The sequence below is a fragment of the Pricia mediterranea genome, from assembly GCF_032248455.1.
GTDB lineage: Bacteria > Bacteroidota > Bacteroidia > Flavobacteriales > Flavobacteriaceae > Pricia > Pricia mediterranea.
This window is the reverse complement of the sequence record NZ_JAVTTP010000002.1, coordinates 173,015-288,357: the sequence shown is the minus strand read 5'-3', so window position 1 is coordinate 288,357 and position 115,343 is coordinate 173,015. Positions and strand designations below refer to the sequence as shown.

Annotated in this window: 102 protein-coding genes and 1 other RNA gene (2 of these 103 running past the window's edge); 43 read left to right on the top strand and 60 right to left on the bottom strand. The window is 46.8% G+C overall.

All coding sequences use genetic code 11. The features are described 5' to 3' along the window. Window positions 1-2,047 carry the 3' portion of a M1 family metallopeptidase gene (locus tag RQM65_RS18810; protein ID WP_314017244.1) on the top strand. It extends 197 nt beyond the left edge of the window, so 2,047 of the gene's 2,244 nt are visible here — the last part of the coding sequence; its start codon lies off the left edge, out of view; it ends in the stop codon at window positions 2,045-2,047. A 266-nt stretch (window positions 2,048-2,313) separates the two neighbouring features. Further along, window positions 2,314-3,225, top strand: coding sequence for a patatin-like phospholipase family protein (locus RQM65_RS18805; RefSeq protein WP_314017242.1), 912 nt, complete (start codon window positions 2,314-2,316; stop codon window positions 3,223-3,225). A gap of 94 nt (window positions 3,226-3,319) precedes the next feature. Here the strand turns inward: RQM65_RS18805 and RQM65_RS18800 are convergent, their stop codons facing one another. The 9 genes from RQM65_RS18800 to RQM65_RS18760 all read right to left on the bottom strand — a co-directional run bounded on the left by RQM65_RS18800 (window position 3,320) and on the right by RQM65_RS18760 (window position 11,871). Next, complete coding sequence (locus RQM65_RS18800) at window positions 3,320-3,838, bottom strand: DUF7935 family protein (protein WP_314017241.1); 519 nt, start codon at window positions 3,836-3,838, stop codon at window positions 3,320-3,322. A gap of 74 nt (window positions 3,839-3,912) precedes the next feature. Beyond that, window positions 3,913-4,686: an OmpA family protein gene (locus RQM65_RS18795; RefSeq protein WP_314017239.1), complete on the bottom strand. Its 774-nt coding sequence runs from the start codon at window positions 4,684-4,686 to the stop codon at window positions 3,913-3,915. A gap of 180 nt (window positions 4,687-4,866) precedes the next feature. Beyond that, entirely contained in the window at window positions 4,867-6,591 is a 1,725-nt protein-coding gene (locus RQM65_RS18790) for a phytoene desaturase family protein (protein ID WP_314017238.1), read from the bottom strand. A 20-nt stretch (window positions 6,592-6,611) separates the two neighbouring features. After that, on the bottom strand, window positions 6,612-7,301 hold the full coding sequence (locus tag RQM65_RS18785; protein ID WP_314017237.1) for an SGNH/GDSL hydrolase family protein: 690 nt from the start codon (window positions 7,299-7,301) through the stop codon (window positions 6,612-6,614). A 182-nt stretch (window positions 7,302-7,483) separates the two neighbouring features. Beyond that, on the bottom strand, window positions 7,484-7,945 hold the full coding sequence (locus RQM65_RS18780; RefSeq protein WP_314017235.1) for a hypothetical protein: 462 nt from the start codon (window positions 7,943-7,945) through the stop codon (window positions 7,484-7,486). 90 nt (window positions 7,946-8,035) lie between these two features. Then, the gene (locus tag RQM65_RS18775; RefSeq protein ID WP_314017234.1) at window positions 8,036-9,571 is read right to left on the bottom strand and encodes a S10 family peptidase; all 1,536 of its coding nucleotides are present in this window, start codon (window positions 9,569-9,571) and stop codon (window positions 8,036-8,038) included. A 185-nt stretch (window positions 9,572-9,756) separates the two neighbouring features. Then, window positions 9,757-10,521 carry a TIGR02757 family protein gene (locus RQM65_RS18770; protein ID WP_314017233.1) on the bottom strand — a complete coding sequence of 255 codons (765 nt, stop codon included), beginning with the start codon at window positions 10,519-10,521 and terminating at the stop codon, window positions 9,757-9,759. Then, the gene (locus RQM65_RS18765) at window positions 10,518-11,066 is read right to left on the bottom strand and encodes a CPBP family intramembrane glutamic endopeptidase (RefSeq protein WP_314017231.1); all 549 of its coding nucleotides are present in this window, start codon (window positions 11,064-11,066) and stop codon (window positions 10,518-10,520) included. Before RQM65_RS18765 ends, RQM65_RS18770 begins: the two co-directional genes overlap by 4 nt. A 127-nt stretch (window positions 11,067-11,193) precedes the next feature. After that, window positions 11,194-11,871 (bottom strand): ABC transporter ATP-binding protein, encoded by a 678-nt coding sequence (locus RQM65_RS18760; protein WP_314017257.1) that lies wholly within the window; start codon window positions 11,869-11,871, stop codon window positions 11,194-11,196. A 386-nt stretch (window positions 11,872-12,257) separates the two neighbouring features. Between RQM65_RS18760 and folE the strand changes: the two genes are divergently transcribed. The 6 genes from folE to RQM65_RS18730 all read left to right on the top strand — a co-directional run bounded on the left by folE (window position 12,258) and on the right by RQM65_RS18730 (window position 17,403). Continuing rightward, window positions 12,258-12,857 (top strand): GTP cyclohydrolase I FolE, encoded by a 600-nt coding sequence (gene folE, locus RQM65_RS18755; RefSeq protein ID WP_314017229.1) that lies wholly within the window; start codon window positions 12,258-12,260, stop codon window positions 12,855-12,857. Between the two features lie 224 nt (window positions 12,858-13,081). Beyond that, a complete protein-coding gene (locus RQM65_RS18750) occupies window positions 13,082-13,381 on the top strand; it encodes a hypothetical protein (protein ID WP_314017227.1) in 300 nt (99 codons plus the stop codon). A 456-nt stretch (window positions 13,382-13,837) separates the two neighbouring features. Then, window positions 13,838-14,617 (top strand): ferritin-like domain-containing protein, encoded by a 780-nt coding sequence (locus tag RQM65_RS18745; RefSeq protein WP_314017225.1) that lies wholly within the window; start codon window positions 13,838-13,840, stop codon window positions 14,615-14,617. Between the two features lie 50 nt (window positions 14,618-14,667). Beyond that, window positions 14,668-15,495 (top strand): ferritin-like domain-containing protein, encoded by an 828-nt coding sequence (locus tag RQM65_RS18740; protein WP_314017224.1) that lies wholly within the window; start codon window positions 14,668-14,670, stop codon window positions 15,493-15,495. Window positions 15,496-15,681: 186 nt separating this feature from the next. Continuing rightward, window positions 15,682-16,902 carry a sulfite oxidase gene (locus RQM65_RS18735; RefSeq protein ID WP_314017223.1) on the top strand — a complete coding sequence of 407 codons (1,221 nt, stop codon included), beginning with the start codon at window positions 15,682-15,684 and terminating at the stop codon, window positions 16,900-16,902. Beyond that, window positions 16,903-17,403 (top strand): monoheme cytochrome C, encoded by a 501-nt coding sequence (locus tag RQM65_RS18730; RefSeq protein ID WP_314017221.1) that lies wholly within the window; start codon window positions 16,903-16,905, stop codon window positions 17,401-17,403. It abuts the gene before it with no gap. A gap of 185 nt (window positions 17,404-17,588) precedes the next feature. Here the strand turns inward: RQM65_RS18730 and RQM65_RS18725 are convergent, their stop codons facing one another. The 3 genes from RQM65_RS18725 to RQM65_RS18715 all read right to left on the bottom strand — a co-directional run bounded on the left by RQM65_RS18725 (window position 17,589) and on the right by RQM65_RS18715 (window position 21,334). Then, window positions 17,589-19,805 carry a TonB-dependent receptor gene (locus RQM65_RS18725; protein WP_314017220.1) on the bottom strand — a complete coding sequence of 739 codons (2,217 nt, stop codon included), beginning with the start codon at window positions 19,803-19,805 and terminating at the stop codon, window positions 17,589-17,591. A gap of 473 nt (window positions 19,806-20,278) precedes the next feature. Beyond that, complete coding sequence (locus tag RQM65_RS18720; protein WP_314017218.1) at window positions 20,279-20,584, bottom strand: DUF6787 family protein; 306 nt, start codon at window positions 20,582-20,584, stop codon at window positions 20,279-20,281. Between the two features lie 231 nt (window positions 20,585-20,815). Further along, window positions 20,816-21,334: a hypothetical protein gene (locus RQM65_RS18715; RefSeq protein ID WP_314017217.1), complete on the bottom strand. Its 519-nt coding sequence runs from the start codon at window positions 21,332-21,334 to the stop codon at window positions 20,816-20,818. 99 nt (window positions 21,335-21,433) lie between these two features. On the opposite strand from RQM65_RS18715, the gene RQM65_RS18710 reads away from it, so the two are divergent. Then, window positions 21,434-24,343 carry an FAD-binding and (Fe-S)-binding domain-containing protein gene (locus RQM65_RS18710; RefSeq protein WP_314017215.1) on the top strand — a complete coding sequence of 970 codons (2,910 nt, stop codon included), beginning with the start codon at window positions 21,434-21,436 and terminating at the stop codon, window positions 24,341-24,343. A gap of 219 nt (window positions 24,344-24,562) precedes the next feature. Next, a complete protein-coding gene (locus tag RQM65_RS18705; RefSeq protein WP_314017214.1) occupies window positions 24,563-25,810 on the top strand; it encodes a glycosyltransferase in 1,248 nt (415 codons plus the stop codon). A gap of 69 nt (window positions 25,811-25,879) precedes the next feature. On the opposite strand, the gene RQM65_RS18700 is transcribed toward RQM65_RS18705, so the two are convergent. Then, a complete protein-coding gene (locus tag RQM65_RS18700; protein ID WP_314017212.1) occupies window positions 25,880-27,001 on the bottom strand; it encodes a DUF2914 domain-containing protein in 1,122 nt (373 codons plus the stop codon). A gap of 368 nt (window positions 27,002-27,369) precedes the next feature. Here RQM65_RS18700 and RQM65_RS18695 point away from each other — a divergent pair, with 368 nt between their 5' ends. Next, the gene (locus tag RQM65_RS18695; RefSeq protein WP_314017211.1) at window positions 27,370-28,212 is read left to right on the top strand and encodes a 1,4-dihydroxy-2-naphthoyl-CoA synthase; all 843 of its coding nucleotides are present in this window, start codon (window positions 27,370-27,372) and stop codon (window positions 28,210-28,212) included. Between the two features lie 269 nt (window positions 28,213-28,481). Here the strand turns inward: RQM65_RS18695 and RQM65_RS18690 are convergent, their stop codons facing one another. After that, window positions 28,482-29,825 (bottom strand): serine hydrolase domain-containing protein, encoded by a 1,344-nt coding sequence (locus tag RQM65_RS18690; protein WP_314017210.1) that lies wholly within the window; start codon window positions 29,823-29,825, stop codon window positions 28,482-28,484. A gap of 140 nt (window positions 29,826-29,965) precedes the next feature. Here RQM65_RS18690 and RQM65_RS18685 point away from each other — a divergent pair, with 140 nt between their 5' ends. From RQM65_RS18685 to RQM65_RS18620, 14 genes are all read left to right on the top strand, one after another. Next, window positions 29,966-30,379 (top strand): 3D domain-containing protein, encoded by a 414-nt coding sequence (locus RQM65_RS18685; RefSeq protein ID WP_314017209.1) that lies wholly within the window; start codon window positions 29,966-29,968, stop codon window positions 30,377-30,379. Between the two features lie 2 nt (window positions 30,380-30,381). Beyond that, window positions 30,382-31,035 (top strand): peptidoglycan recognition protein family protein, encoded by a 654-nt coding sequence (locus RQM65_RS18680; RefSeq protein WP_314017207.1) that lies wholly within the window; start codon window positions 30,382-30,384, stop codon window positions 31,033-31,035. 29 nt (window positions 31,036-31,064) lie between these two features. After that, window positions 31,065-32,528: a M14 family metallopeptidase gene (locus tag RQM65_RS18675; protein WP_314017206.1), complete on the top strand. Its 1,464-nt coding sequence runs from the start codon at window positions 31,065-31,067 to the stop codon at window positions 32,526-32,528. Window positions 32,529-32,900: 372 nt separating this feature from the next. Then, window positions 32,901-33,737: an outer membrane protein assembly factor BamD gene (locus RQM65_RS18670; RefSeq protein ID WP_314017205.1), complete on the top strand. Its 837-nt coding sequence runs from the start codon at window positions 32,901-32,903 to the stop codon at window positions 33,735-33,737. A gap of 13 nt (window positions 33,738-33,750) precedes the next feature. Beyond that, window positions 33,751-34,083 (top strand): DNA-directed RNA polymerase subunit omega, encoded by a 333-nt coding sequence (locus tag RQM65_RS18665; RefSeq protein ID WP_314017204.1) that lies wholly within the window; start codon window positions 33,751-33,753, stop codon window positions 34,081-34,083. Window positions 34,084-34,170: 87 nt separating this feature from the next. Beyond that, window positions 34,171-35,376: a bifunctional phosphopantothenoylcysteine decarboxylase/phosphopantothenate--cysteine ligase CoaBC gene (coaBC, locus tag RQM65_RS18660; protein ID WP_314017202.1), complete on the top strand. Its 1,206-nt coding sequence runs from the start codon at window positions 34,171-34,173 to the stop codon at window positions 35,374-35,376. Beyond that, a complete protein-coding gene (gene porD, locus RQM65_RS18655; protein WP_314017200.1) occupies window positions 35,369-36,256 on the top strand; it encodes a type IX secretion system protein PorD in 888 nt (295 codons plus the stop codon). Before coaBC ends, porD begins: the two co-directional genes overlap by 8 nt. A 145-nt stretch (window positions 36,257-36,401) precedes the next feature. Continuing rightward, window positions 36,402-38,057, top strand: a complete 1,656-nt coding sequence (gene recN / locus RQM65_RS18650; RefSeq protein ID WP_314017198.1) for a DNA repair protein RecN — start codon at window positions 36,402-36,404, stop codon at window positions 38,055-38,057. Window positions 38,058-38,096: 39 nt separating this feature from the next. Beyond that, window positions 38,097-38,909, top strand: coding sequence for an enoyl-ACP reductase FabI (locus tag RQM65_RS18645; protein WP_314017196.1), 813 nt, complete (start codon window positions 38,097-38,099; stop codon window positions 38,907-38,909). A 7-nt stretch (window positions 38,910-38,916) separates the two neighbouring features. Next, complete coding sequence (locus RQM65_RS18640) at window positions 38,917-40,110, top strand: glycosyltransferase family 2 protein (RefSeq protein WP_314017194.1); 1,194 nt, start codon at window positions 38,917-38,919, stop codon at window positions 40,108-40,110. 23 nt (window positions 40,111-40,133) lie between these two features. Beyond that, window positions 40,134-41,090, top strand: coding sequence for a CdaR family protein (locus tag RQM65_RS18635; protein ID WP_314017193.1), 957 nt, complete (start codon window positions 40,134-40,136; stop codon window positions 41,088-41,090). Continuing rightward, entirely contained in the window at window positions 41,087-41,674 is a 588-nt protein-coding gene (gene coaE / locus RQM65_RS18630) for a dephospho-CoA kinase (RefSeq protein WP_314017192.1), read from the top strand. Before RQM65_RS18635 ends, coaE begins: the two co-directional genes overlap by 4 nt. 247 nt (window positions 41,675-41,921) lie before the next feature. Beyond that, the gene (locus RQM65_RS18625; protein WP_314017191.1) at window positions 41,922-43,502 is read left to right on the top strand and encodes a sensor histidine kinase; all 1,581 of its coding nucleotides are present in this window, start codon (window positions 41,922-41,924) and stop codon (window positions 43,500-43,502) included. A 29-nt stretch (window positions 43,503-43,531) separates the two neighbouring features. Continuing rightward, window positions 43,532-44,245: a response regulator transcription factor gene (locus RQM65_RS18620; RefSeq protein WP_314017189.1), complete on the top strand. Its 714-nt coding sequence runs from the start codon at window positions 43,532-43,534 to the stop codon at window positions 44,243-44,245. 316 nt (window positions 44,246-44,561) lie between these two features. On the opposite strand, the gene RQM65_RS18615 is transcribed toward RQM65_RS18620, so the two are convergent. The 7 genes from RQM65_RS18615 to RQM65_RS18585 form a co-directional block, all read right to left on the bottom strand. Continuing rightward, window positions 44,562-45,056 carry a gluconokinase gene (locus tag RQM65_RS18615; RefSeq protein WP_314017188.1) on the bottom strand — a complete coding sequence of 165 codons (495 nt, stop codon included), beginning with the start codon at window positions 45,054-45,056 and terminating at the stop codon, window positions 44,562-44,564. Then, window positions 45,053-45,955 carry a tRNA (adenosine(37)-N6)-dimethylallyltransferase MiaA gene (miaA, locus tag RQM65_RS18610; protein WP_314017186.1) on the bottom strand — a complete coding sequence of 301 codons (903 nt, stop codon included), beginning with the start codon at window positions 45,953-45,955 and terminating at the stop codon, window positions 45,053-45,055. The genes RQM65_RS18615 and miaA overlap by 4 nt, the downstream gene beginning before the upstream one ends. Beyond that, window positions 45,955-46,803, bottom strand: a complete 849-nt coding sequence (locus RQM65_RS18605; RefSeq protein ID WP_314017184.1) for an ion transporter — start codon at window positions 46,801-46,803, stop codon at window positions 45,955-45,957. The genes miaA and RQM65_RS18605 overlap by 1 nt, the downstream gene beginning before the upstream one ends. A gap of 3 nt (window positions 46,804-46,806) precedes the next feature. Next, window positions 46,807-48,174 carry an exonuclease domain-containing protein gene (locus RQM65_RS18600; protein WP_314017183.1) on the bottom strand — a complete coding sequence of 456 codons (1,368 nt, stop codon included), beginning with the start codon at window positions 48,172-48,174 and terminating at the stop codon, window positions 46,807-46,809. Window positions 48,175-48,182: 8 nt separating this feature from the next. After that, window positions 48,183-48,836: a YggS family pyridoxal phosphate-dependent enzyme gene (locus RQM65_RS18595; RefSeq protein WP_314017182.1), complete on the bottom strand. Its 654-nt coding sequence runs from the start codon at window positions 48,834-48,836 to the stop codon at window positions 48,183-48,185. 20 nt (window positions 48,837-48,856) lie between these two features. Further along, window positions 48,857-49,747, bottom strand: a complete 891-nt coding sequence (locus tag RQM65_RS18590) for a 3-hydroxyacyl-CoA dehydrogenase family protein (protein WP_314017180.1) — start codon at window positions 49,745-49,747, stop codon at window positions 48,857-48,859. A 70-nt stretch (window positions 49,748-49,817) separates the two neighbouring features. Continuing rightward, a complete protein-coding gene (locus RQM65_RS18585; RefSeq protein ID WP_314017178.1) occupies window positions 49,818-50,783 on the bottom strand; it encodes a Gfo/Idh/MocA family protein in 966 nt (321 codons plus the stop codon). Window positions 50,784-51,187: 404 nt separating this feature from the next. Here RQM65_RS18585 and RQM65_RS18580 point away from each other — a divergent pair, with 404 nt between their 5' ends. Then, window positions 51,188-51,829 carry a protein-L-isoaspartate(D-aspartate) O-methyltransferase gene (locus RQM65_RS18580; protein WP_314017176.1) on the top strand — a complete coding sequence of 214 codons (642 nt, stop codon included), beginning with the start codon at window positions 51,188-51,190 and terminating at the stop codon, window positions 51,827-51,829. Here RQM65_RS18580 and smpB read toward each other — a convergent pair. The 3 genes from smpB to RQM65_RS18565 all read right to left on the bottom strand — a co-directional run bounded on the left by smpB (window position 51,826) and on the right by RQM65_RS18565 (window position 53,477). Beyond that, window positions 51,826-52,290 (bottom strand): SsrA-binding protein SmpB, encoded by a 465-nt coding sequence (smpB, locus tag RQM65_RS18575; RefSeq protein WP_314017174.1) that lies wholly within the window; start codon window positions 52,288-52,290, stop codon window positions 51,826-51,828. The two genes, RQM65_RS18580 and smpB, sit on opposite strands and share 4 nt — an antisense overlap. A gap of 85 nt (window positions 52,291-52,375) precedes the next feature. Then, a complete protein-coding gene (locus RQM65_RS18570; RefSeq protein ID WP_314017172.1) occupies window positions 52,376-52,837 on the bottom strand; it encodes an SRPBCC family protein in 462 nt (153 codons plus the stop codon). An 88-nt stretch (window positions 52,838-52,925) separates the two neighbouring features. Continuing rightward, window positions 52,926-53,477 (bottom strand): SixA phosphatase family protein, encoded by a 552-nt coding sequence (locus RQM65_RS18565; RefSeq protein WP_314017170.1) that lies wholly within the window; start codon window positions 53,475-53,477, stop codon window positions 52,926-52,928. A 101-nt stretch (window positions 53,478-53,578) separates the two neighbouring features. On the opposite strand from RQM65_RS18565, the gene RQM65_RS18560 reads away from it, so the two are divergent. Beyond that, window positions 53,579-55,054, top strand: a complete 1,476-nt coding sequence (locus tag RQM65_RS18560) for a PorP/SprF family type IX secretion system membrane protein (RefSeq protein ID WP_314017169.1) — start codon at window positions 53,579-53,581, stop codon at window positions 55,052-55,054. Between the two features lie 21 nt (window positions 55,055-55,075). Here RQM65_RS18560 and RQM65_RS18555 read toward each other — a convergent pair whose 3' ends face one another. Together RQM65_RS18555 and clpB are read right to left on the bottom strand one after the other, a co-directional pair. Further along, on the bottom strand, window positions 55,076-55,672 hold the full coding sequence (locus RQM65_RS18555) for a TetR/AcrR family transcriptional regulator (protein WP_314017167.1): 597 nt from the start codon (window positions 55,670-55,672) through the stop codon (window positions 55,076-55,078). A gap of 367 nt (window positions 55,673-56,039) precedes the next feature. Next, on the bottom strand, window positions 56,040-58,640 hold the full coding sequence (gene clpB, locus RQM65_RS18550; protein ID WP_314017166.1) for an ATP-dependent chaperone ClpB: 2,601 nt from the start codon (window positions 58,638-58,640) through the stop codon (window positions 56,040-56,042). 292 nt (window positions 58,641-58,932) lie between these two features. On the opposite strand from clpB, the gene ytxJ reads away from it, so the two are divergent. Together ytxJ and glyA are read left to right on the top strand one after the other, a co-directional pair. Then, complete coding sequence (gene ytxJ, locus RQM65_RS18545; protein WP_314017165.1) at window positions 58,933-59,328, top strand: bacillithiol system redox-active protein YtxJ; 396 nt, start codon at window positions 58,933-58,935, stop codon at window positions 59,326-59,328. 219 nt (window positions 59,329-59,547) lie between these two features. Next, complete coding sequence (glyA, locus tag RQM65_RS18540; protein ID WP_314017163.1) at window positions 59,548-60,822, top strand: serine hydroxymethyltransferase; 1,275 nt, start codon at window positions 59,548-59,550, stop codon at window positions 60,820-60,822. 108 nt (window positions 60,823-60,930) lie between these two features. Here glyA and RQM65_RS18535 read toward each other — a convergent pair whose 3' ends face one another. The 7 genes from RQM65_RS18535 to RQM65_RS18505 all read right to left on the bottom strand — a co-directional run bounded on the left by RQM65_RS18535 (window position 60,931) and on the right by RQM65_RS18505 (window position 67,803). Continuing rightward, window positions 60,931-61,584 (bottom strand): hypothetical protein, encoded by a 654-nt coding sequence (locus RQM65_RS18535; RefSeq protein WP_314017162.1) that lies wholly within the window; start codon window positions 61,582-61,584, stop codon window positions 60,931-60,933. Window positions 61,585-62,086: 502 nt separating this feature from the next. Next, the gene (locus tag RQM65_RS18530; protein ID WP_314017161.1) at window positions 62,087-62,758 is read right to left on the bottom strand and encodes a response regulator; all 672 of its coding nucleotides are present in this window, start codon (window positions 62,756-62,758) and stop codon (window positions 62,087-62,089) included. Between the two features lie 18 nt (window positions 62,759-62,776). Next, window positions 62,777-64,873, bottom strand: coding sequence for a tetratricopeptide repeat-containing sensor histidine kinase (locus tag RQM65_RS18525; RefSeq protein WP_314017160.1), 2,097 nt, complete (start codon window positions 64,871-64,873; stop codon window positions 62,777-62,779). A gap of 76 nt (window positions 64,874-64,949) precedes the next feature. Then, window positions 64,950-65,108 carry a hypothetical protein gene (locus tag RQM65_RS18520; RefSeq protein ID WP_314017158.1) on the bottom strand — a complete coding sequence of 53 codons (159 nt, stop codon included), beginning with the start codon at window positions 65,106-65,108 and terminating at the stop codon, window positions 64,950-64,952. A gap of 141 nt (window positions 65,109-65,249) precedes the next feature. Next, on the bottom strand, window positions 65,250-66,044 hold the full coding sequence (locus tag RQM65_RS18515) for a LytR/AlgR family response regulator transcription factor (protein ID WP_314017156.1): 795 nt from the start codon (window positions 66,042-66,044) through the stop codon (window positions 65,250-65,252). Window positions 66,045-66,358: 314 nt separating this feature from the next. Then, window positions 66,359-66,751: an acyl-CoA thioesterase gene (locus RQM65_RS18510; RefSeq protein ID WP_314017155.1), complete on the bottom strand. Its 393-nt coding sequence runs from the start codon at window positions 66,749-66,751 to the stop codon at window positions 66,359-66,361. After that, window positions 66,748-67,803 carry a glutaminyl-peptide cyclotransferase gene (locus RQM65_RS18505; RefSeq protein ID WP_314017154.1) on the bottom strand — a complete coding sequence of 352 codons (1,056 nt, stop codon included), beginning with the start codon at window positions 67,801-67,803 and terminating at the stop codon, window positions 66,748-66,750. The genes RQM65_RS18510 and RQM65_RS18505 overlap by 4 nt, the downstream gene beginning before the upstream one ends. 278 nt (window positions 67,804-68,081) lie before the next feature. On the opposite strand from RQM65_RS18505, the gene ffs reads away from it, so the two are divergent. The 3 genes from ffs to fsa all read left to right on the top strand — a co-directional run bounded on the left by ffs (window position 68,082) and on the right by fsa (window position 69,704). Further along, window positions 68,082-68,180: signal recognition particle sRNA small type (gene ffs, locus RQM65_RS18500), an RNA gene on the top strand. Window positions 68,181-68,204: 24 nt separating this feature from the next. Continuing rightward, window positions 68,205-69,014, top strand: coding sequence for an SDR family oxidoreductase (locus RQM65_RS18495; RefSeq protein WP_314017152.1), 810 nt, complete (start codon window positions 68,205-68,207; stop codon window positions 69,012-69,014). Window positions 69,015-69,050: 36 nt separating this feature from the next. Next, window positions 69,051-69,704, top strand: coding sequence for a fructose-6-phosphate aldolase (fsa, locus tag RQM65_RS18490; RefSeq protein ID WP_314017150.1), 654 nt, complete (start codon window positions 69,051-69,053; stop codon window positions 69,702-69,704). 45 nt (window positions 69,705-69,749) lie between these two features. Here the strand turns inward: fsa and RQM65_RS18485 are convergent, their stop codons facing one another. The 7 genes from RQM65_RS18485 to RQM65_RS18455 form a co-directional block, all read right to left on the bottom strand. Further along, the gene (locus RQM65_RS18485; RefSeq protein ID WP_314017149.1) at window positions 69,750-70,619 is read right to left on the bottom strand and encodes a DUF4249 family protein; all 870 of its coding nucleotides are present in this window, start codon (window positions 70,617-70,619) and stop codon (window positions 69,750-69,752) included. Window positions 70,620-70,623: 4 nt separating this feature from the next. Beyond that, window positions 70,624-73,023, bottom strand: coding sequence for a TonB-dependent receptor (locus tag RQM65_RS18480; RefSeq protein WP_314017147.1), 2,400 nt, complete (start codon window positions 73,021-73,023; stop codon window positions 70,624-70,626). A gap of 181 nt (window positions 73,024-73,204) precedes the next feature. After that, window positions 73,205-75,424: an NADP-dependent isocitrate dehydrogenase gene (locus RQM65_RS18475; RefSeq protein WP_314017145.1), complete on the bottom strand. Its 2,220-nt coding sequence runs from the start codon at window positions 75,422-75,424 to the stop codon at window positions 73,205-73,207. 854 nt (window positions 75,425-76,278) lie between these two features. Beyond that, window positions 76,279-76,629 carry a 50S ribosomal protein L19 gene (rplS, locus tag RQM65_RS18470; RefSeq protein WP_314017143.1) on the bottom strand — a complete coding sequence of 117 codons (351 nt, stop codon included), beginning with the start codon at window positions 76,627-76,629 and terminating at the stop codon, window positions 76,279-76,281. 119 nt (window positions 76,630-76,748) lie between these two features. After that, entirely contained in the window at window positions 76,749-77,423 is a 675-nt protein-coding gene (gene trmD / locus RQM65_RS18465) for a tRNA (guanosine(37)-N1)-methyltransferase TrmD (RefSeq protein WP_314017255.1), read from the bottom strand. 108 nt (window positions 77,424-77,531) lie between these two features. After that, window positions 77,532-78,155, bottom strand: coding sequence for a tRNA (guanine-N1)-methyltransferase (locus tag RQM65_RS18460; protein WP_314017141.1), 624 nt, complete (start codon window positions 78,153-78,155; stop codon window positions 77,532-77,534). 172 nt (window positions 78,156-78,327) lie between these two features. Continuing rightward, window positions 78,328-79,731 carry a trypsin-like peptidase domain-containing protein gene (locus RQM65_RS18455; RefSeq protein WP_314017139.1) on the bottom strand — a complete coding sequence of 468 codons (1,404 nt, stop codon included), beginning with the start codon at window positions 79,729-79,731 and terminating at the stop codon, window positions 78,328-78,330. Between the two features lie 322 nt (window positions 79,732-80,053). Between RQM65_RS18455 and dapF the strand changes: the two genes are divergently transcribed. The 6 genes from dapF (at window position 80,054) to RQM65_RS18425 (ending at window position 88,099) form a co-directional block, all read left to right on the top strand. After that, the gene (dapF, locus tag RQM65_RS18450) at window positions 80,054-80,830 is read left to right on the top strand and encodes a diaminopimelate epimerase (RefSeq protein WP_314017254.1); all 777 of its coding nucleotides are present in this window, start codon (window positions 80,054-80,056) and stop codon (window positions 80,828-80,830) included. Further along, window positions 80,824-81,348: a GNAT family N-acetyltransferase gene (locus RQM65_RS18445; protein WP_314017137.1), complete on the top strand. Its 525-nt coding sequence runs from the start codon at window positions 80,824-80,826 to the stop codon at window positions 81,346-81,348. Before dapF ends, RQM65_RS18445 begins: the two co-directional genes overlap by 7 nt. A gap of 59 nt (window positions 81,349-81,407) precedes the next feature. Beyond that, a complete protein-coding gene (gene mltG / locus RQM65_RS18440) occupies window positions 81,408-82,451 on the top strand; it encodes an endolytic transglycosylase MltG (RefSeq protein ID WP_314017136.1) in 1,044 nt (347 codons plus the stop codon). 147 nt (window positions 82,452-82,598) lie between these two features. Further along, entirely contained in the window at window positions 82,599-83,237 is a 639-nt protein-coding gene (locus RQM65_RS18435) for a lysozyme family protein (protein ID WP_314017134.1), read from the top strand. A 281-nt stretch (window positions 83,238-83,518) separates the two neighbouring features. Then, a complete protein-coding gene (locus tag RQM65_RS18430) occupies window positions 83,519-84,853 on the top strand; it encodes a phenylacetate--CoA ligase family protein (RefSeq protein WP_314017133.1) in 1,335 nt (444 codons plus the stop codon). A 192-nt stretch (window positions 84,854-85,045) separates the two neighbouring features. Further along, complete coding sequence (locus tag RQM65_RS18425; protein ID WP_314017132.1) at window positions 85,046-88,099, top strand: tyrosinase family protein; 3,054 nt, start codon at window positions 85,046-85,048, stop codon at window positions 88,097-88,099. 143 nt (window positions 88,100-88,242) lie between these two features. Here the strand turns inward: RQM65_RS18425 and RQM65_RS18420 are convergent, their stop codons facing one another. From RQM65_RS18420 to dnaA, 6 genes are all read right to left on the bottom strand, one after another. Then, window positions 88,243-89,604, bottom strand: a complete 1,362-nt coding sequence (locus tag RQM65_RS18420; protein WP_314017131.1) for a tyrosinase family protein — start codon at window positions 89,602-89,604, stop codon at window positions 88,243-88,245. 50 nt (window positions 89,605-89,654) lie between these two features. After that, window positions 89,655-91,448 (bottom strand): fibronectin type III domain-containing protein, encoded by a 1,794-nt coding sequence (locus RQM65_RS18415; RefSeq protein WP_314017130.1) that lies wholly within the window; start codon window positions 91,446-91,448, stop codon window positions 89,655-89,657. Window positions 91,449-91,562: 114 nt separating this feature from the next. Further along, on the bottom strand, window positions 91,563-92,273 hold the full coding sequence (locus RQM65_RS18410) for an acetyltransferase (RefSeq protein ID WP_314017129.1): 711 nt from the start codon (window positions 92,271-92,273) through the stop codon (window positions 91,563-91,565). Between the two features lie 307 nt (window positions 92,274-92,580). Continuing rightward, window positions 92,581-93,306 carry an SAM-dependent methyltransferase gene (locus RQM65_RS18405; protein WP_314017128.1) on the bottom strand — a complete coding sequence of 242 codons (726 nt, stop codon included), beginning with the start codon at window positions 93,304-93,306 and terminating at the stop codon, window positions 92,581-92,583. A gap of 15 nt (window positions 93,307-93,321) precedes the next feature. Further along, the gene (locus RQM65_RS18400; protein WP_314017126.1) at window positions 93,322-93,771 is read right to left on the bottom strand and encodes a low molecular weight protein-tyrosine-phosphatase; all 450 of its coding nucleotides are present in this window, start codon (window positions 93,769-93,771) and stop codon (window positions 93,322-93,324) included. Window positions 93,772-94,029: 258 nt separating this feature from the next. Next, window positions 94,030-95,454, bottom strand: coding sequence for a chromosomal replication initiator protein DnaA (gene dnaA, locus RQM65_RS18395; RefSeq protein WP_314017124.1), 1,425 nt, complete (start codon window positions 95,452-95,454; stop codon window positions 94,030-94,032). A gap of 203 nt (window positions 95,455-95,657) precedes the next feature. Between dnaA and RQM65_RS18390 the strand changes: the two genes are divergently transcribed. Further along, entirely contained in the window at window positions 95,658-96,056 is a 399-nt protein-coding gene (locus RQM65_RS18390; RefSeq protein ID WP_314017122.1) for an acyl-CoA thioesterase, read from the top strand. Here the strand turns inward: RQM65_RS18390 and RQM65_RS18385 are convergent. The 4 genes from RQM65_RS18385 to ribD form a co-directional block, all read right to left on the bottom strand. Then, complete coding sequence (locus RQM65_RS18385) at window positions 96,053-96,667, bottom strand: IMPACT family protein (protein WP_314017120.1); 615 nt, start codon at window positions 96,665-96,667, stop codon at window positions 96,053-96,055. The genes RQM65_RS18390 and RQM65_RS18385 overlap by 4 nt on opposite strands. Continuing rightward, entirely contained in the window at window positions 96,667-97,530 is an 864-nt protein-coding gene (locus tag RQM65_RS18380) for an EamA family transporter (protein ID WP_314017119.1), read from the bottom strand. The genes RQM65_RS18385 and RQM65_RS18380 overlap by 1 nt, the downstream gene beginning before the upstream one ends. 1 nt (window position 97,531) lies before the next feature. Continuing rightward, the gene (locus RQM65_RS18375; RefSeq protein ID WP_314017118.1) at window positions 97,532-98,137 is read right to left on the bottom strand and encodes an HAD family hydrolase; all 606 of its coding nucleotides are present in this window, start codon (window positions 98,135-98,137) and stop codon (window positions 97,532-97,534) included. 146 nt (window positions 98,138-98,283) lie between these two features. Further along, window positions 98,284-99,351, bottom strand: coding sequence for a bifunctional diaminohydroxyphosphoribosylaminopyrimidine deaminase/5-amino-6-(5-phosphoribosylamino)uracil reductase RibD (gene ribD, locus RQM65_RS18370; RefSeq protein WP_314017116.1), 1,068 nt, complete (start codon window positions 99,349-99,351; stop codon window positions 98,284-98,286). 30 nt (window positions 99,352-99,381) lie between these two features. On the opposite strand from ribD, the gene prmC reads away from it, so the two are divergent. Both prmC and ligA read left to right on the top strand, forming a co-directional pair. Continuing rightward, on the top strand, window positions 99,382-100,254 hold the full coding sequence (gene prmC / locus RQM65_RS18365) for a peptide chain release factor N(5)-glutamine methyltransferase (RefSeq protein ID WP_314017114.1): 873 nt from the start codon (window positions 99,382-99,384) through the stop codon (window positions 100,252-100,254). Between the two features lie 129 nt (window positions 100,255-100,383). After that, on the top strand, window positions 100,384-102,393 hold the full coding sequence (gene ligA / locus RQM65_RS18360) for an NAD-dependent DNA ligase LigA (protein ID WP_314017112.1): 2,010 nt from the start codon (window positions 100,384-100,386) through the stop codon (window positions 102,391-102,393). A 234-nt stretch (window positions 102,394-102,627) separates the two neighbouring features. Here ligA and RQM65_RS18355 read toward each other — a convergent pair whose 3' ends face one another. The 9 genes from RQM65_RS18355 to RQM65_RS18315 form a co-directional block, all read right to left on the bottom strand. Next, a complete protein-coding gene (locus RQM65_RS18355) occupies window positions 102,628-102,795 on the bottom strand; it encodes a lmo0937 family membrane protein (RefSeq protein ID WP_314017110.1) in 168 nt (55 codons plus the stop codon). Window positions 102,796-102,916: 121 nt separating this feature from the next. Beyond that, entirely contained in the window at window positions 102,917-104,782 is a 1,866-nt protein-coding gene (locus RQM65_RS18350; protein WP_314017109.1) for a hypothetical protein, read from the bottom strand. Between the two features lie 195 nt (window positions 104,783-104,977). Continuing rightward, window positions 104,978-105,409, bottom strand: coding sequence for a GPW/gp25 family protein (locus tag RQM65_RS18345; RefSeq protein WP_314017108.1), 432 nt, complete (start codon window positions 105,407-105,409; stop codon window positions 104,978-104,980). Between the two features lie 152 nt (window positions 105,410-105,561). Further along, window positions 105,562-108,162 carry an ATP-dependent Clp protease ATP-binding subunit gene (locus RQM65_RS18340; protein WP_314017106.1) on the bottom strand — a complete coding sequence of 867 codons (2,601 nt, stop codon included), beginning with the start codon at window positions 108,160-108,162 and terminating at the stop codon, window positions 105,562-105,564. 217 nt (window positions 108,163-108,379) lie between these two features. Beyond that, window positions 108,380-108,886 carry a type VI secretion system TssO gene (tssO, locus tag RQM65_RS18335; RefSeq protein ID WP_314017104.1) on the bottom strand — a complete coding sequence of 169 codons (507 nt, stop codon included), beginning with the start codon at window positions 108,884-108,886 and terminating at the stop codon, window positions 108,380-108,382. Window positions 108,887-108,915: 29 nt separating this feature from the next. Beyond that, window positions 108,916-110,070 (bottom strand): hypothetical protein, encoded by a 1,155-nt coding sequence (locus tag RQM65_RS18330; RefSeq protein WP_314017102.1) that lies wholly within the window; start codon window positions 110,068-110,070, stop codon window positions 108,916-108,918. 369 nt (window positions 110,071-110,439) lie between these two features. Beyond that, window positions 110,440-111,303, bottom strand: coding sequence for a TssN family type VI secretion system protein (locus RQM65_RS18325; RefSeq protein ID WP_314017101.1), 864 nt, complete (start codon window positions 111,301-111,303; stop codon window positions 110,440-110,442). A gap of 6 nt (window positions 111,304-111,309) precedes the next feature. Then, window positions 111,310-112,218, bottom strand: coding sequence for a hypothetical protein (locus tag RQM65_RS18320; protein ID WP_314017099.1), 909 nt, complete (start codon window positions 112,216-112,218; stop codon window positions 111,310-111,312). A gap of 107 nt (window positions 112,219-112,325) precedes the next feature. Next, the gene (locus RQM65_RS18315; RefSeq protein ID WP_314017098.1) at window positions 112,326-112,964 is read right to left on the bottom strand and encodes a C40 family peptidase; all 639 of its coding nucleotides are present in this window, start codon (window positions 112,962-112,964) and stop codon (window positions 112,326-112,328) included. Between RQM65_RS18315 and RQM65_RS18310 the strand changes: the two genes are divergently transcribed. Together RQM65_RS18310 and tssD are read left to right on the top strand one after the other, a co-directional pair. After that, on the top strand, window positions 112,963-114,003 hold the full coding sequence (locus tag RQM65_RS18310; RefSeq protein WP_314017096.1) for a PKD domain-containing protein: 1,041 nt from the start codon (window positions 112,963-112,965) through the stop codon (window positions 114,001-114,003). The two genes, RQM65_RS18315 and RQM65_RS18310, sit on opposite strands and share 2 nt — an antisense overlap. Window positions 114,004-114,288: 285 nt before the next feature. Then, a complete protein-coding gene (gene tssD, locus RQM65_RS18305) occupies window positions 114,289-114,678 on the top strand; it encodes a type VI secretion system tube protein TssD (RefSeq protein WP_314017095.1) in 390 nt (129 codons plus the stop codon). Between the two features lie 55 nt (window positions 114,679-114,733). Here tssD and RQM65_RS18300 read toward each other — a convergent pair whose 3' ends face one another. Beyond that, window positions 114,734-115,343, bottom strand: partial view of an alanine dehydrogenase gene (locus RQM65_RS18300; protein ID WP_314017094.1) — the 3' portion only. Its footprint extends 590 nt past the window's final position; the window shows 610 of its 1,200 coding nt (coding positions 591-1,200); the start codon falls outside the window, past its right edge — the gene reads right to left on this strand; it ends in the stop codon at window positions 114,734-114,736.

Here is a 115,343-nt window from a genome sequence, read left to right as displayed (position 1 = left end):
GGATTTCTCCGCTGTGCTTTTGGATGGAAAAAAGATGGCATACTCCAACTCCGGCTCCAAGATTACCATTTCCAAAAGACTTGAAAAAGGCGAGAAACATCAGCTCCATCTTAAATATTCTTGCATCCCAAAGCAGACGGTCTATTTCTTCGGATGGGACGATGATGTTGTGGACAATGAGCAGATCTGGACCCAAGGCCAGGGCAAATACACCAGCCATTGGCTGCCCAGCTTCGATGCCATGGAAGAGAAGGTGGAGTTCGACCTTCGTATCCGCTTTGATGCCGCGTACGAGGTTATTGCCAGCGGGACGCCGACAGTTGACAATGACACTATTGGAAGCGGGATGCCGAACCCGGTCAGCAGGATGCTAAATGCCGTCAATGAAGTGACTGACCGAAGAATGCCGACTGCCGAAAATGCCGTTGGGGCTGACAGCTCTCAAACGGCAGCCAGTGAAGTGATTGTCAACAGGATGCCAGTAGATACGAAACCCGATTTCACAAAAATAAAGACCTGGCGGTTCGATATGCAACATCCCATGAGCAGCTATCTGTTGGCATTTGCCATCGGAAACTACGACAAACAGCAGCTGCATTCGGACAGCGGAGTTCCCTTGACGAACTATTTTTATCCGAAGGACAGCCTACGGGTCGAGCCTACCTATCGCTACAGCAAAGTGATTTTCGATTTTTTGGAGGACGAGATCGGGGTGTCTTACCCGTGGGGGAACTATAAACAGGTTCCCGTCCACGATTTTCTCTATGCCGGGATGGAGAATACGGGCACTACGATTTTTTCGGATGGCTATGTCATCGACTCCATTGCCTTCGTCGATAAAAACTATGTGAACGTCAACGCCCACGAATTGGCCCACCAATGGTTTGGGAACCTGGTTACTGAAAAGAGCGCCCGCCATCATTGGTTGCACGAAGGGATCGCCACTTATTACGCCTACCTGTCGGAAAAGAAGGTTTTCGGGGACGATCATTTCCATTGGAAACTGTATGCCTCATTGACGCAGCTCCAGGAACAGTTCGACAAGGATAAGGGGGAAAGCCTACTCAACCCGAAAGCCAGTAGCCTGACCTTCTACGAAAAAGGGGCCTGGGCCGTTTATATGCTTAGGGAGCAGTTGGGGGACAAGGCCTTCCGCAAAGGCATCCAAACCTATCTGAAAAAGTACCGTTTTAGAAATGCCAGGGTCTCCGAGTTTTTGAAAACCATGGAAAGCGTATCCGGCAGGGACCTGTCCGATTTTAAGATGGAATGGCTCGATAGCCGATCCATCCCCTTTGAAAAGGCAAAACAAAGCCTGGCCCGGCATTCTGCATCCTTACGGCTACTTTTTAAAATGGAGCAGGAGCTTGAGAAAGAACCGGATGACGCTATCGACTACGCCGAATACTGGAACGCCGGCCCATCCATCCATCTTAAAAAATACATCCTTGAAAAGCATGGATCTGCCCTTCCCGACAAGATGATAGAAGCCGCTTTTGCCTCCGATTCGGTCCCCCTAAGGCAAGCCTTGTCCACCGTCCCCGATATCAAAGTGTATCCGAAAGCCGCTTTTGAGTCCCTCTTGAACGACCGTAGCTACGTGACCCAAGAAAACGCTTTGATCAAACTGTGGCAGACCTATCCACAGGACAAAAAGAACTATTTGGATAAGACCAAGGGTTTAACGGGACTCCCCAACAAAAATCTGCGCCTTTTATGGCTGACCTTGGCCATACTGACAGAAGACTACCAGGGGAGCGAAACTAAGGCCTATTTCGATGAATTGAGCGGGTACACCGCGCCGCAATATTCCTTTGAGGTCCGACAGGGCGCCTTTTTTTACCTGAAGGAAGTTTTCGGGTTTACCGATCAAAACCTAAAGGACTTGCTTCAGGCGACAGACCATCACGCTTGGCAGTTCAGGAATTTTGCACGCAGGCTGTTGGATGAACTGATACAAGATCCGGAATATAAAAAACGGGTGGAAATTTTATCGATGGAACTAAAGGAGGAAGATTTACGTTATTTGGATAGTACTGAGTACTGAGTACTTCGTATTGAGTACTTCGTATTGAGTAGTGCGGACTTGGCACGGAGAAAAGGAAACGGTAAGTGCGGGTTTTGAATTGTGGACGCCGGACTGTCAGTGACGAACTGCGACCGGTGAGCTATGTTTTGAGAACGGTTCTATCGAAATAAGAAATGAACGGCCAATCGAGCACCGAACACTGTTCATTGGTCACTAGCTAACGGCACATACAAATCAAACCGACAACCGACAACCAACAAATAACAACTAACAACCATAATACTATGAGAGCATTGGTCATTTCGGGCGGGGGCAGCAAAGGGGCTTTTGCGGGCGGGGTTGCCCAATACTTGATGCAAGAGCTGCATCATACCTACGATCTGTTCTTGGGCACTTCGACCGGCAGCCTGTTGATCTCGCATCTGGCCCTGCAAAAAATCGATAAGATCAAAAAGGCTTATACCTCGGTGGATCAAGATAGTATTTTCAGCAATTGCCCCTTTACCGTCCAAAAGAAACACGGGGTGAACACCATCGGTATCAACCATTGGAACGTGCTGAAGAATTTCTATAACGGAAGTAAGACATTCGGGGAAAGCCACAACCTTCACAAACTAATCAAGGAAACGCTGACCCAGGAGGAGTTCGATACCCTGAAAAAGGGTCCAAAAGAAATTGTTGTAACGGTCTCCAACCTCTCGTTGAACCAAGTGGAGTATAAGAGTATCGACGATTACGATTACGAGGAGTTCTGTGAATGGATCTGGATTTCCTGCAACTATACCCCGTTCATGACCCTCGTCCGTAAAAACGGTTGCGAATATGCCGATGGCGGCTTGGGAAATATGGTGCCTATCGAAGAGGCCATTAAACGTGGGGCGACGGAAGTGGACGTTATTATCCTACAAACGGAGGTAAGCCATTTGAATCGGCTTCCCTCAAAAAATCCCTTTTCACTGATGACCTCTATTTTTGAGTTTATGCTTGACCGTATCGAAAATCAGAATATCAGGATTGGGAAGTATGTGGCCAACCACAACGACGCCATCATCAATTTTTACTACACTCCGACGGTACTCACTACGAATTCCCTGATTTTCGATAAAGCCAAGATGACCGCGTGGTGGGAGAGTGGGCGCAATTTCGCCAAGCACAAAAATACCGAACTGAACCAGATCGAACCGGAAGTCAAATAGTTGGCAGGGGCAGTTACAATCGGCAGTTGCCGTTCGGTAGACAACCGGTAGCTGTGTTTATACACTAATCAACGTATACACTCCTAAACTTCCTTTACCACAAATCCGCAATCTCTTTTTTGACAAAGGCCAATGCCGTGGCGGAGGGCGATTCCTTGTCCATCGTCTGGGTCAGGATGTCCTCGCGAAGCTTGTCCGCCGAATCCGTTTCACTCATGGCGGCCTTTCGGATCATCTGCACGGTGGCATTTTTGGCAGCCTTGATAATATTCCAACACGCGTCGGTCATATATATCTGCTGCGATAGGTTGTGGTCGAACTCGTTTTCGATACTTTTTATCAGCAGGGACTCATAGGCATTTTTATCCGTAGATTTGGGCGCGACCCGTACCACGAGACTGGCAATGGAAATCCGTTCCAAAAATAACGCCATCCGCTCGTAGGCCTGGAGCCGGATAGGGAGGGTGTTCTTCTGGGTATCTTTATGCAGCAGAAAGCGACGGCGACCGTCCTCGTTCTTGGTGTGCAGCTTAAAAAAGTAAAAGGCGACTACCCCGGTAACTACTGCGGGGAGCAAAAAACCGAACATTTGCAAAATTCCTTCTCCGGACATATAGTGTATTATTGATTACCGTGAACTCAAGTCGAGCTCTGGATGTAAAACGAAGGAATTTTATAAAAATTATGTCAGTTTTTCATTTCTTCCCGCACCATCAGATAGAAATCGTCGAATTTAGGATGTATTTTCACCTGTATCCCTTCCTTCAGGTTTCCGTCCTTGCCCACGGTCGTGATTCGCTCGGGGTCGATGGCGAATTTATTCTGTAGTACGGTGGAGATTTTCAGGGCCTGTAGGGCGGGTACATTGAGATTCCCGGTCATGCTTAGTCCCTCGATATCCACAGCAGTGGTGGGATTGGCCTTCAGCACGTCGGCTATTTTTTCCGTCCAAATTTCCGCTTCGGGGGTCAGGGTAGTGTCCGTATCGTTTCCAAAAAGACTTTCCAGATCGGAGGAGACAACGACGGTGCCGTTCGTTACGGCAATCCTTGCATTCTCTCCCAAGGTCTGTTTTACGTTGGTCAACACTACGATGATGGTGGAGTCGTTACTGGAGATAGCCGATTTGATCGATCCCAGTTTGGCCTCGGTCGCCCGAAGACTTCTGATGGCACTGTTCGCGATATCCGAATTTTTTGTGGAGACTGTCGTAAAGTCGGTGAGGTTGGCCATCAGACTGTTGTTGGTCTCTTGCAGTTCTGTCACCTGGGCTTCGAAGGATGCGGCCCGGGTCTGGGCTACCCTTTCGTCTTTGCGGGCGTTCAGCAGTTCTGAGTTCAGGGAATCCAATTGCGCTCTCAGGTTATCGATTCGGTCGAACAGCTCACTTTTTCTTTGGGCATGCAGGCTAACGGACGCACAGAGAATAAAAAGTAGGGGGAGTACGTATTTTTTCATCATGGTAATATCGATTTTAGGGGATATTTTAAACAGGTATTCGTTTGGATGATAGTTTTAATTGGACGTAAAAGTATGGCATTCTTTTTTCATAGGGAAATAAGTCCTGCTGGGGTAGGGACACTCCTACACTCGATTGGAACGTACAAACCCTCGCAGTATTGTACATAAACGATGCCATTTTCACTGTTTTTTTACTTTGGATGTCCCCCGAGCGCGTTTGACCTTTATCTTTTTGACCATCCAATCCGGATACTCGGATGCATCTTCGGCCTCATAGATCCTTAGATGCTGATTTTCCGGCGGGGCTTTCAGTTCATCGGGATGGCATCCTAAAATCTGGGCGGCGGTGGCTACTCCCGAATGTGAGGCCCCGGCAACCCCATGTGACAGAATGCTGGACCCGCAGAGGTGCAGGTTCTCGATTTCGCTTTTGGCCTTGAAGGCAAAGGGACCGATATGTTGGAGGCTTTTTTCGGTGCCGTACACGTTGCCGTCGGTGGTATTGATATAGTATTCGTTGGTAATAGGCGTGCCCAAGTCTTGGTGTACAATATGTTCACTGATGCCGGGGATGGCCTTTTCAAGCCCTTTGATCATTTTTTGAGTGAGCCGTTCCTTAAAATCCAAATACGCTTGGGAGCGCTCTGCATCCTCGTTTTTGTATTTTTCGAAAGCTTGGTAATCGATAAAGGTTATGGCTTCGATGCTATGGTGCCTTCCGTCGAAACTCGTGGGATCTTTGAGGGTGGTACAGCTGATGAAAAGAGCCTCAAAGGCATCGCCCTGATCGATGTCGGCATTTAGAATTTGCTCGAAGGGGTCTCCGCCGTCTTTAGTTTCCGGCATCATCCAAATGTTTCCGGAATCCATCCCGGCCTTTCGCAGGTCCATGTCCACGGTTAAAAAAAGCATCAGCGAGGTACAGGAATACTTCGTCTTTGCAAGTTTTTTCTGCAATTTGGAACTTAAATTTTCCCGACCTATCAGTGTGTTATAGGTGATACCGACATCGGCGTTCGATACGATACGGTCGGCGAAAAGTTGCTGGCCGTTGTCCAGCGTCACCCCGACCGCTTTTTTCTGTCGATCGCCCTCTAAGAGAATATCGCGTACCCCGGTACTGGTGCGAATTTCCCCGGCATGGCGCTTAAGCGCATTGGTCATGGCCTTTATCAAGGCTCCGCCCCCGCCCATGGGGTAGTAACCCCCTTGGTAATAGTGGTACATCAACGCGCTGTGCAGCACGAAGGGTACCTTGGATGGCGATACGCCGTGGTCGCCGCACTGCACGTTGAGAATGTTTTTTAGCAGGGGATTTTTGATATGCCAGCCGATAACCCGTTTTAGGCTGAAGAGCCCGTATCTTACTAAATGCCGGGTGCGGTAGGGGAGGGTCAATTTCTGCCTAAATCCCTTAAGATAGGGCATCGCATAGAGTTGTCGGCTGACCTTTCGGGTCAACTCCAGATACTTGCGGACGTTCTTCCGCTCCTTGGGGAACCGGTGGGAGAGGCGGTCGATCAAGGCATCGAAATTAGCGGGATAATCAAAACGTGCAGCACCGATATGCACGTGCTCGTAGGCATCGGGATTCATCCGGAAAAAGACCAGGTCATTGGCTATTCCCAATCCGCGATATAGGTTGCTGGTGGCTTCGCCTTCTCCCAAAAGTCCCACGTAATGAACGCCCGGGGTAAACCGATGTCCGTCCAGGTAAAAGCTATGGCACCAGCCTCCGGGAACATCGTGTTGCTCCAGCACCAGCACTTTTTGACCCGCACGCGCCAAGCAGATGGCCGCCGCCAGTCCCCCTGCACCGGAGCCGATGACGATGGTATCCCATTTCCCCTCAGTAGGTGCCAACGGGACGTCGTTATTTTTCGTGTCGGTGTTTCGGGAACTCACTCTTCTGTGTTTCGGTCTTTCTATTTCGACAAAGCCTCGGAAATCGCTTCCTCTACTAGGGGCTCCATGACTTTATAGCCTTCGACGGTCGGATGCACTTCATCGTGGGCATATTTTTTGGGAAGTCCGTTGCGGTCGTCCGCCATGGCGGAAAAATAGTCCAAATAAACATGTCCGTTTTCCTCGGCGTAGGACCTGATCATTTTGTTGAGCTCGATGATCTTGGGTGCGGGTCCAAGTCCGGGTTTCCACGGATAGTCGAAGGCCGGTAAGGTAGAGGAAAGCACTACCTTGATGTCGTTGGCCGTGGCGATCTCGGCCATGGATTTGATATTATCGGCGATCATCTTAAGGGTCGAGGGCCCCGTATTGCCGGCAATATCATTGGTGCCTGCCAGAATAACGACAACTTTGGGCTTGAGGTCCACGACATCCTGTCGAAAACGGACCAGCATCTGTGGCGTGGTTTGGCCGCTGATGCCTCGATTGATATAGGGTTTCGCCTTAAAAAATTCCGGTCTTTTGTTCAGCCATCCTATGGTAATGGAGTTTCCCATAAAAACCACACGATTCTCATCTGTGGTAGGAGCGTCCAGTTTCTGGTTGGCTTCCCGGAACTGCTCTAAATTGGCCCAATCTTGTCCATATAGACCTTCTACAAGGCCGATGCCAATTAAAAAAGCGAGTAAAAAAGATCTAAGGTTTTTCATACTGTTGTGGTTGTGGTGTTAATTTCCATGACCTGAATTTCCCGGTGCTAGTGTCATATTCATTTCCTTTTGGGAATTTGGGAATTGGTTTTGTGAATTTGATGCCTCGTACGCATGGATCGAAGTTGTTCGTTCAGTGCGCCTTGACCGATCTTGACCTGGGGGTTTCGCATCAAAATGGTTTATATGAGTTCATCGAATTGCTTTTGTTCTTCTAAATTGAGCGGCAACTCCCGCTTTATTTTTTCAGCGTTCGGCCGTTGCACGAACAAATAAACGATCAAGGCCAAGGCGATGACCAAATGTAGCGCATTTCCCGTCCACAAATACGCCAATAAGGCTAAAAGTCCCGGTCCCTCTAGAACCGCATATTTGAGTATGGACGCCGTCTGGTATTTTCCCAGTTTCAAGGAAAGCTGCTCTTGCTCTGTTATCGCTTCCAATTGTTTTTTGAAAATCCATTGGCTTAAAAAATACCCGGCCGCCGCCACTATCGGTACGATATAGGTGAAAAGGGACTGCCGGTCCATCCGCGCAATAAAATCCTGGTTTTGGTAATAGGCAAAAATGGCAAAGATCAGCAAGCCCGCCGTAAGTGTCGTGTGGATTATGGTCAGGATTTTCAGGAAAATCTTCGGCTGCATGAGGTTGCTTATAGCTATTCTCGCTTAAACGGTTTTTCTGGTAAGATCGACTACGGTTGAGTTTTATTAAATTTGATCGCCTGCGTCGGATTAATATTTAGCACTTTCTCCGTTCGCGATGGTACGTTCGATAAACTTGCGTATGTCGTTGTTGGCCGTTTCAAGATCATCGCGCCGCAGGTACATCATGTGGCCGCTGCGATACCCCTTGAATTCGAAGCGATCTTTCATCCGCCCGCTGGGATCGACCTGCCACATGGTGTACTTGGCATTGAAATAAGTGGTGGCACCGTCGTAGTACCCACTTTGGATCAGTACGTTGAGATAGGGATTCTGGGCCATGGCCTGGCGCAGATCGTCACGGGTATTGTCGTTCTCATTGTTCCACGGATGTACCGGTCCGAACATATTGTACTTGATGTCCGTCTTGAAATTGAGCTTTTCCTGTAAGTAATAGTTGATGGCCGGGGTGAAGGAATGGAGCCACGAGGTCAGCTCGGGATTGTAGTCCGTTTTCATCCCTGCTACCTGCCTGTCAAAACCTAAATATCGGCTATCGAGCCTTCCCAAGGTATAGGCGCCCTTGTCCCTCAAAAGATTTTTCCAAAAATAGGAAGTGGAGACGACCAGATTTTGATCGAGGATTTCCTTTTTGGCCAACCCGGTATATTGGGCCATTTTTTCGGCCACGGCATTTTTTTCGCTCTCCCCGATACTCCAACCTTTGGCCAAAGCGGGTATCAAGGTGTTCAAGGTATATTCTTCGGATTCCGGAAGGATATCGAGCAAGTCTTTGTTCTGAAGTTCAGGGGGAAGAACCTTGTGATGCCATGCTGCCGCGGTAAAATAGGGTAGGTTCATGGCGTCGGCAACCGGGCCCCCGACCCGTATGACCTTATAGTCTGCGGGAGAGACCATGATAACGCCGTTCAGGTACATCCACTGCTGGTTTTGCAGGGCGAGGGAGAGCCCCATGACCCGGGTACCGCCATAACTCTCGCCTACAATGTATTTGGGAGATCGCCAGCGGTTGTGGCGAGTAACAAAAGTGTTCAGCCATTCCGCCAGATATTCGATATCGGCATTGATACCGAAGAATTTCTCGCGGCCTTTTTCGTCCAATTCTTCAGGAATCGTCCTGGAATATCCTGTATTGGCCGGATTCACATAAACGATATCGGTCACGTCCAGCACCGAAAAGGGATTGTCCTTGATCCCATAAGGTTGCACGGGATATCCCTCATCGTCGATTTTAAGGATGCGCGGCCCGGTATAGGCCAAATGCATCCAGACCGAGGCCGAACCCGGTCCCCCGTTAAAGGAGATCAACAAAGGTCTAGCCGCCCTGTCCTTGACATTGTTTCTAGTATAATAGGTGTACTGCAGGGCCGCAATCGGCTCTCCTTTTTCGTCCCATGCGGGCTGCATGCCCGCCGTAGCGGTATAGTCGATGGCGGTTCCGTTGATGGTCACACTGTGCTGGGTGGTAATGGCCGTATCGATGGGAATTTTCCGTTGATAGGCGGAATACGAGGGGGAATCGGTTTTTTGGGCTTCTTTTTGTTGCGCATTGAGCGCAAAATTAAAGCAGAATAGCAACAGGACACTGGCGAAAAGCTTGTTCATCAAATTGGTTTTTATGGATACGCCCTAAAATTAGGAAAAAGTTTAGGAGTGTACGGGTTTACGGATGGGAAAATAAACTACGGGGCTACGCCCTGCCCAAAAGTATAGTTCAGTCCTTCTTCCTTTCGTCATTCCTTCCTTATTCCTTGCGTCATTCCTTCCTTATTCCTTGCGTCATTCCTACTTCAGAACTTTTCAAAAACGCCCAACCCGAATAATGCAAAATCGTATTTTACGGGGTCGATGGGGTCGAGTTTGCGCAGATTTTTATCAAGTTCGGCCACGGCTTTGGCGTCGTTCTGCTTGCGTAGGAGCAGTTTAAGTTTTCGCGCCACGTTGCCGGAATGTACATCCAGGGGACAGGATAAACGGTCGGTGCCGATTTGTTTCCAAAGTCCGAAATCCACCCCTGTATCATCGGGTCGCACCATCCATCTTAAAAACATGTTGATACGCTTCGCAGCGGAACCTCTCATCGGGTCGCTCACGTGTTTTTGGGTACGGGCAGGATGGGGAAGCTCGAAGAATTTTTTTTTAAAGGAGGATATGGAGGATTGCTGGAAACCCTTTGGGGCCTCCATGGCGAAGACCGTTTCGAGTCCCCCGTGAAGTCCGTATATGTTCTTTAAGCTGGTTATAAAGTAGGATGCATCCCGCCCATTAAAGGTACGGTGCACAAAATCCGTCAACCGTTCCAGGTCGTGCGCCTCGTGGTTCGTTACAAAATCATGGGGAGCGTTGTCCATCAAGTTCATTAGCCGGGTGGCGTTGTTGATAATGCTTTTGCGGTTGCCCCAGGCAATGGTGGCGGTCAGAAAGGCGCTGATCTCGATATCCTCTTTTAAGGAGAAGCGATGGGGAATCTGTATCGGATCGCTTTCCAGAAACTTGGGATGTTCGTATTGCAGGACCTTGGCATCCAAAAAATCCTTAAGTTCTGTTTTGGTCATTCCAAAGGTATGTTTAGAATTTTCATTAGTAGTATCGGGCCCGCTAAGACAAGGTTATAACATGCGTGCAGTGCCACGGCCCACATCAGATCGAACCTGACACGCAAAAATGCAAAAATTAGGCCCACGCAGGTCTGGGGCAAGATTAAGAGCAGGTTGAACCAGGTAAAGGATTCGAAATTGCCGAGATGTACGATGCCGAAGCTCAAGGATAACAAATAGAACACGTATTTGAAAGCTCCGCTGTTTTTAAACCAAATCAACGGTCCCCTGAAAATCAATTCTTCAAGCGGAGGCGCTACGACGACCAAAAAAAGAAAGAAGTAGAATGAGCCGTGTTCATCGAGCATTTCGCTCAAAGCATGTTCGCCCGGCTTTATTTGGAAGGTCGCTTCGAGCATTGCGATCAGCACGCTAAGAACGAGACTTATGGCGACGGAATAGCCCAACAGTCGGAGAAAAATTGAAATTCGATACTTAAAACCAAATGTGTCATCCTCTTTATAAATCGGATTTTTTACAAAATCCCAAATTTCCGTTAGCATGGTTTCCCCTTCGAATTAAATAGCGTTTAAAAAATTCTAAATCGTGATTTTTTCACGGAATTCTGACCTCCAATTGTGTTGGGCTTCTATTTTTAAGGCAACTTGAGGCGGTTTTTTGAGTTTGGCATTAGGCCACCACTTCCTTGTTCACGATGACCCCATCGACCATGGTTAGTTTGCGGTCTGCCATATCGGCCAGTTGCTCATTATGGGTAACGATGACGAAAGTCTGTCCGAATTGGTCGCGTAGGTCAAAAAAAAGCCGGTGCAGGTTGTCGGCACTTTCGGAGTCCAGATTACCGCTCGGTTCATCGGCGAAGATGATTGCGGGGTCGTTGACCAAGGCACGCGCCACGGCTACCCGCTGTTGCTCCCCTCCGGAGAGTTCGTTCGGCTTATGGTCGTAGCGCTCCGCAAGTCCCAAAAAATCGAGCAGTTCCTTGGCCTTGGCCTCCGCTTTAGCTTTGGAGACGTTCTTTATAAAGGCCGGGATACAGACATTCTCCAGGGCTGTAAATTCCGGCAGCAGCTGATGGAACTGAAAGATAAAGCCGATATTTGCGTTTCGGAACCGGGCCAGTTCTCTGTCGGATAAGGTATTTACGGCCACCCCGTCGATCAGCAGTTCGCTCTGGTCGGGGTTCGAAGGCCCGTCTAGCGTACCCAAAATCTGCAGCAAAGTAGTCTTGCCGGCCCCGGAGGTTCCGACGACCGATACAATTTCCTTTTTTTCGATGTGGAGGTCGACACCTTTTAGCACTTGCAGCTCCCCATAAAATTTTTGGATGTTTTTGGCCTTGATCATGCGCGTGGTTTTTTCTTTATCGGACAAAGGACTAAAAAATTTTGAAGACGCGGCCCATCCTCGGGAAAAATCGACAGTCTTACCTCTTGTTTACTCGATAATCGAGATTTCAATGCTCCGAGGCTTACCTCGAAACCCTAATGTTTTTTCCTTACAAATGCTTCGAGGGCTTGCCCCGAGGTAGTTGATCTAGCGTCTATGTTCTTATCTGACGATTAGGTAATGAAGCGGACAACCATCTTCTTTAAAAATCAAAAATACTAAAACCGATCATTGAAAATCAGGATACATCCGCTAGTTTTACTAGAAAATAGTATCATTGCCCTCGGATAGATCCCTATTTTTGTTTAACATTGTACCCAAATAAATAAACAACATACAATCTTATGTCCCCTTACCAAAATCTTGAGGAATACAATATCGAAATCGCCAACGACGTAAAGTCCAGCTACACCAAAATTATCGGTGAGCTTGGCGAGGACGTCAATCGAGAGGGACTCGTAAAGACTCCCGAGCGGGCCGCAAAGGCCATGATGTTTTTGACGCAGGGCTACAAACAGGATGCGGTGGAAATTCTTAACAGCGCCATGTTCGCCGAAAGTTATGACGATATGGTCATTATTAAAAATATCGAACTGTATTCCCTTTGCGAGCACCATATGTTGCCGTTTTTCGGGAAGGCGCACGTAGCCTATATTCCCGATGGACATATTGTGGGATTGAGCAAGATACCCCGGGTGGTCGATGTTTTTGCGCGCAGATTACAGGTGCAGGAACGCTTGACCCACGACATTCTAGAATGCATTAATAACACTCTAAAGCCCAAAGGCGTTGCCGTGGTCATCGAGGCAGCCCACATGTGTATGATGATGCGGGGCGTGCAAAAGCAAAATTCGGTCACTACCACTTCGGGATTCCGGGGCCAGTTCGAGAAAATCGAGACCCGTAACGAGTTCTTGAAACTGATCAGTTCAGAACTTTCTTGAGAATAGAGAATAGAGAATAGAGAATGGAAGACCGATGTTCCACGGGAGACGGGTGACCGAAGACACGAGCCTCTAGGTACTTGCCTGCCCCTTAGTTCTTGCCTCTGCATAAATTCCCTGCCAACCGCCACTGCGACTGCGAACTGCCACAGCCAACTACGAACTGCCACTCGAATTTTTGGCACTTTTATTGCTCTACCACACCCGAACACGTAACTATTTATATGGATAACGCAACCGACAACAAATACAAAAAATTGTTATTAGGTATCGTTTTCGATGGCATCGGAATGCTTTCCTTTGCCATTCCTTTTATTGGGGAATTTTCCGATATCGTTTGGGCTCCGATTGCCGGATGGCTGATGACGCGCTTGTACAAGGGCAAAATTGGCCAAACTGCCGGAATTCTTGCTTTTATTGAAGAAATCGTTCCCGGACTCGATATTATCCCCTCTTTTACCCTGATGTGGCTTTATACCTACGTATATAAGCGGACCCCGAGTAAAAATACCGTGGAGGTATAGGTCCTCCTGATGCATCGCCCAAAGCCTGGCAATTCTCCTCCCATTTGTGCCAGCCTCCGTCAGCATAGGGGCGTTGAACCCGTGCTTGCCGGCTTCCATTTCCTAAGAGCAAAACGGTGAAGGAACTTCCCCACGGACTTCGTTGATCTGATGCCTGTTCTTGCAGGATTCAAGTTTTTGCTGGAAGCCATTCCCCGGATGACAGCATTCCGTTCCCCCAGCAATCCCTGAACACCACGGTAACCTCACCTTGCATTTTTAGCAATAAAACACCTTTAAGAGTTTATTAAAGACAACTCACAAGCTTCATTTTTGATGAAAAACTACTAAAATTTAGTTAAAATCAAGTGAGGTATGTTAAATCTCGACAAATTTCCAAACCCTCGCCTATCCCATCCCGTTAGTATTACCAAAGCAGAACGAAAAGTCTGCCTTATTAACTAAAGCACAATCATTATGAAAAAACAGAAGATCAAGGTTATCAGCCCGAAAGGAAATTCCGGCAATCCGCGCAGACAGTTTATCAAGTTAGGGGGGCTCGCAGTAGCGGGGGCCGGACTTATGGTGGCCTGTAGCAAGGAAGAGATGGCCATGCAGCCGACAACTCCTCCAAATCCGGATGCCGGAGGTGACGGTGACGAGACACCGGACGAAGGAAATGGAATTTTCGATTTGGGCGAAGGGGACTTGGGCGTTTTAAACTATGCCTATGCACTGGAGCAGCTCGAGGCTGATTTCTATACCAAGGTCGTCAACGGATTCTATAAAAACTGTTCGCAGGAAGAGAAAACGGTGCTGACCGATCTCTATTACCACGAGGTAAACCACAGAGAATTCTTCAGGGCGGCAATAGGTGCTGCGGTCGGAGATAAGACGGAGTTGATGTTGCCGGACCTGGAATTCGATTATGGTGATTTCGACTTCGGAAACCGAGATCAGGTATTGAATACAGCGAAGGTTCTTGAAGATACGGGGGTATCGGCGTATAACGGAGCCGGTAAATTACTGGAAAATCCCACCTATTTGGTTTTGGCAGGTAAAATCGTATCCGTAGAGGCGCGACATGCCTCGGCCATCCGAACCTTGGTTAACCCGGGGTCCGCGGATTTTGCAGGTGATGATGTGGTCACTGTAGACAACGGACTCGATCTTTCCAAAGATCCTTCCGAAGTGCTTGCCGCGGTCGCCGGTTTGGGCTGGCTGCAAACGGAATTCACCGCTAGATTCTTGCCTTAATCGACTGCGGACAAAAATAGTATTTCAAATCCCTTTAAAAACAACACATTATGAATATTATAAAATTTTTAGATGAATTTACCACCGACAACTTGGTGAATAAGAAGTCCTCCCGACGTGACATGTTCAGCACTTTTGGCTCCTTGGGAAAAAAGGCGGCCATGGCTGCAGTACCCTTCGGCCTGGCTTCCATGCCCTCAAAAGTGTTCGCTCAGGATTCTGGCAACGCAGCCGTCGATGCCCTACAATTGGCATTGACCCTGGAATATCTGGAGGATGAATTTTACCAACTAGCCTTGGATTGTACCTCGCTTCCGGACGGAAGACCACGAGTAATCTATGAGCAAATCGCCAAACACGAGGCGGCCCACGTCGATTTCTTGATGGCCGGGCTGGAAGGTGCGGGGGTGGAGCCCGTAGCAAAACCGGAATTCGACTTTACCGCCGGAGGAATGTTCGATCCCTTTAGGCAAAATGGGGCCGACAAAGAAACTGCCTACGCCCAGCTATTGGCTTTGGCACAAGCCTTCGAAGATACAGGAGTGCGTGCCTACAAAGGACAGGCCACCAATCTTCAGGGAACCCCGTTTTTGACGGCCGCCCTACAGATTCACTCGGTCGAGGCGCGTCATGCTTCCGAAATCCGAAGGTTAAGAGGATTAAAAGGATGGATTACCGGCAACGAAAGAGGGGCCGGAATGCCCGAAGCGACCCAAGCCGTTTACAACGGAGAGGAAAACGTAACCCAAGGGGGCGTCGATGTAACGACCCTCGGCGATGAGGGTCCGTTTACCTTCGAATCATCCACCGAGGCCTACGATGAGCCGATTACCGGTGATACCGCCGTGGCCATTGCCAGTCTCTTTATAAAATCATAATCGATTCATGCTTCAGGTTTTTTGGTAAGGACCGCTGATCAATTCAGCGGTCCTTTTTATTGTGTTTCTTCCGATAAGCATCCATAATTTTTTCTTATCCGGTAATGTTTGTGAAATATCAGTGTGTATCCTTACCTTTATTATGAATTTCAAGAAGAAGTCCAGTTCATGCCAACCCTATATTCGATGCAAAGAAGAAAATTTGTCCAAAAAGCTACCTTGGCCTCCATGACCGCTGTATTGGGAACCGAAATCGTCTTTGGCGGTATGATGCCGAAAGATTATGTGCCATTGGGACTTCAAGACCCCGATCCGTTTAAAATGTTCGATAAGGACAAGGATATGATCGTATTGAACGACAAGCCATGGAATATGGAGGCGGTGGCCCATCAGTTGGATGATAAGGTGACCCCCAACAAGTACATATTTGTACGGAATAATGGTCTGATACCGGAGGAGGTCGACCCGGCCACGTGGACGCTGACCATCGATGGGGAATCGGTCGAACAGAAAAAAACCTATTCCCTGGAAGAATTGAAGTCCAAATTCGAACATCATACCTACCAGCTGGTGCTCGAATGTGGCGGTAACGGTCGTAAGGAATTCGACCCCCCGACCAAGGGAAACCAATGGGGAGTGGGAGCGGTCTTCTGTGCGGAGTGGACGGGGGTCCGGTTGCGCGATGTACTCGATGATGTCGGGGTAAAAAACAATGCCGTCTATATCGGGTACCACTCGGCCGATGACCACTTAAGTCGGAATCCTGAAAAAGAGCCTATTTCACGTGGGGCCCCGATGGCCAAGGCCCGGCAAGACGAGACGCTGCTGGCCTTTAAAATGAACGGTGCCGATATCCCTTTGGTGCACGGGCACCCCTTGAGGTTGGTCGCAGGAGGGTGGCCGGCCTCCGTTTCGGGCAAGTGGGTAGAGCGGATCAGTGTCCGCGACCAGGTACACGACGGCCCCAAGATGATGGGAACCTCTTATCGCGTCCCCTGTAATCCCGTGGCGCCGGGTGAAGAAGTGGCCGATGAAAATATGTGCATCATCGAATCGATGCCTGTAAAGTCGTTGATTACCTACCCTAAAACCGGGGCGATGATTTCCAAAGGGGAAAAGTTGGGCATCAGGGGACACGCATGGGCCGGGGAGCTCGAGGTCGATAAAGTGGAGTACTCCATTGATTTCGGAGCCACTTGGAACAAGTGCAATCTGGAAAGACCTGCCAACAGATTGGCCTGGCAGCATTTTTCCGCACAGGTCGATTTTCCCAAGAAGGGCTATTATGAAGTATGGTCGAAGGCTACCGATGCCCAGGGAACATCCCAGCCCATGTTGATTCCCGGATGGAATCCAAAGGGATACTTGAACAACGCTTGCCAACGAATCGCCGTAAAAGTTACCTAGATGGAAAATAATCAAGATAAAAACAGGGAAAACCTTAGGATGGTCCGTAGGCTTGTGGTAGTCATCGGATCGGCCTTTGCCCTCATTGCACTGGTGGGCATCTATCTGATGGCGGACCCCGAACTCTCCCTGTTTAACAGTTATGATTCCGAATTGACCGATGTTCCCCAAGATTCCGAAGCGCCAGAAAATGCCGAGGAAGATGATTGGGACAAAATAGAGAACGGCGTCCATGTACGGACAGGATTCGTCGATGCTCCGGGCATGATGGAAACCTTACAAAACTGTACCAACTGCCATTCCGCTAAATTGGTGATCGCAAACCGGATGAACGAGGAACGTTGGATCGAAACCATCCGCTGGATGCAGGAAACCCAGAACTTGTGGGACCTCGGCAAGAACGAGGAAATCATCGTCGATTATCTGGTTACCAACTATCCCCCAATAGATAAAGGCCGAAGGGAAAATTTGGCCGACATCCAATGGTACGAGTTAAAGTAAAACAATATTTGCCCTGATAAGAGCATGGGCCTTTGGAGACGTACGAAAAGTCAGTCCAAGACCTACAAAATATTGTTGCCCCTTATTTTCCTTCTTCCTTTTTCTTTTAGGCCTTTATTCAAAATAAACATCCATATGGCTTCAGAACAATCAAAGTAGAACCGAGGTATCGTGTCATGAGGCTGTTAAAGCGGTATGCTAACTCCCAAATGGATATTTCGACCGATATTCGAAATACCATCCGTTTTTAGTCGAGATAGGTGGGAGAAGTAGTCCTTGTCCAGAATATTATTTCCGCTGATCCGCACCTTCATCTCTTGATCAAGAACCGAGACCGTTCCGCCGACGCCTAGGCTCAGCAATGAATATCCGTCCGTTACGGTCTCAAATCCGCTGACCTTGTCCTGTTTAAAGACAGATTTCAAGGTAACGAAGGCATAGCTCGAGGAAAGCCACGAACCGCTTCCCGAAAACTCCGTCCTAAGGGTGTTGCTAAAGGTGTTGGCGGGAATCAGCGGTAGATGCCCATCGTCGGCCAATTTCCCGGTTACGGACTCAAAACTGCTTTCCACATGCAACCAATCCAACGGATGCGGGTGGATGTGCAGTCCGATTTCGCCCCCGTAAAGGTCGGCGTCCTGCTGTCGATAGCTAAAAACTGCATTTCCACCGATCGTTGAGCCATCGGGCTCGATAAAGATGTAATTGTTAACAGCATTGTAAAATCCGTTGATATACACTTCGATGTGCTCGTTCCCGTATTCCAGGGAAAGGTCGGTCTGAAGGTTCTGCTCGTTCGTGAGCGCGCTGTTACCTCTTTCATACCGATTGGTACCTTCATGTACACCGTTGGAGGTGAGTTCCGCCAGGTTCGGGGCGCGAAACCCCGAGGCGAGGTTGATACGCCCGGTAAAATTCTCCAAAAAATCCTTTTTATAGCCTACTGCCGCATTAAAGCTGTTAAAATCTCGATTTAAGGCCTCAATTGCACCTTCCTCGCCCAGAGGGCCGCTGGCCTTTCCGTCGATGCTACGGTAATCGTAACGGAGTCCCAATTGCAGGTCGCTATCGTTCTTAAAGTGGATGTGGGAGGTGCCCATGATGCCGATATCATTGGTGTTTGCATCGGGAATCAATAGCTCTTCCCCAAAGTTGCTGTTCGTCTGGTGCATGCCCTGCACTCCGAAAATGGTTTCGAGATTGCCCCATTTGGGGAGATGGTACTGTAGGTTGTAATTGAAGGTGACCAGGTCCATATCCAGGGCAGCTCCGTCTTCTCCCTCCTCGAATTCTTTTCGGGTGTTGAAGGTATAGCCAAAAGTGGCCTCCAAACTAGATTTATCGAAGAAGACACTGGTTTTGGAGCTTAGGATGTGATTGTCAATTTGCTGATAGGGCGATTCAGGGGTACGCGCGCTGGTCCGTTTGCCGAGTTCTTCAGGAATGCCCAATTTCAGGTTGTTATAGTTGTACCGAAGCTCGGTTTTTAGAGTCGTGGTCTGATAGCCCAGGCCCGTTTTCAGGTCGTATTCCCGAAATCTGGAATTGGTGACGCTTTCTCCCCCGGTTTCGTAATCGGTATGGCTCGCGGCACTTCCGCGTACCAGAAATTTAAATTTCTCTGAGGAAGAAGCTATTCCCACATCGCCGTCGAACCCCCGAGTATTTGAAAAATAGCTGAGGTTGACGTCGGCGTCCGTTTCCCCCGCGTTGGCAAATCTTTCAGGATTCAGATAGAGCACCCCGCCCATGGCATCCGAACCGTAGAGCAGGGAGGCAGGACCCTTAATGACCTCTATACTCTCGATGCCGGCATCGCTGATACCCAACCCATGCTCGTCGCCGAATTGCTGATTCTCTAGCCGAACGCCCTGGGTATAAACAAGCACCCGATTGGAGCTCAGACCGCGGATTACCGGTTTGCCAATGCCCAGGCCCGTCGATACGCTTTCCACCCCCGGCACGTCGGTAATACCGTCGGATAGCGTCACGGCACCCCTAGTCTTCAGTTCGGCCACGTTGGCGCGTTCGACCTTCATCACATTCTCCCGTTGCAGTTTATGAAAAGGCGTCGAGACAATGACTTCTTCCATTTCAATAGCACTAGGGGAGAGAGCGACGTTCAGGCTGTTGCTACCTTTTGCGAGCGTTACAGTTTCTGAATAGGTCTGGAAACCTATGGACGATACGACCAGTTTATAATTTCCGATAGGCAGTCCGACGATTTTAAAGGTGCCATCCTCATCGCTGACGCTTCCTTTTTCCAATTTGGGAAAATAGACCTGAATACCTAAAAGGGGTTGGCTTGTTTCGGCATCAGTGACGATGCCTTCCAATGAATTCTGTGATTGCCCGTAGGTTACAGCTAGGGCAAAAAAAAGGATAATATAAATACGTTGCATACTCGTAATGATTTAAAGTGAAAACTTTATTTAATAGAATTCAAATTCGATATATTATGCAACATAGGGCGGACCCCTTAATACAAAGTGATGTTTTTGGAATTTACTTAGGAAGGAATAAGAGGGATAGTTGTTTTTTGGATAAAACAAGGATAGATGTACCGCATCCGTATGAAAAGAAGGATAAAACTGAGGAGAAAGGTTAAATTTCTGGAAATCGCAATCTACTTCCGCTTCGTGAAAATGAAGGGAATTGGCATCGGAGCATTCTAGATGATGGTGCTCAAAAAGCGCATGGGAGAGTTTTGTTACTGACGGTGCCAAAATGCAAGCGACCAAGAGCAGGCACGTTCCGGAAACAAAGAAAGGAATTATCCGTCGCATACGGCAAATCTAAACAATCCGAAACAAACCCTAAGGACAGTATATATAAAATCTGAAAAGTGGACTGTTCAAAGCACTTCCTTACGGTCTTATCCTTTGAAAAGGAAACCCAGCCCCAATCGGTCAAGCATTTTCTTTTCGAAACTCCAAAAGAACGCGAATTGGCCGAACAACCATCCGAAGGCGACCAAAAGTACCTGATACACGGGGAAAATCAAGAGAATTCGGGCGGACCAATAGAGCCAAGCGCTGGTAGTTTCAGTGTTCAGACCCAAAAATTCTGTCAGCGGCCCCGCTAATTTGGCAGAGGTAGAACCCGTTATGGCAAAAACGATTATAATTACGGCAATCTGAAAGTTGGAATCGATGCCCCAGCGTTTTTTTAGCTTTTCCATATCAAAGTGTAGCCTTGTTCAGTTCAAACTTCGGTTACCGCAAATATACAGGTTTGCACTAGAAAAAAGAAAACGCTTTTGTTCCCAGATCAGAAAAGCCGACTTAAAGCATTCTGCCTTTAATCCGTTATTCGTAACCCGACCCCCATCAACTTTCTTCCGTCACCCGTCTTTCGTCACCGCTATAATTAATCTGGTCTCTCATCTATTGTCGCTTATCTCATGTCTCAATCAGAACTGATAGCGGATTCCCAGGGCAATATCAAAGTTAAAGCGACTGTCGAAATTTCCGAAATTGATCAGTCCGAGTTCGGGACGGATATCCAAGGAGACCAGCACAGGGACGTCAAAATTGTACTCGACACCGACATCCCCCGCGAACAAGCCGAAGAACCCTCCATCGACATCCTCGAAGAAGTTCGGATTGTTCGGACTGGGCACGGGTTCAAAAGAGGCACTGCCAACTCCTGCGCCGACGCCGTAAAACCAATTGAAGCCAAGGTCGATTTCGTGTACCCACTGGTAGAGGGCGGTAAGCTTGACGGCATCGTGCTCCCGACTGTCCCTATACCCAAAATCGATTTCGGCCCGGGTGTACCGCCCCAAAAGACGTTGATACGAAATCTCGGCGCCAAAGCCGTCGCTGTCCCCCAACCGGAGTCCGATGGCGTTGTCCGCGATTTCCTGGGCTTGAAGTGCGGTGAACGAGCTGAGTCCCGCGAAAAGGACCATCATTATTTTTTTCAACATTCTATGCGTTTTGAATGTAACTGCTTTTGGCTATTATTGAAAGGAATTATTCCCCTTTCAAGCATAAAAACTTAATTTAGCGTTCAAAATTGCTTTCCATTGGATAAAAATCTACTTCTTGAGCTCCAAGCCTCGTTGCGGGGCCAACTGATAGCCGACAACCTGACCAAAACACTATACGCTACCGATGCCTCGGTGTACCGGAAAATTCCGCTTGCCGTCGCCTTTCCCCAAAATTGCGAAGATATAAAGAAACTGGTGGGTTTTGCCGGAAAGCATCAGATCGGACTGATACCGAGAACGGCGGGAACCTCCTTGGCAGGCCAGTGTGTAGGGGAGGGCATCGTAGTGGATGTATCCAAACATTTCACAAAAATCATGCATCTCGACGAAAAGAAGAAACAGGTGACGGTGCAGCCCGGGGTCATCCGTGACGAGCTGAACCGTTATCTGGAGGCATTCGGCCTCTTTTTCGGGCCCAATACCTCCACCTCGAACCGCTGTATGATCGGCGGGATGGTCGGCAATAATTCCTCGGGCACGACCTCGATCCAGTATGGGGTGACGCGGGACAAGGTAATCTCTCTTAAAACGATACTTTCCGATGGCAGCGAAGTGGAATTCGAGAGCCTATCCGAAGCCGATTTTGAGAAGAAGCGGACATCCGATTCACTTGAAGCATCTATTTATAGGAATCTATATACTGAATTATATAATAAGGAGATACAAAAAGAAATATTATCGGAATTTCCAAAGCCTGATATCCATCGGAGAAATACGGGGTATGCGGTAGATGAACTTTTACACAACCGTATTTTCGGTTCGGTAGATTCTGATTTTAATCTGTGCAAGCTGCTCAGCGGAAGTGAGGGTACTCTCGCATTTACTACGGAAATCACCTTGCAACTGGATGATCTGCCCCCGAAGCTTTCCGCTATGGTGGTGACCCATTACGAGACATTGGATGCCTGTCTGAACGATGTAGTACCGGTAATGCGGCATAGCCTGCATACCTGTGAGATGATGGATCGGGTGATATTGGACTGTACCAAGAACAATCGCGAACAGCTGAAAAACCGCTTTTTTGTAGAAGGGAATCCCGCGGCGCTCTTGATGCTTGAAGTGAAGGCCGATACCGAGGCTGATTTGCAGCGACAGTTGAACGCCTTGCAGTCCACCATCGCCGATTCAGGCCGTAGTTACGCGAGTCCCGTACTGCATGGCGGAGATATTAACAAAGCGATCGAACTGCGGAAAGCGGGGCTCGGATTATTGGGAAATATGGTCGGCGACCGCAAGGCGGTGGCCTGTATCGAAGACACCGCTGTCGCATTGGAGGATCTAAAGGATTTTATAGCGGAGTTCAGCCAAATCATGGAAGGATACGGTCAAGATGCCGTGTACTACGCCCATGCGGGGGCGGGTGAGCTGCATCTGCGTCCGATTTTAAACCTTAAGCGGTCCACCGATGTAAAAATGTTCCGGGGCATCACGACCGATGTAGCCCGACTGACCAAGAAATACCGGGGTTCCTTCAGTGGGGAACACGGCGACGGTATCGTGCGGGCGGAGTTTATTTCCCTGATGATCGGGGAGTCCAACTACAAACTGCTCAAACGGGTGAAAAGCTACTTTGACCCCCATAATATCTTTAATCCCGGTAAAATTGTCGAGGCCTACCCCATGGACGAATCCCTGCGTTATGAAATCGATCGCCAGGAGCCGGAAATCGATACGCTGTTGGATTTTTCTGACAGCAAGGGCATTCTTAGGCTGGCGGAAAAGTGCAACGGAAGTGGGGATTGTAGAAAGACCGAGCATGCCAGCGGTGGCATGTGCCCCAGTTATCACGCCACCAGAAACGAAAGGGATACGACCCGGGGCAGGGCGAACGCGTTGCGGGAACTGCTGACCGTTTCCGACCAAAAGAACCGTTTTGATCATAGCGAACTGAAAGAGGTGTTCGATCTCTGCCTCAGCTGTAAGGCCTGTAGTAGTGAATGTCCCAGCAATGTGGACGTAGCTACGCTGAAAGCGGAATTTCTCTACCAGTACCAGGAAGCGAACGGGTATCCGATGCGGAACAAGCTTTTTGCCTACAACACTAAGCTGAACCGGTGGGGCAGTCGGGTAGCGGGACTCACCAATGCCGTTTTCGGTTCGGATATTTTAAGCGGATTGCTGAAGAAGTCCGTGGGAGTAGCTCCGCAACGAAGCCTTCCTAAAGTATCTAGTTCTAATTTCGATAAATACCTTCAAAAATTTGAGAACCAACATGCTGTATCAAAACGAAAAGTAGTTTTATACATCGATGAGTTTACCCGGTACCTCGATATTGACCTAGGTAAGGATGCCATCGAACTCTTAACCGCTCTGGGATATGGGGTTGAGCTTTTTAATGGGGAAAGCGGTCGTACCTACATATCCAAGGGATTTTTAAAGCAGGCCAAAAAACTGGCCGTAGGGAATATTTCAAAGCTTAAGCAATTTGCCGATGAGGGCCGTCCTGTTATTGGATTGGAACCTTCGGCCATCCTGACCTTCCGGGACGAATACAAACGCTTTTCGCAAGATTCGGAAACTACCAATGCCGTTGCCCTCAACTCTTTTCTTTTGGAGGAATTCCTGTCCCAGGAAATTCAAAAGGGGGAGCTTACGCCAGAATATTTCACGAAGGAAACCAAGATTATTAAAATCCATAATCACTGCCATCAAAAAGCATTGAGCAATCAAAAAGTGACCTTTGACGTACTCAACCTGCCGGAAAATTATAAGGTATCCATCATACCATCAGGTTGTTGCGGTATGGCGGGCTCCTTCGGTTATGAAAAGGAACATTACGATGTGAGTATGCAGGTGGGGGAGTTAAAGCTCTTCCCATCCGTTCGAAAAGCCTCTGAAGAAACCGTCATTTCGGCGAACGGTACCAGTTGTCGGCACCAGATTTTTGATGGAACGGGGAGGCGAGCCCTGCACCCGGTGACGATTCTGAGGAAGGCCCTGATTTGAAGGAAGAGGATAAATGTCTGGGCTGTCAGGCAAATCAAGCCTCTCGACTCCGATCGAGACAGGCGCGGTCTGTCAGGTCGAGCGCATTCGAGACCCCATAGAGAAACATGGTATTCCCGAAATGGGCCGGTCTCGAACGCAACTAAAGGACGCAACGGATTAAAATCCGCTTACCTTTGAAGGACGCTTCGAATGACCAACGATTCAACAACCGTGCAATTGCAACATAAAACAGTGCTTTTTATCGGCTTTACCTGGCCTGAGCCTACTTCCACGGCAGCGGGTAGTCGAATGCTGCAGTTGCTTCAGGTCTTCGGAGTACGAAAATACCGAAGGGTTTTTACCAGCGCCGCTGCCGAATCCCCCCTTTCCCTCGACTTAGAAAGCTTTGGCGTTGAGAAAAGAGTCATAAAGCTGAACGATACCGGTTTCGACACCTTTATTAGCGATCTAAAACCTGATATCGTGGTTTTTGACCGTTTTCTGACGGAAGAACAATTTGGGTGGCGAGTGGCGGAATTCGCTCCCCAGGCTCTTCGTATCTTGGACACCGAAGATTTACACTCTCTACGTACGTCGAGACAGGCGGTGTTGAAAAAAGGCATTCCTTTCACGACCGAAGCATGGCTGCAAAGTGATACCGCGAAGCGCGAAATTGCCAGCATCTATCGTTGCGACCTGTCGCTGATAATCTCTGCCTATGAAATGCAGTTGTTGACCGAAGTCCTGAAAATCGACGATAACCTGCTGCTGCATCTCCCATTTATGTTGGACGCTGTGGGTGAAAAAACCCTTGCAGCCTGGCTTTCTTTCGAGGAGCGGCGGGATTTTGTCTGCATCGGCAACGGTAAACACGCGCCCAACGTCGATGCCATCTTGTGGCTAAAAAAGGAAATCTGGCCGCTGATCCGAAAACAGCTTCCCGATGTGAACCTTTTGGTGTACGGGGCCTACCTTCCCCAGCATATCCAACAAATGGATAATCCCAAAGAAGGATTCCGGGTTAGGGGGTGGGCGGAAGACGCCATTGCTGTTCTGCAGAAGGCTAGGATTTCGCTGGCGCCCCTTCGATTCGGGGCCGGCATCAAGGGCAAGTTGATCGATGCGATGCAAGCGGGCACGCCTTCGATAACCACCGATGTCGGGGCCGAGGGCATGTGCGGAGGACTCCCCTGGAACGGGAAAATTGCAAATTCGGCCGAGGACTTCTCCGCGGCAGCTGTCAGACTGTACCGCGATGCCTTGAGTTGGCACCGGGCACAGCGATATGGCATTAGCCTCGTCAATAGCTTTTACGATAAAGGACGGCTGTCCGAAAAGCTCATCGCCACTATCGAGAAAATTGGTGAAAACCAGGAGCATCACCGGAACCAAAACTTTATTGGGTCCATGCTCCAACACCATACCATGACCAGTACCAAATATCTTGCCAGGTGGATCGAGATAAAAAACCAAGACCGCCACTAATTTGGTCGGGGGTCATAGCAGGTCGTTTAATTCGGCCAATCCAATAACTGGGATGATTTAGCGTCGATCTTAAAATTTCCGCTGCACGACTTTTACGGCATCCACGGGAACATCCGTAATTATTTCAAAGTCGATAACGCCCAAGACCAGGCCCTCTTCCGTAATGACATCGACTTCCCATTGGCCCGGTTTTACGTTGGATTTATAAGTATAACCGCGGAATCCGCCGGTACGGCCTCCTGTAATTTCAAAGCCGATATTGTCCATAATTTCCCATTCCCCAGTAGCGGGATTAAACCATTGCCAGCGGTGGAGAATGGATTCCCTTAATGCGGTAGGGGCGAATATCGAGGAGAAGATAAATACTTTTTCGCCCGGGGTGTGGTGGAACTTGAGTTTGTGGTCCCTCCAGAACATATAACTTTCGTTCGGTTCATAGCTGACAAAATAGGTGTTGTCTTCGAGACGGACATTTTGCGACACAATTCCTTCGTCCAAAGCCAAGGGCACCGGAGGGATAAGCCGAAAAAAATAAAAGAGGTTTATCAGTGCGTAAATAAGGGCAATAATTCCGATGAGCTTCCCCAGATGGATTTCGTTTCTGGTGCTCGGGCTTGAGAAATAGGTGACCAGAAGCAATACCATCGTAATCCCTAAACTGGCCGCTCCCGACAAAAGGAAAATCGACGTTCCCATATCCTTTATAAAAACGGGGACCATGAAGGTCAAAAACGTAAAATTCAAAAAAAAATAGACACTGAACTGGAGGTATTTATTGGAAATTCTTTGTTTTAGGAACTCGTTGGCAAAAAGCAGAGCTACCAAAATGACAAAGAAGGTTGCGGTCTTGGAGAGGGATACGCTTCTTGAAAAATAGATGACGTAGGCACTCGAGAGACCCCCAAAGAAAAATTGGATGGCCAGGGGAAAGAATTCCTGATAGCGTTCCAAAAAGGTGTTTTTCCACCGCCCATCGTCCGCGAGATTATAGGCGTAGATGACAAGGGTCAACGACGTCATATGAAGGCAGAGCACCGAGAGGTCGTAGGTGCGGTCGATGCGGCCCAGGGTCAGGGAATCAAAGATAAACCCGCCCATAAAGAACACGACCGGGGCATATTTTTGATGCTTTCGAAGAAACTTTCGAAACTTGCTATTCCGAAAACGGACTAAGGTTCTTTTTTTAAGCATTTTGAATAAAACGTGGGATACGGTCTTTTATTTGGTTCTGCACCAATGGTATGGGCGATCTTAGGATCCTACCAGTCATTGAAATGGCGCGCTCATTGAAAGCGTACGTAAAAGCAAGGGAGAAAGGCGGTTAGTTTTCCTAGACTTCCTAAATAAAGGACCAATACCTAAGAACACTCTTTTGTCCTTTGCATGTTTGCGCTTTCTTCCATTCGTCTTTTAATCAAGTTTCAATGGCATTTATCCCGTTTTAGAAACAATCGGATACTTTATTCCGAATCTCTCATTAACTACGGTACGTTCCCTTTATATCCCGCAAGATATATTAATTTAGTCCGACCGATAACAAAACAATAAAATTTGAACACATGATAAGACCCGATTGGAAAACCGCCAAGAATTTTGAGGATATTACCTACAAAAAATCTAAGGGAGTGGCCCGTATCGCTTTTAACCGGCCTAATGTGCGCAACGCGTTTAGGCCCAAGACCACCAGCGAGCTCTATCAGGCGTTCTACGATGCCCAGGAAGACACCTCGATCGGGGTGGTGCTGCTCTCCGCCGAAGGACCGTCGTCCAAAGACGGCGTGTACTCCTTTTGCAGCGGGGGGGACCAGAAGGCTAGGGGAGAACAGGGCTATGTTGGGGACGATGGCATGCACCGGCTGAACATCCTCGAGGTGCAGCGCCAGATCCGATTTATGCCCAAAGTTGTCATTGCCGTAGTGCCCGGATGGGCGGTAGGAGGGGGACACAGCCTACACGTGGTCTGCGATATGACCTTGGCCAGTAAGGAACATGCGATCTTTAAGCAGACCGATGCCGATGTAACCAGCTTCGACGGTGGCTACGGCTCCGCCTATCTCGCCAAAATGGTGGGCCAGAAAAGAGCCCGTGAAATTTTCTTTTTAGGAAGAAACTACTCCGCCCGGGAAGCCTATGAAATGGGCATGGTCAATGCGGTCGTTCCCCATGAGGAACTCGAGGCGACCGCCTATCAATGGGCCCAAGAAGTATTGGAAAAATCACCTACCTCGCTAAAAATGCTAAAGTTCGCCATGAATTTGACCGATGACGGAATGGTGGGGCAGCAAGTTTTTGCCGGGGAGGCCACGCGATTGGCCTATGGTACCGATGAAGCCAAGGAGGGCCGGAATGCCTTTTTAGAGAAAAGAAAGCCGGATTTCGGAAAGGACAAATGGATTCCCTAGTCCCTCTTTTCAGGCTATAAACCAAAAAGGGCCTTTCCGCTAGGAAAGGCCCTTTTATCGAGAACACTATATGAAAAAATGAAAAATTAACTTCGTTTTAATTACAGTGTAAACATAGGGGCATCAGACGGGAAAACGAAAATTTTGTTGTGAAACGATGGATTTTAGTGGTGTAGGATGTCAAAAGTGTTGTGTAGCGATTTTCTGACCCCAGCACCGGACGTCGCCAGCAGTCCTTCGACAACCGTCCCGGTCCACTGACAACTTTACTACTGCTTTTCTCCGATTGCGGCTACAACATCCCTCAAAAATCCGTTAATATCGAATTCCGGTTCTTCGGCCAGTCCCGTTCGAACGACGACCAGGTCTTTCGAGGGAATGATAAATACGCGTTGTCCCTGATACCCATTGGCAGAATACATATCCCTGGGCACATCGGGATACTTCCCGCCCGCGTTCAACCAGAAATGTCCCCCGTAATCACCATCGGAATGTGCGGTGGGTTTGCGTACGTAATCCACCCACTGTTGGTCGAAGAGCTGTTCGCCGTTCCAATTCCCCTTGTTCAGATAGAGCAATCCGAATTTGGCCCAATCGCGGGTTGTGGCCCATCCGTAGGAAGAACCGACGAAATTGCCTACCATATCGGTTTCGATGAGCATGGAATGCATTCCGATTTTATCGATAAGGGCGGAATAGGGAAAATCGAGGTATTCCTGATGGGTGTCGAAGTCCTGTCTCAGGATTCCCGATAACAGGTTGGTGGTTCCGGAGGAATAGTTCCATACCTCAGTTGGCGGAGCGACCGCTTCTTTTTCCACCTGTACTTTGGTCATATCCGATTTCATAAACAGCATCCGGGTGACATCGGAAATCGTCGTGTAATCTTCTTCCCAGGCGAGTCCGCTTTGCATCCGTACCAAGTGGTCGAGGGTAATGTGCTTTCGATCATCGTTTTGCCATTCAGGCACCGGGGCCGGGGCATCGAGGTCGATCTTGCCTTGGTATTCCAAAATGCCATAGAGGGTTGCCAATACGCTTTTGGTCATACTCCAGCCCAAGATAGGAGTATCTTTGTTAAAACCTCTGAGGTACTTTTCACCGATGATCCGGTTTTTATAGACCACGAGCACCGTGCGGGTCTTTCGGCTCTCAGGGTAGGCAAAAACATCTTCCAGGGCCTTGTCCAACCGCTGGTAATCCACATTTTCGAAAATGGTGTCGGTAGTGCCGTTATTTCCGAAGGGAAAAGGCAGATTATTTATCAACCGGTTCCGGTGGGGTACGGGAAGACTTCTATTGGAATCGTAATGTTCATTGACCAGCACACATCCGAGTCCCTCTCGGCAGACGGATTTCCTTTTCATCAAGCCGAAGACCGTAGCGGTAGCTTCGTTGTTCATGGCATTCATTTTGACCTCCGCCAGATTGATCAGCGGTACATCGTTATCGTTCAGGATGACCGATTCGGCACTTCTGTCCGTTATAAAAACAGTGGAGGCCATATTTTTGGAGGCGTATCCGGATATGATATTGAGCTTTGGATATTGAAAGTAGGCGACGACTACCAGAATGACAATAGCAACGAGAAGAATTCTTTTCAATACTTTCATGGACATGGCTTCATTAAGGATGGTGGGTCAAAAATAAGCCAATCCATCCTTAAAAATACATTCGAAGGGAAAAGAGGACCGTCACTGGCCCGAGAGTAAGATAAAAATACCGATATTGTAGCCTCAACATCCCTAGTAAAATGAACAGCAACCGTCTTATTATCGTACTCTTCGCGTCGCTCTTTGCTTCCTGTGGCGAGGAAGCGAATTACGTTTGGAAATCAGCACAGGTGACCGCTTCTGCCTACAATTCCACCCCCGCACAGACCGATGGCCTTCCTACCTTGGCCGCTTGGGGCGATACGCTGTCCCCCGATATGAAGGCAATCGCCGTATCCCGGGATTTGGTCGCTATGGGGTTGGATCGGAATACCCGGGTAACGATCGAGGGCTTCGAAGGTGTCTTTTTGGTCAAGGATAAAATGGGAAGCCGTTGGAAAAAACGTATCGATATCTACATGGGCGACGATATTAAAAAAGCTAGGGAATGGGGGGTAAAAGAGGTGGAAATTCAGTTTAGGATACATAAGGATTCCACAAAAACAATCCAATAATTATGAAGAAAATGATGCTTCCGTTGGCCCTTATGCTTTTACAGTTTTCGTGCAAGTCCCAGTTGGATATTATCGACAAACCCATAATCTTTGACGAAACCCGTAGGGAACTTACCTTGGAATATCTTAAAGATCACTACGGCCTGGATCAGGATGTTCCCGACATCGATCCGAAGATGATTGTGCTCCACTGGACGGCCATACCCACTTTTGAAGGTTCGTTCGATGCCTTCTACAAGGTCCGGTTGCCCAGTTGGCGTCCGGACATCGCGAATGCCAGTGCCCTGAACGTCTCATCCCATTTCTTGGTCGATCAAGACGGTACCATTTACCGCCTGATGCCCGAAACGATTATGGCCCGGCATGTCATCGGCCTGAACCATACCGCTATCGGGGTCGAAAATGTAGGCGGAACCGAAGAGATGCCGCTTACCGATGCACAGCTTGAAGCGAACATCGCACTGGTAAAATTCTTGACCCATAAGTACAACATCGAATACCTGATAGGTCATTATGAATATACCGATTTCGAAGCCCATCCGCTGTGGATGGAAAAGGACGATGGCTACCGTACGAAAAAAACCGATCCCGGAACGGATTTTATGCGAAAGGTCAGGGAGGCCACCGAAAACTTAGATTTCAAGCAGAATCCCTAGCTTTGCAACCGAACAAAAACCAAGACCGAATGAACCTTAAACTTGCTTTTCTGGCCCTGTTTGCCGGTATCTTTTGTACGGCCCAAGAAAATGACATCACCGAGTCGCTCTATGGCACCTATGATAAATACCGGGAGGCTTCCTTGGATAAGCGCCGGATCAAGCACCGCCAACTCCAACCTTTGATTGCCGAGTACCGCCAAAGCCCCAAATTTAAAGTCCAGACGGTGGGCGAGTCCATCGAAGGGCGAAAACTCTCCCTCATCAGTATCGGCTCGGGAAAAACAGAAGTCTTTCTCTGGTCGCAGATGCACGGTGACGAACCGACCGCCACCCAAGCCATCTTCGATATCCTGAATTTTTTGGACAGTGATGACTTTAACGACGAGAAACGGGCCATTCTGGAAAGCTGTACCCTGCATTTTCTGCCGATGTTGAATCCCGATGGGGCCGAGGTATTTCAGCGCAGGAACCGATTGGGCGTCGATATCAACAGGGATGCTCTTCAGCTGCAATCCCCCGAAAGTCGGGTGTTGAAACGGATAAGGGACAGCCTCGATGCGGATTTCGGGTTTAACCTGCACGACCAAAGCACTTATTACAATGCCGAGCGCACCCAAAAACCGGCTACCATATCGTATCTGGCACCAGCCTATAATTATGAAAAAGAAGTAAATGAGGTCCGTGGCAACGCCATGAAGGTCATTGTTTTTATGAACGGGATCATCCAAAAATACGCCCCGGGTCAAGTAGGCCGTTATAACGACGATTTTGAACCCCGGGCGTTTGGCGATAACATCCAGAAATGGGGTACTAGCGCCATTCTGATCGAATCCGGCGGATATCCAAATGATGTCGAGAAGCAGGAAATCCGTAAGCTGAACTACGTCTCCATTCTCTCTGCCATCTATACGATCGCAAAGGGCAATTACAAGGATATTCCCTTAGAGGAGTATGAAAAAATCCCAGAGAACGACCGCAAACTTTTCGATCTTAAAATCGAGAACGCCACCTACCCGCTGCTCGGCCACGACTATGTCATCGATATCGGGATGAACCGTTTGGAGGTCGATGAAGAAGACCACAATAACTTTTGGTACAGCAGCCGCATTCTCGATCAGGGCGACCTCTCTACCTACTACGGTTACGAAACCTTTGACGCCTCCGGATATACCATAGTCCCCGGAAAAGTGCATCCGGAAACCATGAAATCGGTAGATGTTTTGAACAAACTGAAAATCGAATCCCTCTTAAAATCCGGATACACCTACATACGGGTGGCCGACATTCCCAAGGATATGTTGAAATCCCCGTTTCCCATCCATATTATAGGTAGTAAATTCGAAATACCGGAATTTAACATTGAAGTAGGTATCAACCCGACCTTTTTGTTGGAAAAAGATGGAAATATCGAATATGCCGTCATCAATGGCTTCTTGATCGATATCGATAAGGGACCTGCGGATTTTGGCAATGCGATGATCTATCGGTAGCGAAGTTGTTCGAAAAGTAATTCTTTTGCAATGGTCCGAGCCGTGGGGCATTTGAAACTTGGTGCTTGGCATTTGGATTTTTCACCCCCAAAGGTTGTTAAAACTTCCACAAAAAACTTGTTCCGGATATGGGTACGGCTATTTTCGCGTTATTGAACTCGTTTAGACATTTTATTTGGAACCGATCCCGAAAGCTTTCGGGAGGTTTTTGTGCCCTAATGAAGGCTTTTTCGAGCAGCATAGCCATAGATAGGCTACGATAAATAGGCAAAACTAGGGTGCAAAATGTGAAATTTGCAGATAAAGGAGAAAGTCTAAACGAGTTCATCAAATCGGTTTTATTTATTTGGTTAGAATTCGTAATTTTGCAAAATGTTTCAGAGACTCAGTAGAATTGTTCCCCTTTTATTTTTGGCCGGTGCACTGCATTCTTGTAGTGAATATCAAAAAGTGCTGAAGAACGAGGATGTCAAGGCCAAATATGATTTGGCCCAAAAGTATTACGAAGAGGGCGATATGAAACGGGCGAACCGGCTCTTTGAGCAGATTGCCCCTAAATACATCGGGAAGCCACAGGGGGAACGGGTGATGTTCTTCTTTGCGGATACCTATTTTCAGCGCGGGGATTACAACATGGCGGGCTATCAGTTCGAACGGTTCGTGAAGTCCTACCCCAAAAGTGAAAAGGTGGCCGAAGCGTCCTTTTATGGGGCTAAAAGCTATTTCGAGCTTTCCCCACGCTATTCCCTCGACCAGACGGATACCGATAAGGCTTTGGTCAAATTACAGGGTTTTATCAATACCTATCCCGACTCGGAATACTTTGCCGAGGCGAACGAGATGGCCAAGCAGCTGACCACCAAGAAAGAGCATAAGGCCTATGAAATTGCCAAACAGTACCATAAACTGGGGGAATTCGATTTTACGTTCCTGAATCCCGCCATCAGTGCCTTCGATAATTTTGTCACCGATTACCCGGGATACATTTATCGCGAGGATGCGATGTATTACCGTTTCGAATCGGCCACACAGTTTGCGCTGAACAGTTTCGATCGGTTGCAGCCCGAGCGTATCAAAGAGGCCAAAGCGGATTATGCCGACCTGAAGAAACAGTTTCCCGAAACGAAATACGAGGAGAAGGCGAACAAGCTCCTAGGAAGATTGGCCGCGGAGCAGCAGAATTTCACCCAAGAAAAAGAGACTAAATAAATAGCATTTAAAAATGGATATGAACGACCTGAAAAATTCTAAAGCCGCCGTTAGTACGGTAACGATCAATAGAAACGAATTCGACGAAAAAACGGATAATATTTATGAGGCTATTTCGATAGCCGCTAAGCGTGCCGTGCAAATCAATTCTGAAATTAAAAAAGAGTTGCTGGAGAAATTGGAAGAGTTCGCAACCTACAGCGACAGCTTGGAAGAGGTATTTGAGAATAAAGAACAGATTGAAGTTTCGAAATTTTATGAGAAACTACCGAAACCCCATGCGTTGGCCGTTGAGGAATGGATGAACGATAAAATCTACTTTCGGAATACCGAGAAGGGAGAGTAGGATTCCCATCCTAGATATGGCAGTAAACGGATTTTCTGGGAATACTACTACCAGGCTAATCTTCCTTAGCGAAAAACTTTCAGAAGCATGCTCAACGGCAAGAACATCCTTTTAGGCGTCACCGGTGGGATTGCCGCCTACAAAACCACCTTTCTTGTCCGATTGCTGATCAAAGCCGGTGCCCGGGTCAGGGTCATCTTGACCGAGCGTGCCGGCGATTTTGTTTCCCCCCTGACCTTGGCGACCTTATCAAAAAATCCCGTTTTGACCTCTTTTGTGAACGAAAAGGAGGAAAGTACGGATTGGAACAACCACGTGGAACTGGGCCTTTGGGCCGACCTTATGCTCATTGCGCCGGCGACCGCCAATACCTTGTCCAAAATGGCGAACGGCACCTGTGACAATCTTTTGCTGGCCGCTTATCTTTCCGCCAAATGCCCCGTTTTCTTTGCTCCTGCGATGGATTTGGACATGTACAAACACCCCTCGTCAACAACGTCATTCGAAAAGCTACAATCCTACGGCAATGTAATGATACCCGCTACTTCGGGCGAGCTGGCCAGCGGACTCCAGGGCGAAGGGAGAATGGCAGAACCCGAGGATATCGTAATATTCGTCAAGAACCATCTTTCGGAGGGTTTGATCCTCTCGGGAAAAAAAGTACTGATTACGGGCGGACCGACCCATGAGGCCATCGATCCCGTTCGGTATATAGGGAACCGTGCATCGGGGCAAATGGGCTTTGAACTGGCAAAAACCGCTGTGGATCTGGGGGCCGAAGTAATTTTGGTTTCCGGACCTACCCATTGCACGGTGGATCATGAATCCATCCTCCTTCAAAAAGTAATTTCCGCCGAGGAAATGTACCAAGCCGTGCACGAACACTATCCCGATGCAGATATTGTCATCTGTGCCGCCGCGGTAGCGGATTACAGGCCAAAATCCGCCGCCGATCAGAAAATCAAAAAAAACGAAGCAGCACTTTCGCTTGAGCTGGTAAAAACGAAAGACATCCTCTTGTCCCTTGGGAAACTAAAGAAAAAGCAATATTTGGTCGGATTCGCCCTGGAAACCGAGAACGAACTGGAAAATGCGAAGTCCAAGTTAAAAAGGAAGCATTTGGATGCCATCGTACTCAACTCCCTGAACGATACCGGGGCCGGATTCGGAACCCCCACTAACAAAATCACGTTTTTGGACAAGAATTCCGCGATAATACCGTTTGAACTAAAGGAGAAGGCCGAGGTGGCCAAAGATATTTTCTCCGAGATCATTGCACGATACCATGCGTAAATTTCTTCTCTTATTGTTAGTCCCATGCCTCGGCCTGACCTTGCAAGCGCAGGAGTTGAACTGTACGCTCACCGTGAATTCCGATCAGGTATCACAGACCAATCAGCAGATATTCAGGACTTTGGAGCGTTCCTTGAACGATTTTGTAAATAAGAATAAATGGACGAACCGCATCTACCAAGAAAATGAACGGGTCAATTGCCAGATGTTTATTACGATTACCAAGTACGAATCCAACCGTTTTGAGGGCAATATCCAGATTCAATCCACCCGCCCTGTGTACAATACTTCGTACGAGAGTCCCGTATTCAACTACAAGGACGATGAATTCAATTTTGAATACATTGAATTCCAGCCTTTGGTGTTCAACGAAAATGTCTTTGAATCGAACCTCATCGGGGTTATTTCATACTACGCCTATATGATTTTAGGACTGGATGCGGATACTTTTGCTTTAGAAGGCGGTACCGATGCATTTCGGAAGGCGCAACAGATAATCACCCGGGCCCAGGGAAGCAACTTTTCGGGATGGGACCAGAAGAATAATCGCAACCGTTTTGAGCTGGTCGATAATATTTTGTCGAATACCTATCGCGAATACCGTATTGCCATGTACAACTACCATCGAAAGGGTCTTGATGTTTTAGGCGATAATAACAGTACAGGCAAACAGGTGATCGCCGGAACGATGAAACTCTTCGAGACCATGATGCAGCGGCGACCCAACGCATTTTTGATACAGACGTTTTTTGATGCCAAGGCCGATGAAATCCAAAATATCTTCTCCGACGGCCCCAAAATCGATATCGTTCAACTCAAGGAAACCTTGAACACCGTCGCTCCTACCTATTCCAGTACCTGGAACGGAATTGAGTATTGAATGAGGTAGTATTAAGTATTTAGTAGTAAGTACATTTACAACGCGTCTCATAGAGATTGCGCAGCTTAATAAATACTAATTACTAAGTACTACCTATCTCTTAAATATCGATTATCTTTACCCCGTTCAAAACACCCCGAAGCCCGTGCTCGCGAATCTTTTCATTAAAAATTATGCCCTGATAGACGAACTGAACGTGTCGTTTACCGACGGTTTTACCTGTATTACCGGCGAAACGGGAGCTGGGAAGTCCATTTTGTTAGGGGGACTCTCCCTGGTTTTGGGAAAGCGGGCCGATCTTTCCTCATTGCGGGACAAGGCTAGTAAATGCATCATCGAGGCGGAGTTCGATATCGATCGATACGGATTGAAAAGTTTTTTTGGGGACAATGATATCGATTATGAGAAACGTACCATTATCAGAAGGGAAATTCAGCCGAGTGGGAAGTCCCGCGCCTTCATCAACGATTCCCCCGTTACCTTGAACATTCTCACCCAGCTGGGGGACAGTCTGATAGACGTTCATTCGCAACATCAGACCCTTCGTCTGGCGGATAACGATTTTCAGATGAAGGTCATCGACGCCTTGGCGGATAACGGGAAACTACTTTATACCTACGCTGAAGAATTAGACGCGTATCGCAAGACTTCTAGGGCGTTGCAAGAGCTGCTGGAGTTCCAGAAGCAAGCAATCAAAGAACACGATTACAACAGTTTTTTGCTGGAAGAACTGGAATCGGCCCCGTTGAAAGTGGGTATCCAAGAGGAGTTGGAAGAGCGTTACGAACAATTGAACAACGTTGAAAATATATTGGAACTGCTTTCCAGGGGATATCAGCTATTGAACGACGAACAGGTCGGGGTGGTAAACCTGCTGGCAGAGCTGAAACAGGTTTCAGGGCGATTGTCCAATTTTGGCAATCAATACGCCGAGCTCAACCAGCGGATAGATTCCGTTTTTATCGAGGTGGACGATATAGCCGCCGAACTGCAGCAGTTGCAAGGCGATACAGAGGCCAACCCACGGGAACTGGAAGAAACCAATGCCAAGCTGCAACAACTCTACGACCTGCAAAAGAAACACGTCGCGGCCGATGTGTCCGAGTTGCTGGAAATCAAGGAAACCCTTTCCGAAAAAGTCCAGCAGACCGAAAACTTGGAATCCGACATCCAAAAGAAACAAGAATTGCTATCGGCGCAAGAAAAGGAATTGGACGGTTTGGCGGCATCGCTATCCGCCCGTCGGAGAAAGGTGCTACCCAGTCTCAAGAAACAGCTCCAAGGCAGTTTATCCGCCCTTGGCATGCCAAGTGCCACTTTTAAAATTGATATCTATCCTTCCGAAGGCTTTAAAGACAACGGTAAAGACTCGTTGAGCTTTCTTTTTTCCGCCAATAAGGGAACTGATTACGGGGAGTTGAAAAAAGTAGCTTCGGGGGGTGAACTCTCCCGGATCATGCTCACCATAAAATCCATCTTGGCCAAGTACGAGCATCTGCCCACCATGATGTTCGACGAGATAGATACCGGGGTTTCAGGCGAGATTTCCAATAAAATGGGCGCTATCATGCATGCCATGAGCAATACCATGCAGGTTTTTTCCATTACCCATTTGCCCCAAGTGGCCTCAAAAGGAGACCACCATTTCAAGGTCTTTAAGGTCGAAGAGGACGGAACGACCCGAACCAAAATGAAAAAGCTCAGTGCCGACGAACGGGTCACCGAGCTTGCCGGTATGCTGGGCGGCAAGGCCCTCACCGATTCGGCGATGGCCCATGCTAGGGAGTTGTTAAATTTTTAGATATCTTTGACCTCTTAACTTCGCACAAAATCGAAACTCATGGCATACAATTTACTGGAAGGAAAAAAAGGAATCATATTCGGGGCGTTGGACGAGAATTCCATCGCATGGAAAACCGCGGAACGGGTACACGAAGAGGGGGGCACTTTCGTTCTGACAAATGCACCCATCGCTTTGCGGATGGGCCAAATCGACGAATTGGCCCAAAAAACCGACTCCGAGGTCGTTGCCGCAGATGCTACCAGTGAAGAAGACCTGGAGAATCTGGTATCGAAATCCACAGAAATTCTGGGCGGAAAGCTTGATTTTGTGCTGCATGCGATAGGCATGTCCGTCAACGTACGTAAAGGCCGCGCCTATACGGACCAGAACTACGATTTTACGACCAAAGGCTGGGATATTTCCGCGCTATCCTTTCATAAGGTCCTACAAACCCTGCACAAGGCCGATGCCATGAACGAATGGGGCAGTATCGTCGCTCTAACATATATGGCCGCACAGCGCGTTTTCCCGGACTACAACGATATGGCCGACAATAAGGCCTATCTCGAATCCGTGGCCCGAAGTTTCGGCTACTTTTTCGGGAAGGACAAAAAGGTACGGGTCAATACCATCTCGCAATCCCCTACGGCAACTACAGCAGGACAGGGTGTAAAAGGTTTTGACGGGTTTATCAACTACGCCGAAAAGATGTCCCCCCTCGGAAACGCTTCGGCCTTGGAATGTGCGGACTATACCGTAACCCTGTTTTCCGACCTGACCAAGAAGGTCACCATGCAGAACCTTTTTCACGACGGCGGCTTCTCCAATACCGGGGTCAGCCAAGAGGTGATGGAGCAGTTCATGAAGTGATTGGTGAATGAACATTTCGTTTTCCTTTATAATTCCCGTCTATAACCGGCCCGAAGAAATAAGGGAGCTACTGGACAGCTTGGCGTTACAAACCTATGGCGCGGCTTTTGAAATAGTGGTGGTCGAAGATGGTTCTACCATTCCCTGTGAAGCGGTTATCGAGGATTTTAAGCGGATGTATCTTCAGGGAAGCTCCCCCATCTCGCTCACTTATCTAAAAAAGTCCAATTCCGGTCCCGGGCGTTCGAGAAATTATGGAATGGTACGGGCCAAGGGCGATTATTTTATTATTTTGGACTCCGATTGCATCCTTCCGCCGCACTATCTCGATGCGGTCACAAAATCGCTTCAAGAGCACTTTGTCCATTGCTACGGCGGACCCGATGCCGCCCATGCCTCCTTCAGTCTAGTGCAAAAGGGTATCGATTATGCCATGACCTCGGTCTTGACCACTGGAGGCATACGGGGGAAAAGAAAAGCATTCCAAAAAAACCATAAGGGAAGGCCATCAGGTCAAGGACGCAAGGCAAGTGCGTCGGCACAAGTAGAAACTGGGCGCTCTTCATCGTCTGGGGACAATGGGAACCAATCAAATAACTTTGGCACTAGGCAAGACTCGCCCGCCAAACAAAAGGGCTTTCAACCCCGAAGCTTTAACATGGGCCTATCCAGAATCGCTTTCGAGGCCACGGGCGGCTTTGGAAACATTCATCCGGGGGAGGATCCCGACCTTGTTTTTCGGCTCTGGGGCAAGGGTTTTGCCACGAAATTGATTCCCACTGCCTTCGTTTATCACAAAAGGCGTATCGATTGGCAAAAGTTTTTTCTTCAGGTCAAAAAATTCGGTTCGGTCCGTCCGATCTTGAACCGCCGATATCCTAGAACAGCGAAAATGACCTACTGGTTCCCCACCTTATTCTGCCTGGGATTTATGGCGGCTTCGATGTTGTGGTATTTAGGAATCAGACTCCCTATGCTGCTTTATGTGCTTTATTTGGGATTTGTTTTTTTAGATTCCCTGCTAAAAAACAGAAGCTTGGCCGTAGCGCTATTATCCTTAGTTGCCGTATGTATCCAGTTTATGGGTTACGGGTACGGTTTCATTAAGTCCACCATCTTCCTTAACTTTAGCGGGAAGCCGGCAGAGAGACTCTTTCCGGAATTGTTTTTTGGGAGTACCGATACAGAAGATCGAACGTGACCCGCGTTCCCTAATTGACAGCGATGATAAAGAACATAAAGCGAGTCCTAAAAAAAAGAAAGGCCAAGATATTCTTCGTATTTCTAGGGTGTTCTGCGACAATCTGGTTCATCAACGCCCTATCGCAGACCTATGTCGGTAACGCAGCCTTTGATCTGGAATATGTGAATTATCCCGAGGGATACCTCTATAAAGGCGCGTCTAAAAAAAATTTGGACGTGAAGTTGAGGGCCGGGGGATTCCAGTTTCTCGGCTTCAACTTTAAAAATAAAAGAGTCGAGATCGATGTCTCCGAGGCGGAGAAAAACGGTACTAGGTTCTACGTTCCCGAAAACCGCTATCGGTCCCAGATCGAAAAGCAGATGACCGGTTCGATGGCCTTGTTGGAAATAGAAGAAGATACCCTGTTTCTCAACCTGCTACCCGTAGTCACAAAAAAATTGCCTGTCAGGCCCCAGGTGAAAATCAATCTCGCCCAGAATTACCTGTTGGACGGTAAGGTCGGTATAACCCCCGATTCAATCACGGTAACGGGTCCGGCGGAAGAGATTGACAGTCTGACACATGTTCGGACCAAAGAAGTAACGCTTCCGGACCTCAATTCGGATTTTACCGAGGAGTTGGGTCTTTTTAAGTCGCCCCGGCTGGAGAATACCACTTATTCCAGTAACCAGGTTACCCTTAGCGGTAAAATCGCCCGTTTCTCGGAAAAAATATTCGAGGTACCCGTCACGGTCGTCAACCTCCCGAGCGATCTGGAGATAAAGACGTTTCCTGCCAAGATAGCCGTGGTAACCAAGGCGAAAATGCAACGGCTCAAAGAACTCAGAGAATCCGATTTCGAGGTGGTTATAGATTACAAGACCAAAAAAAGTGATACTTCGGAAAAATTATCGGTAGCGTTGCGTAAAAAGCCCAAAGGTTTGCACAGTGTTAAGCTGAAGGAGACCGAAGTGGAATATATCATAAAGAAGAAATGAGATATGTGGGACTGACCGGTGGGATAGGCAGCGGCAAGACTACCGTAGCTCGCCTATTCACAGAACTTGGAGTTCCGGTCTATAATTCAGATAATCGGGCCAAAGAGCTAATGGAAAGTTCGCCACAGATAAAAAGAGCGCTGAAAGCACTTTTCGGAAAACAGGCCTATACAGAAAAAGGATTGAACAAGGCTTTTATCTCCGAACAGGTGTTCAACGATGAATCCCTTTTGAAAAAGTTGAATTCCATAGTCCATCCCGCAGTACGAAAGGATTTTTTGGCATGGACCGAAATCCAAGATACGGAGTATGTCATTCAAGAGGCCGCTATTATCTTTGAGATTGGTACAGCAGATTTTTACGATCAGATTATCTTGGTGATCGCGCCCGAAAATATACGCAAAGAGCGCGTTATGAAAAGGAAACCGGAAACGTCTCTGGCAAGTATCGAGGCGCGAATGCAGAATCAATGGAAAGATGAACGAAAAATCGATGTCTCCGACTACGTTATCCAAAACCTCGATCTAAAAGACACCGAACAACAAGTTTTGGACATACATCGGGACCTTCTTAAAAACGGGTGATTTTCGTAATTTTAACATTTCTGTTAAGGTTTGGTTAAACACTCCGATTGCTAATGTTAAATCTTTAATTTTACGAATATCGACTGGCAGGGCGGCGAGGCCTTGATGGCAGTAAAATAGCTGATTTTCGGTAGTTTGAGGTAGAAAATCTTACGTAAGTACCACTGCGTTTGGCCGCCGCAATGTAGCGCATGTTGACAAACATATGGCTTGGGCCGGTCAATACAGGCCTTACACAACACGATACATGAACAAGAGGTTATTTGTGCTGTTGGTGGTGTTGATGAGTCTCTCCTTGATAGGAATAATTTCGGTACAGGTCTTTTGGATCAGGCAATCGGTAGAGGACAAGGAGGAGCAATTTACCACTACGGTTTCAGAAGTATTACATACTGTTTCGGAAAAAATAGAGGAGCGGGAACGAAAGGATTATTTTGACCGCTACATCAATATAAAGGATAGCGTTGGCGAGCCCAAAAGTTCGCATCTCAAGGATATTTTTTTCATTGACCGGGACATTAATTCCAATGAAATCAGATTCTATTCCCACGGTATCCTGGAAGAGGATTACAATATCGCATCGACGTTCTTTGACAATGACAGTGCCCAGGATACGACCACCATTAAAGGGTATACCAGCAAGCGTACCAAGACCATCTATAAAGAGGATTTTGGACTTGACGGGGAAACGTATCAGTTGACCGCCTTTCAAAAGCTCGAAAAAATTGGGGGACTTTCCTCCGTTGAAAAAGCTGCCTTTGAGGACGTTTTCAGCGAATTCGCTAAAAAAGTTCCGATACACAAAAGGGTGAGTAAACAGGAAATCGAGCTGCTTTTGGACAGGGAATTGCAAAACCGAAACTTGAACCTTGACTTCGAGTACGGGGTATATAGCAGGGGACTACCCACAAAAGTAAAGTCTAGGGAATTTAAGTTCAATGAAAACTCATTATATAAAACACCTGTTTTCAAGGATAGTGAAGGGTACAGCAATTATTCGTTGTTGATTACCTTTCCAAAAAAGAAGCGATTTTTGATGGGTTCCATCATGGGCTTGGCTATTTTATCCCTATTGTTTACACTAGTTATCGTGGCCTCCTATGCTGGGGCCATTTATCAACTGATACGGCAGAAACAGATTGCCGAGATAAAGTCCGATTTTATAAACAATATGACCCATGAGTTTAAAACGCCGATCGCCACCATAAATTTGGCAGTAGAGGCCATACGCAATCCCAAGATAATTGTTGACCATGAGAAAGTGCAGCGCTATCTGAGTATGATTCGGGATGAGAATAAGCGGATGCACGCCCAAGTTGAAAATGTATTGCGTATATCAAAATTGGAAAAAAACCAGTTGGACATCAGTAAAGACCGGGTAGATGTACACAATATCATCCATGATGCCATCGCCCATGTAGAGCTCATCGTTGCGGATCGTGGAGGGTATATAGAATCGCACCTCGATGCGGAACGCAGTGAAGTCGTGGCGAACGAAATGCACTTTACCAATGTTCTGGTCAATATTATGGACAATGCCATAAAATACTCCCCCGAGGCACCGCACATTGATATTTTTACCGAGACGGCCAAGAATAGCATTATCATAAAGATACAGGACCAGGGAGCTGGAATGAGCAAAGCGGTCGTTAAAAAGGTGTTTGAGAAATTTTATCGCGAGCATACGGGAGACTTGCATAATGTTAAGGGACATGGGCTGGGATTGGCCTATGTAAAAAAAATTATAGACGATCATCAGGGCGAGGTCTATGCAGAAAGTGAGAAAGGAAAAGGAAGCACTTTCTATGTAAAATTGCCTTTAATCTGAAGCCCATAAGGCTTCATTAATATATTACTATGGATACAGCAAATAAGAAAATACTTTTGGTAGAGGACGATCCCAATTTTGGAATTGTACTCAAAGATTACCTGTCAATGAACGACTTTGACGTTACCTTGGCAAAAAATGGAATGGAGGGATTCGAGAAGTTCAAAAAGGACAATTTCGATATCTGTATCCTGGACGTTATGATGCCCTACAAAGACGGATTTACCCTGGCCCGGGAAATCCGCGAAAAGAACGAGCATGTGCCCATCGTGTTTCTTACTGCCAAAACCATGAAAGAAGATGTTCTTAAAGGCTATAAGGCAGGTGCCGACGATTACTTGAACAAACCTTTTGATTCCGAGGTCTTGCTGATGAAAATAAAGGCTATCCTCCAAAGAAAATCTTCCAATTCGTTGGCCGAAAGCAAAAAATTCGAGTTCGATTTGGGCAACTTCCATTTGAATTCCAAATTACGTTTTTTAAAATATAAAGATCAAGAGCCGATCAAACTATCCCCAAAGGAGAACGAACTCTTGCGTTTATTGGCACTTCACGAAAACGATCTGATGCCTAGGGAACTGGCATTGACCAAAATCTGGCGGGATGATAATTACTTCACCTCCAGAAGTATGGATGTTTATATCGCTAAGCTTCGAAAATATCTGAAAATTGACGATGACGTAGAGATTCTCAACATTCATGGCGAGGGCTTCAGATTGGTGGTAAAAGAAGATCAGAAATAGAGAGACACTCTGGTAGTTTGGCCAGAATTATACCGTACGCTACAACGTGCGGGTTCTTCAACGGAACAAATCTTAGATAGTATTACAATGAGTTCTGTGAGTGCAGTACAATGGGGCCGGTTCTTTTACGAACTGGTCCTTTTTCTGTTTCCTGCAGGGGCAAAGCCTTTTTCTTAACACCGGTATCAACCTTGGTAGCACCGGTAAGCAAAATATCAGGTAGCATTCGGTCAAATGCCGATTTGATGGTTCACGGTGATCGGAATTTTATCTTCCCTTGAAAAGCGCTTTATGGCAAGCTCGAGCCTAAAAAATTCTAATCCAATCTTTTTAAAATTTTGGAAACTATTTCTGAGGGGGTGGCATCGATAGATACAGAGATAGAGTGTTCCGGAACTTGGAGGGCTTCAAATTGCGAACGTAAAAGTTCGGCCGGCATAAAATGTCCTTTCCGTTGTGATAGTCGATTTGATATGAGGTCATAGGACCCTTCCAGATAAATAAATTTTGCGCTGCCGACGTCTTGCCGAAGCTGGTTTCTATATTTGGACTTTAGTGCGGAACAGGCAATGACCCCGCCTTGACTTTCCTGTCGTTTTGCCAGATCGTTTAGCCGTTTTAGCCAATCTTTACGGTCTTGGTCGTTGAGGGGATGTCCTTGCTCCATTTTTCGAACATTGGCCTCGGGATGATAGTTGTCGCCATCGAAAAAGGGCATCCCCAATTTTTCAGCGAGTAACTTCCCTATTGTCGTCTTCCCTGAGCCCGATACCCCCATGACGAAGAATATAGATTCGATCGGTTTCATCATATCTCATTTTCTATTTTGAAAAGGAGGTCATCCGTCGCGATATCGTGTGCGACCCAAAGAATGTCCTCGTTTTTGTCGAGCCAGGTCATCTGGCGTTTGGCAAATCGACGGGTGTTTTTCTTTATTTCTGAAATGGCAAAATCCAATGTCCACTTCCCCTCCAAATATCTAAAGAGTTCCTTGTACCCGACCGTTTGAAGGGCATTTAGGTCCTTGAATTGCTGCAATGGCTTGACTTCCTCCACCAACCCCTCGGCAATCATTTTATCCACCCTGGTATTAATCCGCTCGTAAACCAGTTGCCGGTCCGCTTTTAAGCCAAGGCGTATGGTTCGGAACGGTCTTGGCTCCTTGGGCTTGGCCAAAAAAGAGGAGTAAGGTTTTCCCGTACCTAGACAGATTTCCAAGGCCCGTATCAAGCGGTGGGGGTTTGATCGATCAACCTTTTCAAAATATTTGGGATCAGAAGCCTCTAGTCGTTCCTGAAGGATCCCGATTCCCTGTTCGGCATATTCTTCATTTAAGCGTGCCCGTATGTCCGGGTCGATTTTAGGAAACTTGTCCAATCCCTTAATTACGGCATCATTGTACAGGCCGCTGCCCCCAACCATAACCACTACGTCATGCTCCCTAAAAAGTTTTTCGAGGAGTTGCAGCGCATCCCTTTCAAAATCCCCTACGGAATAGGAATCAAAAATACGCTTGTGCTGGATAAAATGATGCGTTACGGTCTGGAGTTCCTCCGAATCGGGCACGGCAGTTCCGATTTTCATTTCTTGGTAGAACTGTCGGGAATCCGAAGAAATGATTTCCGTACCAAAATGCCGGGCAAGGGAAATCGCCATTGCGGTTTTTCCTATAGCCGTGGGACCTGCGACCGATAGCAGTAATTTCTCCATTATAGTTGACTTCCGCAATTGTAGCAGTATTTGGCATCGCCTCGATGCCCTTCTTTTGAACAGGTTGTACAGGCCTGGGTGTTTACGTGTACGTACTTTTCGCTGTCTGGCGCTGCAGTTGCGCCTTTGCGTTTGCCCATTTCTACAGTAACGATGCCCGTAGGTACGGCGATAATACCATAACCAAGGAGCATGATCAAGGTGGCGATAAGCTGTCCTGGTGGCGTAATCGGGGCTATATCTCCGTAGCCCACGGTAGTCAAGGTAACGATCGTCCAGTAAATACTGGTAGGGATACTTGTAAACCCGGCCTCTTCACCTTCCACCAAAAACATCACCGTGCCCAATATCACGGCCACTATTAAAACGGCAAATAGAAAAACGGTTATTTTTTCCCGACTGGCCTTTAGGGCATTTTTGAGTAGGGAAGCCTCCCCCAGAAATCGGACTAGTTTTAGGATTCGAAATATACGGAGCAATCGAAAGGCTCTCAGGGCCAAAAGCGCTTGGGAGCCGGCAAAGATGTAAGAAAGATATAACGGTATTGTGGATAGGAAATCCACAATACCGTAAAAGCTGAATACGTACTTCAACGGTTTTCTAATGGTAACGATACGTGCGATATATTCAATAGTAAAAAGAATGGTTACTAACCATTCCATAATGAACAGGGCCCTGTGATAGGTGGCATCGATCCATTTGACACTTTCGAGCATAACCAGCAGCACGCTGATGATGATGAGAACGAACAACAAGATGTCGAACCATTTACCCATTGGGGTATCGGCCTCGTAAATAATCTCGTGGACTTTATTTCTCCAGCCCTTCTGCGGTTTGGTACTTGACACAACTTAAGCGCTTAATTGTAAAATCTTAGAGGCTTTTCCCTTTCGGAGATAGGTTTCAATGATATGTTCGGTAACCTCGTTGCCCGTCATGGGGGTGATGATAGATTCCAAAATATGCGTATTGTTGATTTGATGGTTCAGGTCGTAATAGCCTAGACCTTTGAAATGGCCGTTCTTAACAAGTATGGCGCTATGTTCGCCCACTTCGCGGCCCTTATCGACAATCACTATATTTTTGTCACCAAGGGAATATTTTTTGATGGCTTGGAAAACTTTTTGATTGTATTTTTTGGGACTTTCTTTTTGAAGGCACGCCCCGGCACAGGCGTCGGAGCCGCAGCCTTTACCGTTTAAATCGGGTTTGATATGGCCGTTAAGCTTATGGCATAGGCCGAACTCGTTGGATAGTCGGCGAATAAAGTTTTCAGCGGCAACCGCGCTGTTAAATGCGGCGAAGCTCCCGTTTTTACGGCTGATTTTTTTTATTTTCAGTATGAAGTAGCCATTCTCATCGGTCTCAGTACAAATGCCATGGGAAAAATTCACTGTGGGTCCTTTGCGATTGAACTTAGGTCGATTTCTGCGTAGTTCTTCGTTCTCCTTCAACTGGGCCACCAATTCGCTGCCGGTTCTTTCGTAAGTGACCTTTTTGGTGGCTTTCTGCAATTTACGGCCCGGGGTGCCATTTTTTGTAAAATGCTGATTGACCCTTTTTTTCATATTGTTGCTTTTGCCCAAGAAAATAATTTCGCCGTCCTTATCGTGCATGTAGTACACTCCGGTTTCAGAAGGTATCGACTCCACGATGTCCAACTGGCGGTCGGATAGCTCCCCGTGCTCCTCTTTTCGAATCGTTTCTTTAAGGATGGTCTTTCCCGTGTCTTTAGAGAGCAGGATTTTGAACAACTTGAGCGTGGCTAGGGCATCTCCATTGGCGCGGTGACGGTCGCTGACCGCAATGCCCAGGGAGCGTACCAATTTTCCCAAACTGTGCGAGTCCGCTTCGGGAATCAGCGTTTTAGAGAGGTCTACCGTACATAGGGTCTTCCTTTCGAAGTTGTAGCCCAGACGGCGGAATTCGGTACGTAGAATTCGATAGTCGAATTGGGCGTTGTGGGCTACAAGTACCGCGTCTCTGGTAATCTCGACGATACGTTTGGCTACTTCATGGAATTTTGGGGCGGAACGGAGCATTTTGTTATTGATGCCGGTGAGTTTGACAACAAAGGGTTGAATCTCTTTTTCCGGGTTCACAAGACTGATAAACTGGTCTACCACCTGATGGCCGTCGAATTTATGGATGGCGATTTCGGTGATGCCCTCTTCGTTGTATTTCCCTCCCGTTGTTTCTATATCGAGTATGGCGTACATGTTACTAGTTATTTTCTCGCCCCAAAGATACTACTTCCTATGCGTACCATGGTGCTCCCTTCCTCGATAGCGATCTTATAATCCCCGCTCATACCCATGGATAGGGTATCGATTTCTGGAAGTTGTTTTTTCAAACGGTCGAAATGGGATTTTAATTGTTTGAATTCCCGTCGGACCTGGTTTTCATCATCGGTAAACGTGGCCATGCCCATCAGGCCCTTAACCCTGACATTTTTAAATTTTTGAAAAGCTTCGGAGGTTACGATTTCATGTAGCTCTTTCGTATCCAATCCGAACTTGGTGTCTTCCTCGGCGATATGCATCTGAAGAAGGCAGTCAACCTTTCTATCGGCCTTTTTCGCTCTTTTGTTTATTTCTTTTAGCAACCGGAAACTGTCTACCCCGTGGATGAAGTCAACAAAATCGATCATGTGTTTCACCTTGTTGCGCTGAACATGACCGATCATGTGCCACTGGATGTCCTTAGGCAAATGTTCCCATTTTTCGACCATTTCCTGTACCCTGTTTTCGCCCAGAATACGTTGACCCGCATCGTATGCCTCTTGGATGTCGCTTTCCGGTTTGGTTTTGGATACGGCTACCAGGGTTACGTGGCCGGGAAGTGAGCTTTTTATTTTTTTTAGATTTTTTTCAATTGACATGTCTGTTGTTTATAACTTGACTAGTTCAAGAATCTTTCACTGACTTGTTCCGCTTTGCGGGATGATGCATAATCATAAAACCCTTCTCCCGATTTGACCCCCAGTTTTCCGGCCGTGACCATATTGACGAGTAGGGGGCAAGGGGCGTATTTAGGATTTTTGAGTCCCTCGTACATCACGTTCAAAATGGATAGACAAACGTCGAGTCCGATAAAATCCGCCAATTGAAGGGGGCCCATCGGATGCGCCATCCCGAGCTTCATGACCGTATCGATTTCGGAGACGCCCGCAACTCCGTGATAGAGGCTCTCTATGGCCTCATTGATCATCGGCATCAAAATTCGGTTGGCGACAAAACCCGGATAATCGTTGACTTGGGTCGGTGTCTTTCCCAATTCTTTCGACACGTTCATGACGGTCTGTGTGGTATCATCCGAGGTGCTGTACCCCCGAATGATCTCGACCAATTGCATAATGGGGACGGGATTCATAAAATGCATGCCGATGACCTTGTCCGGCCGTTGGGTGGCCGCCGCAATCTGGGTGATGGAAATGGAGGAGGTGTTCGTAGCCAAGATCGTATCCGTGGGACATGATTGTTCCAGTTCCTTGAAAATATCCAGTTTAACCTTTAGGTTTTCCGATGCCGCTTCTACCACAAGGTCCGTATCCGCAACCCCTTCAGGAATTGAGGTGAACAAGGTTATATTTTCAAGGGTGTCGGATTTCAGCGTTTGATCTGTTTTTCCTTTTGCGAGCATACGGTCCAGGTTTTTGGAGATATTCGCCAGGCCTTTATCCAAGGCCTTTTGCGAAATGTCGATGAGGCGTACGCTAAATCCGTTCTGGGCGAAAACATGGGCTATTCCATTGCCCATGGTCCCTGCGCCGATTACTGCGATATTCTTCATTGCATATGAATTCTTAGGTTGCATTGTTAAAATTCCCCGATTCTCTGTGTCGGCCGCTGCACGTTCCGTTCTATTTCCCAAAGGCTTCGATAACCTCCAATGCCACTTTCAGGGCTCGGGTTCCCTGTGCCAAGCTGACTATCGGTTCGGTATCGTTGTTTATGGCGTCGGCAAAAGTCTCCAGCTCGTCAAGAATGGCGTTGTTACTTTGAACATCGGGATTCTCGAAGTAGATCTGTTTTTTTACTCCTTCCGCATTCTGTAAGATCATATCAAAATCGCCTTCCTTCTCCGGGGCATCCTTCATTTTGACGACTTCCACCTTTTTTTCCAGAAAATCCACGGAAATATAGGCATCCCTTTGAAAAAAACGGGATTTGCGCATCTGCTTTAAAGAAATGCGACTGGCCGTCAGGTTGGCCACACATCCGTTTTCGAATTCGATACGGGCATTCGCAATATCGGGGGAATTGCTGATGACCGATACCCCGCTGGCGTTGATCTGTTTCACAGGGGATTCGACAACGCTCAAAATGGCGTCGATATCATGAATCATGAGGTCCAACACTACGGGGACATCGGTGCCCCGTGGATTGAATTCCGCCAGTCGATGTGCCTCGATGAACATGGGACGGTGAATCTGTTGCTTTACCGCCGAGAAAGCAGGATTGAACCGCTCTACATGCCCGACTTGACCCTTGACTCCAAATTCCTTCTGGAGTTCAAGTAGCTGTTCTGCCTCCTGATAGGTTGTGGTAATCGGTTTCTCGATAAAAATATGCTTGCCTTTCCCTATGGCTTTTTTGGCACAATCGAAATGCGCTAGGGTAGGGGTTACAATATCGACCACCTCTACCGTATCGATCAGTTCATCAATATCCCCATAAAAAGGATAGCCAAATTCCTCGGCCACCTTACGCCCGTGTCCGGCATCGGCATCATGGAACCCGACCAGTGTATATTTGCTTGAGGCATCGAGCAAACGCAAGTGTATTTTTCCCAAGTGTCCCGCGCCAATTACTCCAACTTTAAGCATAAATTTCCGTTTGTTCAAAAATAAGGATAGTTTGGCAGACAGGCCGCGAGAGGAATTAATTTAGTTGGCGTTATCATTGCTTCTAGGAAAATGCTCGTACTATTTAATTTGACGAAAAGAAGAAAAGAAGAAAAGACGAAAGGAAAAAGGAACAAAGATTGTTGGAGACAAAAGGGTGATTAGGCATTGGGCTGCCTTATGGGATATGTAGGAAAGTCAGTCGTTGCGGCAGGATCTTACGATTACCCAAAAATTTCGTGGCAGAACCATTTAGATCATGCGTTTATCAGGTTGAAGGTTTATGGGATTGTAGCTATAAGGGTTTAAAAGCAACAGCAAGGCTGTTATGATAAATTTGTGAATTGGATTTATTGGAACTAACTTCGTGAACCAAAACCAGACCAGTGAAGGATACTTTGAAACATCGGGGAATGCGCAACAAATTGGCCGACACGCTCATTGAAAAAGGCATATCCGATAAAAATACGCTTGATGCCATCCGTACGGTTCCCCGGCACCTGTTCATGGACAGTGGTTTCGAGGGTCATGCGTATCAGGACAAAGCTTTTCCGATTGCCGCTGACCAGACGATTTCTCAACCTTATACGGTTGCCTTCCAGACCCAATTGTTGGAGGTGAAACCCGGTCAAAAGATTTTGGAAATTGGGACTGGAAGCGGATACCAGACCGCAGTGTTACTCCAATTAAAAGTTAACGTGTACACGATCGAACGTCAACTAGAACTCTTTAAAAAAACGAAAATATTCTTCTCGAAATTAGGCTATCGTCCTAAAAAGAAAATATTCGGCGATGGCTACAAAGGACTTCCCGAAGAGGCACCCTTTGACGGTATCGTAGTTACCGCTGGTGCTCCCGATGTGCCCAAGACCCTCTTATCACAGCTAAAAGTAGGCGGCCGTTTGGTCATACCCGTAGGTACCGACGACCAGATTATGACCCTATTTATTAGGAAATCTGAAAAGGAGTTCGAGAAAAAAGAGTTTGGATCTTTTCGTTTTGTGCCGCTATTGGCGGACAAAAATTAAGCATTAAAACTTTTCTTTATCCGGGCGAGGTTTCGCTTGCTGTCCCTGTCCTTTATCGTCTCTCTTTTATCGTAGAGTTTCTTACCCTTGGCCAGCGCGATCCTTATTTTGGCCAGGCCCCGGTCATTGATAAATAGATTGAGGGGTACGATGGTCAATCCCGATGTGGTTACCTCTTTCCTCAATTTTTTCAGTTCCCGTCGATGCATCAATAGTTTCCGTTCCGCCTTGGGCCTATGGTTGAAATGGTAGGCGTGGGAATATTCATCCACCTGCATATTGATAACAAAAAGTTCGCCCTTATCGTTAAACTCGCAGAAACTTTGGGCGATTGAGGCCTTGCCCTCTCGAATGGATTTTATTTCCGTACCTGCCAGAACTATTCCGGCTACATAGGTGTCCAGCAACTCATATTCGAATTTTGCCTTTTTATTCTTAATGTTGATGTTTTTCTTGACCATCCTACAAAAATACAGGTTGTTGCGGAATTTGAAAAGGTTCAGCCGTATGGAATGCCAATGAAGAAAACATACGGCGAAGGTCGCACTATCCTTCCGATGTCAAGTAGCGTTCCAGTCTATCGAACGCGGCATCCCATCCTTTGTAGAAACCCTCACCTTTTTGCTGTTGGCAGTAGGCTACGGTCGGGTGGAGGATGTGCAGCTTTACATGGGTTTTGCTCCCGTCTTCCTCGAATAAGAGTTTCAGTACCACTCCTATGGTCATAGGTTTAAAGTCCGCCGAAGTCACTAGCTTTTTGTTCGGGACAATGTCGGCATAGGTGCCATCGGATACAAAAGTATTTCCATCAGGCTTCTCGACGGTAAACCGCCATCCTCCCCCGATGTTAAAATCGTGTTTGACGATGTTGGTCTTCATGCCTTCGGGCCCCCACCACTTCACAATGTGTTCGGGTTTGGTCCAGTACTCCCAAACCGATTGTACCGGAGCCGGCATCGTTTTTGTTATTGAAAGGGTGCGTTCTGAAGTGTTCTCCTTTGTTTCCATTCTCAACAATTTTGGTATCCATTGGGATATTCAAGGTACTGTAAAAAATGGTATTTACCGTTTATCCAAAGCAGTAATTGCCGTCGTTTTATTCCAAACAGTTACAATCCAAGTGCAAACGTTGAGGAATGGCCTTCCCATTGATTACCTGTACGATAAATAGACTTCCATTATCGCTATCGTCCATTTCGGAAAAGACATCTTCCCCAATCATTTGATTGACTAAATTTGGGGTGGTATTGCTATGCCCGACGACGAGAACGGTATTTCCTAAGTTGTCGGCCTTGAATTGTTCGACGTTGATGGTCTCGGGATCATAATATTGAACGGTAATATCATTTTTTACCGAAGCAGGGGCCGCTGTCATGGCCGTGCGTTCAAAATCGGTAGTATAAATGGCATTCAACCGGACATCGCGAAGCACTTCGGCCCAGTGCATCGCCCTGCCCAATCCCTTCTGGTTGAGCTCGGGATCGACGTCTTCGGGGTCGGACCTATCTTTTTCGGCATGGCGTATAAAATAGAAGGTAGAAATTGGGACTTCGACGTTAGAATTTTGCTCGATTTTCGGATCATCCTTGCAACTTGTCGATAATATCAGCAGTTGAACGATAATAATACGAAATATGAAGCGTTGCATAGATAGCGATGTGTTTGGTGGAAAACTCTTGCATAAATGTTAACCAAATTTAGACAAAAAAAGTATGTTAGACTACTTGTTTTTTGTCTTAAAGTATTGAAATGAACCGACCTATATTTACCTTGTTCCTGATTTTGCTTTTCTCGGGAATACATGGGCAACAAAAGCGATTGCCCACCGATTTACGACAGCACAACCTGACTACGTTTAATGCCAGCTTATTCAATCCTACTTTTTCCGTGGGGCGGAACAATCCCGAATCCGTCGCATTTTGGACGCGATGGCAGTGGCAGGACATCGATGCGAACCCCTCTACCTTGTTCTTAAACTATACCAAGTCCCTCAATGATAAATCGGCCGTTGGGGCAGGTTTTTTTCAGCATAACACGGGTATTTTTTTTAAAACGGGAGCTGCAGTGAACTATGCATACGCCTTTGAGTTCAGTCCAAAAGTGAGACTTGCCGTGGGCGCGAACCTGTTCGGATTCGTCCAAAAACTGGCGGACGACCGATTTCAGGTCGACCCCAATCTACCTTTGCCGATGCCCACCGAGACCAATGATTTCATCTTACAGATGGCACCGGGCGTCAATTTGGAGGTACATCGACTTAGCCTAAGCCTGACGTCCGAAAATTTGATGGATTACAATTTTACCGTCCGGGAAGGAAATACCGCTACCTCGGATAAGGTCTTAATGTCAATGCTGTCTTATGACTTTCCGGTTTCCCCGGGAAATGCAAATAACGCCTTTTTAAGACCATCGGTTTATCTTAGGACCCATCCCGAACAATCGGACCAGATCGGATTCTATGCCCTATTAAATACGGATGGATATTATGGACAAATAGGATATAACAATTTCTATGGTTATGCCTTCGGTGCGGGCTTCACCTTCTTTAAACGGGTGACCGTCGGGGCCTTGATGGAAATAGGTGTGGATGCGTCCATTCAAAAGGATACTTCGTTCGAACTGATGGCATCCTACTTTTTGGGTAGTCCCGATGAACGCCATCAAATGGTCGGTCACGACATTGATGGCACGGAAGGGAATCCCCTGAAAGAGATAGAGGATAAACTTGAAAAGGATAAAAAAACAGTCCCCGTAGAAGCCGAAATTGCGGAACAGATCCGTAAGAGGGACTCCCTCGTTAAAATGGAGCAAGCGGAAGCGACAGCCCTGAAACAAGAACGGCAACGTAGGATAGATTCCGTGGCCCAGGTCCGAGCGGTAGCCATTCAAAAAGCGCGTAAGAAGGATGTCGAAACCAATCAAGAGGAAGCCGTAACACCTCGAACGGGGGAGAAATATCAGGAAGTGCAAACGGCGGACGGCCTGCCCCCCGGTTATTATCTAATCACCAATGTATTCGGCACCAAAAAGTACTTCGATGCCTTTATGGCTGATTTACGGAAGAAAGGACTTCGACCGAAATCGTTCCGACACGGTGAGCACAACTATAGGTACGTGTACCTACAGCGGTATAATTTGATCAAGGAGGCCCGAAGGGCAAGGGATTCCAACTACGGTGGTAAGTATCTCGGAAAAACCTGGATTTTTCGGGTGGTCAGGGATTAAATCGGTTCAATGACAAGTGTTCTATCGTTTGAGTTCCTTTTTGATCAGCACCTCTAGGTAAGTGACCGTGTTGACAAGATATTTACGGTCACGGGTCATGGTGGACATCGCCACCGCGCCCTGAATAATCGTCAGCATCTGTTTGGCAAACTGCAACGGGGTCACTGGCAGCTTGAGTTCGCCTTTTTTCGTCCCGTTTTCCAACACTAGGGCAATCTTTCCTTCGATTTCTTTTAGCGCCTCACGATTTGCGGCGGAAAGCAACCGGTTGATTCCCTGCGCATCGACCCCGGTGTTTAAAATTGGACATCCCCCCATATCTTTGGTAAAGACATCGTAATTCCGGTAGAAATCCGTAAGGCTAAAAATTTTGTCCACCGCCGTGCCCTCGGCTGCCAGGACTTCGTCAATTTTTGTCAACAAACGCTTGCTGTTGTATTCGTAGGCCGATAGCGCCAGGGCTTCCTTGTTTTCAAAGTTGCCATAAATAGCGCCTTTAGTGAGCCCTGTGGCATCGGTCAAGTCGCTCATGCTTGTTCCGATATAACCTTGTTGGTTGAAAACGGGCGCAACGGTCTCTATGATATAGGCCGTGGTCCTTTCAGCTTTTGTTGACATGGCAGCGGTATTTTTATACGAAGATAAAAAAACTATATACTGTATGGTATAAATCAGGGAAAAAGTTCATCCGTAAATCCGGTTTTAGCACCGTCTAATCAAAAAACGCGTAGGTGCCGATACCTAAAAAAGCATCTAGCAAAACGCGTTTTATAAACAACTATCCTTTATTTCAACTGGAGCCAAGAGCCAAAATCCAAGTCACTTACCCGGACGGTTGGTCCTTCAGACCAACGACATCCTTCATCTATGATTCCGGTTACCATGGTACCATCACGGTCTTTTCTTCATCATCCTTCTGTACTTCATCCAATCTCTAACGTCTTACGTCCAACGACTAAAGGCCAACGACAACCGTCCAACGGGCCTATTCCACCAGTTCATCTTGGTTCCGGAACACCAAGGCATCATCGAAAGAGTCGATCAAGACGATGCTCTCTGCGGAAATATCCCCTTTAAGCAGTTCTTTCGACAGGTTGTTCAGCACTTCTTTTTGAATGACCCGCTTGATCGGTCGCGCCCCATACTGAGGATCGTAACCTCTTTCCGCTAGGTATGCGATTGCCTCCTCCGTCGCATCGATCGTGATATGCTGCTTGGCCAACATCTGTTTTAGCTGGTCGAGCTGCAGTTTTACGATTTCGGTAATGTTCTCCCTGCTCAACGGGGTAAACATGATGATGTCGTCGATTCGGTTCAGAAATTCCGGACGTATGGTTTTGCGCAGTAAGCCGAGTACCTCGACGCGGGCGGCTTCTGTAGCGCTGTAAATATCATCGCTATCCTCGAATTTCTCCTGGATAATATGGCTGCCCATATTGCTGGTCATAATGATGATGGTATTCTTAAAATCCGCCACCCGACCCTTATTGTCCGTCAACCGTCCTTCATCCAGTACCTGCAACAAGATATTAAAGGTGTCCGGATGTGCCTTTTCGATCTCATCCAATAACACGACGGAGTAGGGGCGTCGCCGTACCGCCTCGGTCAACTGTCCGCCTTCATCATAACCTACGTATCCCGGAGGTGCTCCGACCAATCGGCTGACCGAATGCCGTTCTTGATATTCGCTCATATCGATTCGGGTCATGGCGTTTTCATCATCGAAAAGGTAGGCCGCCAGAGTCTTGGCGAGTTCGGTCTTCCCGACCCCGGTAGACCCCAAGAAGAGAAAGGAGCCTATGGGCCTTTTGGCGTCCTGCAGTCCCGCCCGACTTCTTCGGATAGCGTCCGAAACAGCCTGAATGGCCTCTTCCTGCCCCACGACCCGTTTGTGCAGTACGTTTTCGAGCTGGAGGAGTTTCTCGCGCTCGCTCTGCAGCATTTTAGTGACGGGTATGCCCGTCCATTTCGCGACTACCTCTGCGATATCCTCATTCGTGACCTCTTCCTTGATCAAAGTCTCGCCCTCTTGCTGTTCCTGTAGTTCTTGTTGCAGTTTCTCGAGGGATTCCTGGGCTTCCTTGATTTTTCCGTAGCGCAATTCGGCCACTTGTCCGTAGTCCCCATTGCGTTCGGCGCGTTCGGCTTCCTGTTTGAACTCCTCGATATCCTGCTTGGTCTTTTGGATGTTGTCCACCACGGACTTTTCGCTCTCCCATTTCGCGAAAATCTCGTTCCGCTCTTCTTTCAGGTTCGCAAGATCTATGTTGAGCGACTTCATCTTGGCTTGATCATCTTCGCGTTTGATCGCTTCGAGCTCGATTTCAAGCTGCATGATCTTACGGTCGAGAACGTCGAGTTGCTCTGGCTTGGAATTGATTTCCATTCGCAGCTTCGAGGCGGCCTCATCGATCAGATCAATGGCCTTGTCCGGCAAAAATCTGTCGGTAATGTAGCGCTGCGAAAGTTCGACGGCAGCGATAACGGCCTCGTCCATAATTCGGACTTTATGATGTGCCTCGTACTTTTCCTTGATTCCGCGAAGTATTGAAATGGCACTCTCGGTATCTGGCTCCAGCACGTTCACCTTTTGAAAACGGCGCTCCAAGGCTTTGTCCTTTTCAAAGTATTTCTGGTATTCGTCCAACGTAGTGGCTCCGATAGCACGAAGGTCGCCCCTCGCCAAGGCGGGCTTCAGGATATTGGCCGCATCCATGGCTCCCTGGCCACCTCCGGCGCCCACTAGGGTATGAATCTCATCGATAAAAAGCACGATATCCCCGTCGGATGACGTGACTTCCTTTATAACGGACTTCAAGCGTTCCTCAAATTCCCCTTTGTATTTGGCTCCCGCGATCAGTGCTCCCATATCAAGGGAATAAATAATCTTGTCCTTTAGGTTTTCAGGCACATCGCCCTGCACGATCCGGTGTGCAAGGCCTTCCGCAATGGCAGTTTTACCCGTACCCGGCTCGCCAACGAGCATCGGGTTGTTCTTGGTTCTTCTGGATAAAATCTGAAGAATACGGCGGATTTCTTCGTCCCGTCCAATAACTGGATCTAACTTGCCCGTGTCCGCCAACCGGTTCAGGTTCTGGGCATATTTTTCTAGGGAGTTGTATGTTTCCTCGGCACTTTGGGAGGTGACTTTTCCTCCACCACGCAGTTCTGAAATAGCGGACTTCAAATCTTTTTCGGTAGCACCTTGGTCCTTCAGAATCTGTGCAATCTTACTTTTTGATTTTAGAATGGCCAGCAACAAATGTTCGATGGAGACATAATCATCTTCCATTTTTTTGGCGATGATGCTCGCCTCGTTCACCGTTTTTCCGGCTTCGCGGGAAAGCATGATGTCGCCACCGGACACCTTGGGGAAGCTTTGTAGCTCCTTATCCAAAATTTGCTGTAACAGCCCCACGTTGATATTTAATTTCTTAAGGATAAAAGGAAGCACGTTCTCGTCCACCTCCCAAATGGACTTGAAGAGATGTTCGTTTTCAATCTGTTGATGGCCCAGACTTTGCGCTAGCTGCTGGGCCTGCTGCAAAGCCTCCTGGGATTTGATGGTATAATTATTTGGGTTCATATCGTCTATATTATCATGTTATAATGTCTATTTTTGGAGAGGATAGGTCAACAACCCTACCAAATCGGCAAACGGACAAAATGGCGGATAAATGCAATGGGAATAGGACATTTCGGCAGTTTTATATTTAAATTTGAGTCCGTCTTCCTGATTACAACGGGCTATTTACATTCGTTTTTAACTAGGGTCGGCTTAACGCTCCAGATTTTACCCGACAAGGTCGACCTGGGTAAAAGTTTGAGTTCCGACCTCTAATTTTACAGAACATATACCTTAACCATAAAATTAAAGAATGGGTCTCTTCAATAGTATCTTTGGAAGTAAAAAAAATAACGGAAATGCTACCGGAAGGCAGCTACCTTGGATTCCGCTGACCTCTTTGGAACAAGTGGATGATATCGCGAAGAAATCGGCTTCCCGAACACAAATCATTTTTAAGCATTCCACTACCTGTGGGATAAGCCGGATGGTGCTGAACAGGTTTGAGAAAAATCCCTTGCTAAAAGAGGGTGGCCTGGACCTCTATTTTTTAGACCTTCATCAACATCGCGAGCTATCCAATAAAATCGCCCAAAGATTTCAGGTCCTGCATCAGTCACCTCAACTACTGGTGATCAAAGAGGGGCGGGCGGTCGACCATGGATCCCATGGGGGGATTACCACTATTCCGTTGAAGGACTATCTGTAGTGGTACTTTCTCCGTTTTCAATAGTTTAATTGACCGAACTGGCAATAACCAGGTTTAATTTTGCCAGTTGGCGGACATGGAGGTCACTAATTATCTTAGCGGGATGGGATGATATGGTCGTTACTCAGTTGAACGTTTTTTTCTGTGCTTGATTCGAGTTTCGGATGAAACCCATCATTTCAATTCGTACTTTTGCAATTCATTTAACTAAAAATCCTTATGCCACGCGACACAGAAATTTTTGATTTAATAGCCGAAGAAAAGGAACGACAACGCAACGGAATCGAGCTGATCGCCTCCGAAAATTTTACGAGTCCCCAGGTCATGGAAGCTGCGGGATCGGTGTTGACCAACAAATATGCGGAAGGCTATCCCGGGAAGCGCTACTACGGGGGGTGTGAGGTGGTGGACAAAATCGAACAGTTGGCCATCGATCGGGCCAAGGCACTCTTTGGAGCGGAATATGCCAACGTGCAGCCCCATTCCGGATCTCAGGCCAATGCATCGGTCTACCATGCTTGTTTGCAACCGGGGGATAAAATCCTGGGTTTTGATTTATCGCACGGCGGACACCTGACCCACGGATCCCCCGTTAATTTTTCGGGGAGGCTTTATAAACCGGTCTTCTACGGGGTGAATAGAGAGACAGGTCGTTTGGATTACGATTCCATTCAGGAAATCGCTACCAGAGAAAAGCCAAAGATGATCATTGCAGGGGCCTCGGCCTATTCCCGGGATATGGACTTTAAGCGTTTCCGGGAGATTGCCGACAGCGTTGATGCCCTATTGCTGGCGGACATCGCCCACCCGGCGGGACTGATTGCCAAAGGAATTCTCAACGATCCGGTTCCCCATTGCCATATTGTAACAACGACCACCCATAAAACCTTAAGGGGACCGCGGGGGGGACTCATTGTTATGGGGAAGGATTTCGACAATCCGTTCGGTCAGAAGCTGAAGAATGGAAAGTTGAAAAAAATGTCCAGCTTGCTGAATCTGGCCGTGTTTCCTGGAAATCAGGGTGGGCCTCTAGAGCATATTATCGCCGCCAAGGCCATCGCTTTCGGGGAAGCACTGTCCGACGATTTTTTACAATATATGCTTCAGGTCAAGAAAAATGCCGCAGCCATGGCCGCCGCTTTTGTCGCCAAGGGTTATCAGATTATTTCCGGGGGAACGGACAACCATATGATGTTGATCGATCTTAGAAATAAGGATATCACAGGAAAGGATGCCGAAAAAATCTTGGTAGAGGCCGATATCACGGCGAATAAAAACATGGTACCCTTTGATGACAAGTCCCCCTTCGTAACTTCGGGTATCCGTTTTGGCACCGCCGCTATCACTACCCGGGGCCTCAAAGAAAATGATATGAAGACCATTGTAGATTTGGTCGACGCAGTTTTAACCCACCCTGAAGATGGGGCTGTGATAAAAAGAACCAAGGAAAGCGTCAATCAATTGATGGAAGGACGAGCGTTGTTCAATTTCTAAAATCTACGGAGTTCCTAATAATGAATAAAAAACCTGCTTGGGTTACCAAGCAGGTTTTATCTTTTGAGAAAGCCCGCGTCGAAGTTTTCTTCTATAGTCTCTTGTCTCTTATTGATTAAGCATAATCAAATCACCCCTTTCAATGCTGGATTTTTTAAGGTTGTAAATTACCGCATCTTCCTCGGATTCACAGTACAGGCCCCAATATCTAAAGTAATCTTTGCGTGACGGATTTCTGGTTTTGATACTTGGACTTGAAACATCCTTGACTAGAGAACCCTCTTCGAAAACGGGGATATAGATTTCATACGGGGTCTCGGTCAATCCATTGCTAAAATGGACATAATGTTTTCCGAGTTGGGTAAAAATCTGTTCCAGTTGCTCCCCGATACTATTATGGTAAATCTTGGTTATAACAATGGTGGTATCCTTAAAGAGGAAGGTAACTTCCTCCGCATCGATTTGAACATCGTTTTTCTTTATTAAACCATCTATCAGAGCGATAAAAGAATTGTTGCCCTGCGCAAAATCGCCCCAAGTGCCCTTGGTAAAGTGAAATAGCATCTCTACGAGGCTTAGGTTGCAATCCAGTTCAATGGCCAATTTCACGGATTCGCTCATGTCTGCATAATTGCGGACGCTGACGTTGGAAAAAAAATGTCTTTCGAGGTGGTTCGTAAAGGTTTTCAGACCTTCGATTTTCAAGTCCTTATTAAAACCTTCGGGCGGATTATTCTCAAAACTATCGTAATATAGTGCCATATACGTGGATCGTGGAGGTTTAGTTTATCAACAAATGTAAGCGGTATAATCACCTACCACACAAAGAAAATCCACAGAAAAACGGGGGTTTTTTGCAATTTCAGACCTATTTTAAATGTAATGTGCTTTTAATCAATATGTTAAAATTATAGAGGATGGCTTGATCAATAAAATTGCCTACGGATTTAACTGCGGTGCAACGACCGTGAAATCGTAGTAAGTAAAGGGTCAAGAGGCAAAAAGGAATTGGCAAGAACTTAAACAAAAAGGCCAGGTTTCAACCATGCAACAACTTATCCATTCAATTGATTAAACATTGCCAAACTTTCAATAAACGCATCAATTGTTGGAACAAGTTCGTAGTCACAGGCTAACGGACCGGGCAACGAAGATAACTACCGCCATCTCAACGCTTGAAGCCCCTCCTCAAAATTTATGGGACGATACCTCGATACCGCCCTTGGTTCACCGAGATCGTAACCGTCCATTGACTTCCTCAACTTTAGATAAATCCACGTTTTCTAGCTTGTTCGATTAGGGCGAAGTCGTTCCCGTCCTCCACTCCCAACATGATTTTCAATTGACGTTTCCTGTTTTCTACGGTAGTACTTGCAGCAGCGACGATGTCCGAGATGTCCTTTGTTTTGGTACCGATTGACAATTGATATAGGATTTTTTTGTCCCGTTCATCGATTTGCTCCTCGTTGGCCATTTTTCTACGGATGGCCTGTAGGGCCGCCGCGGTGTAGTATGGAGGCTTGTCAAGCACCGTTCTCACCATGGTTTGCAGGGTTTTTTGATCTACCTCTGATTTGACCATGTATCCGTCCGGATTCACGTTCTTTAGAATGTTATTGATGCGGTAGCTATCACTGAAGGAGGAGAGAAAGACAACTTTTGAACTGGGAGAAATCTCTCTTACAAGAAGGCCGAGGTCTTCCCCGGTGCGTTCTTCCTTGGCACTTTCAGGAAACATTTGAATATCCAAAAGAATAATATCGTAGGGCAATCGCTTGGCGGAACTTTCTATTTCAGTCTTGCCGGCCTCATAGCTGGGGGCGGTATGTACCACCACTTCAAAATTTTCGAAGGTAGTGGCCTCGAGGGTATATTTGTAACCGAGAACAATCATCTCATGGTCGTCGACAGCAAGTATGCGTATCAAGTCGCTCATAACTCTATTTCTTCGTTTTTACGATTCCTGTATCGGCGGACTGCGTCTAACACTCGAAGATTCGGGATGTTCGATTTTTGGTATCGGAATATATAGGCTAACGGTGGTGCCCTTTCCAATAGTACTATCGACACGCCAATTTCCGTTCAATTTTTCTATCCGCGATGCAATATTACGCATACCGATTCCTTTTTTCTTATGCGTCTTTCGGAATCCTTTTCCATCATCGGCAATGGTGACCTGCAGATCTGAATGTCGCGTTGCAAAGGTAACGGTAACGTTGTTGCACTGTGCATGCTTAACGCAATTTTGCAGGGTCTCTTGAATCATACGATAGACATTGATCTTGATTTCCCCGTTTAGGGAGTCCCATTCCCATTCCTTATTGTACACTAAACGGCAATTGATATTCGCCCTTTGTTCTACCGATTTTAATAAATCTTGCAAAGAAAGAATAAAGTTATTAATTTTTTGGTAAGCAGTATGACTTAAAGCATGAGAAATTTCCCGCACCTCCTTTTCTGCACCCTGTAGGGCGTCTAATGCCTTTTGGCGCTGTGCTTCGGCCTCGCTTCCATTTTTTTTGTTTAGGCCGGCAAGCACCATGCGGGCACCCATCATGCTGCCCAGTACGCCATCGTGAAGCTCTTCGGATATTCGTTTTTGTTCCGATTTTCTGCCTTCTTCCTCTTTTTGTTTTTGGGCGAGCATCAAATTGAAAATTTCTTGGTTGGCCGCTTGTTGCTCTTGTTGAAAGCGTAATTTTTGATTTTTTGAGCGTTGATTGAAAATTACGACGGCCGATGCCCCGAGTAGGAAAATCGCGATGGCGATACCCGCCCATAACTGTTTCTCGCTTTCCAGCATTTGGTTTTCGGCGATGTATTCGTCCGTTTCGAAACGGATACGGGCAAATTTGTTGCGCGTCTGTCGTTCTTCTTCCTGTAAACTGTCATTTAGGACGATGTAACGTCGATTGTAGCTGAATGAATTTTCAGGGTCCAGCCTACTTAGTAGTTTAAGGGTTCTTAAGATACGCTCATTGTTGTCAACGAACTCGGCATACCGCAGCGCATTTTTTGCATGTGATATAGCAACGGTCGTATCGCTTTGGCTTAAGTGGTATTCCGCCAAGTCGTGGTGGCTGAGAGAGAGTCCAGTGATGTCATTTAAGCTATCCCTAATTTTTAATGCTTCTAGGAATTCGGATCTAACCTTTTCGGTATTTCCGGATTTCATTTTGCTATAGGCATGATTATTTAGTGTCCTGGCATAGAATTTAGGCATTCTTTCACGTAGTCCGTTTTCACTCAAAACCTTTTCAAAGTATGGCAATGCTTTATCGTATTCTCCTTTTGTTAGATATACATAGCCGATATTGTTAAGGGTAATCAGTTCCAAATCGTGTTTCCCCGCTATCTTTTCTTGATATTCCAAAGCTGTGTTAAAATAATCAATGGCGCGATCATAATCATTCAATTCCGTCGTTACAGACCCTAAATTATTGTAAGAATTAAATAATTGCCTGTAATTCTGCAACGGCTTCAGTAGCTCAATGGCATTAATCGTCGAAATCTCGCTGCCCGTATAGTCCTTTACATCAGACTGGGCTATCGCCATATTGTTGAGCATTGTTGCGGATTCGTTTATTTTGCCGATATCCGTATAAATTTTATGTGCGGTTAAATAATGAAAATAAGCACTGTCTTCTACTGCTATGGTTTTATAGAATTCTGCTAGGTCCCAGTGCGCCTCGGCTAGACTGGTACTGTCTCCAATCTTGCCCGCCATATTTCGCGTCTTGGAGTTAGTCTTTCTAAAATTTAACGAATCGTTTAGCTTTAGGTAGGCCAGCGATAATTGGGAAAAGACCTTTGTTTTGGTGGAATCGTTTTCAAGACTGGAGATTTCCGAAAAGACTTCTGAAAGTCTTTTTTTTCTTTCTTCCACGGATAGTTCGGTATTTCGTCCCTCTTGGATCAATGTATAAAGGGAATCCAGTTCCGAACTCTTGGTTACTACTTTGCGCTGCTCTGAACCGCATGACCAACTGAATAACAGGCCGAAGCAAAGCAATCGGACTATATTCTGATTTATGAGGTGGAACGACAGCATTGAGAGAATAATTTATAAAAAAAGGCCTTAAAGTGAATTTAAGGCCAAGATAATTGAAAAATATGTGATTTTAAGTTTATTCTCTTTGAGTCGTTTCGTTATGGGCTCGGTCAGTGGCATCGATTTGTACATCATAGAGCGCATCGTTTTCGTCCACTTTAGTTTCCGATTCACACGAAGCGAAAAGTCCAACACTCATTACCATTACCGCGAAAATACTTGCTACTTTTTTCATTTTGAAAAGTTTAGGGGGTTATTATGCTTTTTTGCTACTGCTAAAGTAGTATCAAAAGTCCTCAAACGGATAGCGATAAAATGAAATATGGGTGAGCGTACCGATTCTATGAGTAAGTGCACCGGTTCTGTTAGGATTGTGTTAATTAAGCGAAGATATCGTGTTTTTTGAAAGGATTTGCTTCAGGCCGTCGATGTTCGATCGATACGATTTCGAAAAGGGCAGTTGCATCTTGTTATGCTTTAGGGTGCAAACGGATTTGCCATAACTGATACGCGAGATATAATCGGTATTCACGATGTAGCTCTGATGGATACGTACGAAGTTTTTGGGTAATTGGTTCTCGAAGGTCTTTAAGGTTTTAAAAGCATTGTTGACTGTGCCGTCCTTCATAACAAACTCGGTTGCATTGTTATCGGCCTTTAAATATAGGATATCGTTGGTGTCGATATACTGAAAATCACTGTAGGATTTTAGGCATAGCGTATCCGGTTCGGCTTTTGCAGGAATCTGTTTTCGCAGGCGCAATAGTGATTTTCGAATATCGAATTCATTGTAAGGCATCAACCAGTAATCGAAAAATCCGTTTTTAATGGCGTCGTAAGCATAGTTCTTACTTTTCGCAATACCGATAATCACGGGTAGATCGGTCACATATTGATGCAGTTCCATTACCATCTGGAAATATTCCTGGGCATTTTCGTTGAGGTTGATAAAGACGACATCGGGAGAGAACTTTAAAATACTGTTGATTCCTTCCGTACTGTCCTTGGCCATAGCGGCACAGCTGAAATCGCCGTATTCCTCCAAATAATGCTGTAGTTGCAAATTTGAAGTCGCGTCGGAATCCAATATGGTATAGGTATATTCCAAAGCCTTGAAATTTGGAGCCAAATTAATTATAGAAAGATACATAGCGACCAAGTTATTCCCCATAATATTTGGGGTTTTTGTTTTAAATTATTGAAAATGAACGGTTTTGCAGGAAAAAACTTGCATCATCCGTAGTGTTATACAGGGTTTTTCGATGAACGGTAGCATCGACCGATTAATTTGTTCTGAAGCATGGTCACGCCAAGACGGATGAACACGAAAAAAATAACTGTAGAGAGAGAGCTTAAACCGAAGCGAGTTCGAGGCCTCGTCGAAGGACGCAATTCTAAAATGAGTTTAAAGGAAGGGGCAATAGTATCAATGGAATATCTGGTATTATCGAAAATAATGTTATTTTGAGTGAACATTCGTTGTTTCTATCCAAAAAGCTGTTTGACCTCTTCTGAAATCCGCATGGGCTTTAGTGAGTCTTCATTGAGCAAGCACCACTCGGTACGTGAACGAACCAGTAGAGCATCGGTGGTGGTGTTGTGCATTTCCACGACCCGTACCGAAATGGCGCCGTGGCTTTTTTCGATGTACGTGCTTACCTTGATTACATCGCCCAATTGTGCGGGGGTTTTGTAGGTAATATCATGATGCATCACCACCCAGATTACCCCTTCTCGCATGCTTTGTGGGGCTTTGGTTTGCCAGTGTTGCTTTGAGATATCCTGTATCCACTGTACATAGCGCACATTGTTCACATGGTTCAGTTCGTCGAGATCATCCTCCTGAACCACAAGGGTCAAATCATAGGTCGCGCTCATGGCTTTTTACGTATTTTAACTTCGAAAAGCTTGTCCCACTCCTTTCCGGTGACGAAAAAGGTCTTACGCTCGGGATGGTAGGCGATACCATTTAACACGTTATCGGTCTTGTTCCAACTATCGTGGTGGGTGACCTTATCGCTCAGCCCCCCGAAATTGACTACTCCTTCGATGGCACCACTTTTGGAGTCGATGATCATTACGCCGGATTTCTGGTAGACATTGGCGTAAATTTTACCATCCACAAATTCCAGCTCGTTGGCGCTGTCGTTCACGGATGAATGAGTTACGGTCTCTATATAATCCTCTTCCGTCAAGGTATCGGCATTCAAGAACCATATCTTCTCGGTTCCGTCGCTTTTGAAGAGTTTTTCCCCATCGTTAGCTAGGCCCCAGCCTTCCTTACTCTGTCCGTATTGAAAGCTATCCAGTCTTTCAAGACTTCTTAGATCGTAAACGAAACCTTTGCCCGCCCTCCAGGTGAGCATATAGACCTTATCGTCCAGAATGGTGATTCCTTCCCCGAAATAGCTATCGTCTAAATCGACCTGTTGGAGTATCTCTCCCGTTCGGAAGTCCACTTTCCGCAAAGACGAACGTCCCTTTTTCCCCGTGCTCTCGTAAAGGGTGTCTTGATGGAATTCCAGGCCCTGCGTGTAGGCCCTGTCGTCATGGGGGTATTCATTGAGGATTTCATAGGTGTAGATTTCGGGGGCATGGGGTGCCAATACTTGGATGTTCTTGTTTATCTCCACCGAAGTATCATCGTAAGACACCGTGGCCTTTAAGGACTTATTGCCCAAATGCGGCACGTCAAGGCTAATCTTCCCGTCTTGGACCGGAAGCGTTTTCCCGTTAATGGAATAGGTCACCTCTTGTATCGCTTTGTCTCTCTTGTTCTTTATATCGACGGCTATGCTTGCATTTTGCGGAAAACTCGTCTTGTTTTCCGGAAGCTGCACCTCGAACAGCGCGCTAGGGGAGTTGTCGCCCCCGCAGGCCATAAAAAGGACAAGGAGGATGCTGCATGAAAAGCTTTTTATGGAATTCATTTCGATATTTATAAGGGTATATTCAAGATATTTTATACTTCTGTGACAAAAATAGCGAACTGCAAAGAATAATGAATGAAACCTTCGCAGCATCTTTAGCTTGATTGTATCAGATTCGTACTGGTCTCAAGCTTTAGTCCGGATGTCTAGGTCCATTTATAAATTTTAGGCCGGTCGAATCATGTATTGTTTGATTGGTCCTACCGCCCTGGGCATTCCAATTGTAAAAGATGGTCAAATTCATTGTAAAAATGTCAAAAGATCTTATATTTGCACCTCGGCAAGTCCTACACGACCAGCTCCTGTAGAATCCCCCAGGGCGGGAACGCAGCAAGGGTATACGGTCGTAGCGGTGCGATGTAGGTAGCTTGCCGTTTTTTTATTCCTTATCCCCAACCGACATGCAGCAGAAAGTGGTCCTCATTACCGGAGGTTCTTCGGGCATCGGCAAGTCCATCGGCCTGTATCTTCAAAGCGAGGGACTTAAAGTTTACGGTACGACCAGAAGCTTATCCAAATATCCCGATTTTGAAAGTTTTGAACTTTTGGAACTTGAGGTCACCGACCCCGACAGCATTGCATTGGCAGTGCGAAAGGTACTCGACAACGAGGGGCGGATCGACGTGCTGGTCAACAACGCGGGCGTCGGCATCACCGGTCCGATCGAGGAAACCCCGCACGAAGAGATACAAAAGGCCTTCGATATCAATTTTAATGGCCCCCTGCATCTTGCCAAGGCGGTTCTTCCGCAGATGCGACGTCAAGAATCGGGACTCATCATAAACATCACCTCCATTGCCGGCGCCATGGGATTACCTTACCGGGGCATTTATTCCGCAACAAAAGGAGCGTTGGACCTTGTTTCGGAAGCGCTTCGCATAGAGGTAAAGGATTTTGGGATACGGATTGCCACCTTGGCCCCGGGCGATTTTGCGACCAACATTGCCGCGGGCCGCTATCACGCTCCAATAGAAAATGAGTCGCCCTACGCCGAGCCTTACGCTAACACCTTGAAGATGATCAATGAGGATGTCGATTCCGCCGGAGACCCTATTCTAGTTGCCAAAGAGGTGTTTGAAATCATCAACACCAATACCCCTAAAGTCCATTATAAGGTCGGGGACGCGATGCAAAAACTGTCCGTTTTCATAAAAGGGATACTTCCTGACAAAATCTACGAGAAACTTATAGTACGTCATTATAAATTGTAATTTTAAACCCTAACAATCCAATCAAACCCATCCATCATGAAATTTTTTATAGACACTGCCAATTTAGACGAAATCCATGAAGCCCAAGAGCTGGGAGTTTTGGACGGAGTAACTACGAACCCCTCCCTAATGGCCAAAGAGGGTATTACGGGAAGGGACAATATTTTAAAGCACTACGTTGATATCTGCGAAATTGTCGATGGCGACGTCTCTGCCGAGGTAATTGCCACCGATTTCGATGCTATCGTAAAGGAAGGGGAGCAACTTGCCGAACTTCACGAGCAGATTGTGGTCAAGGTACCGATGATCGAGGACGGGGTAAAGGCCTTGAAGTATTTTTCCGATAATGGGATACCTACCAACTGCACCCTTGTTTTTTCCGCAGGTCAAGCCTTACTTGCCGCCAAAGCGGGTGCGACCTATGTTTCCCCGTTTATCGGTAGGTTGGACGATGTATCTACGGATGGCCTTAACCTGATTGCGGAAATCCGTCATATTTATGATAATTATGGGTACCAAACCCAAATCCTGGCCGCTTCGATACGTCATACCATGCACGTGATCAACTGTGCCAAAATCGGGGCAGACGTGATGACCGGAGGCTTATCTTCTATCAAAGGTCTATTGAAGCACCCGTTGACCGATAGCGGTCTGGAAAAATTCTTAGCGGATTACAAGAAGGGGAATTGAAAATTACTTCGAAGGGCATAGCGTTCGGGAGCTATTAATTTCTGATCACTCTATTTCAATTGTTTCGGTGAAGGTCTGGCACACCGCGAAATAACCGAGGACAAAATCGCCTTTATCGCTTGGAGCATTTGTCGTCCCGGTCCCATCAACAGAACCGTCAGATACTCGAATAATGTTCCCGCGAACGGTTGCAGCGGGAGTTTGGAATGGACCTTGACTCCCGCCTGCCTGTACAGTCAACTGGTTCATGTAGTTATAAAACCCCTCGTCGACCCCTAATAAATCAACGCTGATTTCCATCCCCGGAGTAACATCTTCATCGTAGAAATATGAAAATTCGAAAGTCTGGCCTTGGTAAAACTCATCCTCGGTAACGAGGTATTCGTTGTAATCAAAATCGAAAAGATAAAAGTCATTTCGATTCGGATCGTCCGTAAACGATACTAGGACTTCGGTTTCGTCATCCGTAAAAAGCCCGCCTTCCCCCTGTATCAAGGTATCGATCGGTACGGTCGGCACATACCGGGTCGATGCTCGATAGCGCTTATCACCGTAAACAATGGATAGTTCAAGCCTTCCATCGGTAAAAAACGAAGTGTTCTTAGAAGCTTCGTATCTGCCGGGACTACTTTCGCTTTGGGTTAGTACGACAAAATTCTGATCTTTCGCACCGACAGGTTTATAGTCGGGATTTACGATTCGGATGTCATCCAAATCCGCCGATTCGATATCGCCAAAAAAAGAACTGGTAAGGCCTGCCCTGATGGTAATATCGGTCATAGGCTTGCTTTCATCGATTCGGAGGAGGGCGTCTACCGAAAGTCTGGGCGTTTCTGTCGGGGTATCGACCTCTATCACATCTTGACAGCTGGAGAGCAAAAATAATCCCGTTACAACCAAAAGATATCGCTTCATGGCCTTAGAATTTAAAATTGTAGGTAACCGCGGGTACGATGCCGAAAATTGAAGTACGCACTGCTTCGTTCACTCCCGTATCCTCATTGCGGCTAAAGCTGATCGAGGCCGCATTTTTGCGACTGTACAGGTTGTAAATGCTGAAGACCCATTCGCCCTGCCATCTTCTGCCGGCGTTCTTTTTTGGGATAAGGGTCGCCGAAACATCGATACGGTGATAATCGGGTAATCGCTGTTCGTTACGCAATCCATAATATGGTACCGTAAGGCCCTGAAACTCGAACTGTCCGATGGGATAGTTCGTAGGCTGGCCGGTCTGATAGACGAAATTGGAGTTGAAGCTCCACTTGTCGTTCAGATCATAACTGCCGTACAGCGAAAAATCATGGGTCTTATCGTAGGGCGTGTTGTACCACTCCCCGAAATTGATACCGGTCTCGCTTCCGGAAATCCCGTTATCGGCCGTAGCCATCCTGCCCGGGGTACGTTGTTCCGATTTGGAGAGGGTGTAGGATAACCATCCCTGAAACCGGCCTTCATTCTTTCTGAGCAATAGCTCTAGGCCGTAGGCCCGCGCCTTTCCTTTCAAAATGACGGTCTCAATGGCGTCATTGGCTATTAAATTGGCCCCATCAATGTAATCGATACGGTTCTGGACATCCTTATAAAAAAGCTCCGTTTCAACGGAATAATCGCCATCGTTAATGTCTTTAAAGTACCCTATGGCATATTGGTCCAACAGTTGGGGCTCGATAAACGGACCGCTGGGGGTCCAGACATCCAATGGGGTAGGGGAGCTGGTATTCGATAAGAGGTGCAGGTACTGTGCCAAACGGGTGTAGCTGGCCTTGACGGAATTATCGGGGTTAAAGGTGTAGGACAGGGCCGTTCTGGGTTCAAAATTGTTAAAGGTGGCCAAGCTGCCGCCCCGACCCGGTTCAAGGGTGGCAATGGGGTCGGCCTCGGAATAAATGGACAGGGAAGGGTCGAAATCCACCGGATTGTCATTTTCGTACGCGTTCAGTTCCTCTTGTCCCAAACGGATAAAATTGCTGAAGCGCAGGCCGTAGTTCAGACTTAATTTCGGGGTAATATCGTGTTTAACGTCGATATAGGCAGCAAACTCATTGGCATATTTTTGGATGAGCTGCTCTTCGAGGATTCCCGAATCCGGACGGCTGGGCTGTATTTTACCGGGATTGAACCGGTAGTAGATATCGTTGATGCCGTAGTTGATCTGCAATTTATCGCTTACATAGTGTTTCAGGTCGTATTTTACATTGAAGTTCTGGATTCCGGAGTTCCAATCGAAGCCTACAAAATCTAGCTTAAGGCCATAATAATAGTCCGAATAAATCAGCGAAAGATTGGAGAACAATTTATCGGAGAAGAGATGGTTCCAGCGAAAGTTGCCAACGCCGTTGCCATAGGTATTGACAAAGCTGTCACTGATACTAAAGACATCCCTTCCGAAATATCCCGATAGAAAAATACTGTTCCGGTCGTTGATGTTGTAGTTGATCTTGGTATTAAGGTCATAGAAATAGGCCTTATTGTCCACATTGAACAAGGGCAGGAACAAATGGGCGTACGAGGATCGCCCCCCCACTAGAAATGCGGCTTTATCCTTGGCAATGGGACCTTCCGCCAGCAACCGGCTCGCCACTAGTCCGATTCCCCCGTTGACCTTAAACTCCCTGCTATTGCCCTCTTTTTGGAAAATATCGAGTACGGAGGATACCCGCCCACCGTAACGTGCGGGGATTCCGCCCTTATAGAGCTTGATGTCCTTGATCGCATCGGGATTGAAAACGGAGAAAAAACCGAATAGATGCGAGGAGTTGAAGATGATGGCCTCATCCAGCAAAATCAGGTTTTGGTCTACCGCCCCGCCGCGTACGTTAAACCCGGAAGCACCTTCGCCGGCGTTGGTCACACCGGGCAGGAGTAAGATGGATTTAATGACGTCGGCCTCGCCCAAAATCACGGGCACTTTTTTGATGGTACCCACTGAAAGGGTATTCACGCTCATTTGAGGCTCTCGGATGTCCAGTTTTTCCGAATTCTCGGTGACAACGACTTCATCCAGTTCTTCCGCCGCCTCTTCCATTTTGATGTTGAGCCTCAGGTTCTGGGAGAGCTCAATGGACCGAACGACCTCCTCGAACCCCAGATAACTTATCTGCAGTCGGTAGGTGCCTTCGGGAAGGGTAATGGAATAAAAACCATATTCATTGGTGGTTACTCCGGTGCCCAATTCGGGTACGGCAACTGTGACGCCGATCAAGGTTTCGTTGCTTGCCGCTTCGGAAATGCTACCGCTGACGGTGTATTTCTGTTGGGAAAAGGCTAGAAGGCAACTGTTCAGAAAAACAAAAAGAAAGATTCGGGCAATTTTGTCCATCAAAGACGCTTTTTAAGATCGGGCAGCGCCCGGCAAAGATAAAGAGAAATCGATTTTTGCACGCTTCTTCAACGACTTAATTAAAAAAAGGACCGCCGTCTTCGACAGAGGTCCTTTTCCGCATTCTAAATTACTGCCCAGTGGCAGTAAATTGTTAGGACGAGGAACGATTTTAATCCTTCTAAATGTTTTCTAGGATACCGTTTAAGGTCGTACTGGGGCGCATCGCCTGTTCTACCAATTTTCGATCCGGCTTATAGTACCCGCCGATGTTTTGCGGACGACCTTGGGCGTTGATCAGTTCCCCGGTAATCTTATCTTCGTGCTTGCTCATGGTCTTGAACACCTCCGCGAACCGCTTTTTCAGTTCTTTGTCCTTGTCCTGATTGGCCAAGGCTTCCGCCCAATAGAGTGCTAGATAAAAGTGGCTGCCGCGGGTATCCAATTCGTTGACCTTGCGGGAGGGTGATCGGTCGTTGACCAAAAATTTTTCAGTGGCAGTGTCCAAAGCATCGCCAAGGATCCTCGCCTTTTTATTGTCGTATTTTTCTCCGTAGAAATCCAACGAAACGCCTAGGGCCAAGAATTCGCCCAAGGAATCCCAACGCAGATGGCCTTCTTCCATGAACTGTTGCACATGTTTCGGGGCAGAACCTCCGGCGCCCGTTTCGAAAAGGCCGCCCCCGTTCATCAGGGGAACGATCGATAGCATCTTGGCGCTGGTGCCTACTTCCAAAATGGGAAACAAGTCGGTCAGATAGTCCCGCAGTACGTTTCCGGTCACCGAAATGGTATCTTTCCCGTCCTTCATACGCTGCAAGGTGAATTTTGTAGCTTCGAGGGGGGACATAATCCGGATATCCAAACTTGAGGTGTCGTGCTCTCCCAAATAGGTGTTTACTTTATCGATCAATTGGGTGTCGTGGGCCCGGGTCTTGTCCAACCAAAATATCGCCGGATCTTTAGTTTCGCGGGCACGGGATACCGCCAGTTTTACCCAATCCTGTATCGGCGCGTCCTTCACCTGGCACATCCGCCAGATGTCCCCTTCCGCTACGGAATGTTCGAAAAGTACGGCGTCGGTATTCAGATCTGTTACGATGACCGTACCAGCGGCCCCAATTTCAAATGTTTTGTCGTGCGAGCCGTATTCCTCGGCCTTTTGTGCCATTAAGCCGACATTCGGCACCGTTCCCATAGTGGTCGGGTCAAAAGCACCGTGTTTTTGGCAAAAGGCGATGGTCGCGGCGTAGACATCGGCGTAGCTACTGTCCGGTATCACGGCCTTGGTGTCCTGGGTGTTCCCTTCCGCGTTCCACATCTTGCCCGAATTTCGAATCATGGCCGGCATCGAGGCGTCGATAATTACGTCACTGGGAACGTGCAGGTTCGTAATGCCCTTATCGGAATTGACCATGGCCAGGTCGGGACCGTCGGAAATGGCTTTTTTTATCGCGTTTTCAATTTCTTCGCGCTTATCTGAAGGTAGTTCGTCAAGTTTTCTAAAGAGATTTTCAAGTCCGTCATTGGCGCTGATGCCCAACTCGGCGAAAGTGGACCGGTAGCTATCGAAGACGTCCGCGAAGAATACTTCTACGGCATGACCAAAAATAATAGGATCGGAAACCTTCATCATGGTGGCCTTCAAATGCAGCGAAAAGAGGACGCCTTTGTCGTTGGCATCTTTTACTTGTTCTTGTAAAAACTGCATTAATGCCTGTTTTTCCATTACCGTCGCATCGACGACCTCCCCGGCCAGTAGGGCCAATTTATCCTTTAAGAGTACGGTTTTTCCGTCATTCTGGACCAGCTCGATCTTGATTTCGGTCGCTTTGTCCATCGTGCGGGATTTTTCATTGGTTTTAAAATCCCCGTGATTCATGGTCGCGACATGGGTCTTTGAATCGGAATTCCATGTCCCCATGGAATGCGGATTTTTCTTGGCGTAATTCTTCACGGCACGGGGAGCCCTTCGATCAGAGTTGCCTTCGCGAAGTACCGGGTTCACTGCACTACCCTTAATCTTGTCGTACCTTGACTTTATATCCTTTTCTTCCTTGTTGGATGGCTCGTCGGTATAGTCCGGCAGGTCATAGCCTTTGTCCTGTAGTTCCTTGATCGCACCTTTCAATTGGGGAATGGAAGCGCTGATATTGGGCAGTTTGATTATATTGGCTTCGGGCTTTTTGGCCAGTTGTCCCAATTCGGCCAAGTCGTCAGACATTTTTTGGTCGGAATTCAAAAAGTCGGGGAAAGAAGCTATAATCCGTGCTGCCAGGGATATATCCTTGGTTTCAAGGTCAACATCGGCCGTTTGTGCAAATGCTTTTACAATGGGTAGAAAGGATCGGGTCGCCAAAGCCGGAGCCTCGTCTGTTTTGGTGTAGAAAATTTTGGACATGAAGGTTTTAATTTTGGAATTTGACTTGTACTATACTTCGAAAACCGAGGAAGGATAAAGATAACCCGTCGCTTTGTTTCAAGAGGAGCAAATATACAATTTTATGTGACGTTCGGGAGGTAAAGATGAAACATGCCACGTCTCACCCTTATGAGCGATTACGAACCAATTTCTTCTGCAACAGGAAGCGACATCGAAGTATCTGTTGAGGCACTCCCGCCGGTTTAGGTCAGAATAAAAACCGTCCATAGACCAGAAGATAGGTGCGGTCTTAAACTACAAAAGCCATATCATTGTATAAATACATTGATATGGCTTTTTAGAAGTAGATAGCGAACTTTCTTCTCTGTATAAACTACAGTTTGGCAATCCTTGATTGCATTCGCATCACTAATCCTGACGTTTGAAGCATTTTCCGTACGGAGTTATAAAACTACACACTTCTATATACTTCTTCTTTATTGCCTTAATGATTCTGTTACTATTCATAGAAACGAAATTTTACGAATAACTGCCAGTTTTACATCCACTTGACTATTACGGAAAGCGACAGCCTCCCAGTATCAAGCTCATCCTATATGTTGGTCGATGTGGTAACAGAATTACCTCAGGACCTAAAAGGACTAAGCAATAATATAAAGAACGTGAACTCTATAATGATTTGATGTAAGAACTTTGGACAAATCCTTACAAAATCACACCTTAAAAATAGAACAAAATAATCTCAACACCAAACAAATTAACCAACTTTAAGTCAACAGTTTATGAACAGAGGTTATGAACAATTGTTAATAACTAGAAAACCCGTCATGAATTTATCGTGACGGGTCGTGAATTTACGCTGGGAAAAGAGTCTAAGAGCGGATTTCTTTGATACGCGCTTTCTTACCGGTAAGGTTTCGGAAATAGAAAATACGGGCTCTTCTTACTTTTCCTCTCTTATTAATTTCAATTTTTTGCAATGCAGGCATGTTCACAGGGAAAATTCTTTCTACCCCGACAATACCGGACATTTTACGGATGGTAAAAGTCTCGGTAGCCCCACTGCCTCTTCTTTGGATAACTACGCCCTTAAAAAACTGGGTACGCGTTTTATCTCCTTCCCTAATCTCGTAGTACACGGTGATGGTGTCACCTGCTGAAAATTTGGGAAATTCCTTTTTGGGAACTAATTCGTCTTCTACGAATTTAATCAATGAATCCATGATCTTGGTTTAATGTTGTGTTCGGACCAACATTCACGATTTTCGTCAGAGGTTGATTTAACAGGATGCAAAAATAAAGGTTTTCCAGGAACTGGCAATGTCTTCTATTCTTTTTCCGCTCATTCCAATAAATCGGGTCGGAGGTCTTCCGTACGTTTTTGCGCCTTCTCTTCCCGCCATTCGCAAATTTTGGGAAAATTGCCGCTCAAAAGAATTTCGGGCACTTTCATTCCCTTGTATTCCGATGGCCTGGTGTAGACCGGTGGAGCCAATAAATTGTCTTGAAAAGTGTCGGTCAGGGCCGAAGTTTCATTGTTCAGTACCCCGGGAATCAGTCGTATTACCGCATCACAGACGATTGCCGCGCCAAGTTCACCGCCAGAGAGTACGTAATCGCCCACGGAAATTTCCTTAGTGATATAAGCCTCCCTCACCCGATGGTCAACTCCCTTGTAATGTCCACAAAGAATAATAACGTTGTTCAACAACGAAAGCCCATTTGCCATTTTTTGGTCCAAGGTTTCGCCATCGGGGGTCATATAGATGACTTCATCGTAATCCCGCTCCGCTGTAAGTGCAGAAATGCATTTGTCGATAGGCTCGATCATCAGTACCATTCCGGCCCCACCGCCATACTGGTAATCGTCCACTTGATTATAGCTCTTGTCGGTATAGTCCCTTAGATTGTGAAGATGGACTTCTACCATTCCTTTTTTGATGGCCCTTTTAAGAATAGAGGCATTAAAGGGACTTTCCAAAAGTTCGGGAAGTACAGTGATGATATCGATGCGCATATTGTTCCAATTAGGCTGGACTGCCACAACCGTAATTTAGGACAGTCGGCCGGATTAAGAAGGTAGGTTCGCAAGTTAAAAAAGCTCCTCTCGGAGCTTTTTTGGGTTTTATTTCTGTTTTTTGTATTTGTTGATTTCGTCTTGCAGCTGCCGGCTTATTTTTTGTTCGCGTTCCAAGGCCCTCCTTCGATGGTCCTCATACTCCGTTTCCAGTTCCGATAGATTGGTCTTTGCCTCTTGGGTGAGAATATTGCTGTTTCGGAATCTATAGATGAAAAAGAGCAATAAAATCAGCAGACCTGCAATCACTGTCCATAAAATGGCGTTATAAGTGCCTTTTGAAACAGCAATGCCCAAAAACGACATGTTGTCTTTTTCTTCGGTAACTTGAGCAAGGCTATTGGTGGTATCTTCCAGCTTTTTTTCTAGGGACATGATGGTCGACTCATGGCCTGCGATCGTGGCTTTTAGCTCGGCGGCACGGGTGTTGAATCCGTTCAGGGTGTCCATCACGTTTTGGCGAAGCTTGTCCAAGGAAATCTTGCGTACGACCTCGTACAGCTTGCCATCGGACCTGTAGTTGCCCGACTTTTGGTAAACGTATTCGAACTGGCTATCAACATTTCCCTTGTCTAGGGAAAGCTCCTCTTCTTGATCGTTTTGGGCATGTGAATCTTGGAGGCCTAAGGTCAACAAGGCCGCTGCCATCAACAGTATTCTAAAACCTTTCATGTAACGTAGGGTCTTTGCGTTAGTGATTAAGGCTGCGAAAGTAATTCAATATTATCAATTTAGAAAAAAAATGCTTACAAAAGGTTGGGCAATTGATATATGGAACTCATAAAAAAACGCCCGAATGTGGGCGCTTTTTAGAAAAATCTCTGACCTTGGCTGTAAAACCGAACTACTGAAAAATCAATCTTTCGCGTTCCCCTTTTTCGTTCAACATAGTAATTACGGTCTTTCCATATTTTGAAATGCGTCCGAACAAAGCCCGGGCCTCTTGAATATCGTCAATCTCCTCATCGCCCAGCGCCAGCAAGATCTTACCTTCCAAATCATATCCGCGATACCTTTCCGGAACACCGACAATACGCACTCCTGATTTCAACCTATACTTCTTTCGTTCCTTATCGGTCAGGTTTTTTACTTCGAGTCCCATTTCAGGAACGACCAGGGTCTGTATTTCGGTCAACATAACGGGAAGAATCAAACTTTCCCCGTCCCTATCGATGGTTACCTGCACCTCGTCCCCTGGTTTTTTCGTGGAAAGATATCCGGTAAGATCAGGAAACTTACTTACTTTGATATCGTCCACCTGTTTTATGATGTCGCCGCTACGGATATCGGCTTCAGCCGCCCCTGTGTTATCTTCGACACTTTCGACGTATACTCCGTCGATATCGCTGATTCCTTTTTTAACGGCGTAGGGAGTATGTGCCGGGATGGTACTGACGCCCAATATACCCTTTTGTACATTGCCGTATTCCAAAATATCATCGACCACTTTCTTGGCAATATTGCTAGGTACCGCAAACGAATAGCCCACGTAGGAACCCGTCTGTGAAGTGATAGCCGTATTGATGCCCACTAAATCGCCATTGGTGTTCACCAGGGCGCCACCACTGTTACCTGGGTTGACGGCCGCGTCGGTCTGGATGAACGATTGGTTGCGGCCCATATGCAAGTCCCTCGCCTTTGCGCTCACGATTCCCGCGGTCACCGTAGAAGTAAGGTTAAAGGGGTTGCCAACGGCTAAGACCCACTCGCCAATTTTGACATTGTCGGAGTCTCCGAAGGCAAGATAGGGCAGTTTACGGTCCGCGTCGACCTTGATCAGGGCAATATCGGAATTCGGATCTGTGCCGATCAGTTCCGCCTCATAGGTCTTGTTATTATTTAACGTAACCTGTAACTTATTGGCATTGGCAATAACATGATTGTTGGTCACGATATATCCGTCTTGCGAAATAATCACGCCCGAACCGGTCCCGACCTGGGCCCGTTCCTGTCCGCCTCCATGTCCGTAGAAAAATTCCATCAGACTCGAAGGCTGAGCTCGGGTAATCGTTACGTTTTTAACGTGTACTACGGCATTGACCGTGCTTTCGGCCGCCCTGGTAAAATCGACATCGTTAATGCCCGCCCCTTTCGGCGAGGTAGGGATGAAGCTCGTGTCGAACACTGATGCATCGTTCGCTTCCGTAACTACCGCGTAGTTGGTGTTTTCGAAGAATAATTTGTAGGCCCCCAAGGTAATCGCTCCCGCAAAAACGGCGACCAATAATGTACTTGCAATCCTTTTCATGCTATAATGGTATTTGAATGTTAAAATTAATGCTTTTCGATAGACACCTTTTGTCCATCTTATTGCTTTAACGGCTTTTTAACTGCTAATAAACTCTTAAATCAAACTCCCGCAAACAATCGCTTAGCCTTTTGCCTTTGGCACTTTGCACTTTTCTTCTTAGTAGGATGGGCTCAACCATTTCGAAACATTTCCAAACTTGAGACAGGGCGAAGAAAAAAGTGGGTTCAAAAGTCTACGACCCGCAACGTTTTCTCAATTTGAACGCTTCATCATAGATAAAAAAAACGATTAAAGCTTATATTTGTCCTTTTTCCGAGCTATGGCCATCCTCTTTTATAAATATCAAGGTACCGGGAACGATTTCATCATGATCGACAACCGGCAATCCCTATTTCCCAAAAACAATGCCAAACTGGTGGCGTCGCTGTGTGACCGCAAGTTCGGCATCGGGGCGGACGGACTCATCTTATTGGAAAATGACGATTTGTCATCTTTCAAGATGGTGTATTTTAATGCGGATGGGAACGAAGGCAGTATGTGCGGTAACGGGGGGCGATGTACCGTGGCTTTTGCAAAATACCTGGGTATCGTTCGGGATAAGGCAAGCTTCACTGCAGTCGATGGCCTGCACGCAGCCCTGATCGGTAAGAAGGGGATACGCCTTCAGATGCAGGCGGTCTCTGAAATACGAATAAAGCCCAATGTGGTCTTTATGGATACCGGATCGCCGCATCACGTGCAACTGGTGAATAATCTTGCAGATCTTGACGTGTTCGGGGAAGGGGAAAAATTGCGATACGGATTGTACGGAAAAGCCGGTAGCAACATCAACTTTGTCGAGCAGGTCGAAGAAGCTATCTTTTCGGTCAGGACCTACGAGCGCGGGGTGGAGAACGAAACCCTTTCCTGTGGCACGGGGGTCACGGCCGTGGCCTTGGCCATGCACAAAATAGGAAAAACGAAAGCCAACACAGTGACTGTGCACACACAGGGTGGAACCCTTCAGGTAGAATTTGAACAGGATGGCGACGGCTATATCAACATTCATCTTATCGGTCCCGCCAAACAGGTCTTCAAAGGGGAGATCTCATGTTAGCGTTGCAAGGAGAACATATCAGTTTAAGAGCGCTGGAACCGGAGGATCTCGATTTTTTGTACCATCTGGAAAATTCTATCGATATCTGGGAAATAAGCGGTACGACCACTCCCTATTCGCGGTACGTATTGAAGAAATACCTTGATCATGCCCATCTCGATATTTACGATGTGAAGCAGCTGCGACTATGCATCTGTGACGAAGGGGGAACGGCTGTCGGACTTATAGATATGTTCGATTTTGATCCCAAAAACCGCAGGGCGGGCATCGGCATCGTGGTGCTGGAGGCTGGGAACAGGAATAGGGGAGTAGGTTCGGAGTCCATTCGCCTGTTGACGGAATACGCTTTTTCCGTTCTGGATCTACATCAATTGTATGCCAACGTCGTCGAGGATAACGCCGGTAGCATCCATCTTTTCAAAAAATTGGGCTTTAAGGAGGTAGGGGTGAAAAGGGACTGGATTTTTTCCAACGGTAGTTATAAGGATGAAATCCTTTTTCAGAAGTTGAGAAGCTGAGGTCGGTAACGAGTATTGAGAAGTAAGTACGGAGTAACGAGTATCAAAAAAAAATCTGCATGTATATCAGAAAAATCTTATTTTTCATCCTGATTGGCGGCCTCATTGCGGGCGGTCTATTCGCCTACATGGTCTATGATGCCATCTTTGCGCCCAACACCAACTTCAATAATGAACAGGCCTACGTCTATATTCCTTCCGATGCCGGTTTTGAAGATGTAAAAGAACTATTGGACCCACTGCTCGAGGATATGGATTCTTTTAAGGAGGTCGCCGATAGAAAGGGATATATTTCGAATGTAAGAGCCGGGAAGTACGAAATTAGGAAGGGAATGAACAACAATGAGATCATCAACTCCCTGCGCAGCAAAAACATTCCCGTTCAAGTGGCCTTCAATAATCAGGAAACCTTGGCCGATCTGGCCGGGCGAATTGCCCATCAACTGGAACCGGATAGTATTATGCTGATGAACAAACTGAACGATCCGGACTTTTTAAAGGCCAATGGCTTTACCGATGATACCAAACTGGAGATGTACGTGCCCAACAGCTACGAATTCTTCTGGAACACCTCGGCCGAGGGCTTCAGGGACCGTATGCTCAAGGAATACAAGCGTTTTTGGACCGATAAACGATTGGAAAAAGCCAAAGCGCTCAACCTGACCCCATCGGAGGTGGTGTCGCTGGCCGCCGTCGTTCACAAAGAGACCGCTAAGGTCGACGAACGCCCTAGGGTCGCGGGAGTCTACTTGAACCGTATCCGAAACGGGATGTTGCTCCAGGCCGACCCGACCGTAATCTATGCAATTAAAAAACATACCGGGAATTTCGATACCATCATCAAAAGGGTACTTTACAAGGATTTGGAACTGGATTCCCCTTACAACACCTATAAATACTCGGGTGTTCCCCCAGGCCCGATTACCATGCCCGACATCTCGGCGGTAGATGCCGTATTAAATCCCGAAAAGCACGATTTTTTGTATTTCGTGGCGGACGTTCAGAACTTTGGGTACCATATGTTCGCAAGGACCTTGGCGCAGCACAACCGAAATAAAGCGCAGTACATCAGATGGTTAAGTAAGCAAAATATTAAGAGATAGGCCCGTTCGTCGCAGTTTGTATACCTATGGCCTAAAAATCGCCTTTTTTAACAAAGCTTTGTCAAAGGTAGTTGGAATCCACTATATATTTGTTCCCTGAAATCTAAGCAGCCTTGTAAATAAGTATGTCTTAGGAAAAACAACGTGATGAGAAAGTGGATTCGATTATCGATTCCCCTGATTGCCACTAGCACTTTACTGAATTTCGCGTTCATACCTAAAAATAAAGAAGCGATCAAAGTACCCGAAATTCTAAAAGTCGACGAACCTACTTCGGTCTTGTTCCCCAAAAATGAGACCTTACATGCAAAAATGTTTATGGCGCCGCCCTTTTTGGGCAGCTCATACATTGGTTTTAAGGAAGCTTTGGCCTTTAAAGAGTCCCAAGGCAATTATTTCATAACCAACACTCTGGGTTATCTGGGAAAATACCAGTTCGGTATCGGTACCTTACAGCTGATGGGAGTGTACAATGCCACCCGTTTTTTGAACGACCCGGTATTGCAAGAACAGGTTTTTCATACGAACATAGCCCGGAACAAATGGATTCTTAGAAGGGATATCGAGCGCTTCGTAGGGAAAAACATCGGCGGTATCGAGATTACGGAATCCGGAATGCTGGCCGCGGCCCATTTGGCCGGTGCCGGTAACGTTAAAAAGTACCTGCGGTCGTGGGGCGCATTCGATGTCTCGGACAGCTATGGTACGAGCATTTCCAATTACATGAAAAAGTTCTCCGGTTACGACGTCTCGCACATTGCTATGAAACGCAATCCGAAGGTTTGACCGGTGTCGCTACAGTTTTACCTATATGAAAAGAGATGGACCCCGACCTATTGTCGGGGTTTGTTTTTTTTAAACCGGAATTTTATCCCCCTACTATTGGGATGATGTGCCAGTTATACGTAAAAACTCCACATTCATACAATAACATCTTCTTTATTCTGTTAATTATGTTAATTTTATTACAGTTTGACATATGAGGTTGACGAATTCCAAAAGACCTTGGCAGGTCGTTACAAAGTGCACCCGATGTCGTCATGGTTATGAATTTTATACTCGCAGCGATGCTACAAACTTTAAGGAGAAATGTATTTTGGTTTTTGGATACCTTGAAGGGAAGCCCCGTAAAAACACATCTCAGGGATGTTCAACAAATTTTGGAAAATTTTGGTTCCGCCGAATCAAGGAACCGAAGGGCGGAAAGCCTTGAGAGACTTCTAGACCACGCTGTTAAAAGCACCTCCTACTACGCACGGTTCGCCAACTTTAGCAGACTGGAGGACTTTCCCGTGGTAAACAAAAACATCATCCGGGACGATTATGATAATTTCCGGTCCTCCGATTTTAACGACTCGGATAACTATTCGGTCTATACCAGTGGCTCTACCGGAACGCCTTTCAGGATGTTACACGACAAAAACAAACGGAACAGGCATTCGGCCGACGTCACCTACTTCTCGCGAAAGGCCGGCTTTGAGATTGGTAACAGATTGTTCTACATAAGGCATTGGGACCAATACAATACCTCGAATCCTTGGATGACCTGGAGAAAAAATGTGTATATGCATCCGGTGTCGCGTCTATCACATCATGATTTGGAGGAACTGTTTTCTGAAATTGCGAAAGACAGTTCCCCCAAGGGAATTTTGTGCTATGCCTCCGTTTTGGATGAGTTAAAGCGATATTTGGAAAATACAGAAGATGTTGCCCCGGTGCAACGGTTAAACTCCATCATCGCTATTTCCGAAACCCTGAACGAGGACACTAAAAGGGCTATAGAAAAACACTTGGGCGTTCCGGTGGTCTCCCGATATTCCAACGTGGAAAATGGTATCTTGGCCCAACAATCCCCCGAATGCAGTGAGTTTCATGTCAATTGGGCCAGTTACTTTGTCGAAATATTGGATATGGACAGCGATATGCCCGCTAAGCCCGGCGAGCGGGGACGGATCGTGATTACCGATCTCTACAATTACTGTATTCCAATTATCAGATACGATACCGGTGATCTGGGTCGAATGGAAATTCGTACGATAAACGGGGCCGAGCAACCCGTATTGTCGCGCGTGGAAGGCCGGAAACTAGATATGGTGCTTGATGTCGACGGTAATATGATGTCCCCTTATGTGGTGTATCACATCCTAAAATATCCGCACATCAAACAGTTCCAATTTATTCAGGAATGCGAAAAAAAATATACGGTCAAGTTGAACGTACTGCCCGAGTTCAATAGTGGGGAAGCCATCACTACGGAATTCAAACGGCATTTGGGTGCCGACGCGGAAATCCAGCTGGAGTTCGTAGAGGACATTCCCTTGCTCTCTTCGGGCAAACGTAAGTTTGTCATTAATAAATTAAATGCGGACAGCGTTCGGAATCCAAGCCGATTACAGGTATAAGAAAAGCGAGTCAAGAACGATCAGTACTTTTTCGTTGTATCGAAACAGGGACGGATCTGTCCTATCTTTCATTTAAGATAACCGAACCGTAGATCGGTCACAAATCCCTTTCCCCCCTTTTGCATTAACGTCCCGTTGCGTACTTCACGACATCGGCGGACGAGAATTATCACTATTTGAAAATTTGATACTATGAACGTTAGAAAGAATGTAAGTGAAATGTCCCCAACCGAAAAAACCGCGTTCGTCAACGCGGTCTTGGCCTTAAAGGACGATACAGACAGTCCCAGACCACCAGCAGCCGATGCAGCGGGAGCATTGAATAGATACGATGTGTACGTTTGGGTGCATAGTTTGGTCATGGACGGGGCGCACAAAGGCCCCGCATTTACGCCGTGGCACCGAGAATTTTTAAGACAGTTCGAATTGGAGCTGCAATCCGTTTCGGGCGACCCTACGATGACCATTCCCTATTGGGATTCGGTGGAAGCCCGGATACCTTCGGATGCGGGATACCCTTTTACCACCAACCTGATGGGCGGCATGGGTACGGGAACCGACAACCGGGTAATGACGGGACAGTTCGCCGAAAGTGCGGGATGGACCTTGAACGTAAGAACCGGTGCGAGCACGGGAATCACCAGGGACAACACCTCATATCTTAGACGTAGAACGGGGCAAAATCCCGCTCAACTCCCCGAGAGGGCTGAGCTAAATGCGGCATTGGTCCATTCAGACTACGACGCCCTAAACGAAGAGGGTAGCTATGCGGAAGGAAATGCCAATAGGGCCAATGGATCCGAAATTGCCCTAAGCTTCCGGAAAATATTGGAATACGCCAATCACAACGGCCCTCACGAATGGATCGGGGGCAATATGATGCCCAGTACCTCGCCCAATGATCCCGTGTTCTATTTGCACCACAGCAATATTGACAAGGTATGGGCTGTATGGCAACAACGTACCAATGGGGGTGTTTCCAATTATCTGCCCACTTCGGGCACGGCGGACCATAGTCTCAATTCCGTGATGTCAATGCTCGAGAGTAGCTTTTTCCTTTTTCCCGTTAGGAATCGGCCTGCAGACGTACTCAATCACAAGGTGGATCTGGGCTATATGTACGATGTGGACCTACCTGTATTGGCCACTACGGTTACCGACCTGAATTTCGGAACGGTCGAGGAAGGCTCGACAATACAGCTGCCCATACCTTTTACCATCGAGTCAGGCAGGAACATGAAATTTCAAATAAACGCTTTCGGCGGCGATGCCGCCTTCCACGCCCCAACCGGCGCCCCCGCCTTCGAAATCGTGAACCATACCGACGGCGTTCCCCAAACGCATGAGGTGCTCATAGAGCTCGAGACGAATACAGGTACCGGATCGAAAATCGGTCTGGTAGAGGTTAACGTGTATGTTTGGGACGATGACCGCTTTTATTCCAATGTAGTGGGCGATTATTTGGTGGACACATTCATCGTAAACTTAGAGGCCATGGTGGTCGAAGAGGTCAGGTCGGCCATTGCCTTGGTCCTCGACAAATCGTACAGTATGCGCCTGAACGATGGCACCTCGATTACCCGATACGAAATGTTGGAAAACGCCATTATGGGCGTAAGGGACCTTCTGGCGCCCGACGACGGGGTGGGAATGGTCTATTACGATTCCGATGCAGATCCGATATTTGAAATTACCCAAAAATCAGAGGGAGGGGAAGCGGCGATAAATGCCGCTTTAGCAGATCCCGCCAACCAACCCGGAGGGAATACCGCCATCGGCCAAGGTATCATCGAGGGAGCTCAAATGTTGATTGATGAAATCAATGACTCCAGTACTCCATATACGAATTTTGGTATGTTGGTAATGACCGACGGCAATCAAAACGTGCATCCCTACATCACCGAGGCCCCGGTAAGTTCCGCAATTACGGGTATTGGCCAAGATATATATGCAATAGGACTAGGCCAGCAAGGCACTACCAGTGAAGCCGCTTTGAACGATATTTCAAGGTCGGTCTTGTTGACCGGCGATATGACCGGGGACGAGCGGATGTTCAAATTGACCAATTATTTCAATCAGATCCTTGCGGATATCAAAAAAGAAGACGTCGTGTTAGACCCCATGGGCAGGCTTCTTTTCGGAACGGAGCATCAAGTGGCCTACGCCATAAGCGAAGCCGATATCCGATCCAATATAGTGGTGCTCTCTCCCTTGGCACCCTTTATCAAGGTGAGCTTAATCGCTCCCAACGGAGATGAAATTATTGGGACCACTGGCAATGTGGCCCATGAGATCAATGCTAATAACCAAATTTATAGGGTCACGTTCCCCGCCCTACCGGATAAACCTGAGACAAGTCATGGAGGACATTGGAAGGTCGTACTTCAACTCCGCTCCAGGGAAGAGGTAAAGAAAATATGTGCTAAATGGCAAGAGCGCGAAGATATTTTCAAAAATAGGGACGAGTACAACTCCGTGCCTTATAGCGTTGCCATTTATACCCGGTCGGACCTGAATTTCAAGTGTTCCGTGGAAAAGGATTCCGACACCATCGGTGCTGAAGTTAGGCTTTTTGCGAATCTTTCCCAATATCGACGTCCCATCAGCGGTCGCGTACGGGCAGAGGTGCAATGGCCCAATGGAAAGCTTAAGGTTTTAAGCTTGGAAGAAATTGAAACAGGTGAATTTTACGTCCATTTTAAGGCGGAACAATCAGGCATCTATCAACTGATCATCAAAGCGGAGGGTAGGTCTATGGCAGGCAGGCCGTTTTTTAGGGAGGCGATAAGAAGCGTATCCATCTATAAGCGGAATCCTGAACGAGCGTCCGATGGCGGAGCCGATAACGGAGCGGCCATCTGCAAGACCCTCCAGTGTCTGATTTCCCAGGAAAGCATCCGTAATTTTTTGAAGAAAAACGAAATTAACCCAGAGGAACTGAAAAAGTGTCTCTTGGAAACCTGTGGCGACGATAAAGACCAACAACAATTATTTTCTAAGTCCATAAAAAAGAAAACAATGGTAGAAGCAAATGAAAACAGGACAGCCAGCTCCAAAGACGAGTCTTCCGAAAAGCGTGACGATTGTTTGGAAAGAGTCGAAAAAGCACCGGAATTAAAAAAAATCGAGTATCCGGAGCCCAAGATTCCGGAAATGTCCAACATGCCCATGGAAATGCCGGCGTTTAAACTGAACGAAAAAGGTGAATTTGAGAAGGTGGATTTTACCTTTGACGAATCCTGTTAATGAATAGATGGGCCAAAGTTCCGGCTCCGGGAAACAGGAGCCGTTTTTAATGGGTAAAGGTTTTAATATTTCGAGGGTTTAATTTCCCGATGCCGTATGGTTTAACGCCCCAATAGACCCGCATCGAAGCATTCCACTTGTGTTTACCTCTTGATGATTTTTTCGTTCAACACCGTTTCCCCGTCGGCCAGGATTATCAGGACGTAGATGCCCGGTCGCAAATCGGATACATTATCCACCTCAAGATAGGATTGATTGTAGAAGGATTTTGATGCAACGATGTTTCCCGATAAATCATGAACCTGGGCCGTTGCCGTTCTGTACCTTCTGTCCATCTGTACTCCGATAGCATCCCTAAACGGATTGGGGGAAAAGGAGATGGCAATTTTATTGACAACGCTTTCTTTCGAATCATAGGCATGGACATTTAAAAGGGCTTCATCGTATGGGAAAGGATTTGGTTTTTGCATGATATCAGGGCCCATTGCAAAGGAAGGAGGTATGATAAGGCTATCCTTTTCGATCATACCTTCAAAAAAGGCTCCTGAAGCAGCTTCGAAACCTGGAACCAAGCTTATTTCATTGAGGGACTCTATACTGCAGTTGGCACCGGAAGGCACGGTAAAACCACGGCCTGCTTCGATAGTATATTGATAATAGAATTTTTCTACGGGATTGTAGGTATTGCTTACGGTATACGCGAATAATTCGGCCAGTCCGTTCTCGGCATAAAACACCCCGAGGGAATGGCTGTCGATCACGTCGTTCGGATTGGTCAAGGGCAGGGTATTGCCGTCAAAAACATAGGTGCCATCGTAACGTAGCATCGATTGAATTATAAAGGAAGATTCCCCTGGGTGCTCCTGCACCCAATCCGTCCAGAGTTTATCGATATAGGTATGGTGAAGATAAAACACTGGGTCGCGGGGAGAAAGCGGGGTACTCATTGTTCCGCCTACCCAGACATGGGCCCCCCGGTGGGTGTCTCCCCTTTCCATATCATCTGAATAGAGGAGAAAATCAGTCATGCTTTGAACTGCCGTTACATCCGCAAGGTCAGGCAGCGGGCCATTTGCGTCCAAATTCCTGTTCAAGCCCCATAATCCGTCAAATTGGCCCATGAAATCGAAATTCCACAATGGGGATGCGGTTGACTGGTCCGTCGAAGAATCCCACCAAGGGATACTAATTCGCGGATCTATGGCCTGCATGGCCCGTTCAAGTTCTAGCATTTGCATTCTGTGCCATGAAAAAAAGACTTGGAGCTCGGGTTCATCGGGCAAGTTAAAATGAATGTCCGGTTGGGGCGAAATGCCGAAACTGAAATTGTCGCTATGAAAGTTGGCAAGGTCGCTAATGAGGTCCGGACCTGAACGGAGCTGTAAAAAAGCATTGACCAGTGCGTTTTTCTCCGCATCTGTCATTTCCTGATAATTCTTGCGGATGCTTTGTGCGTTGATGCCCAGGGCCATAAAAATAGATAGGGTAAACACAAGTAATTTCATAAAGGTGGCGTTGGGTCTGCTTAGAGACGTTATACTTTATTACAATCTTTCTATTTTTTCTTCACCAGTTTCCGAACCTGATCCATTTTTTTGACCTTCGCCTCAAGTTCCGTTATTTTCTTGTCCTGTTGTAAAAGGTAGAGGGTCAGCTCCTCAATTTTCTGTAATAACAAGGCATTCATCGCGCCCACGTCGATACCTTCGGCCTCGACTACTTTGGCACTGGGCACATCCAACAAATGTCCTTTCTCCTGTATGTGTTTCTCCACTTCGTACAGGGTAGGCAGCGAGTATTTTTCCTCGAAGACAAAATCGGGCCAATCGGTCTGTAGCGCGATTTTAACGCGCTCGGCCACCACGCCTCCCGCTACTGCTAGGGTGTAGCCTTGGGTGTCGGTAGTTCCTATACCCATGGTTTGGGCGGCGAATATGTTTTTTGCTTCCCAGTCTACCGTGGGCAAATTCGCATTATCGGAAGTGTAATCTATGACTTCCGTGCCGGTCGCCAAGGTGGTGATGTTCACAGTATTTCCGGCGGCGGACACGTTGCCCGCGGCGTCGATTGCCCTCACTGAAAAGTCATAGGAGGTGCTTTCGGTAAGCGATGTAACCGTATATGATGGGTCCGAAGTGGTCGCTAATATGGTAGCATCTTGGTACACATGGTATTCCGCGATTCCGACGTTGTCCGTAGAGGCCGTCCAGGAGAGTTCCGTTCCCGTGGCCGTTGTGTTTGAAGCCTCTAGTGAGGTAACCGCACTTGGGGCCTCTTGGTCCGAGGCCGGCAGCGTGGTGACGCTGACGGTATTGCCGGCGGCGGAAACATTGCCCGCGGCGTCAATGGCCCGAACCGTAAAGTCATAGGAGGTGTTCTCGGTAAGCGATGTGACCGTATATGAGGTGCCCGCAGTGGTCGTCACTATAACGGCATCCTGGTACACTTGGTATTCCGCGATTCCGACGTTGTCCGTAGAGGCCGTCCAGGAGAGTTCCGTTCCCGTGGCGGTCGTGTTTGAAGCCCCTAGAGAGGTAACCGCACTTGGGGCCTCTTGGTCCGAGGCCGGCAGCGTGGTGACGCTGACGGTATTGCCGGCGGCGGAAACATTGCCCGCGGCGTCAATGGCCCTTACCGTAAAGTCATAGGAGGTGTTCTCGGTAAGCGATGTGACGGTATATGATGGATCCGTAGTGGTCCCAACTATCGCAGCGTCTTGGTACACATGGTATTCCGCGATTCCGACGTTGTCCGTAGAGGCCGTCCAGGAGAGTTCCGTTCCCGTGGTGGTTGTGCCCGAAGCCATCAACGTGGTAACTGCGCTTGGCGGTTCGACGTCCGAGGCCGGCAGAATGGATATATTGTCGATAAAGATGGTATTGCCCGCCGTATTACGGGTAGCCCTGTTGCTGGTGTAGATCCTAATAAGGGGGGAGGTCGAGGTAGCCGTTACGTTGAATACGTATTCCGTCCATTCAGTACCCTGTATAAGGGTAGTAGAAAACCCGGTCATTCCCGACCAGACCGCAAAGGCGGGAGCTGCAGGGCTCGAGACCTGAGGTCCTTCTTTTGCCCAGATGCGGATGGTATATTCATCACCGATTTGGGCATTATAGGTATAGGTCAAAGTACGGCCGTTGGAAGCTGTTGAAACCGCCCGTATCGAAAAATTTCCATCGTGGGGGTCTGTGGCATCCGAAGAAATAACGGCATCCCCGGACCAACCGGTTACGGTATTGGCCTCATTATCGATCGAAGCTGCATTGGCATGGGTATGCGCGTTCTGAGCGCTCAACTTCTTCGCACTGATCAGGCAAAGCGCTAAAAGTAATAGGGGTATTGATTTCATAAGGGTCATTTTATTGCAACGGTATTGAAATCTGTCGCGTTTCTACATGATATTCAAGTAGTAGGCCATAGGGAATGAAAGTGGGGCTTAAGACTTGGTCGCCGGAAGTATCGGTTAGGCACTGACCAGTCTCGCTATATCGGTAATTTTAGGTCTGTAGCCGCTGAGGTAAGATTCGCCCGTTTCTCTCTTTCTTACGATGCGTGCAGGTGACCCATAGGCCACTACATGATCGGGCACATCTTTCACCACCAGCGATCCGGCCCCAATGACCGTATGCTCCATTACCCTGATATGTTCCCGAATAACGGCCCCCGCGGAAACCGCTGAAAATTCTCCTAAGAAAAGTCCGCCTCCGGTGCTGACCCCGCATGCAAAACTTGAAAAGTCGTGCATAAAACCGTCATGCCCAAGGGATGAGTTGGTGTTTACAATGCAGAAATCCCTTATTTGCGCGTTAGAATTCACGATAGCGCCCGGCATGATTACCGTACCTTTACCGACATATACATCCTTCCCGATTATCGCATGTGGATGGATAGCTGTGATAAAATTTAAGTGGGGTGCTATTTTCGAAACCTTGTCAACAACGCGCTTTCTGGTCCAGTTATCCCCTATGGCCACGATACCGCCTACGATATCGTACATTTCAATCAGATAGGGCAGGTCGTGTTCACTGCCCAATATTTCGTAGCCGTTCTGTTTTATTCCTTTTTTCTTAAAGGAATCAATAAATCCCAGTACGTTGTACTTCCCTTCTCTTTCAATACAGTCCAAAATCACACTCCCGTGACCTGAAGCCCCAATGATTACGATGTTTTTCATTTTGATATGTGTTACAATTAATTACTATTTGCATTCAAAGTTGGAAACAGGACAAGGGAATACCAATTGGAAACTGGAATATTACGCTTGGGCAATGGTAGGGGGAAGTATTTTTCGGGGGTATCGTAATCGAACAGGATAGGGGTTTCCTTATCGAACAGTGGGGCGGATAGTTCGACGCTTTAAAGGTGCAAAAAACATTGGCTGGTGCATCCAATATTTGTACGACTGGTTAATAAAAAAGTATAAGTGGTCCGTTATTTACGAAACTCGGATGATTTTTTATTTTTTTAAGGAGGTATTAGATTTACTGCCCTTGAAAAATAAAAATGGCCGGCCTTTTGTGAAGGTCTACTTGTATTTTTTTCCATTCGGCCGCTGTTTTGGTGGCGATATACTCGGTTGACAGGGTAATATCGCAAGCTACGCATAGCGGGGTATTCGAGCGGAGGGTTTTAGCCAGTTCCGTCAAAAGCTTATCGTTGCGGTAAGGTGTTTCGATGAGAATTTGGGCCTGTCCCGAAACTCGGGAAACTTTTTCCAATCTCTTGATGGCGGATTTCCGTTCTGCGGAATCTATGGGCAGATAACCGTTAAAGGCAAAATTTTGTCCGTTCATACCACTGGCCATTAGCGCTAGGGTAATCGACGAGGGTCCGACCAAGGGCACGACCTGAATTTCCTTTTCGTGGGCGATCTTCACGACCTCGGCACCGGGATCGGCAATACCGGGACATCCGGCTTCGGAAATGATACCGACGTCGTAGCCTTGGACGCATGGGTCTAAGAACGTGGGGACTTCCTGCGCTTCGGTAAATTTATTGAGTACTGATATATGGAGGGCGGACTGCGATTTTCCCGAACTTATCCTTTTAATGAAACGACGGGCTGACTTTTCGTTCTCTACGATGTAGTGATTGATGCGCTCGACCGCTTTTTTTATGGAAATGGGCAATACTTCAAACGGCGCGGTTTCACCCAGAGTAACGGGTATCAGATATAATTTCCCCGGACCGTTGTTTTTTTTCACCATTGATAAGTATCTCGATTATAATTTTCTTGCGATGGCATCGCAGGCCTGGTCGATCATCCGATATACCTGCTCAAAACCATCCTCTTCATCGTAATAGGGATCGGGAACTTGCTTTTCGGATATGTCCGCTTCTTCCAAAAGCAATTTTACTTTCGCTGTATCGCTATCGTTCCTCGCCAAAGCGACCACATTCATGTAGTTGCTTTTATCCATGACGTAAATTACATCGAATTTTTCGAAATCCGACGCCTGAAATTGTCTACAACGTTGTTTTTCGATGTTCAACCCGTATTTTCGGGCAACGGCAATGGATCGTGGGTCCGGCGCGTTGCCAATGTGATAGCTGCCGGTACCAGCCGAATCTACATATACATCTTCGGGATTTACCTTGTTTTTAAGGATGCCTTCCGCCAAAGGCGATCTGCATATATTCCCTAGGCAGACCATTAATATTTTGTGTTTCACGTAAAAAGGGATTTTAAAGATTTAAAAATAGAACGATCGGAAAAAAACTTACCTTGAACGCCAACGGATGAAATAAAGGTTATTGCTGTTCGGCCGAACAACGGTTTATGAAAACTAGGGGAGGAGAGATTGAACTTTTAACTTTTGGGCCGTAGGCTATTGTATATGGGCTTCTCTTTCCCTGCGGATAGAATTCGTCGGCTTCCAAATATAAGTATTCACTATCGGTTTTCGCCCGTTGGAACGGGCTTTCGATAACTACGACAACTTCTTGCGAAGATCCTCGATATATTTGCGGAACTGCTTATCGGTTTCGGCCAGGTTATCGACTGTCTTGCAGGCGTGCAGTACCGTGGCGTGATCTCGCTTTCCGATCTGTGAACCGATGCTGGCCAAGGAGGCCTTGGTGAGCTTTTTGGCAAAGAACATAGCCAACTGACGCGCCTGTACGATATGCCTTTTTCGGGTCTTCGACTGAAGGGTGGCCACGTCCATCTCGAAATAATCGGAGACCACTTTTTGAATGTACTCTATAGAAACTTCGCGCTTCGTGTTTTTTACGAATTTTTCGACCACCTGTTGTGCGAGTTCCAAGGTGACCTCTTTCTTGTTGAAGGAGGATTGGGCTATCAAGGAAATCACCGCCCCTTCGAGTTCCCGAATGTTCGATTTGATATTTTTGGCCACATAATCGATAATGTCCTCGGGCATCTCGACCCCGTCACGATAGAGCTTGTTCTTTAGAATGGATACACGGGTCTCGTAATCGGGATTTTGCAATTCGGCGGAAAGTCCCCATTTGAAGCGGGATAAGAGCCGCTGTTCAATATCCTGCATATCAACGGGTGCTTTATCGGAGGTCAAGATTACCTGTTTGCCATTTTGGTGCAGATGGTTGAATATATGGAAAAACACATCCTGTGTCCCGGACTTACCGGAAAGAAATTGTACGTCGTCGATAATCAGCACGTCGATCAACTGATAGAAATGAATAAAATCGTTGCGGGTGTTTTTTTTGACCGATTCGATATACTGCTGGGTAAATTTTTCGGCGGAAATATAAAGTACGGTGCGCTCCGGATACTTATCCTTGATCTCGACCCCGATGGCATGGGCTAAATGGGTCTTGCCAAGCCCGACGCCCCCGAATACCAAGAGCGGATTGAACGACGTACCGCCTGGTTTGTTGGCCACGGCCATTCCGGCCGATCGTGCCAACCGGTTGGAATCACCTTCCAAAAAGTTATCGAAATTGTAGTTGGGGTTGAGCTGTGATTCTATCTTAATATTGCGGATTCCCGGAATCACGAAAGGGTTCTTCAGTTGGGGGTTCTTCGATTTTACGGGCACGTCCATTTCTTGTGAGCCCATAGTACCCCGGTTCGAGCTGGGTATTTTCTCGGTAAAGGGCTCTTTGTTGCCATAGGTGTTTTCCATACGGATGACATACACCAGTTTTGCAGTTTCCCCTAGCTCTTTGGTCAGTGCCACTTTCAAGAGTTTGACATAGTGCTCTTCAAGCCATTCATAAAAAAATTTACTCGGTACCTGTATACTCAAAGCGTTGTCGGTAAGCTTGACCGGCTTGATGGGTTCAAACCATGTTTTGAATGCCTGCGGTTGAATGTTGTCGTTGATAAATACCAAACAGTTGTTCCATACGGAATTTGCAGTAACACCCATGTTAAAATTTGCTTATTTATCGGTTAGAAAAAATATCAGTCGGTCGAAATTCGTCGGAAGGGACTTACTTTCTTGGTGGGCAAATATGTGAACAAAAAAGCTAAAAAAAAAACCGAAGGTCTATTGATTTTGCCCTTTTTTTTCACCATGTTCAGAGCCCTAATTCGAAATCTTTTAAATATAGGATTTTAAAGCTAAACTTGATGAACTTTAACAAAATATCTTTCCGTGTTCGATATGCGGAAACCGATCAGATGGGCGTCGTCTATCACGGGAATTATGCGCAATACCTGGAGCTGGCAAGGGTCGAGTGGTTAAGAGGCTTTGGAATCTCTTACAAAAGTATGGAAGAAAGCGGCATTATGTTGCCAGTTGTTTCCCTAAGTATAAATTTTAAAAAATCGGCCTACTATGACGATCTTATTACGGTAGAGACCCGGCTCAAAAAGCCTCCCTTGGTCAAGATAGAATTCGACTATACAATTTATAACGAAAAGGATGAAATTTTGGCGGAGGCGAACACCGTTTTGGCTTTCTTGGACAAGGAAACCAAGCGTCCTATTAAATGTCCCGATTATGTCTTGGAAAAAATAGAATCCTAATCAACTTCCTCGATTTTTACCCCTTGAACGCCCTTAAAATATCCATACACTTCCTCCGAATCCTTCAGGCGGACCGAAATGATCATCTCACAATCCAGTTCCATTTTCTGGGAAACCAAATTAAGCTGCCGTTGTTTGATCGTGCGCATTACGATATCCATTTCCGGATACGCAAAAGATAACCTAAACCGCTGCTGCAGGGTTTTTTTGACGATAACAGCAGCATCCAATGCCATTTGCGCCGTCGCTTTGTAGGCACTGATCAGTCCTCCTACACCCAGTTTCGTGCCCCCGAAAACCCTGGCGACCGCTATTAGCACCTGGGTCACTTCATAGGATTGTATCTGTCCGTATATCGGCATCCCCGCAGAATTGTTGGGCTCCCCGTCATCATTGGCCCTATAGCTAGGATCTACCACCCCAAGCTGCCAGGCATAGCAGACGTGGTTGGCCGAAGAATGTTTGTTTCTTAACGACTCGATGATCGGCTTTACCTCGTCTTCTTTGTTTATCGGAAAGGCATATCCGAAGAACTTGCTTTTTTTGTCCTTGTAGAGCACTTGTTTTGAAGGTTTGGCCAAGGTTCTATAGGTGTCGGAAGAGATATCCATCAGAATAGTGCTATTAATAAAATGCTAATGACCGCCAACCCGATACCGATCCAATTTTTAGAACTGATATGCTCCTTAAAAATAACAATGCCCAAGAGAGTCGAGAACATGACAATGGCCACGTTGTTGATCGTAAAGACCGAAGCACTGTTCAGACTGTCGTGCTGTAGGGCCCGAAGCAAGAAGTAGATGGAGAAATAATTGGGTACGCCAAGGGCTATCCCGCCCAAAACATTCCGATACCCAATTTTGACAGGATTTTTAAGGGATTTAAAAAGGATGAACAGAATGCCGGTAACCGCTGCCGCGGCAAAAACGGTCGCGGAAAAAACAGGATAGTCGTTCTCCTTAATATGGAACTCCTGAATGTACTTGATGCTGGTATCGATAATCCCCGACCCCAAAAAGACCGATAGCGGCAGTAAAAGGGAGATTCTCTGAAAGTTGATCGAGGACTTTTTTACCGCTGTAAAATAAACCGCGGCCAGGGCCAGCACGATTCCAAGTACTTGTAATGCACCCAGTGCTTCACGATAAACTATCACGCCGAACAGTACGGGAACTACGAGGGACATCTTGGTCGCGACCGATGCGACCGAAACCCCTGCTTTTTGGGCCGTAGCCGCCATAAGGTTAAAGACAATAATGAATAGTAGCCCTAAGGCCACGGTGCCTAAAAACCACGATTTTCCGGGAATTTCGGAGAGGGAAACATCCCCCTTATAAAAGAACAGCCCCACCAAACAGGCCACGGCGTAGTTCACGACGATAGCGGCAAGCGTTTCGACCCTATAGCGTGTAAATAGCTTGAAGACCACGAAAATCAAGGAGGACGATAGAATGCTCAGGGCCAGATAGATCACGCTATAATCTGGATTTAAGTTCGACGATATCCTCTTTCCCGACCTGCAGGTGCCAGCTCCGAATACCCAATTTTTCGGCGGCCTCGGTATTCGCCTTGGTATCGTCGATAAAAAAGGTCTCCTCGGCCTTTAGCCCGTTTTCGCCCAGCACGAACTCGAAGATTTCGGCATCGGGCTTTCTGAGCTTGATTTCGTGGGATAGATAGAACTTCTCAAACGCATTCTTGAACCGATTGAACTTTTCGCTTCCCATTATGGTCTCTACATGCGGGATGTGTAGAGCATTGGTATTGCTCAATAGAAAAAGCCGATAATCGCCTTCCTTTGCCAAGGTTTCGATAAAGTGCAGGCGCTCATCGGGAAAATCCAATAACATGCTGTTCCAGATCCGGGTGATTTCTTTGGATGTGGATTCTGGGAACACCTCGCCCAGCTTTTCGATAAATTCTTCCGACGAGATACCACCGACCTCGTACGTATCATTGAGTGCAAGTATTTCCGGGGATAGTTCGGGAATGCCCCCATATTTTTCCAGCTCGCGATGCACCACCTGTTTATCCAAATTGATAAAGATGTCCCCGAAATCGAAGATGATATTTTTAATCATAAAGGTTTATTTTATTAGTTGGACCAGTTTTGTCGATTAAATCTCATTGCAGCTAAGGCTCCATTAAAAATAGCGGTCGGTGCACCTGGCTAGACTTTATGAACCTTCTTGTTGGCAGTTGCATAGCTTGTTTCGGAATATGAACATCACCCAAACCGGTCGTTTTTGTACATCCGTAAAACGTCCGAGCCTATATTTTTTTTCGAAACTACCGACTTCCCCGGTATCGTGGGGGCTTTTAATCCTTTTTTAAAGGAGGATGTTCCCGTAAACAGACGAATTTCGTCCCAAAGACCGGCGTTGCCAAAACTTTGGAGGGTCTGTGCACCGCCCTCGACCAATACACTCAGAATTCCGTATTCATAAAGGATGCTGCAAATTTGTGGGGTTACCTCCTTGGAAAAATCCAGTATCCGATACTCTAGATGGTCCAAATAACGGGAAGTTTCCTCTACCTCGGTAAGGATCAAAGTAGGGTGGCTTCCATCTAGCACGTGATAGTCCCCTTGTATCTTTAGGTTTCTGTCCAGTATCACCCGAAGCGGACTCTCGCCCGTCCACAATCGCACATCGAGTTTAGGGTTGTCGTCCCAGACCGTGGTGGTGCCGACCAAAATCGCCTGTTCTTCACTACGCCACCGGTGGACCAGTTGACGGGAATACGGAGTGCTGATCCAAAAAGGTTCGGGATTTTCATGGCGTTCGATGGGGTCGGGGGCGATAAATCCATCCTCGGTTTCCGCCCATTTTAACAGGATATAAGGGCGCTTCTTTTCATGATAGGTCAAAAACCGCTTGTGGTGCTCGCGACATTCGGGTTCCAAAATTCCCGTGATTACTTGAACCCCGGCCCTACGAAGTTTTTCGATGCCCTGGCCCGCTACTTTTTTGTGGGGATCTTTGAGTCCAACCACCACGGTGGGAATCCGGTGTTCGATAATCAGGTCCGCACAGGGTGGGGTCTTTCCAAAATGGGAGCAGGGTTCAAGGGTCACGTACAAGGTGGACCGCTTCAACAAGGTTTTGTCCGCTACCGAATCAATGGCGTTTACCTCGGCGTGCGGGCCGCCAAAAGCACTTGTATAGCCTTCGCCGATCAATTGCCCGTCGTGAACGATCACAGCACCCACCATGGGGTTCGGGGCGGTAGGTCCCAATCCGCTCCGTCCGATTTGGATGGCCCTTGACATATATTTTTGATGTATATTCACCATGTAAAAATAGGATATTTAAGCCTTAAAGAAATGCTGTTAAAGGAAATCAAGAACATCTTCCACAAGGAACTCGATTCTGCCTACTCCAAGGAGGAAGTGGACAGTTTTTTCTATCTGCTCATCGAACATTATCTCGGGCTCGAACGCTTCGTTTTGGCCCTGCAACCGAATCTGACCGTGACCAAAGAAGAAGAGCAGCCGCTGTTCGAGGCCTTGACCCAGTTGCGGCAGTACCGTCCCATCCAATACATTATCGGAAACGCCCATTTCATGGAAATGGATTTTAAGGTTGATGAAAACGTGCTAGTTCCCAGACCGGAAACGGAGGAGTTGGTCCGATGGATAATCGAGGACTTGCACGGTAAGGACTCGCGCGCGCGAAACGGGTCGCCCAAGATTTTAGATATAGGCACCGGAAGCGGCTGTATCGCGGTTTCGCTGGCGAAAAACCTACCTGCTGCCGAGGTTTTTGCGTTGGATATTTCGGAAAAAGCTTTAGCCATTGCCCAAAAAAATGCAGGGGTCCACCGGGTATGCGTCGAATTCCTAAAGAAGGATATTTTAAATTGGGATTCCCGGGAAACCGAATTTGATATCATCGTTAGCAACCCTCCTTACGTGCGAGAGCAGGAGAAAGGTGCGATGCACAAGAACGTAACATCCCAAGAACCGGAATTGGCCCTTTTTGTTTCCAATGAGAATCCGTTACAATTCTACGAGGCCATCGCCCGTTTTGCCATGAAAGGCCTGAAGGAAAATGGAAGTTTATATCTGGAGATCAACCAATATTTGGCTAAAGAGACCGAACAGCTTCTAAAAAGCCATAATTTTTCGGAAATTGAGCTGCGAAATGATATGTTCGGGAACGAGAGGATGATTAAATGTAGCTATATCAACCTGTAACATTGAAATAATCGGAAATTCTGGAATTTGAAATGAATCGTCCCACTCACTTACTGAACCCCCCATCCGATTAGCTTTAATTCACTAACCCGCTAGTTCGTTAATTTATTAGCTCACTATTTTATTTCCATGACCGACAAAGAACAAATAGAATCCCTACGAGAAGAGCTCCGCGAGCACAACCATAAATACTACGTGCTGGACAATCCCACCATTTCGGACTACGATTTCGACATGAAACTGAAGCAATTGCAGGAGTTGGAAAATCGGCATCCGGAATTTCACGATGCTACCTCGCCGACTTTGAGGGTCGGGGGCGATGTCACCAAGAATTTTAATACCGTCGTGCACGAGCATCGCATGTATTCGCTGGACAATTCGTATTCCAAAGAAGACCTTGAAGATTGGGAAAAGCGCATTCAACGCATTTTGGGCGATGTGAAGGTGGAGTTTACCTGCGAGCTCAAATACGACGGGGCTTCTATAAGCCTGACTTATAAAAAGGGAGAGTTGCAGCGGGCAATTACCAGGGGAGATGGATTTCAGGGCGATGACGTGACCACTAATGTCAAGACCATCCGTTCCGTACCCTTGCGGTTGGAAGGGGATTATCCGGCCAAATTCGATATCCGGGGAGAAATCGTACTTCCTTTTGAGGGCTTCGCTAAAATGAACGCCGAGCGGGTCGCCAATGGGGAAGATCCGTACATGAACCCGAGGAATACCGCGGCCGGCAGCCTGAAGTTGCAAGACAGTGCCGTTGTCGCGCAACGGCCGCTCGATTGCCTGCTGTACGGGATCGTTGGGGAGGAAACGGGTATAACCTCACAATGGCAAATGCTGGAAAAGGCGAGGGAATGGGGATTTAAAGTGCCTACCGTCGCCAAATTGTGCAAGTCCACCTCCGAGGTAATGGCCTTCGTCAATCAATGGGATACCAACCGGCATAATCTGCCTTACGAAACCGATGGGGTAGTGGTTAAGGTCAACAGTCTTCAGCACCAAGAAGAACTCGGATTTACCTCGAAATCCCCACGCTGGGCCATGGCATATAAGTTCCAGGCGCAGCAAGAGTCCACATTTTTAAGGGAAATCACCTATCAAGTGGGGCGTACTGGCGCCATTACCCCAGTGGCCAATCTAGAACCGGTGCTGTTGGCAGGTACGACCGTCAAAAGGGCTTCTTTGCATAATGCGGACCAGATTGCCAAATTCGACATCCGGGAGGGGGACACGGTCTTTGTGGAGAAGGGCGGGGATATTATTCCCAAGATTATCGGGGTCGACTTTACGAAGCGTCCACAGGATTCGGAGCCGACGGTCTACATCGACCACTGTCCCGAATGCGGGACGGAACTCGACCGGCCCGAGGGCGATGCCAAACATTTTTGCCCCAATTATTACGGCTGTCCCCCCCAGATTACGGGGCGCATCCAGCATTATATCTCCCGCAAGGCGATGGATATCGAGGGCATCGGCGGGGAGACGGTGGAATTGTTGTTTAAAGAGGGACTGATAAAAAATTACGCGGACCTGTACACCTTGACCAAAGAACAGATTCTCCCCTTGGAACGCATGGCTGAAAAGTCGGCGGACAACTTGATCAAAGGCATCGCAGAGTCGGCCAAAATTCCCTTTGAACGGGTGCTTTTTGCCTTGGGCATTCGTTTTGTCGGGGAAACGGTGGCAAAGAAACTGGCCCGGGCCTACAAGGATATTGATGCCTTGATGTCCACCTCCGAGGAAGAACTGACTGCCGTCAATGAAATCGGGGAGCGCATCGCCAGATCGGTGACGGAATTTTTTCAAAATGAGTCCAATCGCGAAATAATATCCCGTTTAAAAGGCTATGGCATTCAGTTTTCCCTATCCGAAGAGCAGTTGGAAAATCGGACGGACAAACTCAAAGGCATGAGCGTCGTAGTCTCTGGAGTTTTCGAGACCGTAAGCCGGAACGAGCTCAAGAAGATGATAGAGGACAACGGCGGCAAGGTCAGCTCGAGCATATCGTCAAAGACCGCATATCTCGTCGCGGGGGACAAAATGGGTCCCAGTAAACGCACCAAGGCCGAAAATTTGGGCATACCGATTATTTCAGAGAGCGAGTTTCTGGAAATGATTGCAGTCGATGGAAAGTAAACAATTTCGGGACGAGCCCGCGAGTCATTCGTAAGGGAACAACTTGAATATGTCGCGGCAAGCCTCAAAGCATATAAATCTCGATTATCGAACAAATTACATAAGGTTCCGGTGGAAACGCTGGACAAAATAGCTATAAATGAAATTCGTACAATTGCAATGGGCCAAAGCCAGTAATTGTACGAATTTCAATTGGGCCATTCAACATCCTATTTAAGTAATACCGGTTGAATATTATAGCGGTTTTCGTCCTGAAATGATATTGTACAAAATCACTACGACGGCAATAACGATTAGGATGTGGATTAGACTACTGGTTCCGAGTCCCGGGATAACCTCTAACATTCCCAAGAGCCAGACAATAATACAGATAACGGCAACGAGCCAAAGAAGACCTCTCATAATTATATGGTTTTATGATTATCTTAACAAAATACAACATTTTTGGATATGTTGTTCAATTTAGTCTAAAAAATCCAGTACCGGGTTTTTAATTTGAACCGGATATCCGGCTATTTCACCTTCAATCCTCGCTGTAAAAGACCCGAAACGGTAGTACGTTGGCAGAGCGTTCGCGCAGTCCGATCAGCAGCTCTTTTTTCAGATGATCCCAATCCTCCACGCGATACTCGGAATTGGGATTCCTTAATAGATGGATATCCGTTGTAGGCGTATAGCCAACGCCCAGTTCCTGCGATACCACAACTCCCTGGTCCACGGTTACGTTCGTGATACTGTCCCTGTAAATTCCGAAACAGTAGTGCACAATATCCTGTCGAGTAACTATTCTCCCTCTGGAAAGGACATTCTCACGATAGGCATAAATTTTCTCGCTGGGTGACGGCTCGTTCTCCCCGCCTATGGACCCAGTAATCAAGGTGAGGGAATCGGGCTGAAAGGCCATGCCGCGATCGGCGTTCATTTTTACGTAGGGATTGATTTTGTTGGCCTTTTTTCCAGCGGTCGTCCAGAAATCCACAAAAACATGTCCATCCCGATTGTTCTCGAGCCTGTTTCCGGTTATAATCAGATAGGGCATCCGATGTTTGATATTTTGGTTTAATTCGACCTGCTGCCCGATACGGGACATGATTTTTTTCAATTCTTTTAGATTGTTCTCGATTTTACTATCTCCCAGGGCAGTAAAGGCCACACAGTCTTCCTTCAACAAGTCGAGGGTATAGTTCAAGAGCTCGGACGAATCGCGCTCATCGAACTTGGCGACTCCACCGAAACGCAGGTAGGCCTGCGTTTGCCCATCGTCTTTACGATTGCCGCTCCGTTGAAAATAGGTGGTGCCCGAGTCTCCGACGATCGATTGGATATCGAAAAAGTAATCCTCCCCTGTTTCTAGAGGCAGGATATTGAAAAAGGGCTGAAGACGTTTGTTCGAGCTGAGCGATTTTTTATTGAGCACTGGAAAGCAGTTGATATGGCAATGTAAATGCTCGAGCATGGCGGGGGGTACGGGGGTATAAAATTCGATTTTGATCCATAGCAGGGGCTCTTCGAACTCCTTTAGCTGCTTGTCGGTCAAGAATTCCGTGAAAGCTTCTGGATATTTCTTTACATTTTTATTGACTTCCAAGGGACTTTCAATGGTATAAAAGTGTTGGTCGTAAAACTTCTTTACATAGTTTTCATAAAAATGCATTTTAGTGGAGATGGACTTGTTGACGTACTTACTGATGTCGTCACTGTTATTCCCCTTGTCATTGTATCCTTTCTTTATTTGAAGGGTTTCCCCGTTGAGGGACCAATGGGCGATTCCGATGTGATGTGCCAATACTTGTTTGTGGGAAAAATTGAGCAGGTCAAAATAACATAGGAGCTGATCGATGTTCTTGACACCTTTTCCCGGACGGATGGCCAGATAGATGCAATTATTTTCAGGAGTACCGCTGAAATCCTTTTCGGCCAAGAAAGGAAGGTTCTGTTGGTTGCCGTATTGCAGCACCTTGGCCGGAGAGGCGATATAACTCAAATCACAATTGTTGAGTTTGAATTCCCCTGCCGGACAGAAGTAAATATCCTCAAAGCCGTTTTTGTCCATGTTCGTGAATATGGGTGTTCGCTTTCGATGGTAGAATTGGCTGTGCTCGTTGATAACCACATGCGCATCCAGGGGAAGGGCATGCATCACGGCATGGGCCGGTTTTGCGGTCACGGAAATCTCGGGGGTCAAGAGATCGACCAGGCGTTCGGTCACTTGGGTTCGACTGGATTTGATGGCGTTGGATAGGCGTTCGAATTCATGGGCGCAAGCATCGAAAAGAAGACTCGCAATCGGGTCGAAAGAAGATTCGATTTCCATTTCATCGACGCCCCAGTCCTGTGCCGCCCGGCGTATCAAACGGTCTTTAATCTCTTCTTTTGTTAAGGTATCCATTCAAGTTTATTTTTCGACTGACGACTGACGACTGACGACTGACGTTCATCCTTTTTCATGTCTCTGTCCTTTATCCTACTTTCAACCCTTAAGCCCAGCGCCCGACGTCTTTTCTTCCTTCTTCCTTCTTCCTTTCGTCCTTTATCCTACGTCTAACGTCTAACGTCTAACGACTACTGACTACAGACCACCGACCTATTTATAGGATAACGGCGCCAAATAATAATCCCCCGTAAAACGGAACGGCTCGTCGGTCTTGATTATTGTGCCGGTGATGGTAATGTAAAGGTATTTCTTCAAGCGTACATTTTGCGATTTTTCCGAAAGGCTTTCCATCAACTCCACGTCGAGGTCAATGTAGTCCAATCTTTTTTCGTAGGTACTGATCTGGTTCTTTAGGGAATATTTGATGCGTTCTTTGAGTACGTTCGCATTGACGAGAAGGTCGAAATCGGTTTCCCAAATTTCGCTGCCGAATTTTTCGTCGTTGGAGTATTCTTCGAGATAGGTGGTTATGATGACGCTGATGAACTGCGAGATGCTATCGCGCAATGTCAATTTCTTCAGTTCCTTTTTTTTAAAAAACCGTGTAAAATCGAATGGGACTTGGTAGTAGGGTTTTGCCATATTTCAACGTTTAAGATTTTAAGGTCAAGGGTCAACGTTCAAGATTAAAAGCTCAAGGTTATGTCGAGGTGGGGACGAAATATCGCATGTCTTCCGTCGACCGTTACCCGAAACCCACAGGATGTATTCTAAGAACATTGTCCGTTCCCAATTCACAACAGATCCCTTTTTCCCTTTCTTTCTTCCGTCCTTTCATTGTTAGTAGCTTTCACACATCGTGTATGTGTACTTCCATCTTCTGCCACCCGGCTGCCGTCATCCCGAACCCGGGTTTTTTTTGATTGTTTTTTCTGGGCCACCGTAAAAACGACTGCGTCGCTTTCCAGTCCTATTTTGACAGTCTGCGGGGCTTGGATCGCTCCGGAAATAATCATTTTGGACAAGGGTCTTTTAAGCTTGTTGCGGATGACCGCTTTCAACGGCCGTACGCCATAAGTCGGCGAAAAACCGTCCAACGCAAGATGGTCCCTGGTCTTTTTATCGATTTCCAAGGTGATGTTCAATCGTTCGGTCAGCGTCAACAGCTCCTTTTTAAGGTGCAGGTCGAAGATTATGGGCGCACTGTCTCTTGATATTGGGGCAAAGGGCACGATTTCGGTGATACGGCCCAAAAATTCAGGCCTGAAATAGGTGGCCAAAGCCTTCATCAGTTCGTCCGACAGCGGCGTTTTTCCGTCTTCGATGGATTTGGCGATGGATTCGGAGCCGATATTCGAGGTAAATAGGACAACGGCGTTGGAAAAATCACCAACCTTGCCCAATCGGTCGCTGAGCTTGCCTTCGTCCAAAATCTGTAGGAACACATCGAAAACGGACTGGTGTGCCTTTTCGATCTCGTCGAACAATACGATGGAATAGGGCTTCTGTCGTATTTTATTGACCAAAACCCCGCCCTCTTCATACCCGACGTAGCCAGGGGGCGCTCCATACAACAGGGCAGCGGAATGCTCTTCTTTGAATTCGGACATGTCGAAGCGCAGGATGGCGGATTCGTCGTTGAACAAAAACTCGGCCAGCGATTTCGCCAGTTCGGTCTTTCCCGTTCCGGTCGGACCGGAGAAAAAAAAGGATCCGATGGGCTGGCCCGCCTTCGAGAGCCCGGACCGGGATTCGATGATGGCCTCTGCTACGGTCTGAACCGCATGGTCCTGCCCGATGACCCTTTTCTTAAGCGTACTTTCCATGTCCATTAACCGTTCGCGCTCCTGAATCTGTACCTTTCCGACGGGGATACCGGTAATATTGGAGACCATGGCCGCCAGATCGGTCCCGTCGATATCAGTACGGTCGTCCTGAGCATGTTCCCCAACGGAAGTCAACAAAGACTCGAGATGCTTTTTTTTCTGGTCGTAATCGGGGAGGCGGAATCCATCTTCGGAATCGAATTTTCCAAGAATAAGGGTACTCAGCCGGTTCTTTGCTGCCATATACAACCAATCGATTTCTTGGTTTCTTTCTTCTTCCGAAAGATTCCCGGACTTCTTTTCAAGGTCATCGATTTCCGCTTGCAGGGTCTCTATATCGCTCGGAAGGGATTGTTTTGAAACCTTGATGGCGGCCATGGTACGATCGATCAGGTCCACCGCCGAATCCGGTAAACATTTTTCCTGAAGGTAACGTTTTGAGAGACGGATGGATTCCCGAAGCGTGACCTCGTCAATTTCTAGGCCGTGATGTTCTGTGTAGATGCGCCCCACGCTCTTCAATATCCTGAAGGTCGTCTCATGGTCCGGTTCCTCAAGCATGACCGATTCAAAACGCCGGTCGAGCGCAGTGTCAACGGCAATATATTTGCGATAGCTGTCCGAAGTCGTCGTTCCGATCAGAATTACCTCGCCCTTGTTCAATTCCGATTTAATGAGGTTGATGATACCTTGACTGGCAGAGACGTCCTGTAAAAGGGAATGGATATCATCGATATAAAGAATCGGCTTTTGCAGCGTCTTGGCCTCTTTGAAGATTTGTTGCAGGCGGTCTTCTACTTCCCCTTTGTAAGATGCCCCCGAGAGTAGGGCAGAGGTGTCGATTTCCAGAAAGTTAATATCCCTTAAGGTGTCCACAACCTTGCCGGAGTGTATTTCACGGACCAAGTTTTGGATCAGCAGGGTCTTGCCGACGCCGGATTCCCCATGTACGATGACGTTGGGTTTGGACTTCCGACTGAGAATTTCCGAAATCAGTTTTAGTTCCCGATTTCGGTCGACGATTATGTCATATGCTCCATTTTTTGCTTCGGACAGCAAATCCACGGTATATTTTTTTAGACGGTCCGTCGTGCCGGTATTCATAATCGAGTGGGTCTTACTTGTGCCTGTACCTACTTTGGACCCGGACCTTACGTCTCCCATCAGATTGTCAAGAAGTTCTGTGATACCGACCGGCAGGGCCTTCAATTGGTCGAAGCTAAACCCCACCCCAGGGGTTATCGCAGAAATAAAAAGACAAATGAGGTCGACGTCCTCTTTGTTCAGTTTTTCTTGGATGTTCCCCGCCTCGGTAAAAACGGTCTCGGCCTCCGAACTCGTTCGGACTTTTTGGTATCGGCCGGATCCTTTCGGATAGCGTTCCAAATTCACATCCGCCCAGTCCTCGATAAAATAAACATCGATACCCCTATCGTGTAACTGCCGTAAAAGAGACAAGTCCCGATTCAATAAGGCCTTCATCAAATGCGGTGGACCGAAACTTTCGTGGTGGTAGTCTTCCGCGAGCTGGGTCGCGATGTGAACGGCTTTTTCTACTTCTTGGTTCATTTGGGGAATGTCGGTTTTTGATTGCCAGTTACCGGTTGTAGGTTGCAAGTTGACAGTTGATAGTTGATGGTTGACGGTTGAGGGTTTGCCGGTTGTTGATTGCTTGCTACTGGTTGTCGATTGCCGGTTGATGGTTTACCGGTGGCTGGTTTTCGGTTTGGTGGTTGCTGATTTACGGTTTGGTCGGTCGACGTAGTGCCGGGTGCTCCTAAACGGACTAATTTCTAAGCCGTTGCGATAGCTCCAAGGCCTTCTCAAGTTGGGCGATTTCTTTTTCCGATGCGTTCAGCTGCTCGTTGAGCTCATCGATTTCATTCTTGGCATTTTCCACTTGTTTGAGGTCGCGCTTCGCATCCATGAGTTTTTTATAGGTCAGGATCAGGTTTTCGTACATACCCATGTCATCGAGGGAATCCCTTGGAATTCCACTTTTTAAACCGATTAGATTGGCGTTGATGTTCTGCTCCAGAAAAACATAGCCTTCAGGGGTGTTTTCAAGGGAATCGATAAGTTTATCGACTTCTTCCAGTTCTTCGATAAATTTCTTCTGGTAGCGGAACTCGTACTGTATTTTCTGGTTCTCGGCCCGTAGCATCCTGTTCTCTTTCCACGGCAGTTTGTAGCTAAAGAAAAATGCGGTAAAAAGTAGGCCGACGGTAACGGCGAACATCAGTAGAAAAAGGAGAAAGGCTTTGGTTCTTTCTTTTTTGTTCAATATTTCCATTTGCTCAGAAATTAAATGTTAAACACGTCTTATTCGGCCAAAAAGGACGTCCCTGCGGCGGTATTCGAAGTATCCGACGTACCCGAATTTCCCATGACCTTATTCTCGTTGACGAAAATGCCCATATCTCGGCGTTGCCCGATATAATCCACTTGGGTGAGCACGTTGAGCAAGGCACCTATGGTATTCATAAAATTGGTGACGGACTTAATGTTGTCATTTACATCCAAATGATCGTACTTGAGGTTGATGATGTTGTTGAACGTCTTTTCATAGTCCCCTCCTTTCAAATCCGTCCAATCCCCAAAATAATTGAACAGCTGTTCTTTGTCCTCAGGGGATGACATATCGATAGAACCTTTGAAAAGACGGGCAAAAGTCACCACGATTTCCAGAAGGTCTCTAGGATGCATCTCGTATTGCTTCCATTTAACATTGGTGATTTGTTGGGCAAGGTAACTGTAGCTCTTGTCCACCGGCATAAACATCGCATCGGCAATGGGATTTTCGTTTTGCCTTGCTTTGATTTTTCTCGCTATCGCAATGACGTCCTGTTCCGCCTTTTTTAGGAAAGCGTCGGTACGGTCATAGAAAGCAATCAATTTATCATTGGCATCCACACTCGTGCAAGGTGGAATATAGTCGGACGTGGAGGAAAGATTTTGGCCATCATTTTCGATTTTGGCGATGGGTAATTGGTTACCCATGACTCCCATTTTTCCGAGTTCTTCCGCATCCACATACGAGAAAAAATATCCGTCGGCAAGAAACGGAAGTCGGGGGGGCACTTCTTTGGGATCGGGTTCACCAAAGGCTACAGGATGTTGGGCATCGAGATTGAGCATTAGAAATCCCCTTTCACTCTTATTTTTTACCAGATCGGTAATGGCAATATCATCATCTACCGTTGGAGTTCGGTCGGAAATGGCTATTCTGTTGCCATCGGGTGTCGTCGCCAAGAGCCTTTTGATAGATATTTTTAGATTCTTGTGGGTGTCGAGGGTGATGCTGAAGTTGCTCCCCGCACGTAGCCGGGGACGAGAAATGCCGTAATCAAAGCGGCTCTTTCGGTTTACCAAAGCATTCTTGATTCCATTTTCAGTATAATTTTGAAGGTCTTGAAAATGTTCTTTAGTGATTTTCATCCCATCGATCCAGTTGATTTTGAAATTAGTATTATCCATGGTCATGCTGTGGTTTTTTTCGTTGGTATTACTAGGGCTTCCGCTTGGCTTCAAATTTGTACAAGGACTACTATTCACCGTTTTTTACTCGATAACCGGGATTTGCCTCGAAACTCTAATGTTTTTCTCAACGAATACCTCGTGGGCTTTCCCGAGTCGACGCTGATAATTTTTGCTTTGAATAATAGCTCATCCGCTAACGTCGTACCTACCCTATATCCGAGTTTGTTGCTACTAACATCATGCTACGGGCCTCAGGACTTCTTTTTCCGCCGGCAAGGTCGTCCTCCGAATTTTGGAATCCGTTGATTGCCATTATCTGCTTAAATTGGTATTCAGACAGTTTTGAACCTGCTAAACCTTCCACCATTAAATCCTCTGGCAGATTACGACATCCCCATCCTGTAAATTATTTTTCACCACGCTCAGCTCAGAATCGATATGTTTTGATGCCGCGTACCACTTGGGTTTGATATAGAAATACCATCCGTAAGGATTGCCCGAATCTTCCGTCATTTCTATTTTAGTCGCTTTTTTATCGTTGTAATCGTTAATAAAGAAAAAGAATAAGCGTCCGAATGCCATATCCTTGGGAGCTTTCGCCTTAAAACTCGTCATATGTGCCTCCTTAGTATTCTTATGGAACATAAAGTTGAGAACCATCATGTTCTTCAGTTCGTAGTGTTTCGGGATATCGTATTTATTTCCCAAGGGATAATACCATTGGGAATACAATTTTACAGGGATGGAAATAGCATAGTTAAAGAGGATGAAAAAGCTGGTGGGAAGAACGAAAGCAGCCATTATTAAAATGTAATAAAGTAAGAATTCCAGATCTTCGAAATATGAACTTATCACGATGACGGGCACGATCAAGATTATCGAAGTAATGACGGAGAACACAATTTCCTTAAACCTGTTGTGGTCATCGAACCTGGTAAACGCTATCTGGAAAAAATAAACGTGAAGGGCACCCATGATAAGGGCACAGCCCAATAGCGTTATATGTCGGAATATGACCGTCGATTGGCGGAGGTTATATGCAATCGCTGCCATAAAAGCCATCACCGCTAGTTGGATAAGTAGGTAGAAGTAGAATTTTTTTTGTTGTTTTTTGAAGCCTGGCGTGTTCGATGCCATCAGGCGCAACGCGACGAACACGACGGACAAAGTGGCCATCAAGGGCACAAGGGTTTCGAAACCGATGTATTTTGCAAAATAATTTGTACTCATAATAGGTTAAATTGTAGACGAAATATCGAGCCTGCCTTCGTAGACTTTACTGCCAAGTGTAAATTGTCTTTTTGCTTCTGGGATTGTAAAATCGATTTCAAATTCACTTTCGAAAGGCAGGGTGTGTTCTAGAAAAAATCGGACAGCTGCGCTTATTTTTCCGTCCGGCAGATAGTCTTCAATGGCTTCGGGCCGTGAGATCTCAGTCATAGTAAACCTATACTTTGGAAGAAAGCTCTGCGATGGTCCCGATATCGCCATGTTAACACCCAGCTGCCACGGGGCATCTTCAGGTTGATGCGCGACACAGGCATACTCCTGCCCTACAGTAACTTCTTCATCGATAATATTTTCCAATACCTTTTGTATCAACGGTAAATTGCCTGCAATCTTGTACAAAAGGGGCATTGTCTTTATAATTTTCACAGCAGTTTTTTCAGGAATTCGAGTATCGAGCTTCCAAAGAGTACGGAGGAGTTCGGCGAGGGCAGTACCGTCAAGCGACCGAAAGATCTGGTCTTCTTCATTTTCGATGGCAACCCTATGTAGAAAAAATTCCGTTTCCAGCGGCTTGAAAAATTTCCGCACCTGTTCTTCCTCCAGTTTTCGATTTTTATAATTGGCGACCATGGTCTTTACTAAAGTGGTGCTGCCGTTTGGGGAATGGAAAAACCGCTCAGGAAAGATGTCATAGAAACTGCGGCGGCTGAGGTGAACTTCAACTTTGTTGTCTTCGTTGGCTTCCTCGATATGGGTGATGTCTTTACTAAAACCGCGTTTAAAATAATCGGTCATGTTAAGGTTTAAGTCCACTTCGTTCTCCATAAGACGGGCAGCAAAGAGTTCAGCCTTTAGATCGAAACCCAGTTCAAGTACCTGTTGTCGAATCGGAGGATTGCAATTTTTTTGTTTCATTTTTTAGTTACGATTCGAAGTACTGGTTCATTTTCCATTGGTATATGTCCGTTCTAACGAGGGCATTGACCTTTGATGCGTGGCACTTCAGGATATTCGGCTTCGCATTACTTCAACAGCCTGGCACTGGCCACATATTTATCTTGCCAATACGGGGTATCCAAATCAGTGATTTCAACGCCGCGGGGGGAGTTAGAACCCAAAAATTTCCCATTTTGGAGGTATATGCCCACGTGGGATACAATTTCATCCTGGAAGCGTAGTCTGAAAAATACCAGATCCCCTTCCTTTAAATAGTCTTGGTTTTTGAACTGGGCCCGGGTGTCGAAATAGAACTGCTGCAACGAGGTTCGGGGAATCTCCTTGTCATAGACTTCCTCATAGATCTGTTGCGTTAACGAAGAGCAATCCACCCCGTCAGGCGATGTGCCGCCCCATCGATAGGGAGTCTCCAACCATTTGGTTATCGCTGCGTATAGTTTTTCGTTGGTTAGGGAGTCCTCCGAAATCCGCAACAAGGTCGCGAATTTCTTTTTTTCTTCCGGACTTAGATATTGTATTCTGGCGGATGCATCGGTTACCGGACCGGAGCTTGTTTCCTTTTGTGGTCGGATGTTTTTTTTCTCGGAATTCCTAAGCTTGGTGATCTCTCGTTTATAATAGGAATAATCTGTCTTTTTATAGTTTTTTTTTGCACATGAACCTGAAAGTACAATAACAAGAAGAAACATTAGTTTTAATTTCATGGCCCATAAACGATTTTATAAAACAAAATCCCACTTTGACCGAAACGTATATATTACTTTTTTAGTATTCTTTTTGGTCGCATTGACGTTATTATCGTTCAAGATAAACTCTAGTGTCGATTGTTCCGATGTCGGCTTTGAAGTGGTCTCCGAATCTTATACGGTAGAAGACCTTATCGAGTTCAAGAGTACCGACATCTCGGGAGTAGAGTGGCAGTGGAATTTCGGTGACAGCACTGCTACGGCACATCGCTCCGATGTAGTGCATCGGTTTGCCCAACCTGGAAAATACACGATTTCGCTACGGATGAACGGCCAGTGTATGGCCACTAAGGATATCGTAATCGAGAAACAAAGAATTCGTAAGGATCCCGAGTTGATTCCCAACATCATACTGCCAAAATACGTGCGGGTAGGAGATCAGGTCGAATTTGCCAACGACTCCAAGTTTGCCAAAGAGTGGCAATGGAGTTTCGGGGAAACCACGGATATTGACGGGAGAGACCGAGTAGTGCAGTACACTTATAAGCAACCGGGCGAAAAGACGGTTTTGCTTGTAGTAAACGATGACCGCTTACATGAGGCCAAGCAGCGTATTACCGTTTTGCCGGTCGAAAAGAAACGCAAAGCAAGAAATATTATGCGTAGGACCGACCCGATAGAAACCGTTTTAAGGCAGCAAATTATTGATAAACCTATCGCCGAAAGCCGAAAAGAGGAAAAAGAAAAAAGAAGAAAAGAAGCGGAAAAAATAAACCGTATCGATGTTTCGGAACACCAGTTACAACAGCTCTGTGCGGACTATTCCAACCGAAGAATAGACGATACCACTATCCGCAATTATTTCTGCTACAGCAATATACCAGTTTTTAACAAGACAGGGGATCGGTTTACCGTAAGCGAATTCTTTAACACAATAAGGGATGTCAAGCTCGAACTGAACGGCATCAAGTTGGTACGCGATAAAAAAACGGGCTGCGTCAAGAGTATGACCGTTGATATGCGAACCAGGAAGGGATTGTTTTGGAAGAAGTTTTGAGATTGGGGCTCCTGCAAAGCGACTGTTTTAAATAATGTAAATATGGGTAGCCCGGCTTTAAAATAAACAAATTTTGTTCTCGTCCGTTCTTACATTTAGAGGTAAATGACCGCTCGAAACATCGATGAAAGAGAAGGTTTAAGGCCGTTTGTCGAAAATGGGATCAGAATTTGGCAGCTTATCGAAAAGAAAGAATTCTCTTATGCCAATTTAATAATTTAGAATTGTCTTTTATGACGTTATATATATTTAATCCGGCAGTATTTGCCACAAAACCATTGCATTATGTCTTTTAAAACCAAGTTGAAACTAGGAGGAAAGGAGTACAAAGTGCTTCATTGCTCCTATGACCTGAACCAAGAAGTAGATCCGACCGGAAGACCCTCCTCCGTAACACGGGGCGGTAGAGTGACCCTTACCGTGGAATCTACCGGCGATACGGCTCTTTTTGAGTTGATGACCGATAATTTCGGAAAAAAGGACGGTAGCGTTGTCTTTGCCAAAAGGGACACTGACGCCACCCTTAAAGAACTCAAATTGACCGAGGCCTACATGGTCAAATACAAAGAAAATTTTGACTCGACGGGAAAAAATCCACTGACGGAAACTTTTACACTTTCTGCCAAGGAAATGTCCTGCGGGGGAGGAATGCATACGAACGATTGGGTGATTTAGTGCTTCCGATCACGCACATTTTTAAAAACGGGAGGCTGCTATGGCCTCCTTTTTTTTAAAAAATCAAGAAATTGATATCGCTGTACTGCAGGTCGAACCATTCGCCAACGGTCTTGTTGGTGAGAATCCCGTGGTACATGTAGAGTCCGTTTCGCAGGCCTTTGTCAAAACGAAGTGAGTTTTCGAGTCCCCCGTTCTCACCCAGTTCCAGCAAATAGGGGGTAAAGATATTACTGATAGAGATGGTAGCCGTCTTCGGATAGCGGGAGGGGATATTGGGAACCCCATAGTGAATCACTCCATATTTCTCCATGGTAGGTTTGTTGTGTGTTGTTATCTCACTAGTCTCGAAACAGCCTCCCATATCGATACTGACATCGACGATGACTGCCCCTTTTTTCATTTTTTCGACCATCGTCTTATCCACTATGACGGGCGTTCGATCCTTTCCACGCATGGCACCGATGGCCACATCACAGCGGCGTAGGGCTTTCAAGAGATTTTTAGGCTGCAGGGTAGAGGTATAGACGGTCTGACGCAAGTTGGCCTGCAGGTTTCTCAACATGGTCAACGAATTATCGAATATCTTGACGTTTGCGCCTAGGCCCAATGCGGATCTGGCCGCAAATTCCCCCACCGTGCCGGCACCTATTATGACAACTTCA

What these genes read in the sequence shown, in the direction of transcription:
- RQM65_RS18805 (WP_314017242.1), top strand. Translation starts at nt 2,314, where the DNA reads ATGAGAGCATTGGTCATTTCGGGCGGGGGCAGCAAAGGGGCTTTTGCG.
- RQM65_RS18800 (WP_314017241.1), bottom strand. Translation starts at nt 3,838, where the DNA reads ATGTCCGGAGAAGGAATTTTGCAAATGTTCGGTTTTTTGCTCCCCGCA.
- RQM65_RS18795 (WP_314017239.1), bottom strand. Translation starts at nt 4,686, where the DNA reads ATGATGAAAAAATACGTACTCCCCCTACTTTTTATTCTCTGTGCGTCC.
- RQM65_RS18785 (WP_314017237.1), bottom strand. Translation starts at nt 7,301, where the DNA reads ATGAAAAACCTTAGATCTTTTTTACTCGCTTTTTTAATTGGCATCGGC.
- RQM65_RS18780 (WP_314017235.1), bottom strand. Translation starts at nt 7,945, where the DNA reads ATGCAGCCGAAGATTTTCCTGAAAATCCTGACCATAATCCACACGACA.
- RQM65_RS18775 (WP_314017234.1), bottom strand. Translation starts at nt 9,571, where the DNA reads ATGAACAAGCTTTTCGCCAGTGTCCTGTTGCTATTCTGCTTTAATTTT.
- RQM65_RS18770 (WP_314017233.1), bottom strand. Translation starts at nt 10,521, where the DNA reads ATGACCAAAACAGAACTTAAGGATTTTTTGGATGCCAAGGTCCTGCAA.
- RQM65_RS18765 (WP_314017231.1), bottom strand. Translation starts at nt 11,066, where the DNA reads ATGCTAACGGAAATTTGGGATTTTGTAAAAAATCCGATTTATAAAGAG.
- RQM65_RS18760 (WP_314017257.1), bottom strand. Translation starts at nt 11,871, where the DNA reads ATGATCAAGGCCAAAAACATCCAAAAATTTTATGGGGAGCTGCAAGTG.
- folE (WP_314017229.1), top strand. Translation starts at nt 12,258, where the DNA reads ATGTCCCCTTACCAAAATCTTGAGGAATACAATATCGAAATCGCCAAC.
- RQM65_RS18750 (WP_314017227.1), top strand. Translation starts at nt 13,082, where the DNA reads ATGGATAACGCAACCGACAACAAATACAAAAAATTGTTATTAGGTATC.
- RQM65_RS18745 (WP_314017225.1), top strand. Translation starts at nt 13,838, where the DNA reads ATGAAAAAACAGAAGATCAAGGTTATCAGCCCGAAAGGAAATTCCGGC.
- RQM65_RS18740 (WP_314017224.1), top strand. Translation starts at nt 14,668, where the DNA reads ATGAATATTATAAAATTTTTAGATGAATTTACCACCGACAACTTGGTG.
- RQM65_RS18735 (WP_314017223.1), top strand. Translation starts at nt 15,682, where the DNA reads ATGCAAAGAAGAAAATTTGTCCAAAAAGCTACCTTGGCCTCCATGACC.
- RQM65_RS18730 (WP_314017221.1), top strand. Translation starts at nt 16,903, where the DNA reads ATGGAAAATAATCAAGATAAAAACAGGGAAAACCTTAGGATGGTCCGT.
- RQM65_RS18725 (WP_314017220.1), bottom strand. Translation starts at nt 19,805, where the DNA reads ATGCAACGTATTTATATTATCCTTTTTTTTGCCCTAGCTGTAACCTAC.
- RQM65_RS18720 (WP_314017218.1), bottom strand. Translation starts at nt 20,584, where the DNA reads ATGGAAAAGCTAAAAAAACGCTGGGGCATCGATTCCAACTTTCAGATT.
- RQM65_RS18715 (WP_314017217.1), bottom strand. Translation starts at nt 21,334, where the DNA reads ATGTTGAAAAAAATAATGATGGTCCTTTTCGCGGGACTCAGCTCGTTC.
- RQM65_RS18700 (WP_314017212.1), bottom strand. Translation starts at nt 27,001, where the DNA reads ATGCTTAAAAAAAGAACCTTAGTCCGTTTTCGGAATAGCAAGTTTCGA.
- RQM65_RS18695 (WP_314017211.1), top strand. Translation starts at nt 27,370, where the DNA reads ATGATAAGACCCGATTGGAAAACCGCCAAGAATTTTGAGGATATTACC.
- RQM65_RS18690 (WP_314017210.1), bottom strand. Translation starts at nt 29,825, where the DNA reads ATGAAAGTATTGAAAAGAATTCTTCTCGTTGCTATTGTCATTCTGGTA.
- RQM65_RS18685 (WP_314017209.1), top strand. Translation starts at nt 29,966, where the DNA reads ATGAACAGCAACCGTCTTATTATCGTACTCTTCGCGTCGCTCTTTGCT.
- RQM65_RS18680 (WP_314017207.1), top strand. Translation starts at nt 30,382, where the DNA reads ATGAAGAAAATGATGCTTCCGTTGGCCCTTATGCTTTTACAGTTTTCG.
- RQM65_RS18675 (WP_314017206.1), top strand. Translation starts at nt 31,065, where the DNA reads ATGAACCTTAAACTTGCTTTTCTGGCCCTGTTTGCCGGTATCTTTTGT.
- RQM65_RS18670 (WP_314017205.1), top strand. Translation starts at nt 32,901, where the DNA reads ATGTTTCAGAGACTCAGTAGAATTGTTCCCCTTTTATTTTTGGCCGGT.
- RQM65_RS18665 (WP_314017204.1), top strand. Translation starts at nt 33,751, where the DNA reads ATGGATATGAACGACCTGAAAAATTCTAAAGCCGCCGTTAGTACGGTA.
- coaBC (WP_314017202.1), top strand. Translation starts at nt 34,171, where the DNA reads ATGCTCAACGGCAAGAACATCCTTTTAGGCGTCACCGGTGGGATTGCC.
- porD (WP_314017200.1), top strand. Translation starts at nt 35,369, where the DNA reads ATGCGTAAATTTCTTCTCTTATTGTTAGTCCCATGCCTCGGCCTGACC.
- RQM65_RS18645 (WP_314017196.1), top strand. Translation starts at nt 38,097, where the DNA reads ATGGCATACAATTTACTGGAAGGAAAAAAAGGAATCATATTCGGGGCG.
- RQM65_RS18640 (WP_314017194.1), top strand. Translation starts at nt 38,917, where the DNA reads ATGAACATTTCGTTTTCCTTTATAATTCCCGTCTATAACCGGCCCGAA.
- RQM65_RS18635 (WP_314017193.1), top strand. Translation starts at nt 40,134, where the DNA reads ATGATAAAGAACATAAAGCGAGTCCTAAAAAAAAGAAAGGCCAAGATA.
- coaE (WP_314017192.1), top strand. Translation starts at nt 41,087, where the DNA reads ATGAGATATGTGGGACTGACCGGTGGGATAGGCAGCGGCAAGACTACC.
- RQM65_RS18625 (WP_314017191.1), top strand. Translation starts at nt 41,922, where the DNA reads ATGAACAAGAGGTTATTTGTGCTGTTGGTGGTGTTGATGAGTCTCTCC.
- RQM65_RS18620 (WP_314017189.1), top strand. Translation starts at nt 43,532, where the DNA reads ATGGATACAGCAAATAAGAAAATACTTTTGGTAGAGGACGATCCCAAT.
- RQM65_RS18615 (WP_314017188.1), bottom strand. Translation starts at nt 45,056, where the DNA reads ATGATGAAACCGATCGAATCTATATTCTTCGTCATGGGGGTATCGGGC.
- miaA (WP_314017186.1), bottom strand. Translation starts at nt 45,955, where the DNA reads ATGGAGAAATTACTGCTATCGGTCGCAGGTCCCACGGCTATAGGAAAA.
- RQM65_RS18600 (WP_314017183.1), bottom strand. Translation starts at nt 48,174, where the DNA reads ATGTACGCCATACTCGATATAGAAACAACGGGAGGGAAATACAACGAA.
- RQM65_RS18595 (WP_314017182.1), bottom strand. Translation starts at nt 48,836, where the DNA reads ATGTCAATTGAAAAAAATCTAAAAAAAATAAAAAGCTCACTTCCCGGC.
- RQM65_RS18590 (WP_314017180.1), bottom strand. Translation starts at nt 49,747, where the DNA reads ATGAAGAATATCGCAGTAATCGGCGCAGGGACCATGGGCAATGGAATA.
- RQM65_RS18585 (WP_314017178.1), bottom strand. Translation starts at nt 50,783, where the DNA reads ATGCTTAAAGTTGGAGTAATTGGCGCGGGACACTTGGGAAAAATACAC.
- smpB (WP_314017174.1), bottom strand. Translation starts at nt 52,290, where the DNA reads ATGGTCAAGAAAAACATCAACATTAAGAATAAAAAGGCAAAATTCGAA.
- RQM65_RS18570 (WP_314017172.1), bottom strand. Translation starts at nt 52,837, where the DNA reads ATGGAAACAAAGGAGAACACTTCAGAACGCACCCTTTCAATAACAAAA.
- RQM65_RS18565 (WP_314017170.1), bottom strand. Translation starts at nt 53,477, where the DNA reads ATGCAACGCTTCATATTTCGTATTATTATCGTTCAACTGCTGATATTA.
- RQM65_RS18560 (WP_314017169.1), top strand. Translation starts at nt 53,579, where the DNA reads ATGAACCGACCTATATTTACCTTGTTCCTGATTTTGCTTTTCTCGGGA.
- RQM65_RS18555 (WP_314017167.1), bottom strand. Translation starts at nt 55,672, where the DNA reads ATGTCAACAAAAGCTGAAAGGACCACGGCCTATATCATAGAGACCGTT.
- clpB (WP_314017166.1), bottom strand. Translation starts at nt 58,640, where the DNA reads ATGAACCCAAATAATTATACCATCAAATCCCAGGAGGCTTTGCAGCAG.
- ytxJ (WP_314017165.1), top strand. Translation starts at nt 58,933, where the DNA reads ATGGGTCTCTTCAATAGTATCTTTGGAAGTAAAAAAAATAACGGAAAT.
- glyA (WP_314017163.1), top strand. Translation starts at nt 59,548, where the DNA reads ATGCCACGCGACACAGAAATTTTTGATTTAATAGCCGAAGAAAAGGAA.
- RQM65_RS18535 (WP_314017162.1), bottom strand. Translation starts at nt 61,584, where the DNA reads ATGGCACTATATTACGATAGTTTTGAGAATAATCCGCCCGAAGGTTTT.
- RQM65_RS18530 (WP_314017161.1), bottom strand. Translation starts at nt 62,758, where the DNA reads ATGAGCGACTTGATACGCATACTTGCTGTCGACGACCATGAGATGATT.
- RQM65_RS18525 (WP_314017160.1), bottom strand. Translation starts at nt 64,873, where the DNA reads ATGCTGTCGTTCCACCTCATAAATCAGAATATAGTCCGATTGCTTTGC.
- RQM65_RS18520 (WP_314017158.1), bottom strand. Translation starts at nt 65,108, where the DNA reads ATGAAAAAAGTAGCAAGTATTTTCGCGGTAATGGTAATGAGTGTTGGA.
- RQM65_RS18515 (WP_314017156.1), bottom strand. Translation starts at nt 66,044, where the DNA reads ATGGGGAATAACTTGGTCGCTATGTATCTTTCTATAATTAATTTGGCT.
- RQM65_RS18510 (WP_314017155.1), bottom strand. Translation starts at nt 66,751, where the DNA reads ATGAGCGCGACCTATGATTTGACCCTTGTGGTTCAGGAGGATGATCTC.
- RQM65_RS18505 (WP_314017154.1), bottom strand. Translation starts at nt 67,803, where the DNA reads ATGAATTCCATAAAAAGCTTTTCATGCAGCATCCTCCTTGTCCTTTTT.
- RQM65_RS18495 (WP_314017152.1), top strand. Translation starts at nt 68,205, where the DNA reads ATGCAGCAGAAAGTGGTCCTCATTACCGGAGGTTCTTCGGGCATCGGC.
- fsa (WP_314017150.1), top strand. Translation starts at nt 69,051, where the DNA reads ATGAAATTTTTTATAGACACTGCCAATTTAGACGAAATCCATGAAGCC.
- RQM65_RS18485 (WP_314017149.1), bottom strand. Translation starts at nt 70,619, where the DNA reads ATGAAGCGATATCTTTTGGTTGTAACGGGATTATTTTTGCTCTCCAGC.
- RQM65_RS18480 (WP_314017147.1), bottom strand. Translation starts at nt 73,023, where the DNA reads ATGGACAAAATTGCCCGAATCTTTCTTTTTGTTTTTCTGAACAGTTGC.
- RQM65_RS18475 (WP_314017145.1), bottom strand. Translation starts at nt 75,424, where the DNA reads ATGTCCAAAATTTTCTACACCAAAACAGACGAGGCTCCGGCTTTGGCG.
- rplS (WP_314017143.1), bottom strand. Translation starts at nt 76,629, where the DNA reads ATGGATTCATTGATTAAATTCGTAGAAGACGAATTAGTTCCCAAAAAG.
- trmD (WP_314017255.1), bottom strand. Translation starts at nt 77,423, where the DNA reads ATGCGCATCGATATCATCACTGTACTTCCCGAACTTTTGGAAAGTCCC.
- RQM65_RS18460 (WP_314017141.1), bottom strand. Translation starts at nt 78,155, where the DNA reads ATGAAAGGTTTTAGAATACTGTTGATGGCAGCGGCCTTGTTGACCTTA.
- RQM65_RS18455 (WP_314017139.1), bottom strand. Translation starts at nt 79,731, where the DNA reads ATGAAAAGGATTGCAAGTACATTATTGGTCGCCGTTTTTGCGGGAGCG.
- dapF (WP_314017254.1), top strand. Translation starts at nt 80,054, where the DNA reads ATGGCCATCCTCTTTTATAAATATCAAGGTACCGGGAACGATTTCATC.
- RQM65_RS18445 (WP_314017137.1), top strand. Translation starts at nt 80,824, where the DNA reads ATGTTAGCGTTGCAAGGAGAACATATCAGTTTAAGAGCGCTGGAACCG.
- mltG (WP_314017136.1), top strand. Translation starts at nt 81,408, where the DNA reads ATGTATATCAGAAAAATCTTATTTTTCATCCTGATTGGCGGCCTCATT.
- RQM65_RS18435 (WP_314017134.1), top strand. Translation starts at nt 82,599, where the DNA reads ATGAGAAAGTGGATTCGATTATCGATTCCCCTGATTGCCACTAGCACT.
- RQM65_RS18430 (WP_314017133.1), top strand. Translation starts at nt 83,519, where the DNA reads ATGCTACAAACTTTAAGGAGAAATGTATTTTGGTTTTTGGATACCTTG.
- RQM65_RS18425 (WP_314017132.1), top strand. Translation starts at nt 85,046, where the DNA reads ATGAACGTTAGAAAGAATGTAAGTGAAATGTCCCCAACCGAAAAAACC.
- RQM65_RS18420 (WP_314017131.1), bottom strand. Translation starts at nt 89,604, where the DNA reads ATGAAATTACTTGTGTTTACCCTATCTATTTTTATGGCCCTGGGCATC.
- RQM65_RS18415 (WP_314017130.1), bottom strand. Translation starts at nt 91,448, where the DNA reads ATGAAATCAATACCCCTATTACTTTTAGCGCTTTGCCTGATCAGTGCG.
- RQM65_RS18410 (WP_314017129.1), bottom strand. Translation starts at nt 92,273, where the DNA reads ATGAAAAACATCGTAATCATTGGGGCTTCAGGTCACGGGAGTGTGATT.
- RQM65_RS18405 (WP_314017128.1), bottom strand. Translation starts at nt 93,306, where the DNA reads ATGGTGAAAAAAAACAACGGTCCGGGGAAATTATATCTGATACCCGTT.
- dnaA (WP_314017124.1), bottom strand. Translation starts at nt 95,454, where the DNA reads ATGGGTGTTACTGCAAATTCCGTATGGAACAACTGTTTGGTATTTATC.
- RQM65_RS18390 (WP_314017122.1), top strand. Translation starts at nt 95,658, where the DNA reads ATGAACTTTAACAAAATATCTTTCCGTGTTCGATATGCGGAAACCGAT.
- RQM65_RS18385 (WP_314017120.1), bottom strand. Translation starts at nt 96,667, where the DNA reads ATGGATATCTCTTCCGACACCTATAGAACCTTGGCCAAACCTTCAAAA.
- RQM65_RS18375 (WP_314017118.1), bottom strand. Translation starts at nt 98,137, where the DNA reads ATGATTAAAAATATCATCTTCGATTTCGGGGACATCTTTATCAATTTG.
- ribD (WP_314017116.1), bottom strand. Translation starts at nt 99,351, where the DNA reads ATGGTGAATATACATCAAAAATATATGTCAAGGGCCATCCAAATCGGA.
- prmC (WP_314017114.1), top strand. Translation starts at nt 99,382, where the DNA reads ATGCTGTTAAAGGAAATCAAGAACATCTTCCACAAGGAACTCGATTCT.
- ligA (WP_314017112.1), top strand. Translation starts at nt 100,384, where the DNA reads ATGACCGACAAAGAACAAATAGAATCCCTACGAGAAGAGCTCCGCGAG.
- RQM65_RS18355 (WP_314017110.1), bottom strand. Translation starts at nt 102,795, where the DNA reads ATGAGAGGTCTTCTTTGGCTCGTTGCCGTTATCTGTATTATTGTCTGG.
- RQM65_RS18350 (WP_314017109.1), bottom strand. Translation starts at nt 104,782, where the DNA reads ATGGATACCTTAACAAAAGAAGAGATTAAAGACCGTTTGATACGCCGG.
- RQM65_RS18345 (WP_314017108.1), bottom strand. Translation starts at nt 105,409, where the DNA reads ATGGCAAAACCCTACTACCAAGTCCCATTCGATTTTACACGGTTTTTT.
- RQM65_RS18340 (WP_314017106.1), bottom strand. Translation starts at nt 108,162, where the DNA reads ATGAACCAAGAAGTAGAAAAAGCCGTTCACATCGCGACCCAGCTCGCG.
- tssO (WP_314017104.1), bottom strand. Translation starts at nt 108,886, where the DNA reads ATGGAAATATTGAACAAAAAAGAAAGAACCAAAGCCTTTCTCCTTTTT.
- RQM65_RS18330 (WP_314017102.1), bottom strand. Translation starts at nt 110,070, where the DNA reads ATGGATAATACTAATTTCAAAATCAACTGGATCGATGGGATGAAAATC.
- RQM65_RS18325 (WP_314017101.1), bottom strand. Translation starts at nt 111,303, where the DNA reads ATGAGTACAAATTATTTTGCAAAATACATCGGTTTCGAAACCCTTGTG.
- RQM65_RS18320 (WP_314017099.1), bottom strand. Translation starts at nt 112,218, where the DNA reads ATGAAACAAAAAAATTGCAATCCTCCGATTCGACAACAGGTACTTGAA.
- RQM65_RS18310 (WP_314017096.1), top strand. Translation starts at nt 112,963, where the DNA reads ATGGCCCATAAACGATTTTATAAAACAAAATCCCACTTTGACCGAAAC.
- RQM65_RS18315 (WP_314017098.1), bottom strand. Translation starts at nt 112,964, where the DNA reads ATGAAATTAAAACTAATGTTTCTTCTTGTTATTGTACTTTCAGGTTCA.
- tssD (WP_314017095.1), top strand. Translation starts at nt 114,289, where the DNA reads ATGTCTTTTAAAACCAAGTTGAAACTAGGAGGAAAGGAGTACAAAGTG.